At 68.4% G+C, this 115343-nt stretch carries 92 protein-coding genes and 1 pseudogene (1 of these 93 running past the window's edge); 42 read left to right on the forward strand and 51 right to left on the reverse strand.

What is annotated here, in order from left to right; all coding sequences use genetic code 11:
* The first annotated feature begins 272 nt into the window (after positions 1-272).
* The 3 genes from RHA1_RS08710 to RHA1_RS08720 are packed head-to-tail and all read left to right on the forward strand — an operon-like array spanning position 273 to position 8015.
* The gene (locus RHA1_RS08710) at positions 273-5765 is read left to right on the forward strand and encodes a glutamate synthase-related protein (RefSeq protein WP_011594721.1); all 5493 of its coding nucleotides are present in this window, start codon (positions 273-275) and stop codon (positions 5763-5765) included.
* On the forward strand, positions 5762-7531 hold the full coding sequence (locus tag RHA1_RS08715) for a sulfite reductase subunit alpha (protein ID WP_011594722.1): 1770 nt from the start codon (positions 5762-5764) through the stop codon (positions 7529-7531). The genes RHA1_RS08710 and RHA1_RS08715 overlap by 4 nt, the downstream gene beginning before the upstream one ends.
* A gap of 34 nt (positions 7532-7565) precedes the next feature.
* A complete protein-coding gene (locus RHA1_RS08720) occupies positions 7566-8015 on the forward strand; it encodes a flavodoxin domain-containing protein (protein WP_011594723.1) in 450 nt (149 codons plus the stop codon).
* A gap of 4 nt (positions 8016-8019) precedes the next feature.
* Here the strand turns inward: RHA1_RS08720 and RHA1_RS08725 are convergent, their stop codons facing one another.
* From RHA1_RS08725 to RHA1_RS08740, 4 genes are all read right to left on the reverse strand, one after another.
* Entirely contained in the window at positions 8020-8883 is an 864-nt protein-coding gene (locus RHA1_RS08725; RefSeq protein ID WP_011594724.1) for a PaaX family transcriptional regulator, read from the reverse strand.
* Positions 8867-10102, reverse strand: a complete 1236-nt coding sequence (locus tag RHA1_RS08730) for a kynureninase (RefSeq protein WP_011594725.1) — start codon at positions 10100-10102, stop codon at positions 8867-8869. The genes RHA1_RS08725 and RHA1_RS08730 overlap by 17 nt, the downstream gene beginning before the upstream one ends.
* The gene (locus RHA1_RS08735) at positions 10099-10953 is read right to left on the reverse strand and encodes a tryptophan 2,3-dioxygenase (RefSeq protein ID WP_011594726.1); all 855 of its coding nucleotides are present in this window, start codon (positions 10951-10953) and stop codon (positions 10099-10101) included. The genes RHA1_RS08730 and RHA1_RS08735 overlap by 4 nt, the downstream gene beginning before the upstream one ends.
* Before the next feature lie 145 nt (positions 10954-11098).
* The gene (locus RHA1_RS08740; protein WP_029539390.1) at positions 11099-11938 is read right to left on the reverse strand and encodes an NmrA/HSCARG family protein; all 840 of its coding nucleotides are present in this window, start codon (positions 11936-11938) and stop codon (positions 11099-11101) included.
* Positions 11939-12076: 138 nt separating this feature from the next.
* Here RHA1_RS08740 and RHA1_RS08745 point away from each other — a divergent pair, with 138 nt between their 5' ends.
* Entirely contained in the window at positions 12077-12622 is a 546-nt protein-coding gene (locus RHA1_RS08745; RefSeq protein ID WP_011594728.1) for a dihydrofolate reductase family protein, read from the forward strand.
* 56 nt (positions 12623-12678) lie between these two features.
* Here RHA1_RS08745 and RHA1_RS45875 read toward each other — a convergent pair whose 3' ends face one another.
* Positions 12679-13197 (reverse strand): hypothetical protein, encoded by a 519-nt coding sequence (locus RHA1_RS45875; RefSeq protein ID WP_081437416.1) that lies wholly within the window; start codon positions 13195-13197, stop codon positions 12679-12681.
* Between the two features lie 303 nt (positions 13198-13500).
* On the opposite strand from RHA1_RS45875, the gene RHA1_RS08755 reads away from it, so the two are divergent.
* Positions 13501-14682, forward strand: coding sequence for an alpha/beta hydrolase family protein (locus RHA1_RS08755; RefSeq protein ID WP_041811272.1), 1182 nt, complete (start codon positions 13501-13503; stop codon positions 14680-14682).
* Here the strand turns inward: RHA1_RS08755 and RHA1_RS08760 are convergent.
* From RHA1_RS08760 to RHA1_RS08785, 6 genes and pseudogenes are all read right to left on the reverse strand, one after another.
* The gene (locus RHA1_RS08760; RefSeq protein ID WP_011594730.1) at positions 14585-16207 is read right to left on the reverse strand and encodes a GMC family oxidoreductase; all 1623 of its coding nucleotides are present in this window, start codon (positions 16205-16207) and stop codon (positions 14585-14587) included. The genes RHA1_RS08755 and RHA1_RS08760 overlap by 98 nt on opposite strands.
* The gene (locus RHA1_RS08765) at positions 16204-17772 is read right to left on the reverse strand and encodes an APC family permease (RefSeq protein WP_009474500.1); all 1569 of its coding nucleotides are present in this window, start codon (positions 17770-17772) and stop codon (positions 16204-16206) included. Before RHA1_RS08765 ends, RHA1_RS08760 begins: the two co-directional genes overlap by 4 nt.
* A gap of 57 nt (positions 17773-17829) precedes the next feature.
* Positions 17830-19350: an aldehyde dehydrogenase family protein gene (locus tag RHA1_RS08770; protein ID WP_011594731.1), complete on the reverse strand. Its 1521-nt coding sequence runs from the start codon at positions 19348-19350 to the stop codon at positions 17830-17832.
* Positions 19347-20970 (reverse strand): annotated as a pseudogene (locus RHA1_RS08775) (BCCT family transporter). The gene RHA1_RS08770 and the pseudogene RHA1_RS08775 overlap by 4 nt, the downstream one beginning before the upstream one ends.
* Positions 20967-22139 (reverse strand): aromatic ring-hydroxylating oxygenase subunit alpha, encoded by a 1173-nt coding sequence (locus tag RHA1_RS08780; RefSeq protein ID WP_011594732.1) that lies wholly within the window; start codon positions 22137-22139, stop codon positions 20967-20969. Before RHA1_RS08780 ends, RHA1_RS08775 begins: the two are co-directional and overlap by 4 nt.
* A 382-nt stretch (positions 22140-22521) precedes the next feature.
* Complete coding sequence (locus RHA1_RS08785; protein ID WP_011594733.1) at positions 22522-23328, reverse strand: IclR family transcriptional regulator; 807 nt, start codon at positions 23326-23328, stop codon at positions 22522-22524.
* A 198-nt stretch (positions 23329-23526) separates the two neighbouring features.
* Here RHA1_RS08785 and RHA1_RS08790 point away from each other — a divergent pair, with 198 nt between their 5' ends.
* On the forward strand, positions 23527-23871 hold the full coding sequence (locus RHA1_RS08790; protein ID WP_009474505.1) for a bifunctional 3-phenylpropionate/cinnamic acid dioxygenase ferredoxin subunit: 345 nt from the start codon (positions 23527-23529) through the stop codon (positions 23869-23871).
* On the forward strand, positions 23868-25046 hold the full coding sequence (locus tag RHA1_RS08795; protein WP_011594735.1) for an NAD(P)/FAD-dependent oxidoreductase: 1179 nt from the start codon (positions 23868-23870) through the stop codon (positions 25044-25046). Before RHA1_RS08790 ends, RHA1_RS08795 begins: the two co-directional genes overlap by 4 nt.
* Positions 25047-25054: 8 nt before the next feature.
* Here the strand turns inward: RHA1_RS08795 and RHA1_RS08800 are convergent, their stop codons facing one another.
* On the reverse strand, positions 25055-25855 hold the full coding sequence (locus tag RHA1_RS08800; RefSeq protein ID WP_011594736.1) for an IclR family transcriptional regulator: 801 nt from the start codon (positions 25853-25855) through the stop codon (positions 25055-25057).
* Between the two features lie 338 nt (positions 25856-26193).
* On the opposite strand from RHA1_RS08800, the gene RHA1_RS08805 reads away from it, so the two are divergent.
* From RHA1_RS08805 to purU, 4 genes are all read left to right on the forward strand, one after another.
* Positions 26194-28656, forward strand: a complete 2463-nt coding sequence (locus RHA1_RS08805) for a GcvT family protein (RefSeq protein ID WP_011594737.1) — start codon at positions 26194-26196, stop codon at positions 28654-28656.
* On the forward strand, positions 28653-29279 hold the full coding sequence (locus RHA1_RS08810) for a cyclodeaminase/cyclohydrolase family protein (protein WP_011594738.1): 627 nt from the start codon (positions 28653-28655) through the stop codon (positions 29277-29279). Before RHA1_RS08805 ends, RHA1_RS08810 begins: the two co-directional genes overlap by 4 nt.
* Positions 29276-30169: a bifunctional 5,10-methylenetetrahydrofolate dehydrogenase/5,10-methenyltetrahydrofolate cyclohydrolase gene (locus tag RHA1_RS08815; protein WP_011594739.1), complete on the forward strand. Its 894-nt coding sequence runs from the start codon at positions 29276-29278 to the stop codon at positions 30167-30169. Before RHA1_RS08810 ends, RHA1_RS08815 begins: the two co-directional genes overlap by 4 nt.
* Positions 30170-30282: 113 nt before the next feature.
* Complete coding sequence (gene purU, locus RHA1_RS08820; protein WP_011594740.1) at positions 30283-31131, forward strand: formyltetrahydrofolate deformylase; 849 nt, start codon at positions 30283-30285, stop codon at positions 31129-31131.
* 69 nt (positions 31132-31200) lie between these two features.
* Here the strand turns inward: purU and RHA1_RS08825 are convergent, their stop codons facing one another.
* A complete protein-coding gene (locus RHA1_RS08825; protein ID WP_011594741.1) occupies positions 31201-31872 on the reverse strand; it encodes a GntR family transcriptional regulator in 672 nt (223 codons plus the stop codon).
* Between the two features lie 113 nt (positions 31873-31985).
* Here RHA1_RS08825 and glyA point away from each other — a divergent pair, with 113 nt between their 5' ends.
* The 10 genes from glyA (at position 31986) to RHA1_RS08875 (ending at position 42601) form a co-directional block, all read left to right on the forward strand.
* A complete protein-coding gene (gene glyA, locus RHA1_RS08830) occupies positions 31986-33311 on the forward strand; it encodes a serine hydroxymethyltransferase (protein WP_011594742.1) in 1326 nt (441 codons plus the stop codon).
* Positions 33311-34546: a sarcosine oxidase subunit beta family protein gene (locus tag RHA1_RS08835; protein WP_007300401.1), complete on the forward strand. Its 1236-nt coding sequence runs from the start codon at positions 33311-33313 to the stop codon at positions 34544-34546. Before glyA ends, RHA1_RS08835 begins: the two co-directional genes overlap by 1 nt.
* Positions 34547-34579: 33 nt before the next feature.
* The gene (locus RHA1_RS08840; RefSeq protein WP_011594743.1) at positions 34580-34858 is read left to right on the forward strand and encodes a sarcosine oxidase subunit delta; all 279 of its coding nucleotides are present in this window, start codon (positions 34580-34582) and stop codon (positions 34856-34858) included.
* Positions 34855-37719: a 2Fe-2S iron-sulfur cluster-binding protein gene (locus tag RHA1_RS08845; RefSeq protein WP_011594744.1), complete on the forward strand. Its 2865-nt coding sequence runs from the start codon at positions 34855-34857 to the stop codon at positions 37717-37719. Before RHA1_RS08840 ends, RHA1_RS08845 begins: the two co-directional genes overlap by 4 nt.
* Entirely contained in the window at positions 37712-38305 is a 594-nt protein-coding gene (locus RHA1_RS08850) for a sarcosine oxidase subunit gamma (RefSeq protein ID WP_011594745.1), read from the forward strand. The genes RHA1_RS08845 and RHA1_RS08850 overlap by 8 nt, the downstream gene beginning before the upstream one ends.
* Before the next feature lie 74 nt (positions 38306-38379).
* Positions 38380-39279 (forward strand): dihydropteroate synthase, encoded by a 900-nt coding sequence (gene folP / locus RHA1_RS08855; RefSeq protein WP_011594746.1) that lies wholly within the window; start codon positions 38380-38382, stop codon positions 39277-39279.
* Complete coding sequence (locus RHA1_RS08860; RefSeq protein WP_041811276.1) at positions 39276-39953, forward strand: aminotransferase class IV; 678 nt, start codon at positions 39276-39278, stop codon at positions 39951-39953. The genes folP and RHA1_RS08860 overlap by 4 nt, the downstream gene beginning before the upstream one ends.
* A gap of 150 nt (positions 39954-40103) precedes the next feature.
* A complete protein-coding gene (locus RHA1_RS08865; protein WP_011594748.1) occupies positions 40104-40517 on the forward strand; it encodes a glycine cleavage system protein H in 414 nt (137 codons plus the stop codon).
* 4 nt (positions 40518-40521) lie between these two features.
* The gene (locus tag RHA1_RS08870; RefSeq protein ID WP_011594749.1) at positions 40522-41904 is read left to right on the forward strand and encodes an L-serine ammonia-lyase; all 1383 of its coding nucleotides are present in this window, start codon (positions 40522-40524) and stop codon (positions 41902-41904) included.
* 1 nt (position 41905) lies between these two features.
* The gene (locus tag RHA1_RS08875; protein WP_011594750.1) at positions 41906-42601 is read left to right on the forward strand and encodes a hypothetical protein; all 696 of its coding nucleotides are present in this window, start codon (positions 41906-41908) and stop codon (positions 42599-42601) included.
* Positions 42602-43195: 594 nt separating this feature from the next.
* Here RHA1_RS08875 and RHA1_RS08880 read toward each other — a convergent pair.
* Complete coding sequence (locus tag RHA1_RS08880; protein WP_041811277.1) at positions 43196-44971, reverse strand: TerD family protein; 1776 nt, start codon at positions 44969-44971, stop codon at positions 43196-43198.
* A 301-nt stretch (positions 44972-45272) separates the two neighbouring features.
* Here RHA1_RS08880 and RHA1_RS08885 point away from each other — a divergent pair, with 301 nt between their 5' ends.
* From RHA1_RS08885 to RHA1_RS08900, 4 genes are all read left to right on the forward strand, one after another.
* On the forward strand, positions 45273-45626 hold the full coding sequence (locus tag RHA1_RS08885) for an excalibur calcium-binding domain-containing protein (RefSeq protein WP_011594753.1): 354 nt from the start codon (positions 45273-45275) through the stop codon (positions 45624-45626).
* Positions 45627-45841: 215 nt separating this feature from the next.
* Positions 45842-46342, forward strand: a complete 501-nt coding sequence (locus tag RHA1_RS08890) for a pentapeptide repeat-containing protein (protein ID WP_009474524.1) — start codon at positions 45842-45844, stop codon at positions 46340-46342.
* 132 nt (positions 46343-46474) lie between these two features.
* The gene (locus RHA1_RS08895; protein ID WP_011594754.1) at positions 46475-46966 is read left to right on the forward strand and encodes a DUF4188 domain-containing protein; all 492 of its coding nucleotides are present in this window, start codon (positions 46475-46477) and stop codon (positions 46964-46966) included.
* Positions 46967-46983: 17 nt separating this feature from the next.
* Positions 46984-47514 carry a DoxX family protein gene (locus tag RHA1_RS08900; RefSeq protein ID WP_011594755.1) on the forward strand — a complete coding sequence of 177 codons (531 nt, stop codon included), beginning with the start codon at positions 46984-46986 and terminating at the stop codon, positions 47512-47514.
* On the opposite strand, the gene recD is transcribed toward RHA1_RS08900, so the two are convergent.
* The 4 genes from recD to RHA1_RS08920 form a co-directional block, all read right to left on the reverse strand.
* Positions 47432-49300, reverse strand: coding sequence for an exodeoxyribonuclease V subunit alpha (gene recD, locus RHA1_RS08905; RefSeq protein ID WP_011594756.1), 1869 nt, complete (start codon positions 49298-49300; stop codon positions 47432-47434). The two genes, RHA1_RS08900 and recD, sit on opposite strands and share 83 nt — an antisense overlap.
* Entirely contained in the window at positions 49297-52647 is a 3351-nt protein-coding gene (locus RHA1_RS08910) for a UvrD-helicase domain-containing protein (RefSeq protein WP_041811279.1), read from the reverse strand. Before RHA1_RS08910 ends, recD begins: the two co-directional genes overlap by 4 nt.
* Positions 52605-55865: an exodeoxyribonuclease V subunit gamma gene (recC, locus tag RHA1_RS08915; protein ID WP_011594758.1), complete on the reverse strand. Its 3261-nt coding sequence runs from the start codon at positions 55863-55865 to the stop codon at positions 52605-52607. Before recC ends, RHA1_RS08910 begins: the two co-directional genes overlap by 43 nt.
* Before the next feature lie 118 nt (positions 55866-55983).
* On the reverse strand, positions 55984-57081 hold the full coding sequence (locus tag RHA1_RS08920; RefSeq protein ID WP_029539383.1) for a GIY-YIG nuclease family protein: 1098 nt from the start codon (positions 57079-57081) through the stop codon (positions 55984-55986).
* 135 nt (positions 57082-57216) lie between these two features.
* On the opposite strand from RHA1_RS08920, the gene RHA1_RS08925 reads away from it, so the two are divergent.
* Positions 57217-57486, forward strand: a complete 270-nt coding sequence (locus RHA1_RS08925; RefSeq protein WP_041811282.1) for an ANTAR domain-containing protein — start codon at positions 57217-57219, stop codon at positions 57484-57486.
* A 113-nt stretch (positions 57487-57599) separates the two neighbouring features.
* A complete protein-coding gene (locus RHA1_RS08930; RefSeq protein ID WP_005252352.1) occupies positions 57600-58106 on the forward strand; it encodes a WKL family lipoprotein in 507 nt (168 codons plus the stop codon).
* A 13-nt stretch (positions 58107-58119) separates the two neighbouring features.
* Here the strand turns inward: RHA1_RS08930 and RHA1_RS08935 are convergent, their stop codons facing one another.
* From RHA1_RS08935 to RHA1_RS09010, 16 genes are all read right to left on the reverse strand, one after another.
* Entirely contained in the window at positions 58120-58392 is a 273-nt protein-coding gene (locus RHA1_RS08935; RefSeq protein WP_009474531.1) for a hypothetical protein, read from the reverse strand.
* Between the two features lie 32 nt (positions 58393-58424).
* Positions 58425-62936: a cation-translocating P-type ATPase gene (locus RHA1_RS08940; RefSeq protein WP_041811284.1), complete on the reverse strand. Its 4512-nt coding sequence runs from the start codon at positions 62934-62936 to the stop codon at positions 58425-58427.
* Between the two features lie 5 nt (positions 62937-62941).
* Positions 62942-63229 (reverse strand): hypothetical protein, encoded by a 288-nt coding sequence (locus RHA1_RS08945; RefSeq protein ID WP_005252344.1) that lies wholly within the window; start codon positions 63227-63229, stop codon positions 62942-62944.
* A gap of 120 nt (positions 63230-63349) precedes the next feature.
* Positions 63350-64147 carry a hypothetical protein gene (locus RHA1_RS08950; RefSeq protein ID WP_011594761.1) on the reverse strand — a complete coding sequence of 266 codons (798 nt, stop codon included), beginning with the start codon at positions 64145-64147 and terminating at the stop codon, positions 63350-63352.
* A gap of 125 nt (positions 64148-64272) precedes the next feature.
* Positions 64273-66006 (reverse strand): dihydroxyacetone kinase subunit DhaL, encoded by a 1734-nt coding sequence (gene dhaL, locus RHA1_RS08955; RefSeq protein WP_011594762.1) that lies wholly within the window; start codon positions 66004-66006, stop codon positions 64273-64275.
* A gap of 9 nt (positions 66007-66015) precedes the next feature.
* Complete coding sequence (locus RHA1_RS08960) at positions 66016-67962, reverse strand: FAD-dependent monooxygenase (RefSeq protein WP_011594763.1); 1947 nt, start codon at positions 67960-67962, stop codon at positions 66016-66018.
* A 1-nt stretch (position 67963) separates the two neighbouring features.
* Positions 67964-69277, reverse strand: coding sequence for an MFS transporter (locus tag RHA1_RS08965; protein ID WP_011594764.1), 1314 nt, complete (start codon positions 69275-69277; stop codon positions 67964-67966).
* A gap of 135 nt (positions 69278-69412) precedes the next feature.
* The gene (locus RHA1_RS08970; RefSeq protein WP_011594765.1) at positions 69413-70324 is read right to left on the reverse strand and encodes a LysR substrate-binding domain-containing protein; all 912 of its coding nucleotides are present in this window, start codon (positions 70322-70324) and stop codon (positions 69413-69415) included.
* A 23-nt stretch (positions 70325-70347) separates the two neighbouring features.
* On the reverse strand, positions 70348-71175 hold the full coding sequence (locus tag RHA1_RS08975) for a sugar phosphate isomerase/epimerase family protein (protein ID WP_011594766.1): 828 nt from the start codon (positions 71173-71175) through the stop codon (positions 70348-70350).
* Entirely contained in the window at positions 71172-72896 is a 1725-nt protein-coding gene (locus RHA1_RS08980) for an FAD-dependent oxidoreductase (RefSeq protein ID WP_011594767.1), read from the reverse strand. The genes RHA1_RS08975 and RHA1_RS08980 overlap by 4 nt, the downstream gene beginning before the upstream one ends.
* A complete protein-coding gene (locus tag RHA1_RS08985; protein ID WP_011594768.1) occupies positions 72893-73990 on the reverse strand; it encodes a Gfo/Idh/MocA family protein in 1098 nt (365 codons plus the stop codon). Before RHA1_RS08985 ends, RHA1_RS08980 begins: the two co-directional genes overlap by 4 nt.
* On the reverse strand, positions 73990-74787 hold the full coding sequence (locus RHA1_RS08990; protein WP_011594769.1) for an aldo/keto reductase: 798 nt from the start codon (positions 74785-74787) through the stop codon (positions 73990-73992). Before RHA1_RS08990 ends, RHA1_RS08985 begins: the two co-directional genes overlap by 1 nt.
* Positions 74784-76733, reverse strand: coding sequence for an oxidoreductase (locus RHA1_RS08995; protein ID WP_011594770.1), 1950 nt, complete (start codon positions 76731-76733; stop codon positions 74784-74786). Before RHA1_RS08995 ends, RHA1_RS08990 begins: the two co-directional genes overlap by 4 nt.
* Entirely contained in the window at positions 76730-77632 is a 903-nt protein-coding gene (locus tag RHA1_RS09000; RefSeq protein ID WP_011594771.1) for a shikimate dehydrogenase, read from the reverse strand. Before RHA1_RS09000 ends, RHA1_RS08995 begins: the two co-directional genes overlap by 4 nt.
* Positions 77633-77663: 31 nt before the next feature.
* A complete protein-coding gene (locus RHA1_RS09005; RefSeq protein WP_011594772.1) occupies positions 77664-79028 on the reverse strand; it encodes an MFS transporter in 1365 nt (454 codons plus the stop codon).
* A gap of 152 nt (positions 79029-79180) precedes the next feature.
* Positions 79181-80074, reverse strand: coding sequence for a LysR family transcriptional regulator (locus RHA1_RS09010; RefSeq protein ID WP_005252314.1), 894 nt, complete (start codon positions 80072-80074; stop codon positions 79181-79183).
* Positions 80075-80208: 134 nt separating this feature from the next.
* On the opposite strand from RHA1_RS09010, the gene RHA1_RS09015 reads away from it, so the two are divergent.
* On the forward strand, positions 80209-80901 hold the full coding sequence (locus RHA1_RS09015; protein WP_011594773.1) for an SDR family NAD(P)-dependent oxidoreductase: 693 nt from the start codon (positions 80209-80211) through the stop codon (positions 80899-80901).
* Between the two features lie 199 nt (positions 80902-81100).
* On the opposite strand, the gene RHA1_RS09020 is transcribed toward RHA1_RS09015, so the two are convergent.
* The 4 genes from RHA1_RS09020 to RHA1_RS09035 are packed head-to-tail and all read right to left on the reverse strand — an operon-like array spanning position 81101 to position 85663.
* Positions 81101-81949 carry a dioxygenase family protein gene (locus tag RHA1_RS09020; RefSeq protein WP_011594774.1) on the reverse strand — a complete coding sequence of 283 codons (849 nt, stop codon included), beginning with the start codon at positions 81947-81949 and terminating at the stop codon, positions 81101-81103.
* An 11-nt stretch (positions 81950-81960) separates the two neighbouring features.
* Positions 81961-83046 (reverse strand): maleylacetate reductase, encoded by a 1086-nt coding sequence (locus RHA1_RS09025; protein WP_272942752.1) that lies wholly within the window; start codon positions 83044-83046, stop codon positions 81961-81963.
* Positions 83043-84032 carry a gamma-resorcylate decarboxylase gene (tsdA, locus tag RHA1_RS09030; protein ID WP_011594776.1) on the reverse strand — a complete coding sequence of 330 codons (990 nt, stop codon included), beginning with the start codon at positions 84030-84032 and terminating at the stop codon, positions 83043-83045. Before tsdA ends, RHA1_RS09025 begins: the two co-directional genes overlap by 4 nt.
* Positions 84033-84070: 38 nt before the next feature.
* Entirely contained in the window at positions 84071-85663 is a 1593-nt protein-coding gene (locus RHA1_RS09035) for a bifunctional 3-(3-hydroxy-phenyl)propionate/3-hydroxycinnamic acid hydroxylase (protein ID WP_011594777.1), read from the reverse strand.
* Between the two features lie 147 nt (positions 85664-85810).
* On the opposite strand from RHA1_RS09035, the gene RHA1_RS09040 reads away from it, so the two are divergent.
* The 3 genes from RHA1_RS09040 to RHA1_RS09050 all read left to right on the forward strand — a co-directional run bounded on the left by RHA1_RS09040 (position 85811) and on the right by RHA1_RS09050 (position 89106).
* Positions 85811-86641 (forward strand): IclR family transcriptional regulator, encoded by an 831-nt coding sequence (locus tag RHA1_RS09040; RefSeq protein ID WP_011594778.1) that lies wholly within the window; start codon positions 85811-85813, stop codon positions 86639-86641.
* A 231-nt stretch (positions 86642-86872) separates the two neighbouring features.
* Complete coding sequence (locus RHA1_RS09045; protein WP_041811289.1) at positions 86873-88225, forward strand: MFS transporter; 1353 nt, start codon at positions 86873-86875, stop codon at positions 88223-88225.
* Between the two features lie 41 nt (positions 88226-88266).
* Positions 88267-89106, forward strand: a complete 840-nt coding sequence (locus RHA1_RS09050; RefSeq protein WP_011594780.1) for an alpha/beta fold hydrolase — start codon at positions 88267-88269, stop codon at positions 89104-89106.
* A gap of 152 nt (positions 89107-89258) precedes the next feature.
* On the opposite strand, the gene RHA1_RS09055 is transcribed toward RHA1_RS09050, so the two are convergent.
* The 4 genes from RHA1_RS09055 to RHA1_RS09070 all read right to left on the reverse strand — a co-directional run bounded on the left by RHA1_RS09055 (position 89259) and on the right by RHA1_RS09070 (position 92773).
* Positions 89259-89978 carry a maleylpyruvate isomerase family mycothiol-dependent enzyme gene (locus RHA1_RS09055; RefSeq protein ID WP_011594781.1) on the reverse strand — a complete coding sequence of 240 codons (720 nt, stop codon included), beginning with the start codon at positions 89976-89978 and terminating at the stop codon, positions 89259-89261.
* An 11-nt stretch (positions 89979-89989) separates the two neighbouring features.
* Positions 89990-90817: a fumarylacetoacetate hydrolase family protein gene (locus RHA1_RS09060; protein WP_011594782.1), complete on the reverse strand. Its 828-nt coding sequence runs from the start codon at positions 90815-90817 to the stop codon at positions 89990-89992.
* Positions 90818-90823: 6 nt separating this feature from the next.
* Positions 90824-91903: a cupin domain-containing protein gene (locus RHA1_RS09065; protein WP_011594783.1), complete on the reverse strand. Its 1080-nt coding sequence runs from the start codon at positions 91901-91903 to the stop codon at positions 90824-90826.
* 63 nt (positions 91904-91966) lie between these two features.
* Positions 91967-92773 carry an IclR family transcriptional regulator gene (locus tag RHA1_RS09070; protein ID WP_016882855.1) on the reverse strand — a complete coding sequence of 269 codons (807 nt, stop codon included), beginning with the start codon at positions 92771-92773 and terminating at the stop codon, positions 91967-91969.
* Positions 92774-92821: 48 nt separating this feature from the next.
* Here RHA1_RS09070 and RHA1_RS09075 point away from each other — a divergent pair, with 48 nt between their 5' ends.
* From RHA1_RS09075 to RHA1_RS09085, 3 genes are all read left to right on the forward strand, one after another.
* Positions 92822-94051 (forward strand): MFS transporter, encoded by a 1230-nt coding sequence (locus RHA1_RS09075; RefSeq protein ID WP_050787271.1) that lies wholly within the window; start codon positions 92822-92824, stop codon positions 94049-94051.
* Positions 94052-94119: 68 nt separating this feature from the next.
* Positions 94120-95319 (forward strand): FAD-dependent monooxygenase, encoded by a 1200-nt coding sequence (locus RHA1_RS09080; RefSeq protein ID WP_011594786.1) that lies wholly within the window; start codon positions 94120-94122, stop codon positions 95317-95319.
* 37 nt (positions 95320-95356) lie between these two features.
* On the forward strand, positions 95357-96379 hold the full coding sequence (locus tag RHA1_RS09085) for a magnesium transporter CorA family protein (RefSeq protein WP_009474571.1): 1023 nt from the start codon (positions 95357-95359) through the stop codon (positions 96377-96379).
* Positions 96380-96396: 17 nt separating this feature from the next.
* On the opposite strand, the gene RHA1_RS09090 is transcribed toward RHA1_RS09085, so the two are convergent.
* Together RHA1_RS09090 and RHA1_RS09095 are read right to left on the reverse strand one after the other, a co-directional pair.
* Complete coding sequence (locus RHA1_RS09090; RefSeq protein ID WP_237724096.1) at positions 96397-97974, reverse strand: FMN-binding glutamate synthase family protein; 1578 nt, start codon at positions 97972-97974, stop codon at positions 96397-96399.
* Positions 97975-98025: 51 nt separating this feature from the next.
* The gene (locus RHA1_RS09095) at positions 98026-98649 is read right to left on the reverse strand and encodes a TetR/AcrR family transcriptional regulator (RefSeq protein ID WP_011594789.1); all 624 of its coding nucleotides are present in this window, start codon (positions 98647-98649) and stop codon (positions 98026-98028) included.
* Positions 98650-98731: 82 nt separating this feature from the next.
* Here RHA1_RS09095 and RHA1_RS09100 point away from each other — a divergent pair, with 82 nt between their 5' ends.
* Both RHA1_RS09100 and RHA1_RS09105 read left to right on the forward strand, forming a co-directional pair.
* Positions 98732-99667 carry a patatin-like phospholipase family protein gene (locus tag RHA1_RS09100; protein WP_011594790.1) on the forward strand — a complete coding sequence of 312 codons (936 nt, stop codon included), beginning with the start codon at positions 98732-98734 and terminating at the stop codon, positions 99665-99667.
* Positions 99664-101145, forward strand: a complete 1482-nt coding sequence (locus tag RHA1_RS09105) for a flavin-containing monooxygenase (protein ID WP_011594791.1) — start codon at positions 99664-99666, stop codon at positions 101143-101145. Before RHA1_RS09100 ends, RHA1_RS09105 begins: the two co-directional genes overlap by 4 nt.
* Here the strand turns inward: RHA1_RS09105 and RHA1_RS09110 are convergent.
* From RHA1_RS09110 to RHA1_RS09130, 5 genes are all read right to left on the reverse strand, one after another.
* Entirely contained in the window at positions 101126-102271 is a 1146-nt protein-coding gene (locus tag RHA1_RS09110; RefSeq protein ID WP_011594792.1) for an acyl-CoA dehydrogenase family protein, read from the reverse strand. The two genes, RHA1_RS09105 and RHA1_RS09110, sit on opposite strands and share 20 nt — an antisense overlap.
* A gap of 14 nt (positions 102272-102285) precedes the next feature.
* Positions 102286-103467 carry a thiolase family protein gene (locus RHA1_RS09115; protein ID WP_011594793.1) on the reverse strand — a complete coding sequence of 394 codons (1182 nt, stop codon included), beginning with the start codon at positions 103465-103467 and terminating at the stop codon, positions 102286-102288.
* A gap of 92 nt (positions 103468-103559) precedes the next feature.
* A complete protein-coding gene (locus RHA1_RS09120) occupies positions 103560-105116 on the reverse strand; it encodes a GMC family oxidoreductase (protein ID WP_011594794.1) in 1557 nt (518 codons plus the stop codon).
* Positions 105113-106672, reverse strand: coding sequence for an APC family permease (locus RHA1_RS09125; protein ID WP_011594795.1), 1560 nt, complete (start codon positions 106670-106672; stop codon positions 105113-105115). Before RHA1_RS09125 ends, RHA1_RS09120 begins: the two co-directional genes overlap by 4 nt.
* Positions 106673-106699: 27 nt before the next feature.
* The gene (locus RHA1_RS09130; RefSeq protein WP_011594796.1) at positions 106700-108202 is read right to left on the reverse strand and encodes an aldehyde dehydrogenase family protein; all 1503 of its coding nucleotides are present in this window, start codon (positions 108200-108202) and stop codon (positions 106700-106702) included.
* A 225-nt stretch (positions 108203-108427) separates the two neighbouring features.
* Between RHA1_RS09130 and RHA1_RS09135 the strand changes: the two genes are divergently transcribed.
* The gene (locus tag RHA1_RS09135) at positions 108428-109375 is read left to right on the forward strand and encodes an aldo/keto reductase (RefSeq protein WP_011594797.1); all 948 of its coding nucleotides are present in this window, start codon (positions 108428-108430) and stop codon (positions 109373-109375) included.
* 2 nt (positions 109376-109377) lie between these two features.
* Here RHA1_RS09135 and RHA1_RS09140 read toward each other — a convergent pair whose 3' ends face one another.
* On the reverse strand, positions 109378-110295 hold the full coding sequence (locus RHA1_RS09140) for a tyrosine-protein phosphatase (RefSeq protein WP_041811291.1): 918 nt from the start codon (positions 110293-110295) through the stop codon (positions 109378-109380).
* Positions 110296-110521: 226 nt separating this feature from the next.
* Between RHA1_RS09140 and RHA1_RS09145 the strand changes: the two genes are divergently transcribed.
* The 4 genes from RHA1_RS09145 to RHA1_RS09160 are packed head-to-tail and all read left to right on the forward strand — an operon-like array spanning position 110522 to position 113427.
* Positions 110522-111298 carry an SDR family oxidoreductase gene (locus RHA1_RS09145; RefSeq protein WP_009474584.1) on the forward strand — a complete coding sequence of 259 codons (777 nt, stop codon included), beginning with the start codon at positions 110522-110524 and terminating at the stop codon, positions 111296-111298.
* Between the two features lie 35 nt (positions 111299-111333).
* Positions 111334-112125 carry an SDR family NAD(P)-dependent oxidoreductase gene (locus tag RHA1_RS09150; RefSeq protein WP_011594799.1) on the forward strand — a complete coding sequence of 264 codons (792 nt, stop codon included), beginning with the start codon at positions 111334-111336 and terminating at the stop codon, positions 112123-112125.
* A gap of 45 nt (positions 112126-112170) precedes the next feature.
* Complete coding sequence (locus RHA1_RS09155) at positions 112171-112983, forward strand: SDR family NAD(P)-dependent oxidoreductase (protein ID WP_007300348.1); 813 nt, start codon at positions 112171-112173, stop codon at positions 112981-112983.
* 33 nt (positions 112984-113016) lie between these two features.
* A complete protein-coding gene (locus RHA1_RS09160) occupies positions 113017-113427 on the forward strand; it encodes a hypothetical protein (RefSeq protein WP_011594800.1) in 411 nt (136 codons plus the stop codon).
* Between the two features lie 7 nt (positions 113428-113434).
* Here RHA1_RS09160 and RHA1_RS09165 read toward each other — a convergent pair whose 3' ends face one another.
* The gene (locus RHA1_RS09165; protein ID WP_029539358.1) at positions 113435-114046 is read right to left on the reverse strand and encodes a maleylpyruvate isomerase family mycothiol-dependent enzyme; all 612 of its coding nucleotides are present in this window, start codon (positions 114044-114046) and stop codon (positions 113435-113437) included.
* A 120-nt stretch (positions 114047-114166) separates the two neighbouring features.
* Here RHA1_RS09165 and RHA1_RS09170 point away from each other — a divergent pair, with 120 nt between their 5' ends.
* Positions 114167-115343, forward strand: partial view of an HNH endonuclease gene (locus RHA1_RS09170; RefSeq protein WP_011594802.1) — the 5' portion only. It continues 113 nt past the right edge of the window; only the first 1177 of its 1290 coding nucleotides appear in the window; the start codon lies at positions 114167-114169; the stop codon falls past the right edge of the window.

The following is a 115343-nucleotide window of genomic DNA, read 5'->3' on the forward strand; positions in this document are numbered from 1 at the left end:
GTGTGATGTTCGCAACTCGGCGTTCGGCTGCACGCTCGTCGCGGATTTGGTACCGCTCGGCGGCTGCGGATCGAGCAGCTTGCAGTAGGGACTTAGCCTCGGCTAATCTGCGATTTCGCGCGGACCTGGAAAAGGTCCGCACCTCAGACAACGACGTCTGCCTCACCGGCGTATCGGTTCGGGGCCGGTTCTCTGCCGTGTTCCTCTCGCCGACGCCACCCGTGCGCCCAGCACGGCCCCATATTCGGCGAGTATCGCGAGGAGACAGTCGGTTGAACACGAGTGCCACCGAGTCCGGCCTGTACGACAGGACGCTCGACAAGAGCAGCTGCGGCGTGGGCTTCATCACCCGCAAGGACGGCATTCAGACCCATGACGTCCTCATCAGGGGCCATGAGGCCCTGTGTGCTGTTCCTCACCGTGGTGGCATGTCGGCGGAGGGTGTCGGCGACGGCGCCGGTGTCTGCGTCGACCTGTCGGTGCCGTTCTTCCGCACCCTGACCGGTCAGGACGATCTCGAGGCCGGCCGGTTCGGTGTCGGCAACTTCTTCCTCCCCACCGACGTGGCATTCCACGGCGACGCGGAGGCCGTCATCGAGCGGGCTCTCGCCGACCAGGGTTTCCACGTGCTGCTCGAGCGTGACGTGCCCGTCGACGCGACCGTGCTCCGGCCCGCCGCGATCCGGCACCAGCTGCCGATCCGGCAGTGGGTGTTCACCGCGCCCGACGCGTGCGCCGACGAGACCGAGTTCGACCGTCGCATCCACGACGCCCTGCTCGCGATCGAGGCCGTCGCGTACACCCAGCCCGATCTGGCCGGGCTGTACCCGCTGTCGCTGAGCGCCCGCACCCAGGTGCTCAAGGGCCGCCTCAATTCGAACGAGGTGATGCCCTACTTCCAGGACCTCGTCGACCCGGCGCACGCCATCCACACCCTGTACTTCCACACCCGGTTCTCGACGAACACCGACCCGCATCCGACGATGGCGCAGCCGTTCCGTCTGATGGCGCACAACGGCGAGCTCAACACGGACAAGAAGAATCGCCTGTCCGAGACGGCGCTCGCTCGTGCCCGGAACCGGGAGATCGTCCGCCCGCACGGCCAGTCGGACAGTTGCCGCCTCGACCAGACGCTGCAGAGCCGGGTGGTGGAGGACGGTCTCGACCTGGTGACCGCGGTGGTGTCGATGATGCCGCCGGCGTGGGAGAACGACTCCACCCTGTCGCCCGAGGTCCGGGCGATGCTCGAGTACTTCTCGCTGTACGAGGAGAAGAACGACGGCCCGGCCGCGCTGATCTTCGGCGACGGCACCGTCGTCGGCGCGCGGCTCGACCGGCTCGGGCTGCGTCCGCTGCGCTCGGTGGAGACGGACGAGTACCTGTGCGTCACGTCCGAGGCCGGGCAGATCGACTTCGACCCCGAGACCGTTGTGCACCGCGGACGCATCGAGGCCGGCGGCATGCTGTACTTCGACCACCGCGAGGGCCGCTCGTACTCCACCGACGAGGCACTCGAGCTGCTCGCCTCCCGGAACGACTACCCGACGCTCGTCGCGGAGGCCCGCCGGACCATCGAGGCGCTGCCCGAGGTCGAGGCCGAGCCGGGACCGCTGCGGTACAACGGCGACCTCGAGCGCACCCAGCGCTACGTCGCGTACTCGCACAACCAGGAAAGCTTCAAATTCATGATGGACCCGATGCTCGCGTCGGGTCAGGAGAAGATCTCCGCGATGGGCTACGGCAACGCCATCAACGCGCTCTCCGATCAGGAAGGCGGGGTGGCCAAGTACTTCTCGCAGCGTTTCGCCCAGGTCACGAACCCTTCGCTCGACAGCATCCGTGAGGCCGACGGCATGACGCTGCGTGTCGCGCTCGGCGCCAAGCCGAACAGCGGGGCGCAGTCTGCGCCGCAGATCGTGGTGCCGTCGCCGATCCTCACCCACATGGACATGCTGCGGATCCGCAAGCAGTCCGAGACCCCGGTGCAGCGTTTCCCGATGCTGTACACCCCCGTCCACGGTGACTCCGCCGCCAACGCGGCTGCGCTCGAGGCCGCGGTCGACGGGCTCTGCGACGAGGTGGAGGCGTTCGCCCGCGAGCAGGGCGGCATCGCGATCGTCACCGACCGTCACGTGGCCACCGACCGCGCCGCGCTGCCGATGATCGTGGCGATCTCCGCTGTCAACCAGCGGCTGATCGAGGAGGGCCTGCGCCTGCGGGTGTCCGTCGTCGCCGAGAGCGGTCAGATCTCGTCGTCGCACCACGTGGCCGCGGCCCTCGGTTTCGGCGCCGCCGCGATCTACCCGCTCGCCGTCCGTCTGCGCGCCGAGGAGAAGTTCGCCGACGAGGCGGATGTGGCGTTCAAGCGGTTCGCGAAGGCCGCGGAGAAGTCGCTGATGAAGACGATGGGCCGGGTCGGCCTGTGCACCGCCGAAAGCTACATCGGCGGCGAATTCTTCGAACCCAACTACCTCGACACCGACGACCGGGTGCTGCGCCGCTACTTCGCGAACGTGAAGACGCCGGTGGGTGGTGTCGGGTTCGCCGTCATCGCGCAGGCCGTCGCCGACTGGCACCAGCGCGCCCTGACGGTCACCGGGGAGAAGGACGTCCCGCTGCTCGGCCTGTTCAAGGAGCGCGCGGAGGGCGCGGGTCACTCGTACGGCACGGCGGCCGTGCGCGGCTTCGTCGACCTCACCGAGGAGCCCATCTCGTTCGACACGGCGGGCACGCAGGACCACACGGAATCGCTGCGACTGCTGCCGCTGAACCGGCTCGAGGACGCGTTCGGTCTCGACGACGACGCCTACCGCAACGCCGGCTTCCAGAAGCTGACACCCGAGGCGATCGACTGCTTCGAGATCACCCCCGGCTACCGCGCCTTCGCGCGGACGATGGCCGAGGAGCGCACCCGTCGTCCGGCAGCGCTGCGCGACGTGCTGGATCTGCCTGCCGACGTCACGTTCCTCACCACGGCAGCCGAGTTCCGCAAGCAGATGGGCCGCTTCTCCCGCAAGGGCAACAACAGCTTCGCGGTGCGCGGGCTCGAATCCGAGGCCATCGGCGAGGACCGGTTCCGGCTGCGGCTCACCGGCCCCCACGCGGGCGAGTCCCGTGTGCTCGCGGCGCTCGGCGAATCGCTGGTCATGCGGTTCGGCGACGACCTCCTCGACCACAGCGTGGACGGCGACGCCCTTGTGGTGAGCACGTCCGGTGAGGCGCTGCGATGTCTGTCGCTGCTGCGCACCGCTCCGGCGAGCGTGCCGATCGGTCAGGTGCAGAAGGCCAGCGAGATCACCCCGTTCCTCACGTCCGGCGCCATGAGCCACGGTGCGTTGAACTCCAACGCGCACGAGGCCGTCGCGCACGGCACCAACATGGTCGGCGGTATGTCGAACAGCGGTGAGGGCGGCGAGCACATCTCGCGCTACGGCACCATCCGCGGTTCCCGGATCAAGCAGTTCGCGTCCGGCCGTTTCGGTGTGTGGGCGGGCTACCTGGCCGACCCGATGCTCGAGGAACTCGAGATCAAGATCGCGCAGGGCGCCAAGCCCGGCGAGGGCGGGCAGCTGCCCGCACCCAAGGTGACCGTCGAGATCGCGGCAGCGCGTGGCGGCACTCCCGGCGTCGAACTCGTCTCTCCCCCACCGCATCACGACACGTACTCCATCGAGGACCTCGCGCAGCTCATCCACGACTGCAAGGCGGCGCGGGTCCGCGTCATCGTCAAGCTCGTGTCCTCGGAGGGCATCGGCACCATCGCGGTGGGTGTCGCGAAGGCCGGCGCCGACGTCATCAACGTCGCGGGCAACACCGGCGGTACCGGTGCCGCCGCGGTGACCAGCCTCAAGTACGCCGGACGTTCGGCGGAGATCGGTGTCGCCGAGGTCCATCAGGCGTTGTGCGCCAACGGGTTGCGGCAGAAGGTGCTGCTCCGGTGCTCCGGGGCGCACCAGACGGCGAGCGACGTCGTGAAGTCGGCGCTGCTCGGCGCCGACAGCTTCGAGTTCGGCACCACCGCGCTGATGATGCTCAAGTGCGTCATGGCCAAGAACTGCAACATCAAGTGCCCCGCCGGTCTGACCACCAACCCCGAACTGTTCGACGGTGATCCGCGGGCGATGGCGCAGTACCTGCTGAACATCGCGCACGAGACCCGCGAGGTGCTGGCCGAGCTGGGGATGTCCTCGCTGCGCGAGGCCCGGGGCCGCTCCGATCTGTTGCAGCTCCTCGACCACCCGTCGAGCGTCGGCCAGCTCGACCTGCGTGCGATGCTCGCCGTGGTCGAGGAAGTGACCATCGGCGATCCGGTGTACCTGGAGAAGGACTACACCCTCGACGACGGCTGGCTCGTGCAGCTGCGCGCCGCGCTGGTCGAGCAGGGCGAGGCCACGGTCGAGCTCGGCGACGGGGTGCACCTGAGCAACCGCAACAAGAGCGTCGGCGCCCAGCTGGCGGTCGACATCGAGCGGATGCTGAACCACGAGCTCACCGATGTCGAACTGCCCGCCGTGCTCCGCGACGAGCGCGGCCGCGGCTACCTGCGCGACGGCAGCGTCCGGATCGCCACGTCCGGGTCCGCGGGCCTGTCGTACGGTGCGTTCTGCAACGACGGCATGACCCTCGTCCACACCGGCACCGCCAACGACGGCGTCGGCAAGGGCGCCAACGGCGGCAGCATCGTCGTGCGCTCGCCCGGTGGCGGCTCCGACCGGCACGGCGGCAATGTGCTGATCGGCAACTTCGCACTGTTCGGCGCCACCGGTGGACGCACGTTCGTGGAGGGTCAGGCGGGCGACCGCTTCGCCGTACGCAATTCGGGTGCCACCGCGGTGGTCGAGGGTGTCGGCGACTTCGCCTGCGAGTACATGACCAACGGCGCCGTCCTCAACCTCGGCAGCTTCGGCAAGGGCGTCGGCAACGGGATGAGCGGTGGCTTCGTCTACCAGTACGACCCCGAGGGCAAGCTGCCCGGCAAGGCCAGCGCGGACTCGATCCTGCTCGGCTCCATCACCGGCGACGACGAGCACGCGGCGCTGCACCGTCAGGCCGTGCACGTGCTGCTCGGGTGGCACCTCGAGGCCACCGGCTCCGCCAAGGCGGCCTGGTTGCTCGAGAACTGGGAGACCGAACAGCACCACTTCGTGTACGGCATGCCGCGCGCACTGCTGCAGTACCAGGACAGCGACGAGATCCTGAAGGCCAAGCCCCGCAAGGAGCTCGCCGACGAACTCGCCGCCGCACTGGTCGCGCACCAGGTGCGCAAGTTCAAGCTGGACTACCGGGACGGTCACGCGGTGCTGGACGGCGCCGTGCCCGGCTACGGCGAGGCCGACACCGAAGCCATGTTCGCGCTGCTGAACAACTACACCGTGCTGAACGCGGCGCAGGAGATGGCGCTGTCCAAGCTGCCGGGTGTCGCGGATCCGTCCGATCCGGCGGTCGACAAGGCCGTCCGCAACCTGCTGCTCACCGAGGACTTCTTCCTCATGCAGCGGTTGCAGCGGTACGCGCGGGAAGCGTTGAAGGACTACAGCGACGAGGACCTGGCCGTGATGGTGGCGGCCAAGCGTCTCGCCGACTACAAGGATGCGCTGCGCCGCCGCAACGTCCGGTCCATCGACGCCCCCGGCACGTACGGCTGGATCCTGCACCAGGACGCCAAGAACGTCGACAAGATCGGCCGGCTGCCCGGTTTCGAGGAGTTGTTCGCGCAGCACGCTCTCCCCGATCTCATCCCCACGAGAGACGTGGTCCCCTCATGAAGATGCCCTACATCCCCCAGGACGCCCCGTTCAGCGAGGACCAGCGCGTGTGGCTCACCGGCTTCCTCGCCGGCATGAGCTCGCGCCTCGTCGTCGGCGGCTCCGACGCGCCCGCCGCGGCGGCCGGTGGGCAGTTGCCCGCCATGCACGTGCTGTACGGCAGCCAGACCGGGAACGCGGAGGGTGTCGCGGAAGACGCTGCGGCCGCGGCCCGTTCGCAGGGCTTCGCGCCGGTCGTGAGCGCGCTCGACGACGTCGACACGGACGCCCTCGCCGCCATGCAACGCGTCCTGGTCGTCACCTCCACCTACGGTGAGGGTGAGATGCCCGACAACGCCGAACTGTTCTGGCAGGCGCTGGCCGCGGAGACCGCGCCGCGACTGGAGAACACCGACTTCGCCGTCCTCGCGCTCGGCGACACCGGCTACGACGGGTACTGCCAGGCCGGCAAGATGATCGACACCAGGCTCGAGCAGCTCGGTGCCCGCCGCGTCACTCCGCGCGTCGACTGCGACGTCGACTACGAGGACACTGCCGCCGCGTGGGTCGCCGACACCCTCCCCCTGTTCGCGGCCGTCGAGGGCATTCGCGGCGAGTCCCCCGTCGCCGATGTCGCCGAGCCCGAGACGAAGCCGGCCCGGAAGCGGTCGCAGTGGAACCGCAAGAACCCTTACGCGTCCACGCTCTCCGTGAACCGGCGGCTGTCGAGCGAGACGTCCGCGAAGGAGATCCGGCACTACGAGTTCGCGCTCGCCGACAGCGGTCTCGAGTACGAGGCCGGTGACGCGCTCGGTGTGATGCCGATCAACGATCCCGCGCTCGTCGACGCTCTGGTGTCCCGGCTGGGCATCCCGGCGGACGCCGCCGTCACCGGGAAGGAGCGGCCGTTCAGCGACCTCCTGCTGCACGGGTACGAGATCTCCACGCCGAGCCACGAATTCATCGACGAGATCGAGAAGCGGGCGGGCGACGAAGAACTGAGCCACGTGCTGCGGCACGGCGACAAGGAAGCCCTCGACGCCTGGTTGTGGGGCAAGGACGTGCTCGACCTGCTGCTCCTCGAACCGTCGGTGACCCTGACCGCGGACGAGTTCGTCGGGTTGCTGAAGCCGTTGCAGCACAGGGCGTATTCCATCTCGTCCAGCCCGCTCGCCAACCCCGGCAGCGTGCACCTGACCGTCGCCAGCGTCCGCCACAGCTCGGCCGGACGCGACCGCGGCGGCGTGTGCTCCACGTTCCTCGCCGATCGGATCGCCGAGGGCGGCAGCGGTGGAATCTTCGTGTCGAAGAACAAGTCGTTCCGCGTCCCCGCGAACGACGACGCACCGATGATCATGGTCGGCCCCGGCACCGGCATCGCGCCGTTCCGCGCGTTCCTGCAGGAACGGCAGGCGCGGGGCGCGTCGGGACGCAACTGGCTGTTCTTCGGCGACCAGCACCGCGCGTCGGACTACATCTACGAGGACGAGATCGGCGCGATGAGCGACAGCGGTCTCCTCACCCGACTCGACCTCGCCTTCTCCCGCGACCAGGCGGAGAAGATCTACGTGCAGAACCGGATGGTCGAGAACGGCGCGGAGTTGTTCGCCTGGCTCGAGGACGGCGGCCACTTCTACGTCTGTGGCGACGCCACCCGGATGGCGAAGGACGTCGACCGGGCCCTGCACGAGGTCATCGCCACCCATGGCACCCTTTCCACCGAGCAGGCCGCCGACTACGTGACCAAGCTCAAGAAGGAAAAGCGCTACCTGCGCGACGTGTACTGACCACGTCGGCAGCAACTCACGAGGAGCAAGAACAATGGCAGTGGTGATTCTGTACGGCAGCGAGGGCGGGACCTCCGAACTGGTGGCCGACAACATCGCCGACGTGCTCGGCGACTACGGCGACACGTCCCTGTACGACATGATGGAGTTCGACGCGGGCGATCTCGACCCCGAGAATTTCCACGTCATCGTGTGCTCCACCTACGGTGAGGGCGAGCTGCCCACCGGCGCGGAACCCTTCTTCGAGGGTCTCGAGGAAGACGAACCCGATCTCACCGGTTTGCAGTTCGCGCTGTTCGGCCTCGGCGACAAGGTGTACGAGGAGACCTACAACCGCGGCGGCGAGATCATCGCGGAGAAGCTCGTCTCCCTCGGCGCGGTCCAGGTGGGCGAACACGGCAGGCACGACGGGTCCAGCTCGATCCGCCCGAAGGATCAGGCCGAGGAGTGGGCCAAGAACATCGGCGAGGAATTCCTCGGATAGCACCTCACACCGGGAGCCGCGACTGCACGCTCCGCACCCAGTCGCGGCTCCCGTCGAGGTAGCGGTCCCGTGCCGACGCGAACAGGCGGACGCTGTCGGCGCCGGGCCAGTCCTCGGGCAGCATGCCGGCGGGCAGGCCCGGGTCGATGTAGGGGATGATGCGCCATTCGTCGAGCAGCGGGACGAACCGGACGAACGCTTCGCGCGGCGACACCTCCTCTGCGGCAGACAGAGCGACCCGGTGGCGGTCCAGGAAGTCGCGGTGCCGCGCGGCGATGCCGTCCAGATCCCACCACCGCGTCGCCGCGTCCCCCATCGAATCGGGGACGAACACCGATGTGGACACGAAGGTGGTCACGTACTCTGACAGGCCCAGCGCGTCGACGATGTCCTGGACCTCGCGGGCGAGGTACTCGGGGGCGATCCACAGGCCGGGCGACACGGTTCCGCAGCCGATCCAGCCGAGTCGCCTGCGCAACTGGTGCCGCACCGCCCGTTGCGATTCGGGGATGGTGAACGAGATCAGCCGCCAGGGATCGGTTTCCGACATCTGACGGAAGCCGAAGATCCGAGGATCGCCGCGTCTGAACATCGCCTCGGCCTGCTCGGTCACCTCGTACCCGCTCCGCCCGTCGCGGGTCAGCGGCCGCAGCACCCCCTTCTTCTTCAGGCGGGCCACTGCGATGCGCGTCGATTCGGAGGGGATACCGACGGCCTGCATCAATTCCACGAAGTCGGCGATCGCCACCCACCCGCCGAGGTCGCGCACGTACGCGCCGAGGACGGTGCGGATCAGGGACGTCGCGCTGCCGGGCCGCGAATCGAAGTCGTCGAGGACGGCGCTCGCCGGTTCAGTCGGTGAGTTCATCACGGATCGCGAGTATCCCGGCGAACACCTCACCGAAGCTGGTACTCAGCGGGCTCAGGCCGAGCCGCAGCCCCTGCGGGGCCCGGAAGTCGGGGATGACGCCCTTCGTCCACAGTCGCTCGACGACGGTCTGGAACCGCGGGTGGTCGATGATGACGTGACCACCCCGTTCGGCGGAGTCCTCCGGCGACCCGATCTCCACGCCTAAGGGAATCAGCACCTCGCGCACGAGGTCGAGTGCGTACTCGGTGAGCGCGATCGACTTGGCGCGCACGGCGTCCATGCCGACCTCGTCGAGGAGTGCGAGGGTGTCCTGCAGCGCGATCATGCCGAGGACCGACGGCGTTCCGCTGATCACCCGCCGGATGCCGGGCGCCGGTCGGTAGCCCTGCTCCATCGCGAACGGGTTGTCGCGGCCCATCCAGCCCCAGATCGGCTGTACGAAGTCCTGCTGATGGTCGGCGCGAACGTAGGCGAACGCCGGTGAGCCCGGACCGCCGTTCAGATACTTGTACGTGCACCCGACCGCCAGATCGACACCCCACGTGTCGAGTTCGAGGGGAACCGAGCCGACGGAGTGACACAGGTCGAGCAGCAGGAGCGCACCGGCGTCGTGTGTCACGCGCGCGGCGCCGGCGGCGTCGACCAGGTAGCCCGAGCGGTAGGCGACGTGACTGAGCACGACGAGCGCGGTGCGTTCGGAGACCACGGACGTCAGGTCGTCGACGGTGACGCCGCCCCGGGTATCGGATTCGATCCACCGGAGCGTGAGCCCGAGTTCTCCGGCCACGGCCTCGAGCACGTAGCGGTCCGTCGGAAAGTTGTCGCGGTCCACGACGATCTCGGTGCGGTCCGGCCGCAACGCGAGCGCACCTCGCGCGAGTTTGTACAGCAGAACCGTCGTCGAGTCGCCGATGGTGGTCTGCCCGGCGGCCGCGCCGAGCGACACCCTCGCGAGGGTGTCGCCGATCGTGATCGGCAGGTCGTACCACTCCTCGTCCCACCCGCGGATGAGCCGGCCGCCCCACGACTGGGTGACGAAGGCGTTGATCCGCTCGGCACTCGCCTTGGTGGGCCGGCCGAGCGAGTTGCCGTCGAGGTAGGCGGGCACCGAGGGGTCGTCGGCGCCGATGAACAGGTCGCGGTACGGGCGCAGCGGGTCCGCGGCGTCGAGTTCGGCGGCGCGGGCGGCCGGCACATCGGTCGAGGTGGTCATCATCGTCCGATCTCGGTGCGCACGGCCAGCAGTTCCGGGAAGAACGTCAGGTCCAGCGCCTTTTGCAGGAATCCCACTCCGCTGGACCCTCCCGTTCCGGATTTCATGCCGATGGTCCGCAGCACCGTGCGCATGTGGCGGAAGCGCCACAGCTGAAAGTTCTCCTCGAGGTCGACGAACTCCTCGAAGGCCTCGTAGACGGCCCAGTGTTCGTCGTGGTTCTCGTAGACGAACTTGATCAGGGGCAGCAGGTCCTCGTTCAGCGTGTAGGCGGCGGTCACGTCGCGGTCCAGCGCGGAGGCCGGCACGTCGTACCCCAGCCGCGACAGGCACTGCCAGAACGCGTCGTACAGGCTCGGCTCGGCGAGGAGCCGTCCGAGCAGGTCGTGGGCGGCGGGATCGGCCTCGAACACCGCAAGCATTCCGGCGTTCTTGTTGCCGAGCACGAACTCGACGGCGCGGTACTGGTAGGACTGGAACCCGGACGAATTGCCGAGGAACCGGCGGAACTCCGAGTACTCGGTGGGGGTCAGCGTGGCCAGGACCGACCACTGTTCGGTCAGCGTCTTCTGGATGTGCTTGACGCGCGCCACGCACTTGAGCGCCCTGCCGATGTCGTCCTCGTCGAAAGCAGCTCGGGCCGCGAGTGTTTCGTGCAGGACGAGCTTCAGCCAGAGTTCGGTGGTCTGGTGCTGGATGATGAACAGCAGTTCGTCGTGATGCTCCGGGCGGCTCACCGGTTTCTGCGCGCTCAGCAGGGTGTCGAGGTCGAGGTACGAGGCGTAGCTCATCCGCTCGCTGAAGTCGGTGACGATGTCTTTCTCGATGGCTCTGGTGTTGGCCTGCACGCCCATGACCGTCCTCACTGCTGGTGTTCGAGTACCGGGCTCCCGAACCCCATATTACATAATCGTGGCGACCGCTACAGTTGTCGAATACGCGCCACCCCGGGTGCCACACCGGTAGATCCATCGGTACCGCTGGCGCTCCCGGCAGACCTCACGCCAACTCGGCTGCCCAGTCGGCGAAGCTCTGCCAGCCCACCTCGGGGTAGAGCCGGCGCAGTTCGCCGATCTTCGCGTCGTACCCCGTGTCGGCGAGGAAGCGGAACATAGCGCGCATGTCCGGCGACGCGATGGCGTCCGCGTCGGACGAATGGGCACGTACCGGCGTGCCCAGTACCTCACCGAGCACCTCGGCCATTCGACGTGGCGTCGGATCATCCGACGCCAGGTCGATTCGTGTCCGGGAAAATCGGTCCGGATCGTCGAACACGAGGGCGACGAACCGACCGAGGTCTCGCCGCGACAACTGCTGCAACGGGGTATCGACTGGCAGAGGCAGATCGAGTCGGCCATGGCGGATGCCGTCGAGTCCACCGAGCAGGTTGTCATAGAAGTAGGTCGGCCCGACGATCGTGTACGAGACCGAGGATTCTCGCAGCAACGACTCGGTCGCAGCCTTCGTGTCGAAATGTGGGACCCCGGTGCTCTTGTCCGCGTCGGCCACCGAAGAAAACACCACGTGTGGAACACCGGAATCACTGAACGCGCCGACGAGCGCGGCACCCTGAGCGATCTCCGCCTCCGGGCCGTCCTCGAACGGCGTCGTCATGGCGAACACGCCCGCACACCCATCGACAGCAGACGCGATCGCCGCCCGATCGGTAATATCGGCCACGGCAATCTCGACGCCTCGTAGGCGCAATGCATCTGAGCGAGAAGAGCTTCGACGGACAAGCGCGCGGACCTCACGCCCTCGTTCGAGCAGCGCGTCGACGACAGCGCCTCCTTGACCACCCGTCGCTCCGACGACTGCATACGGCTCACTCATGGGCACAACACCTCTCCTTCTCGACCGCGCCAGCGTACTCGCAGGCTCCGTTCGCTCACCGTGACGTGTGCCCCCCTGTTCGCCGTCGTCAGGTGTGCAGGTGCTGCCGATGATTTCTCGGCCGTCACGGTGTCAGTATTTGGTATGAGAACACTCGCGATCACCCAGAACATCACCCTCGACGGCTCCATCGAGATGCTCGGCGACTGGTTCGACCCCGCGGACCAGGATCCACAGCTGCTGGAGGCGACCCGCCGTCAGTCCGAGCGCGCGGATGCGATGTTGCTGGGTCGGCAGACGTTCGAGGACTTCCGCGGCTATTGGCCCCGACAGACCGACGACCGGACGGGGATTACCGACGAGCTGAACCAGATTCAGAAGTACGTCGTCTCCTCGACCATGGTCGACCCCCAGTGGCGGAACTCGACCGTGCTCACGAGCGACTGGATCGCCCGGGTACAGGCCTTGAAGGGGCAGGAGGGCCGCGACATCGTGGTCACGGGCAGCATCAAGCTGACCCATGCCCTGATCGAGTCCGGCCTGGTCGACGAGTACCGGCTGTTCGTGTACCCCGTCGTCCAAGGTCGGGGACGAAGGCTGTTCCCCGACGGGTACGAGATGCCGAGGCTGCAGCTGGTGGAGGCCCGCGGCTTCCAGAACGGCGTCTCTCTGCTGCACTACACCGTCTGAGGACGTCCACCCAGGGCCCTCGGCGGACGACGGTTTCCCAGCAGTCGATCCCGCCGCTACCGCTCCGCGTCAGCAGGAGCTGTGATCGTCGTGGTGGGCGTCGGTGTGGGTCTCTTCGTCCGCGTCGGTAGCTCTGGTGGTGGGGGCAGCATCCAGGTAGTGGTCGGCTCCGGCAAGCGTGTCACCGGGAGCACCTCGAAAGTCGTCTGCACCACCATGGACGGGGTCGGCAGGCACCGCAGACCGGCCACCTGGAAACCGCGACTGCCGCGGTTCGGCACCGCCGCGCGGAAGTCGGCGACGCTGCCGACCTGACGGGTCTCGCCCAGGACACGATCGCCGAACTCCACCGCCCACGGCCCGCCACAGGTAGGAAGATTCGTCGCGTGATACTGGATGCGGTCGCCCGGCTGCCCGCGCGGCGGAGTGAGGACGAGGATCGGCCCGGCGGGATCGAGCATGCGCGTCGCTTCCCTGCCGGGTTCGCTCGACGCACCGCCGCCGGTGTGGACTGTGAGCAGGACAGCAACCGACCCGACGAATACCGTCGTCGCCAACCAGGGTGTCTGCCGCACCGGTCTCACCTCGCACCCTCAATTATGCGGCTTCGCCACCCGTGCGCACCGACTCAGCGCGCATGTGATGAGCGACCACGCACACAGCTACCTCACCCACGACACGAACAGCCAGACACCCTCGGCGCACCCGGGGACACTCAGCGCATCTCACGGCGCCTTCGAGCACATCCGGGGGAGGGCCACACAACCGTAACGAGACCCGAATTACATTGCACCAGCACCACCGCCGCCAATCGGCGGTTGGCGCACGGATCTCGCGTGTCCTGGCCAGATGTCGTCACGGGTACGTACGGTGACCGGGTGAGCGAACCACCGCGCAGAGTCGACATCGTCTTCGCCCCCGGCGTGGTGGCGCACCGCGGAACCGCGGAGGAACTCGTGGGCCGGGCATTGGATGCGCGCGGCCTGACCGGTGAGTTGACGTTCGCCGCGGACACCGCCGGGCTGGAGCGGGCCGTGCGGTCGGCGGCGGGGCGAGGCGAGTTCATCGCCGTGCCCGGTGCCGGGGCCTCCTTCACCGCCCCGGCCGGCGGGGCGATCCGCGTCGATCTCGGGGAGTGCGAGGCCGACCGCTCGCCGCGCACCCGGGTCCACATTCGGGGGCGCGGACTCGACGGACTCCGCTACGCCGTCGACAGCTGGTATCACCACCGCTTCCACCCCGCACGGATCGTCCACTACGGCGACCACCCCGATCAGCGAGTGGAACTGCGGATTCCGGGCGGCGACGGCCCCTTTCCCGTCGTCGTGCTGATCCACGGCGGATTCTGGCGTCCGCGTTGGGAGTCCGACCTGATGGACGCGCTGGCAGTCGACCTGACGGCCCGCGGGTACGTCACCTGGAATGTCGAGTACCGGCGCGGCGCGGAGAATCGTTGGGCCGCAATGGCGTCCGATGTCGACGATGCCGTGCAGGCCGTCGCGACGGTGCCGGAGGCGGACCCGGAGCGGGTCGTGATCCTCGGCCATTCGGCCGGTGCTCAGCTCGCTCTCCGCGCCGCCGCCGACGCCGCGGCCGAGGACGCAGCGGTTCGTCCGGCGCTGGCCGTCAGCCTCGCCGGGGTGCTGAATCTGCGGCTCGCCGGCGAACGCCACCTCGGAGAGGGCGCGGTGGCGGATGCGGTCGGCGGCGACCGGGCCGGCGACCGGGCGACGTACGAACGGTCGTCACCGATCGAGCGACTGCCGCTGGGCACCGCCCAGCTGGTGGTGTGCGCCGTCGACGACGAGCCGGACATGCTGGAGATGAGCAGGGAGTACCACGACGCCGCCGCGGCGACACCCGACGACGTCGTGCGGATCGAGGGGCCCGGCGATCATTTCACCGTCATCGATCCGGAGAGTGAGATCTGGCGAAGGACCGCCGAGGCGATCGACGCCCGGATCAGACCTCGGACAACGTCGACTCCGCCGCCCGCAGCCCGGACCCGGCCCGGCCGCGGAGCAGATCCGCGCACCTCTCGGCCATCGTCATCACCGTGATGTTCGGGTTGACGTGCGGCAGTTTCGGCATCGCCGACGCGTCGACCACCCGCAGTCCTCGAACCCCCTTGACCCGCAGTTCCGGGTCGAGCACCGCCATCGGGTCGTCGACGGCGCCCATGCGGGCCGTGCCCGCGGGGTGATACACCGTGTTGTGGGTCTTGTGGATGTAGTCGAGGATCTCGGCGTCCGTCACCGCGTCGGGTCCCGGCGCCAGTTCGCGGGCAATCCAACCGCGTAGCGCCTTCTGCTCGGCGATCGTGCGGGCCAGCTTCACCCCGGACAGCATCACCCGGTCGTCGTGGCCCTCACTGTCGGTGAAGTATCGGGGGTCGACCTTCGCGCGGTCACGGAAGTCCCGCGACCGCAGCCGGACCGTTCCGCGGGAGCGGCCCTGAGTGACGTTGGGTGTCAGGCAGAATCCGTTGTCGGTGGTCGGGTAACCCCACCGCAGGGTGTTCATGTCGAACGGGACGCTGCCGTAGTGCATCATCAGGTCCGGATGGTTCAGCCCCTCCCGGGTGGTCGCGAACAGTCCGATCTCCCACCACTGCGTCGATTCGGTGACCATCGGCTGGGACGCCTCCCAGAACACGAGGCCCTCGACGTGATCGTCGAGGTTCGATCCGACACCGGGCGAGTCGACGCGCACGGGGATCCCGAACTCCGCGAGGTGCTCCGCCGGACCGATACCCGACAGCATCAGGAGCTTCGGTGTGTCGATGGCCCCGGCCGTCACCACCACCTCCCGTCGCGCCGACACCGTGTCGTAGCCGGTGAGATCGGGACGCTGGTACCGGACGCCCGTCGCCGTCTGCTGCTCGTCGAACAGGATCTCACTCACCCAGCAGCCGGTCCGGACCTCCAGGTTGGGCCGGGTCCCGAGGATCGGGTGCAGGTAGGCGTGCGACGACGACATCCGGGTGCCGTCCTCGGACGCGTTGATCTGGAACCATCCGGCGCCGTTGAGCACCGTTCCGCCGCGGTTGAAGGCGACCGTCGGCAGCCCTACCGCGGCGGCGGCGTCGAGAACCGCTCGGCCGCACGGGTCGTTCGGCGGGACGTCCCGCAGCCGCACGGGCCCGCTGCGGCCGTGCCCGTCGCCGGGGGCGTCGTTGCTCTCCAGCCGGCTGACGTACGGGAGGATGTCGCGCGCACCCCAACCCGACGCCCCCATCGCCTCCCAGTCGTCGAGTGCCTCGGCAGGCGGCCAGAATGCGATACACGAGTTGTGGGACGAGCAGCCACCGAGGACCTTGGCCCGGGCGTGCCGCATGAAGCTGTTGCCCTTCTCCTGCGGCTCGACGGGATAGTCCCAGTCGTACCCGGAGTCGAGCAGATGCATCCACTGCGACAGCTCGAGGATCGCCCGGTCCCCGACGTCGGACGGGCCCGCCTCGAGCAGGCACACCGTCACCGACGGGTCTTCGCTGAGACGTGCCGCGAGAGCGCAGCCCGCGCTGCCACCGCCCGCGATCACGTAGTCGAATTCCCCTGCAGTGCTCTTCGATTCGCCGTCGGTCATCGGGCGAGCTCCTTGTCGTTCGGTTCGGATTCCGGCGCGGGCGTTACCACCGCCGCGCAGTGTGACGTCAACGTTCCGATGTGGTGCCGGCCGGTGGTGAGGTACCACAACAGGCCGAACCCGAGGATGACGCCGATGTAGACGAAGGCGCCCCAGGTGTTGTACCACGGTTCGCCGTACACGGCCTCGCGCGGCCACGCGAGGTTGAGGGCCATCCCGATTCCCCAGACGAGTGCGACGAGGTTGACGGGCAGTCCCCATCTGCCCATCGTGAAGTAGCCGCCCTCCTTCAGGTCCCGCGGCGGCCACTCACCCCGCAGCCGCTTCTTCAGCATCGGCCCGGTGACCATCAGGTAGGCCAGGTAGATCATGATGATCGCGATCGACGTCAGCACGGTGAAGATGTGCGGCTGACCGATGTTGACCACCAGGATCAGCGCGGCCACCACCCCGATGGTCACCGCAGGCACGACGGGTGTCCGCGTCCGCGGGTGGACCCGGGCGAGCCGCTCACCGAACGGGAGGGCGTTGTCGCGGGCCATGGCAAAGGTCAGCCGGATCGCGGCGGTGTGCACCGCCAGCGAGCAGACCGTCACCGCGATCACGATGCACACCAGGAAGATCGTGCCCAGCGGACCCCACATCACCTGCTCCACGATGTACTGCAGGCTGCCGTCCGACGCGCCGATCTTCGGGTCGTCGAGGTCGGGTGCCGCCATCACGGCGAACACGAGGATCGCGCCGCCGATCACGAACGAGGCGAGGATCGCGCGGAAGATCGCCTTGGGGGCCGTCCGTCGGGGTTCCACCGTCTCCTCGCCCAGTGAACTCGCGGTGTCGAAGCCGTACATCACGTAACCCGACGCGAGCGTCGCCACCAGGAACGCACCGAGGTATCCGCCGCTTTCGCCTGCGCCGTATCCGTGGGTGGAGAAGAACACCTGTGGGCCGCGGGTCATGTTGGCGGCGAGGATGATCGCGATCAGCACCGCCGCGATGATCTCGATGAACACCCCGGCGCTGTTGATCATCGCCATGAGACGGACACCGAGCGCGTTGACGACGGTGGTGAAGCCGATCATCACCGTCCCGAGAATGACGGCGTTGGTGGCGAAGTCGTGTTCTCCGGTGCCGTCACCGACGATCTGGAAGCCGCTCCACAGCCGCGGCAGGTTGAGCTGCAGCGCCAGCACAACGGCCGACAGGGTGACGATCGACGCGGTGAGCATCAGCCAGCCCGCGGACCACCCCACTATTCGGCTGCCGAGCGTCTTCGCCCAGTTGTACACGGAGCCGGCGATCGGATATTTTGCGGCCAACTCCATGAAGCAGAGCGCCACGGCGAGCTGGCCGACGAACACCAACGGCCACGACCACAGGTAGGCGGGGCCTGCGGTGCCGAATCCGAAGTAGAACAACTGGAAAGTGCCGGTCAGGATGGAGATGTAGCTGACGCCCGCGGCGAAGCTCGCGAACTTGCCGATACTGCGATCGAGGGACTCCTTGTAGCCGAATTCCTCGAGTCCACTGTCGTGATCGCCGGTCGTATTGTCGGTACTGGTCATTCGATCACTTCCTGAGAAGGTGAGTAGGCCTGCTCGCGCGCCCCTGCCGGGAGCACGTCAGGTCGCGGTGAACCAACCCGCGAGAGGCGAGGTCGTGTTGTTCCAGATGTGTTTGACTTCCTGGTATTCGGAGAGCCCGGCGGGTCCGAGTTCGCGCCCGTTGCCGGACTTCTTGAATCCGCCCCATTCCGCCGCCGCGGTGTAGTACCCGAAGTCGTTGAGCCACACCGTCCCGTGGCGCAGGCGGCGCACCACCCGTTCGCCGCGGGCGGCGTCCGACGTCCGGACTCCGGCGGCGAGGCCGTACTCGGTGTCGTTGCCGAGCCGGACCGCGTCCTCCTCGGTGGTGAACCTCTCGACCGTGAGAATGGGCCCGAACGTTTCCTCCTGTACGATGCGCATGGACCGGTCGCAGTGGTCGAAGATGGTGGGCAGGTAGTAGCTGCCGCCGTCGAGCGCGGGATCGGCGGGCCGGGAACCACCCGTCCGGAGTGCCGCTCCCTCGGAGATACCTAGTGCCACATAGGCTTCGATCTTGTCGCGCTGCGCCGTCGACACGAGAGGTCCGGTCTCGGTGCCGGGATCGAGCCCGGGGCCGACGCGGATGGCCTCGGCGCGCGAGACGAGGGCGGCGACGAAGTCGTCGGCGATCGACTCCTCGACGATCAACCGCGTCCCGGCCGAGCACACCTGCCCCGAATGCAGGAAGACGCCGGTGAGCACCTGGTCGACCGACGACTCCCACTCGGCGTCCGCGAACACGATGTGCGGGTTCTTCCCGCCGAGTTCCACGGCGACCTTCGTGACGTGCTTCGCGGCCGTCCGCAGAATGGTGGTGCCGGTCGCGAGTCCACCGGTGAACGAGATGAAGTCGACGTCACCGGTGTCGGTCAGCGCGGGTCCGAGGTCGGCGCCGCTCCCCTGCACCAGGTTGACGACACCGGCGGGCACACCCGCCTCCTCGATCAGCCGGGCGAACGCGATCGTGCTCAGTGGCGTGACTTCGCTGGGCTTGAGCACCATCGTGCAACCGGCGGCCAGTGCGGGTGCCACCTTCCAGGAAATCTGGAGCAGCGGGTAGTTCCACGGCGCGATGAGGACGCACACCCCGATCGGTTCGCGAACGACCCGGGAGACGACGGCGGGGTCACCCACGTCGACCACCCGGTCGCTGGAGACGAGGGCCAGCCGGGCGTAGTACCGGAATACCGAGACGACGTCGTCGATGTCGATTCGGCTCTCCACCAACGTCTTACCGGTGTTCAGCGTCTCGATACGCGCCAATTCCTCCTTGTCGCGCTCGAGCAGATCCGCGACACGCGACAGGAGCGACGACCGCACGGCGACCGCCGTCTCCGGCCAGTCCCCGGCGTCGAAGGCCGACCGGGCCGCCTGCACGGCTCGCGCCGCGTCTTCGGGCGACGCCTCGTCGACCGTGGCGATCACGTTCCCGGTTGCCGGGTCGATGCAGTCGCGGGTGCGCCCCGACGTCGCCGCCACCCACTCCCCCGCGATGAAATTCACCTTCCCGAACAACCTCTGGACGCCCTGATCCGCGGATAGTGCCGTCATCTTCATACTGTGTCCGAAACCCTCTCGTGTGCATACTTTTTCGATGAACCGACGATGAGCGGATCACGGGAGACGTCCCGGTACAGCGAGAAGCACAATCCGATCATCACCAGGAGGAACGGCGCGGCCGCGATGATCGTCATCGTCTGCAGACCCTGCAGGGCGTCCGAGCCGCCGGTCCAGAGGATGAGTGCCGCCGTGCCCCCGGTGAGGGTTCCCCAGAAGATGACGACCCACGTGCTCGGTTCGCGTGCACCCCGCTGCGACAGGGTGCCCATCACCAGGGAGGCGGCGTCCGCGCCGGACACGAAGAAGATCGCGACCAGCACCATGACCAGCACGGTGGCGAACCCCGTCAACGGCAGATGGTCGAGCATCCCGAACAACTGGCCTTCGGTCGACGAACGCGCCGCCAGGTCGACTCCGTCCTGCTGCTGTCCGATGCCGGCGCCGCCGAACACCGCGAACCACACGAGGCTGACCGAGGTGGGAATGACGATCACGCCGATCACGAACTGCCGGATGGTGCGGCCCCGGCTGATCCGGGCGAGGAACATTCCGACGAACGGAGTCCATGACACCCACCACGCCCAGTAGAAGATCGTCCACGACGACAGCCAGGACGCCGTGTCGTCGCCGGAACTCGCGGCCGTCCGCCCCGACATGGTGGCGAGTTGCGCCGCGTAGTCCGCGATCGCGGTGGGGAGCAGATTGAGGATGAGGACGGTCGGACCGAGCACGAACACGAACAGCGCGAGAATCACCGCCAGCACCATGTTGATGTTGGACAGCCAGTGGATGCCCCGCGCCACTCCCGACACCGCCGAACCGACGAACGCGAATGTCAGCAGCCCGACGAGGGCGACGAGCGCGAACGTGCCGACATTGCCCATCCAGCCGATGATCTCGAGACCGGAACCGATCTGCAGTGCGCCGAGTCCGAGCGACGCGGCGGTGCCGAACATCGTCGCGATGATCGCGAGGATGTCGATCACCTTCCCCACGGCGCCTTCCGAGCGGCGACCGAGGAGGGGGAAGAATGCGGCGCTGATGAGCTGCTTGCGGCCACGCCGGTAGGAGCCGTACGCAATCGACAACCCGACGACCGCGTAGATCGCCCACGGATGCAGCCCCCAGTGGAACATCGTCGTGGCCATCGCCGACCCGACGGAGCCGTCCGTTCCCGGCGGCGGGCTCGGCGACGCCGTAGAACATCAATCCGATGCCCATGCCGGCGCTGAACATCATCGCGATCCAGCTCACCGTCCGGAACTCCGGTTTCTCGCCGTCGCGGCCGAGCGGAATCCGGCCGTACCGGGAGAACGCGAGGTAGAGCGAGAAGACGACGAACGCCGACGACGCGGCGATGAACAGCCAACCGAGGTCGGCCACCAGCCAGTCCAGCGCCGCGGTCGACACGATCGAGAGGTTCTCCGGTGCCAGCAGTCCCCACAGAATGAGTCCGACACCGAGCGCCGCGGCAGTGCCGAACACCACCTTGTCGACGCTCCGCCGCCCCTCGCCGTCGGACGGCTGCTGCTCCTGCGCCTGGTGTCGGGGTTGCGGATCGACACCGTTCACCCGGGGAGGGTCGGTCACCCTCGGTTGTTCGCCGGCGTAGGTCATCGGGGATCCCCGCTCAGCCTTTCGAGTAGCCATTCGTGGAATTCGCCGATGTGGTGTTCCGCGGGCACCAGCACACCCCCGTTCCGGTACGCCTTCGACGCCATCGTGGGCTGGGTCCGCTCGCAGGCGTCGAAGTCCTGCTGGTTGACCCGGTGGAAAAGCTCCACCGAACGGGAGACGTCGCGACCCGAAGCGGTGACCTCCGGCGAGTACAGCCAGTCGCATTCGACGATGGTGCGATCCGCGGACACGGGGTACATGCGGTGGAAGATGACGTGGTCGGGCACGAGGTTGACGAAGACCTGCGGCCGGATCGTGATGGCGTAGTACTTGCGGTCCTGGTCTTCGCTGATGCCGGACAACGACTCGAATCCGCCGCTTCCGTCGATGGTGAATCCCTCGACGTCGTCACCGAAGGCGGCACCGTGCCCCACGAAGTACTGTGCCGCAAGGCCGTCCGCGAACTCGGGAAGTACCTCGGTGAGCTCGGGGTGGATGGTCGCGCAGTGGTAGCACTCCATGAAGTTCTCGATGATCAGCTTCCAGTTGGCCGCGACGTCGTAGACGATCCGGCGGCCGAGTTCGAGGGTTCCGATCTGGTACCGGTCGATGGCGGCCGGATCACCGAGTCGTTCGGTGACGGCGCCGACGACCTCGTCCTCGAACGACGGAGGTTCGTCGGCCAGGCACACCCATGCGTAGCCGAGCCATTCGCGAAGCGCGACCGGCACCAGCCCGTACCGCACCCGGTCGATGTCGGCTCCGGTCTCGTCGCGCAGCGCGGCCATGTTGGGGGCGGCCACCAGTTTGCCGTCGAGTCCGTACGTCCACGCGTGGTAGGGGCACTGCAGGTTTCTGCGGATCTGCCCTTCGTCCTCGGTGCACAGCATGGCGCCGCGGTGCCGGCAGATGTTGAGGAAGGCGCGCAGTTCCCCGTCGCGGCCGCGGACGAGGAGCACGCTCTCCCGGCCCACCGTGATCTTCCGGAAGGCTCCGGGGTCGGCGAGATCGGCGGCGCGGACGGCGCAGAACCACATTGCCTCGAACAGATTCTCCTGTTCGTCCGTGAAGATGTCGGCGTCGGTGTAGTACCGGCCACCCAGGGTGGGGATCAGTGCCGGTGCGGGCGCGGAGGCAGGGGCGGGGGCTTGAACGTCCGGAGCGGACATAGATGTCACCGTTTCTTTCGTTGCCGGGAAAGATGCGTGTCGGTCGAGCTGTGACCTGATGTCTGTGTGCGTTGGGGGCGCAGATCGCAAGGGGCACCGTTGCCGAGTGTGACGACATGCGTGCCCGATCCGCGGCGACCGTCCGAACAGCGGACAGCTGTTCCCGCCGAGTCATCGCGGCGTCAGCATTGTTGCGTCATCAGCAACGCTATGCGATTCACACAACTTAGACCGTCGCCAGCAGACGTGTCAAACATCACATTCGACACTTCTTTCGTGGACGCGACACGACCGAAACACCGCGTTAACCGCGGACGGCCGAAACCCGGGCAAACGGGACTATCCGTTCGTCCCGCCTTGAGGGAGAAGCACTTCCGGGCGGTCAGTCACCCGCGCCGACGGATTGCTGCGCCTCGATCCGCACGACTGCGTCGGCGAGCTCGAGTGCCACCGCCTCGAATCGTTCGGGCGCCAGCCGGTACTCCGGCCCGGACACGCAGATCGACGCGACGATCCGGTTGGTGACCTTGCTCCGCACCGGTACGGCGATGGAATTGAGCCCCGCTTCGAGCTCCTCGGCCGTGGACGCCCACCCTCGCGACCGCACGTGCTCGAGTTCGACGTCGAAAGCCTTGAAGTCGGTGATCGTGTTGGGAGTGAGCGCGCTCAGGTGCGGCCCCAACCGGCTTCGGAGCTGGCCGGACGTCATTTCCGAGACCAGCACCTTGCCCGTCGCGGTCGCGTGCGCCGGGGTCACCTGACCCACCCACGTGCGCAGCGCGACGTGGCGATCGCTGCGGGCCTCGAGCACATTGAGGGTCGCCGCACCGTCCAGCACGGCGAGGTTGACCGTCTCCCCGAAGGCGTCGGCCAGGCGGTCGCACTCCGGCTGCGCAACCTCGACGAGCCCGCTCTGCGCGACCGTGGCCTCGGCCAACCGCACTACCGCGAATCCGAGCTGATACTTACCGCGGACGCCCGCCTCCTCCACGAATCCGCGTTGCTGCAGCGATGCGATCAGGCGTGACACGGTCGATTTGTGCACGCCGAGACGCACGGCGATCTCCGAGGCGCCGACACGGCCTTCGGCCGCGACTATCTCGAGCACGTCGATGGCACGTTCCACCGCGTGCACGGTCTTCGCCTTTCCTTCTGCGCCCTGGGCCGCGGGCGCCTCGGATTCACTCATGCCCCGAGGTTATGCCCACCGACTTCCGGAACGCAGTTTTTACACGCGAATGCTTGACACCGCGGGGGAGCACCGGAGAGCATTGTGTTGCACAGCTTGCAAGTCGTCGCGCATAGCGCAACAACCGCTCCACAACTTGTCCTTCCTCCCCGACGCTTTCGGAGGTATCGAGTGATTCTCGATAACGATTCCCCAGTTGTGACCCACCCCGGCGCCACGGCGTTCCCCGTCTGCGAACTCGTGACACTGCCCGTGGGCGAAGTCGTCACGGTGACCCCGCCGGGCTTGGCTCCCATCTCCGTCTTCCACACCTCCGACGGCCTGTATGCCATCGACGACACCTGCACCCATCAGGACGCCTCCCTCGCCGACGGCTGGGTGGAAGGCTGCACCGTCGAGTGCCCGCTCCACGAGGCGTGCTTCGACCTCCGCACCGGAGTGCCCTCGGGCCCGCCGGCCAAGATCGCGGTTCGCACACACGACGTGTCGATCGTCGACGGCACCGTGCTGCTTCATCTCGACCAGAAGGGCGACGCCCGATGAACACTGTCCCGAATTCCATTGTGGTACTGGGCGCTTCCCTCGCCGGACTGTCGGCGGTGCGCGCACTGCGCGCGAAGGGATACACCGGCCGCCTCATCGTGGCCGGCAGCGAGCAGTCCCTGCCCTACGACCGGCCGCCCCTGTCCAAGGAATTCCTCACCGGCGACCTGACCGACGAGGATCTGCTGTTGATGAACAGCGACGACGACACCCTCGACGTCGAATGGCGCATGAACAGAACGGCCACCGGTCTGGTCTACTCCCCCGGCGGGCTCCACCGCGTCACGTTCGACGACGGGTCCCACTTCGACGCCGATGCCGTCGTCGTCGCGACGGGCGCGCGGGCCCGAACCCTGCCCGGCCACTCCGGCCTCGCCGGCGTGCACACACTCAGGTCGATCGACGACGCACGCGCACTGCGGGATTCGCTGTCGCGTGCGCAGAACCTCGTGATCGTGGGAGCAGGGTTCATCGGCGCCGAGGTGGCCTCCACCGCGGCCCGCATGAGCCTGAACGTCACCGTCGTCGAGGCGTCACCGACGCCGCTGGCGGGCCCGCTCGGCATCGAACTCGGGGCGATCTGCGCTGGACAGCATGCCGCACACGGCGTCCGTCTCCTCACCGGGGCAGTCGTCGCCGCGCTGCTCGGTGACGACGCGGTCGAAGCCGTCCAGCTGAGCGACGGAACGATCCTCCCCGCGGACGCCGTGGTGGTCGGAATCGGGGCCGTCCCCAACGTCGAATGGGCACGCGATTCGGAATTGATGATCGACGACGGTTTCCTCACCGACTCGTCGTGCCGCACGAACGTGCCCGGCGTGTACGCGATCGGTGACTGCGCACGGACTTTCGACGACGCCCACCAGGTGCACCACCGAAGCGAGCACTGGAGCAACGCCGTCGCCCAGGCGGCCACCGTCGCCGACACGATCATGGCCACGCCGTCCGGGCCCGCCGCGATCCCGTACTTCTGGTCCCACCAGTACGGCAAGATGCTGCAGTTCGCCGGCACGAGACACAGCACCGACGAGGTCCGGTTCGTCGACGGCGACCCCGGAACCGGCACGTTCGTGGCCACCTACGACCGGGACGGCGACACCGTCGGCGTGTTCGCGATGAACAGTCCCCGGCTGTTCACCCGGTACAAGAAGCAACTCGCTAGGTCGCGGGCCTGATGCCGGCGCTACGTGACGGCATAGCCCAAACGGCTGCTGATCTGCTGGGACGTGTCGAGTGCGGCGTGGGCGACGTCCTCGAACCGTTCCGGCAGCAGCCGGTAGGCGGGGCCGGACACGCTCAGAGCAGCAATCATTTTCGACGTGTAGTCGCGGATCGGGACGGACACCGCGTTCAGCCCGAGTTCGAGTTCCTCCTCGGACTCCGCCCATCCCCGCTCGCGAACGGCGTTCAACGATTCCACGAGCGCGGGCACATCGGTAAGAGTCTTGGCCGTGAGAGCAATCGGAGTTTCTCCCACGCGCTCCGCGAGTTCACTGTCGGACAATTCCGTCAGCAACAATTTTCCACTCGCCGTCGCATGCGCCGGGCTGCTTTGACCCACCCAGGTATTGGTACCGACGCCGGACGGACCGTCCGCTTTGACGATGCTGACCGATCGATTGCCGTCGAGTATCGACACATTGACGCTCTCACCGACAGTTTCCGCCAGTTCGGCGCACAATTCCTGACTCTGCCGCACCAGATCGCCGTCCGGCGACGCGGTGCGGGCCAGCCGGACGATGGAATTGCCGAGTTGGAATTTTCCCCGGTTCTTCAATTGCGCGACGTACCCTCGCGAATCCAGAACGGCAACGAGGCGCGACGCGGTCGACTTGTGGACACCCAACTCATCGGCGATTTCGGTGACACCGGCGGTACCGAGCCTCGCCAGGATTTCGAGTACCGCCAGAGCGCGGTCCACTGACTGCACAGCGCCGGACGGCCGGCTCCGATCTCCATTCGAGTTATCGTCCAATTCAGTCATCGCGACTTCAGGATAGGCGACATCACCGTGCGACGGTTACCTCCATCCACACCCGGTTCCGCGTCATCACAGTCGGGTCGGTGCGCATTTCCACCACGGATCGCGGAATTACTGCCATTTCCTCGACCAATCGTCGTGGAATTGCCCGCAATTCGGGGTTGACCCCCTTACTCGCCCAGACCTAATGTGTTGATATATCAGTTGTCGATATTGGTTCGGATCAGTCCGATCCGTTTCGCAATTCACAGTTCTTTCCGGCGCCGTTCGAGCCCACACCGAACACCGAATCTCCCGCTACTTCGCCACACACAGGCACCCACCCAACCAGGAGGACCATCATGGGGTCACCGCGCGTAGTGATCATCGGAGCCGGCATCGTCGGCGCGAATCTGGCCGACGAGCTCACCGCTCGCGGTTGGGATCGGATCACGGTTCTCGATCAGGGACCGTTGCCGCTCACCGGAGGCTCCACGTCACACGCACCGGGCCTGGTGTTCCAGACGAACGCGTCCAAGACGATGACCGAGTTCGCCCGGTACACGGTCGAGAAGTTCGTCGGGCTCGACGTGGACGGCGCATGGTGCTTCAACCAACTCGGCGGGCTCGAGGTGGCCACCACCCCCGAGCGTCTCGCCGATCTGCACCGCAAGCAGGGCTGGGCCACGTCCTGGGGCATCGAGGGCGCCGTCCTCGACCCGGCCGAGTGTGCGAAGCTGCACCCGCTGCTGGACGAGAAGCGCGTACTCGGTGGGCTGTACGTGGAGACGGACGGTCTCGCGAAGGCGTCCCGAGTCGTCGTCGCGCTGGCCCGGCGCGCCGAGGCCCGCGGTGCCGTGTTCCAGGGTTCGACGAAGGTGATCGGCATCGAGCAGAGCGGCGGCAAAGTGACCGGCGTCGCCACCGCGGACGGGGTGATCCCCGCCGACATCGTGGTGTCCTGCGCGGGCTTCTGGGGTCCTGACATCGGCGCGATGGTGGGTATGGACGTCCCGCTGCTGCCCCTGGCGCACCAGTACGCGAAGACCGAGCAGATTCCCGAACTCGTCGGACGCAACACCGAACTCGCCGAGGCCGGCTTTCCGATCCTGCGTCACCAGGACCAGGATCTGTACTTCCGTGAGCACGTCGACCGTCTCGGCATCGGCACCTACGCCCACCGCCCGATGCCCGTGAACCTGCGCGACCTCGACGAGAGCGACGACGTGTCCGCGTCCGACATGCCGTCGATGCTGCCGTTCACCGAAGAGGACTTCGCGCCGTCGTGGGAGCAGAGCAAGTTGCTGCTACCGTGCCTCGAATCCGCGAAACTGGACGCCGGTTTCAACGGTGTCTTCTCGTTCACTCCCGACGGCGGACCGCTCATCGGCGAGTCCCCGGACGTCGCCGGGTTCTGGATCGCCGAGGCGGTGTGGGTGACGCACTCCGCCGGTGTCGGACGGGCCGTCGCGCAACTGCTCGTCGACGGCCGCTCCGAGGTCGAACTGCACGGCTGCGACGTGCACCGCTTCGAGGAGATCCAGCTCGCGCCCGACTATGTCAGCGAGACGTCGCAGCAGAACTTCGTCGAGATCTACGACGTGCTGCACCCGCTGCAGCCCAAGGAGTCTCCCCGCGACTTGCGGGTCAGCCCGTTCCATGCTCGACAGAAGGAGCTCGGCGCCGTGTTCCTGGAGAGCTCCGGCTGGGAGCGCCCGCACTGGTTCGAGTCCAACGCCCATCTGGTGCAGGACCTTCCGGCCGAATGGCAGCCGCCGGCCCGGGAGCCGTGGGCGGCGATGTTCCACTCCCCCATCGCCGCGGCCGAGGCCTGGAAGACCCGAACCTCGGTGGCGATGTACGACATGACACCGCTGAAGCGCCTCGAGATCAGCGGCGCAGGCGCACTGGCCCTGCTCGACCGGCTGACGACCGGCAAGATGGACAAGTCCGTCGGGTCCGTCACCTACACGCTCGCGCTCGACGACGCCGGTGGCGTCCGCAGCGACCTCACCGTCACTCGACTGTCCGACACCGTCTTCCAGGTCGGCGCCAACGGCAACCTCGATCTCGACTACTTCCGCCGCCAGTCCCCGGACGACGGCAGTGTGCAGATCCGGGACGTCACCGGCGGCACGTGCGGGATCGGGTTGTGGGGTCCGCGCGCCCGGGATCTGGTGCAGGCGTTGAGCTCCGACGACTTCACGAACGAGAACTTCAAGTACTTCCGGGCGAAGCAGGTCCGCATCGGCGGTGTTCCCGTCATGGCGATGCGTCTGTCGTACGTCGGCGAACTCGGCTGGGAGCTGTACACGTCCGCCGACAACGGTCTGCGCCTGTGGGATCTGTTGTGGGCGGAGGGGCAGAAGTACGATGTGATCGCCGCCGGCCGGGCCGCGTTCAACAGCCTGCGGATGGAGAAGGGCTACCGCTCGTGGGGCAGTGACATGACCACCGAGCACAATCCCTACGAGGCCGGTCTCGGGTTCGCGGTCCGACTGCAGAAGGGCGACTTCCGTGGGCGTGACGCGCTCGACGGCGTCTCCGACGAGACGGTGGAGCGGCGCCTGGCGTGCCTCATGATCGACGACCGCACGTCGGTGGTCCTCGGCCACGAGCCGGTGTTCGTCGACGGACAGCCCGCCGGGTACGTCACGAGCGCGGCGTTCGGTCACACGGTGGGGGCGCCGATCGCCTACGCCTGGCTTCCCGCGAACGCGACCGTCGACACCCCGGTGGAGATCGAGTACTTCGGACGCCGCATCCCCGCCACGGTCGTGGCGGAGCCGCTCGTCGACCCCGAGATGAAGAAGATCCGATCATGACCCTCCGAGACGACACGATCGCCGGATTCCTGGACTCGCTCGCCGATCGAACTCCCGCGCCCGGTGGCGGCGCGACCGGCGCGCTCCACCTCGGCCAGGCAGCCGCACTGGTCTCGATGGTCGCCCGCTACACCACCGGCAAGAGGTACGCCGACCACGGGATGCTCGTCGAACGCATCTGCGCGTCCGCAGATGCGTTCCGCGAGAAGGCACTGCAGTTCGCCGACGACGACATGGCGGCATTCACGGCCGTCATCGACGCCTACCGGCTCCCCCAGGACACGGACGACGAATCCGATGCCCGCACGTCGGCGATCGCGACCGCCCTCGCCGGCGCGGCCGCGGTCCCCGCCGAGGTGGTGGTCGCGGCAGGCGACGTCGTCGCACTCGCCGACGTCCTGCTGCCGGTGGCGAACCGCACCGTCGTCAGCGACGTCGCGGCCGCCGCCGAGGCTGCCCGCGCAGCCGCCACCACCGCCCGGGTCAACATCGAGGTGAACCTGCCGGGTATCACCGATGCGGACACCCGCCGGGCCCTCACCGAATGCCTGTCCGGCGTCGACGCGATCGTCGAGCGTGCCGACGCCGTCACGACACGAGTACGAAAGCAGCTGACTTCATGACCAGAAGCCTCGGTGGCGCCGAACTCGCCACCTCCATCCGCAACGACGCATCCGTCGCCGCCGCAGCACTCAACGACCTCGGTACCCGGCCCAAGCTGGCGGTCGTGCAGGCCACCGACGACGAATCGACCGCCTGGTACGTGCGGTCCATCGCGTCGGCCGCGAAGCGCACCGGAATCCTGTGCGACATCGTCGATCTCGGCGCCGCGGCATCGACCGAGCAGATCCGCAGCACGCTCGTCGAGCTCGGCCACGACCCGGACGTCCACGGCATCATCCTGCAGACACCCCTGCCGGACGGAACCGACCTCGACGCCCTCCGGGAAGCGATCAACCCCGCCAAGGACGTCGACGGCGCGAACCCGGTCAGCCTCGGCCGTCTCGTCGCGCGTCTGCCCGCGTTCGCGCCCGCCACCGCACAGGCCGTGATCGCCCTCCTCGATCACCACGGAATCTCCCCGCACGCCAGGACGGCCACGGTGGTCGGCAGATCGACGGTCGTCGGAAGTCCCGTCGCGCATCTGCTCGTGCAGCGCAACGCGACGGTCACCGTCTGCCACCGGCACACCACCGACCTGGCCGCCGGCACCCGTGACGCCGACATCCTCGTCGTCGCGGTCGGCATCCCCGGACTGATCACGGCCGACCACGTCGCCGACGGCGCCGTCGTCATCGATGTCGGGACCACCGCGACCGCGGACGGCCAACTCCTCGGTGACGTCGACGCCGCGGCCGTCGACGGTCGGGCCGGCGCGCTGACCCCGGTCCCCGGAGGGGTGGGCCCGGTGACCACCGCGTTGCTGCTCAATCACACGGTCGACGCCGCCGGGACCCAGTACGCCCAGACTCGATCGGAGTCCGTGCTCGCCGGGTTCCGCAGCAGCGTCTGACTCCGCCTCCACCCCTTGACCCGCTCGTAGAGCCTGAAATAGCATGGGCCCATTCTGATATATCAGTTCGCTCGGACTGACACCTCAATTGGTCCGGCATCGAGGAGACCCACATGACCCAGACCTTCACCCTGACGCTCAGCTGCGCTCAGCGTCCCGGGATCGTTCACGCAGTCAGCTCCTTCCTCTTCGAGCAGAACTGCGATATCGCCGAGCATCAGCAGTTCGACGACACCCGAAGCGACGCGTTCTTCCTCCGCACGTCGTTCGTGTCGGCAGAAGATGTCGACATCGAACGCCTCACAGCGGAATTCGGGAGCGTCGCCGCGAAATTCGGCATGACGTTCAACTTCAACGGCACCGACCTGCCCCGGGTGATCGTGATGGTCTCCAAGATGGGTCACTGCCTCAACGACCTCATCTTCCGCTGGCGAGCGGGCAACCTCGGCGCCGAACTCGTCGCCGTCGTCTCCAATCACGAGGTGCTGCGCCCCATGGCCGAGGCCGCCGGGCTGCCGTTCGTCCACGTCCCCGTCACCCCGGCCACCAAGCCGCAGGCCGAAGCCCGGCTGCTCGAACTCGTCGAGGAATACGACGCGGACCTCGTGGTCCTCGCCCGGTACATGCAGGTGCTGTCGGACGACGCGTGCCGCGCGCTACGGGGACGGGCCATCAACATCCACCACTCGTTCCTGCCCGGATTCAAGGGCGCCAAGCCCTACCACCAGGCATTCGATCGCGGCGTCAAGCAGGTCGGGGCCACCGCCCACTACGTGACACCCGATCTGGACGAGGGGCCCATCATCGAGCAGGAAGTCATCCGCATCGACCACTCCTTCGACCCGGCTCGACTCGCCACGGTCGGGCAGGACGCCGAGGCCCTCGCGCTGTCGCGGGCCGTGCGCTGGCACTGCGAGAACCGCGTCCTGCTGCACGGTCATCGGACGGTTGTCTTCAGCTGAGGCGGCTCCGCCGCCCGTGAGTGGTTAACGAGTCCCCGGACTCGTTAACCACTCACGGGCGCGAAGCGCCTACAGCAGGTCGCGGATGGCCTTCTCGAAACCCGCGACGTGGGCGAGGGTGAGGGACGAGGCGGTGCTCTCGTCGCCGTCGACGATGGCCCGGAGCAGGGCGACGTGCTCGCGGACGTGGCTCGCGACGTCGGGCAGCCGGTCGAGGAAGAGGCACCAGATGCGGGTGGCGTGTGCGTCGAGGCTGACGAGGATGTCCTCGAGGTGAGGGTTCCCGGACGCTCGGTAGATCTCGCGGTGGACGCGGACGTCCTTGCGCAGGACTTCGCGTGGGTCTTCGCTGTCGTCTATCTCGGCGATCTCGTCGGCGAGCGCGGTCAGCCGGGCTCGCGCGTCCGGGGAGGCGGTCCGGGCCGCCCGGGCCGCCGCGGTCGGTTCGAGTTGCTTGCGGATCTCGGAGATGTCGGCGAGATCGGTCATGTCGACGGCGGTGGCGAACGTGCCACGACGCGGGTAGGCGACGACGAGGCGTTCCCGCTCGAGGCGCTTGAGCGCTTCCCGCACCGGTGTCCGGCCGAATCCGAGTTCCTCGGCGAGTCGGTCGTCGTTGATCGGCTCGCCGGGCCGGATGTCCAGCATGACCAGGCGTTCGCGCACGATCTCGTACGCACGGTCGGCGTTGGTGCCGCCGTTCGATGCCGTGTCCGCGACCGATGAATGCGCCAGGCTCATGTTCCGTCTCCCTGATTTTCCGGAGCTATTGACCTTTGTCCGTCACTGACCTTACTCTACTTTCCAGTTGATATATCAGTTCGAAGTCAACTGACCTTCCAGAAAGGCGAACCATGACCGTGGACACCGCACACCTCACCGAGGCGGCAGCAGCGAACCCGACGCTGACGCATTCGCTCGCCGATCTCGACCCCGCCGTGCACCAGGCGATCGCCGCCGAGCTGGGGCGACAGCAGGGCACCCTGGAAATGATTGCCAGTGAGAACTTCGCCCCGCTCGCGGTGATGCAGGCGCAGGGGTCGGTGCTGACGAACAAGTACGCCGAGGGCTACCCCGGCCGCCGCTACTACGGCGGTTGCGAGCACGTCGACGTCATCGAGCAGCTCGCCATCGACCGCCTCACCGCGCTGTTCGGTGCGAAATTCGCCAACGTGCAACCGCATTCGGGAGCGCAGGCCAACGCCGCCGCGATGTCGGCACTGCTCGAGCCCGGCGACGGCATCCTCGGCCTGGACCTCGCGCACGGCGGTCACCTCACGCACGGGATGAAGCTGAACTTCTCCGGCAAGCTCTACGACGTCGCCGCGTACCACGTCCGCGAGGACGACCATCTCGTCGACATGGACGAGGTCGAGCATCTGGCCCGTGAGCACCGCCCGAAGCTGATCCTGGCCGGCTGGTCCGCCTACACCCGCCAACTCGACTTCGCCGCGTTCCGGCGCATCGCCGACGAGGTCGGCGCGTACCTCATGGTCGACATGGCGCACTTCGCCGGACTCGTCGCCGCCGGACTGCACCCCTCCCCCGTCCCGCACGCCCACGTGGTCACGTCGACGACGCACAAGACCCTCGGCGGCCCCCGCGGCGGCGTCATCCTCACCAACGACGAGGCACTGGCCAAGAAGTTCAACTCCTCGGTGTTCCCCGGACAGCAGGGCGGCCCGCTCGAGCACGTGATCGCCGGCAAGGCCGTCTCGTTCAAGCTCGCTGCCGAGCCCGAATTCCGGGAGCGCCAGGAGCGCACGCTCGCCGGCGCGAAGATCCTCGCCGACCGCCTCCTGAAGGACGACTCCCGGCAGGCCGGCATCAACGTCGTGTCCGGCGGCACCGACGTGCACCTGGTGCTGGTGGATCTGCGCGAGTCCGAGCTCGACGGCAAGCAGGCCGAGGACCGGCTGCACCGCGTGGGAATCACCGTGAACCGCAACGCCGTCCCGTTCGACCCGCGTCCGCCGATGGTCAGCTCCGGGGTGCGGATCGGCACCCCCGCACTCGCCACCCGCGGTTTCGACCTGGACGCGTTCACCGAGGTCGCCGACATCATCAGCTACGCGCTCCGGCCGGCCACCGACGAGGCCGGGCTAGACGAACTCCGCGGCCGCGTCGACGCTCTCGCACTGCGTTTCCCGCTCTACCCCGACCTCACGGAGGCGAACTGATGAGTGCCACCCAGCCACCCGGCGCCCACCTGCCCGACCACCCCGACTTCCTGTGGCGTAATCCGGAGCCGAAGAAGTCGTACGACGTCGTCATCGTCGGCGGCGGCGGACACGGCCTCGCCACCGCGCACTACCTCGCCAAGAACCACGGCATCACCAACGTCGCGGTCCTGGAGAAGGGCTGGCTCGCGGGCGGCAACATGGCCCGCAACACCACGCTGATCCGGTCGAACTACCTGTGGGACGAGAGCGCCAAGATCTACGAGCACGCCCTGAAACTGTGGGAGGGTCTCGAGGACGACCTCGACTACCCGATCCTGTTCAGCCAGCGCGGCGTCCTCAACCTCGCGCACAGTCTGCAGGACGTCCGCGACAGCGTCCGCCGGGTGGAGGCGAACAAGCTCAACGGAATCGACGCCGAGTGGGTCGGGCCCGACGAGGTCAAGAAGCTGTGCCCGCTGGTGAACATCTCGAGCGACATCCGCTACCCGGTGCTCGGCGCGACGTATCAGCCGCGCGCCGGCATCGCCAAACACGACTACGTGGCCTGGGGTTTCGCGCGCCGCGCCGACGAGGCGGGCATCGACATCATCCAGAACTGCGAGGTCACCGGGTTCGTCACCGACGGCAACAAGGTCACCGGGGTGCGCACCACCCGCGGCGACATCGCGACCGGTCAGGTCGCGCTGTGCGCGGCCGGGCACACCTCGACGCTCACCGACATGCTCGGCATCCGCACCCCCGTACAGAGCCACCCGCTGCAGGCGCTGGTCTCCGAACTCCTCGAGCCCGTGCACCCGACCATCGTGATGTCGAACGCCATCCACGTGTACGTCTCGCAGGCGCACAAGGGCGAACTGGTGATGGGCGCCGGTGTCGACTCCTACAACGGGTACGGCCAGCGCGGCGCGTTCCACATCATCGAACGTCAGATGGCGGCCGCGGTGGAGTTGTTCCCGGTCTTCGCCCGCGCGCATCTGCTGCGCACCTGGGGCGGCATCGTCGACGTGTGCCCCGACGCCTCCCCGATCGTGGGACGCACCCCGTACGACAACGTGTATCTCAACTGCGGTTGGGGCACCGGCGGATTCAAGGCCACCCCCGGGTTGGGCTGGTGTCTGGCGGACACCATCGCGAACGACGAACCGCACGAGTTCATCGCGCCGTTCAGCCTCGACCGGTTCGTCACCGGCGCTCTCGTCGACGAGCACGGCGCCGCGGCCGTCGCGCACTGATCCCACCTCGCGCACTGAAATTCAGGAGCCACAATGCAACTCATCGAATGCCCGTGGTGCGGGTCCCGTGAGGAAACCGAGTTCCACTACGGCGGCGAAGCCCACGTCGTCTATCCGGAAGATCCCGAGTCGCTGACCGACGAACAGTGGGCACACTTCGTGTTCTTCCGCGCGAACCCGAAAGGTCCTTTCGCGGAACGGTGGAACCACAGCGCCGGCTGCCGGCGCTGGTTCAACGCCGTACGCGACACCGCCACCTACCGATTCCACAGCGTCTACCGCTTGGACGAGCAGAAGCCGACGATATCGTGAACGCACCCTTCCGCACCCGCCAGGGCGGTCGCCTCGACCGCAACACCTCCTACACCTTCACGTTCGACGGCCGGGAACTCACCGGTCACCCCGGTGACACGCTCGGTTCGGCCCTGCTCGCGAACGGCGTCCACCAGATCACCACCAGCATCAAGCTCGGCCGGCCACGCGGCATCACCGCGGCGTGGGCGGAGGACACCGGCGGGCTCGTGCAGATCGAGGAGCCGTTCCCCGAGCCGATGCTGCTCGCCACCACCATCGAGTTGTTCGACGGCCTCGTCGCCCGCGGCATCCCCGGTCAGGGCCGGCTCGCCGAAATCGCCGATTCGGCGAAGTACGACGCCAAGCACGTCCACACCGACCTCCTCGTCGCCGGCGCCGGACCGGCCGGTCTCGCCGCCGCGCTCACGGCGGCCCGGGCGGGCGCCCGGGTGGTGCTCGTCGACGAGCAGAGCGAAGCCGGCGGCGACCTCCTCGGGTCCACGGACCTCATCGACGGCGCACCCGCCCTCGACTGGGTCGCTGCCGCGGTCGCCGAACTCGCCACCTACCCGGATGTGCTGCACCTGCAGCGCACCACCGCGTTCGGCAACTACGACGACGGCTTCGTCCTCGCGCTGCAGCGCCGCACCGACCATCTCGGTGTCGAGGCCCCCGCCGCGCTGAGCCGCCAGCGCGTCTGGCGTATCCGCGCCCGGCACATCCTCGTCGCCGCCGGGGCGCACGAGCGTCCCGTCGTCTTCACCGACAACGACCGCCCGGGCATCATGCTCGCGCACGGCGCCCGCACCTTCCTGCACCGCTACGGTGTCAAGGTCGGCGAGCAGGCCGTCGTGTTCACCACCAACGACAGCGCGTACGAGGCCGCGATCGACCTGCACGACGCGGGCGTGCGGATCAACGCGATCGTCGAGGCCCGCGACGACGCACCCGCCCGCTGGCAGCGTGAATGCGACGCGCGCGGCATCACCATCCGTGCGGCGTCGGTGGTGTCCGGCACCCGCGGCAACGGCCGGATCAGTCACGCGGTCGTGTCGCACCGCACGGACACCGATCACCGATTCCGCATCCCCCTCGCCTGCGACGTCCTGCTCGTCAGCGGCGGCTGGAACCCGGCCGTGCACCTGTTCTCGCAGGCCCGCGGCAAGCTCCGCTACGACGCGAACCTCGGCGCCTTCGTGCCCGGCGAGGACCTCGACGGAGTCTCCGTCGCCGGCTCCGCGAACGGTGTGTTCGACCTGGACGGGTGCCTGCGCGACGGCCAGACCGCCGGCCAGTCGATCATGCGCGACCTCGGCTTCACCGTTCCCGACCACACGATCGACCCGGCACCTGCACCGGCGATCGAACAGTCCACCCCGCTGGTGCTCTGGCGGGTGAAGGACGTCGCCGGTGAGGACACCCAGTTCGTCGACGTGCAACGCGACGCGACGGTCGCCGACCTCGCCCGCGCGGTCGGCGCAGGCATGACGTCGATGGAGCACATCAAGCGCTACACCACCATCGGAACCGCGCACGACCAGGGCAAGACGTCCGGGGTGATCTCCTCCGGCATCACGGCCGAACTGCTCGGCAGGCCGATCGAGACGCTGGGCACCACCACGTTCCGGCCGCCGTACACCCCGGTCGCGTTCGCCGCCCTCGCCGGCCGCAGCCGCGGCGCCCTCTTCGACCCCGAACGGGTGACGGCACTGCACGATTGGCATGTCGGCCGCGGCGCGGTGTTCGAGGACGTCGGCCAGTGGAAGCGTCCCCGCTACTACCCCCTGCCCGGAGAGGACATGGACGCCGCGGTGCTGCGTGAATGCGCTGCCGTGCGCCGCAGCATCGGCATCCTCGACGGCTCCACCCTCGGCAAGATCGACGTCCAGGGTCCCGACGCCGGGGTGCTGCTCGACATGATCTACACGAACATGATGAGCACCCTGAAGGTCGGCATGGTCCGCTACGGCGTCATGTGCGGGGTCGACGGCATGGTCATCGACGACGGCACCGTGATGCGCCTGGACGACGACCGGTTCCAGGTCTTCACGACCACCGGCGGCGCCGCGAAGATCCTCGACTGGATGGAGGAATGGCTGCAGACCGAATGGCCGCACCTGAGGGTCCGGCTCACCTCGGTCACCGAACAGTGGGCCACGTTCCCCGTCGTCGGACCGCGCTCCCGCGACGTGATCGGTGAGGTCTTCCCCGACCTCGACGTCACCAATGACGCGTTCGGGTTCATGGCGTGGCGCGACACCTCCCTCGGCGGCGTCCACGTACGGGTCGCGCGGATCAGCTTCTCCGGCGAACTCGCGTTCGAGGTCAACGTCGACGGCTGGCACGCACCCGCGGTCTGGGCGCGCCTGATCGCCGCGGGCGAGAAATTCGACATCACCCCGTACGGCACCGAAACCATGCACGTCCTGCGTGCCGAAAAGGGTTACCCGATCATCGGTCAGGACACCGACGGGACGGTCACCCCGCAGGACCTGGGGATGAGCTGGGCCGTGTCGAAGAAGAAGCGCGACTTCATCGGGAAGCGCTCCTTCACCCGGGCGGAGAACCAGAACCCGCTGCGCAAGGAGTTCGTCGGACTGCTGCCCCTCGACAAGCAGACCGTGCTGCCCGAGGGCGCGCAGATCATCGAAGAAATCTCCGACGGCGTCCTGCCGCCCCCGCCGGTGCCGATGCTCGGGCACGTCACCTCGAGCTACCTCAGCGCCGAACTCGGCCGCCCGTTCGGGCTCGCCCTCGTCAAGGGCGGCCGGGCAAGGCTCGGGGACACCCTGCACGTCCCGGTGGACGGAAACCTGGTCGCCGTCGAGGTCACCAGTTCCGTCCTCGTCGATCCCGAAGGAGCACGTCGCGATGGCTGACACCCTCGTCCCCCTCAGCCCCCTGCACGGCTGGGACCAGAAATTCTCCGAACTCCCCGAATCGGTGAGCATCGCCGAGGAACCGTTCGTCGCGATGGTCGACCTGTGGGTCGACCCGGCCGGACCGGGAGCCGAGCCCGCCGCGACGGTCCTCGGGTTCGACCTCCCCACCGCGGCGTCGACGTCCGCCGGCACCGACGCCACCACCGCCGTCTGGCTCGGTCCCGAGGAATGGCTGATCACCACGCGGTCACAGTCGGCGCCCGCGCTCGAATCGGACCTGCGGGCGGCGGTGACCCCCCACGGCGGCGCCGCGATCGACGTCTCCGGACAGCGAACCACTCTGCGGCTGCGCGGGATTCACGCCCGCGACGTCCTCGAGAAGGGGTGCTCGCTGGATCTGCATCCGAGGGTGTGCGGCCGCGGCACTGCAGCGCAGACCATGCTCGGCCTCGCGGGCGTGATCCTGATCGCGCTCGACGACGAGGGGGCCGACTACCGGATTCTCGTGCGGTCGTCGTTCGCCCGGTATCTCGCGGAGTGGCTGATCGACGCCGCCGAGGAGTTCGGCGTCGACCCCGTGTAATCGCCAGTCGGTTCGGTGGGCGGCACAGCGTCGTCCACCGGGCCGATTTCCCTTCTGGAAGGAGGTGCGCCCGAATGGTTCCGTTCCCCGCACTCACCGCCACCGGCGCCGGTCGACTGCTCGACGCCCTCGCACGCGACGTTCCCCTGGTCTGCGGCATCGTCAACGTGACCCCGGATTCGTTCTCCGACGGTGGTCGGTACCTCGACACCGCCGCCGCGGTCGAACACGCCCTGTCGCTGGTCGCAGAGGGCGCCGACCTCCTCGACGTCGGCGGCGAGTCGACCCGTCCCGGGTCCCGCCCGCCGTCCGTCGCGGAGGAGATCGCGCGCGTGGTGCCGGTAGTTGCGGCCCTCGCGATGTCGACGTCGGTACCGATCTCCGTCGACACCTCGAGACCGGACGTCATGCGAGAGGCGGTCACCGTCGGCGCGTCGATGATCAACGACGTTCGCGCCCTCCGGCTTCCGGGTGCACTGCGGACCGCGGCCGATCTGGACGTGCCGGTGTGCCTGATGCACATGCGCGGCGAGCCCGAAACGATGCAGAGGTCGCCGGAGTACGACGACGTCGTGTCCGAGGTGCGCCGGTTCCTCGTCGACCGTGTCGGCGCCTGCCGGGGCGCGGGAATTCCGCTCGAGCACATCATGGTCGACCCGGGTTTCGGCTTCGGCAAGACCCTCGCCCACAACCTCGCGCTGTTGTCCGAGCTGCGGCAGATCACCGATCTCGGTGTTCCCGTGATGGCCGGACTGTCCCGGAAGGGCATGCTGGGCACGATCACCGGTCGCGGCGTCGAGCACCGTCAGGCCGCCTCGGTGGCCGCTGCCCTGATTGCCGCGCAGAACGGGGCAGCCGTCCTCCGGGTGCACGACGTCGCCGCCACCGTGGACGCGGTGTCCGTGCTCCGCGCACTCGTATATCGTGGTCCCGCCAGCTTCAGTCACGCGTCGAATCGAGTCTCCGCACTGTGAACACCTCCGTGTCCGCCGCCGGTCTCGCGACGATCGGTCCCGCTGAAGCGCAGCTGATCGATGCCGGCGCCCAGCTGATGGAGACGATGTACCACGATCCGCGGACCGGTTTGCGGCACGCGGAGCGTCACCTGCGACGACTGGCCCGTTCCGCGGCCGTGCTCGGGTACGAGTTCCCGGAACGTGACGTCCGGCGCCACCTCGCGCAGCGGCTGTCGGGCGGCGGTCCGGCCCGGGTCCGCGTGCGCCTGCACCGCGACGGCGGGGTGGACGTCGATGTCTTCGGGCCGCCGGTCGCACCCGCGTCGGTGTCTCTCGTACTCGACGACGAGCCCGTCGACTCCCGGGACGTCCTCCTCGGACACAAGACGACGCTGCGTGAGCGTTACGACCGCAGACGACACCGCCATCCCGGGGCCGACGACGTCGTGCTGGTCAACGAACTCGGGCACGTCACCGAGACCACGATCGCGAATCTCGCCGCCCGGATCGACGGCGTCTGGTGGACGCCACCATTGGCGTCGGGGTGCCTGCCCGGCGTGGAGCGGTCGTGGCAGCTCGACCGCGGGCTGATGCGCGAACGCATTCTCACGCCGGGCGATCTCCTGGCCGCTGAAGCGCTGGCCGTGACGAGCTCACTCAAAGGCGTGCTGCCCGCGACCCTCCGGCCGTAGCCACTTCGTTTCCGGACGTTTCCGGACCACCTCTTGACCCACCCCCATGCCTGACCTACTGTTATTACACACACTGATATATCAATATCAGACCTATTGGATCACAGCGCGACTCCGCGACCACTACGCCCGACTGTCAAAGGAAAAGGCATGAGAGCTGGAAAGATTCCCTCTGATCGACGGTTCACGGCAACGCACAGCTGGTTGGCCCTCGCACCCGGACAGAGCTTCTCCGACTACCCGCTCCGGGCCGGGGTCACGGACACGGCACTCGACGAGGTCGAGGTGGTCGGACTGGAACTTCCGACAGTGCGCAGCACGATCGAGGCAGGCGCCCCGTGCGCCCTCGTGTGGACGTCCGCCCGGACCGTCGTCACGGTGTACGCGCCGATCAGCGGACTCGTCACGATGACGAACACCGACGCCGCCGAGAACCCGCAACTCGTCGCCGACGACCCGTTCCACCGTGGCTGGCTGTTCGCCGTCCTCCCCTCGCCGACGTCGTCCGCATACGGACTTCTGACCCCCGCGCAATACGCGAACGAACTCAGTGAGGCGGTGTAATCCCATGACCATCAGCGTGTTCGACCTGTTCTCCGTCGGCGTCGGCCCCTCGAGTTCGCACACCGTCGGACCGATGCGCGCCGCCGCGAGGTTCGTCTCCGACCTCCGCGCCCTCGACGCCCTGTCCGCAGTGGCGGACATCCGCGTCGACCTGTACGGGTCGCTCGCGGCGACCGGAGCGGGCCACGGAACGATGTCCGCGGTGCTGCTCGGGCTCGAGGGGTACTTTCCCGAGAAGATCGAGACCGAGGAGATGGAACGACGTCTGGAGGAGATGCGCAGCACCCGGCGCATCAGGGTCGGCGGTTCGCACGACGTCGCGCTCGCCGAGGACGAGATCGTCCTCCATCCGCTGACCATCCTGCCGCTGCACCCGAACGGGATGAGGATCACCGCGTCCACGGCCGCCGGCGTCGAGATCCACAGCGAAACCTACTTTTCCGTCGGCGGCGGCTTCGTCGTCACCGAAGCGGAGAGCGCACAGCCGCCGCGCGCCGCCACCGGCGGCCTGTCGTTCGGGTCCGCCAAGGAACTCCTCGACATCGCGGCCCGCCACGGCTACACCATCAGTGACGTGATGCTCCAGTTCGAACGCGAAACGCGGTCGACCGTGGAGATCTACGAGCGGCTCCTCCATATCCGCGACGTCATGGTGAAATGCGAGAAGCGCGGGATCGCGCGCGACGGGATCCTTCCCGGCGCTCTGCGCGTGCGCCGGCGGGCACGGGACTGGTATCTCCGCCTGGATCAGGAAGACCCGCACCGCGATCCCGCATTCGCCGAGGACTGGATCAACCTCGTCGCCCTGGCCGTCAACGAGGAGAACGCATCCGGCGGCCGGATCGTCACCGCGCCGACCAACGGGGCCGCGGGCATCATCCCCGCGGTGCTGCACTACGCCGTTCACTACACCCCGGCCGGGAAGTCGGATCCCGACGACACCGCGATCCGCTTCCTCCTCGCCGCCGGCGCCGTCGGATCACTGTACAAGGAACGCGCGTCGATCTCCGGAGCCGAGGTCGGCTGTCAGGGCGAGGTGGGTTCCGCGGCGTCGATGGCCGCCGCCGGGCTTGCGGAGATCCTCGGCGGCACAATCGAACAGGTGGAGAATGCCGCAGAGATCGCGATGGAACACAGCCTCGGCCTCACGTGCGATCCCATCGAAGGGCTGGTGCAGATTCCGTGCATCGAACGCAACGCGATCTCGGCGGGCAAGGCCATCAACGCCGCTCGCATGGCCCTGCGCGGCGACGGCACCCACCGGGTCAGCCTCGACCAGGTGATCGAGACGATGCGCTCGACCGGCGCAGACATGCTGTCGAAGTACAAGGAAACGTCGACCGGCGGTCTGGCCGTCAACGTCCCGGTCAACTATGTCGAGTGCTGACATGATCACCGACGAACTCCGCCTTCTCCCTGCCCGCGCCGCCCAGTTCATCCGCCGGCACCCGGTTCCGGAGCCCGGCGACTACACGCCCGAGACCCGGCTGTCGGTGCTCGACGTCCTCGTGCACTGTGCCCCGGTCCGCGGCGACGCGTTCGTCGCGTTCCAACTGCTGAGCCGACGTGAGCTGCCCGGGTCGTACCTTCTCCACCTCGACGTCGTGGACGACGCGCTGTCCGCCCTCGACACGTTCGCCGTGACGGAACACGAATGCGAGCAGAGCTTCGGCCCGAACTGGCATGACGTCGTGCGACATGCCGTGGAGGCGGCAGCCCTCCTGGACGGGCACTTCGGTGCGCTGACCCGGACGAGGAGCGTCGTCGACAGCCGTCGACGGCTCGGCGCCTGGGCCTGCGCACGTGAGGCGGCCTGGGACGCGGGCCGGATCACATCCTGGTATCGCGCCCAGGACGCCGCCTGGGAACGGCACTTCATGGACGAGGCGACAGTGCGCGAGGACGAGCGACTGTGCGCGGACATCGCGACCGCGGTGCGCGACGCGGCCGCAGCGCACGCGGTGTCGGATCTGGTCGGGCGGCACGACTTCACCAGCGCACACTTCGAGACCCTGCTCGCCCCGTGGCGGACGGCCGCCGCGCACCTGCTCCCGCGGGATGTCGCCGCATTGATACCAGACTAACGGATCGTTTCCGCGCGACCGTGCATGATCTGGTGCGTCTCAGCGCCCCTCTTCTAGTCCGTGTCGAGAACGTGCAGGGTGCGGTCGTTGGCGTTTCCTGGCGAGCGGGCCAGCACGCGGCATGCTCGGAACACAGCCGAGCAGAACGCCGGACCGCAAGTGCCCGGAGCACTCGACCGACACCGCCTCAAGCGAAAGCCTTCCCCGACGCGGCGCTCATCACGGCCGAAGGGATCATCGACCGGTAAAACCCACCCATCGACAATCAGCGAATTGACCAGTACAGCGAGTCGGCTGCCAATTGATTGCTGTATGGGATTGGCGTTCACCCATATCTTCGGGATCGTGCCGGTCCGATCCAGCAATCGGAAATGTTCGACTCCTGCGAGTCGACGCGAGGTCTGTCAGTCCGACGCCGACCCCGGACATAAGCTAGCCGAATGGCAGTCGATGTCGGTCCGAGGACGTCGGCCGAGAGTGCTCACGATCGCGAAACTCGTAAGGAAAAGGAACGACACGAGATAACGACGCCTACCGGAATCAGCCAGCTGCGAAGGCGAAGGTTGTCAAGCAAAGCCTCGGCGCGAGGGATCCTCAATCGTCGACCGTCACCCCGTACTCGGTGGCGAGCGTGGCGAGATCGTATTCGTACCCCTGCCCCACCGCGCGGAGACGCCACTGCTCGGCGCGTCGGTAGATCTCGGCGAAATGCATCGTCCGTTCCGTCGTGCCGGCGTCCAGAACGAACGATGCGATCGTGCGGTCCGGAGCGTCGACGGTCACCGAGATCGGACCGAGTTCACCGAAGGTGCGATCTCCGCCGATCGCCGCCGATACGGACACGCACTGGTAGTCGGAGTGCAGGGCAGCCAGTTCGATCCGCACTCCTTGCTCGCTGCTGCCGTCGCAGGACAATTCCACGGTGCCGTCCGAACTCGTCGGCGAGTTGTAGAAGAGGAAGTCCTCGTCGCAACCGACCCGGCCGTCGTCGCCGAGAAGAAGCGCAACCACATCCACGTCGAACGCATCGTCCTCGGTGTGGGCGCGCCAAGACGCGTTGACCGTCAGCGATGTCGTCTGTGGTGGCAGGTCGATCACCTCTCCGCGAGCGAGCAACGGCGCAACCCACTGAGAAGGCGGTCTGATCGGCTCGCGGAGCGCCCCCCGCGCGGGTGGTGCCGCCGGTTCGAGTGCGGAGTTCACATCGGGGGCGGTGAGCAGAGGCAACTGACGGGCCGACACTCGGTCCATGCGGGGATCGAGTTCACCACCGTCGAGAACGAGGACATCGGTGACTCCTGCGGAGAGATTGACCGACGGCTTGGCACCCAGCTGCACGATGCGGGAGCGCATCAGAACGGAGTCCGCATGCGAGCCACCGACGATGAGCACTCTTCTTCCGTGCCAAGGCTTCGTGGAGGGAACAGTTGTCGCAGGTCGAGGCCGCTGAACTTCGGACGGTGCCGCGGCCGCCTTCGGCTCACCCGGTGTCACGTGCAGCAACATCTCGCCGAGCTGCCGCTCGGTCAGGACAGGAATCCCGTCGGCCACCGCGCGGCGCACCTTTGCACTCGACGAGTGCGGGTCGTTGCAGACGACGACGCCCGTCTGACGGCTGACCGAATTCATGACGTCCAGGCCGGCGGCGGTCAGACGTGCGGCGAGCGAAAGACGAGGAACATCCGTGCTGCCGCTGATGACCAGTTTCATGCCCTGGACCAGTCCCACCCCCGGATCCAGCCGACCCGGATTCCGCCACGGAGACTCCACACGCGGAACCCGATCTGGGTATACCGCCCGCCGATCGGCGCAGCCGACGACCGGCAGAGGAAGTCTGAGAGACTCGGCGAGCGAGGCGCTGTGTGCGAAGACCTCCGTCAGCACGAGGGCGTCGTCGTAAGCGTCGTGAGCCCGGTTCTGACGAACCTTCCAGTGCGCGGCCAGAGTCGACAACTTGTGGTTGGGGACGTCGATCTCGAGGCGGCGGGACAGGGCAAGGGTGCAGAGCCTCTGCCGTGTCGGCATCGTCATCCCGGCCCGCCGTACCTCGGCGTCGAGGAAGCCGTAATCGAATGACGCATTGTGGGCGACCAGCGTCCGACCGTCGAGAAGTTCGAGCAGATCGTTCGCGACCTCTTCGAAACGGGGCGCCCCCGCCAAACGCTGTGGCGTGAGATTGTGGATATGTACCGGTCCCGGGTCGCAGCCCGGGTTGAGCAGAGTCACCAATTCACGCTCCACCGAACCGTCTTCACGCAACGCCAACGCCGCGACGCTGAGCACTCTGTGCGTGGACGAACGCAGACCGGAGGTCTCGACATCCACGACAACCCAGCGGTGCCCCGTCGGCAATCGCACCGGCCGGGTCATGGTCGAGGAGGCAGATGAAAGCACAGAGCGACTATAGAGCCCAGTTCTCGTCGTTCTGATCGACGACACGTAAATCGCCGGCACATATCGCGTCCGACCCGAATTTCTCGGTAGTTTTTTGTTCAAGTACAGGTCGAGGGTTGTGTCATTCGAGTGAATGACACAGAGGAACATTGCGCCTCAACGGCTTTCGAATTCCGTTACCCGTTGGCTACTATCCTCGTCACACTGAATGGATTGGCTGTCGTGGCATTTCTCGACCATTCCGTGGAGGCCCCACCCCACCCCGAACGAGGTAAATATGAAGGCTCGACGGTTAGTACTCAGCGTCCTCGGTTGTGCCGCCATTTCGATGGCAGCCGCGCCCTCCGCACAGGCGGCGACGATCTTCGACTTCCTTCCCCCGGAGATTGCGTCCCTGATTCCGAGCGGTTCGGCCGACGCCGTGAACCCCCTCCTGCCGCCCGCACCCGCCGCTCCGGCAGCACCGGCCCCCGCACCGCAGGTCGCGCCGGCCCCGCAGGCTCCCGCACCTCGCGCGGGCTACAAGAACTGCACCGAAGCCCGCAACGCCGGTGTGACGCCCATCTACCGTGGCCAGGACGGTTACGCGCCGCACCTCGACCGCGACAACGACGGCATCGCCTGCGAGTAGTCGATCATCGGCGCGCCTCCCGCACACGCACCCCTTCTGCGCCCCCGCACCCCTTGTCGAGCCCGAGACCGGGTGCGCCTACCGAGAAGGGGTGCGTGTGTGCTTCGTGGCGCCTCGGCCGTCGTGCAGGTGTCGCCATTCCCCGTGCGGCACACGGCGCTCGGCACTAAGTTCGGCGATGACGGTTGAGGTACTACGCGAGGGGGCAGTCCGGCATGAGCAGGACACATTTCACGGCTCTGACACTGGGCGCGGTCGCGCTGGCCGGGGGTGCCGCACTCACTGCGGGCGCCGGAACGGCCGCGGCGGACGTCCTCACCGAGATCAACGGCTGCAGGATCGTGGCGAATCCGAACCCCGACGATCGCACGACCTGCCCGGGCGCCGATCTGAGTTCCGCGAATCTGGCCGGCCTGAACCTGAGCTTCGCCGACCTGTCGGGGGCGAACCTGAAACGGGCGAACCTCACCGGCACCAACTTCGCTGCCGCGAATCTGTCGTACGCCGATCTGAGCGACGCGAACATCACCGGCACGAACTTCACGGATTCGCAGCGCAACGCGGTGATCCTGTACAGCACCGAGATCGACATCTTCGGCACGATCGTCGGGGACATGAACATCACGACCGAACCCGAATGGTCCACCGAGGCCCACGAGCGCGCACTCGCCTCGGTCGTCCCGGTGACACCGACACCGACACCTCCGGCTCCGTAAACCACTCCTGACCCCTTAACCCGGGCCGCGCACTGCGCGGTCCGGGTTTTCGTATGCCCACACCCCTTGACATTGGATACCCGCACTATCCACTATTAGATAGTATCGGTATCCAACATTGGGAGGCATCCGATGACGACGATCGACCCCACCCGTTCGACGCACCACTACGACGGCGAACTGGTGGTCTTCCTGATCGGGATGACAGTCAACCGACCCTGGAGACCGGACCTGTGGCTGCCCACTTTCCTCGCGATGCCGAGGATGCTGCGCGAACTGTCCGAGGACCCGGATTCGGGTCTGATGGGCTACCGCCTGACGTTCGAGGGGCGCGGCCCGACGGTGATCCAGTACTGGAACTCCGTCGACAAGCTGTACGCCTACGCCAGTGACAGCCAAGCGAAGCATCGTCCGGCCTGGGCCGCATTCAACCGGCGGGCCCGCAAGGCACCCGGGGCGGTCGGCGTCTGGCACGAGACCTATCCGGTGGACCATGCCGAGTCGATCTACGTCGGCACGCCGGCGATGGGGCTGGCCCGCGCCACCGCACGTGTGCCCGTCACACAGAAGTTCAGCCGAGCCCGAGACCGGCTGTCCCGCAGCAACAACACCCACGATCAGTGATCAATTCAGGAGAAATCATGGAACCCTTGATCGCCCTCGTTGCCGTCACTCTGGCACTCCTCGTCGCAGGCGCGGCGGGTGTGCGCCGATGCCGGCCGTGGCCTGTTGCCCTGCGGGGCGGCCTCGCGGCCATGTTCACGCTGACGGGCATGGCCCATTTCGTCGGGATGCGTGCGGAACTTGTCGCCATGGTCCCGCCGTCGCTGCCGAACCCCGAGCTACTGGTGACCGTGACCGGTCTGCTCGAACTGGCCGGCGCCGCAGGGCTGCTGATACGAGGCACCGCGCCGTGGGCGGCGGGCTGCCTCACCGCCCTGCTCATCGTGATGTTCCCGGCGAACGTGTACGCCGCCGTGGAGGGACTCTCGACGGGACCGTTCGAAGCCCTGATCCCCCGGACACTCCTGCAGGTCGTCTTCGTGTCGGCGACACTCGCGGTCGTGATCGCTTACCGGGGGAGCCGGGCTACGGAATCACCCTCCGAAGCCCACTCGCCCGCAGCACCCGGCGTTGCACTCCCGCCCGCACTGCATCCTCGGACCCGATGATCCGCACGTGCTTTCGTGCCCGGGTAATCGCCGTGTACAGCAATTCGCGAGTCAGCAGCGACGACGCCTCGCCGGGAAGAACCACGGACACCGTGTCGTACTGGCTGCCCTGACTGCGGTGAATCGTCATCGCGTACACCGTCTGCACCGCGGACAGATGCGTCGGATGCAACAGGAACGGTTCGTTGCCCCGCACGAATGCGGCGACGAGTTCGACGTCGTCGCGGCGCACGATCACCCCGGTGTCGCCGTTGTAGATCTTCGTTTCGTGATCATTGGCAGTCACCATCAGCGGCTGGCCCGGATACCAGCGATCCGGGTTCAGCCGCTGCCCGATCGTCTCCCCAATCCACTCCATCGCCTGCCGCGTCCACCGCTGCACGCCGTACGGACCTTCCCGGTGCGCGCACAACAGCCGGTGCCCCTCCGAATGCCGCAGTGCAGCAAAGGCATCACCGGATTCCGCAGCTGCGGTGACCGCGGCGGCCGTCCCCACCACGTCCGCCCGCAGTGCGTCCAGGTCTTCCGGACTGTGGAACGACACCTCGGGGAAACCGCTCGACAGGATTTTCATGACCTCGTCCGGTTCGCCCTTCCGCACCGCGACAGCCAGCTGGGCGATGCCGCCGCCGAACCGCCGCCCGCGGCTGAGCCGGACCACCCCGCCCCGCAACCTGTCCCGTTCCCCCGCGCTCAAGGCGGCCTCGAGCGGGTCGTCGGCCGCCTCCAGGTCGGCGCCGACGATCCTGGCGAGCACCGGATTCTCGGTTCCCGTCACCGGCCGGGCCACGAGATCGGCCAGGACCGCGCCCGCGTCGACGGACGTCAGCTGATCGGGGTCGCCGACGAGCACCAACCGGGTGTCCGGGCGGACCGCCTCGAGGAGCCGGCACATCATCGTCAGCGACACCATCGACGTCTCGTCGACCACGATCGCGTCGTAGGGCAGGTGATTGTTCGCGTTGTAGCGGAACCGGCTGCCACGTCCGCGCTGCCAGCCCAGCAGCCGGTGCAGCGTCATCGCGGTCAGGTCGGGCGGCAACCCGAGTGCGTCGGACTGCTCGCGCACCGACTCCTGCAACCGCGCCGCGGCTTTCCCGGTGGGTGCGGCGAGCGCGATCCGGAGGCCCGGCCCTGGCTGCCGGGTCAGCAGCGCCAGCACCCGGGCGACGGTGTGCGTCTTACCTGTTCCGGGTCCGCCGACCACCACCGACGTCCACTGTGTGGCGGCCACCGCGGCGGCGATTCGCTGCCGGTCCGGTGCCGGAGCCGACGCCCCGTCGTCGTGCTGGTCGCGGAACAACGCGTCCAAGCCCTCCCGCAGCGACTGCTCGTCGACGGGGGGATGCCCGACGGCGCGCTGGTCGAGTACCCGCCGGAGGGTCGCTTCCTGCCGGAAGTACCGGTCGAGGTAGAGCAGTCCGCCGTCGGCCGTGTCGACGAGCCGCAGCGGCCGCAGCGGACCCGCCGAACCACCGGTGACCAGCGGGCTCCGCCGCAGTGCCTCGACGACGATGCCGTCGTCCGGCCAGGGTAGTGCGTCGAGATCGACTTCGGACTCCTCGTCGACGGTCACCTCACGGAGCCGCGTCAGGTCCAGGCACACCGAGCCGGACCGCACCGCGCGCACCGCCAGCGCGGTGGCCAGTACGACGTCTTCCGAGGATTCGCCTCCGAGCGCCGACAACCGCAACGCGACGTGCACGTCCGCGGCGGCGAGCACACCGGCCTCGTTGAACACCCGCAGCATTCCCTTGCCGCGCTGCGCCACCTGCACCTCGGTCATCGCGTCCCCTCGTGCTCGGAGGCCGACCCGGACAGCAGATCGGACAGCTCGGTGATCAACGCGGCGGGCGGTGCCCAGTCGAAGACTCCGCATCCGGGCGGGGTGTCGGGGCCGACCATTCCGCGAACGAACAGGTACTGGACGCCACCGAGGTGCACCGCCGGATCGTAGTTCGGTTGCCGCCAGCGCAGGTAGCGATGCAACGCAACGGAATACAGCAATGCCTGCAGCGGATAGTGCGCCCGCACCATCTCGGCGGCCATGCTCTCGCGGGTGTAGTGCGCGGTGGTGAGGTCGCCTTGCGCGAGGCGATTGGTCTTGTAGTCGACGACGACGTATCGCGGTCCGGGCAGTCGCAGCACGGCGTCGATGCTGCCGGTGAGGTATCCGCGCAGCGGGGTCGGTTCGAGTGTCTGCACGGCGTCGGCGTACGACCGCAGCGGATCGTCGACGGGAAGGTGGGTGCGCAGCAGCTCGCCGACGCCGTCGAGCATCACGGTGAGCGAGGGCGTGTCGCCGCCGGCCAGCGGCAGTTCGAAGTCGAGTTCCGCCAGCAGGTCTGCGGGTGCGATGTCGGCGAGCGTCGTTTCGGCCCCCGCGCCGAGGGGAGTCCGCAGCACGGGCAGCAGCGCCGTCGCCAGCTGGGCGGGGTCGATGTCCGACAACGTCGACGCGATCACGTCGCGGCAGCACCGCAGGACCTCTGCATCCAGGTCGGGTGCCGCGGTGTCGACGATCTCGAAGACGGCGTGGACGAGCGTGCCGAACGTCGCGCCGCCGGGCAGCTCGTTCATCGTCGACGCCACCCCCGAAGTGATGTCGGCCGGCGCCTGTAAGGGAGGTTCGGCCGGTTCGTCCGTCTTCTCCTCGACCTCGGCCTCACTGCCCACCGCGGGCGCGTCGTGCGCAGATGCCGTCAACGCCGAATACGACGTGCGACGCCATCGCGTGTCGAGCAGCCGCCGGAAGCGGGCGGCTTCCAGGTCTCCGCGGGGCTCCCGCTGTGGTGTCCACCCGACCCGCACGATCGGGTCGGAACCCACCGCCTCGACGGTCACCGTCTCCGGAGCTGCCGTCCCCCACGCGGACAACCGTTCCGCGACAACCGGATCCTCGGGAACGGTGACCTTCTGCGGGACCTCCCGCTGCCCGGGCTGCCGTCCCAGGATCATCCGGTGCAGCGGCGCGCCCGCCGTCGTGAACGCCGGTGCCCACCACACCACGAGCCCGCACATCGCCCGGGTGACCGCGACATACAGCAGCCGCAACTCCTCCCCCGCCTCTTCCGCGTCGTGCCGGTTCCTGCGGTCCGCGTAGCCGGGGCTGCCCGGACCACCGACGTCGAGGATGCGTCGTCCGTCGTCGTCGTGCAGCAGCAGTTTGCTCGGTTTCGAGATCTTGGCGGCGTCCCAGGCGTACGGCAGGTACACGAGCGGGAATTCGAGGCCCTTGCTGGCGTGGACGGTCGCGATCTGCACCGCCGCGGCGTCGCTGTCGAGTCGTCGGCTGCGGTCCACCCCACCCGAGGACGGATCCTTCATGCGCTCGGTGAGCCAGCGGGTGACGGCCGTCAGACCGAGCGACTGCTCGACGGCGGCACCGTTGAGCAACTGCGCCACGTGCCGGAGATCGGTCAGTGCCCGCTCGCCCGCTGCCACCCGCAGGAGTCTCGCCTCCAGCGCGGCGACCGCGGACAGTCGTTCGAACAGCGCCGCGAAACCGGACTGGGCGAACACCGCGCCCAGCTCCCGGAGCTGCCCACCGACCTCGGCGACGATGTCGTCGCCGCGAGCGTCGAGTTCCTCGGCCGTGTGTCCGAGCAGCGGGGTGAGCGCGGCCAGCCGCACCCGGTCGGACCGGTGCGGTTGCTCGATGGCCTGCAGGATCCAAAGCCAGTGCTGCGCAGCCGGAGTGGTGAAGACACTGGCCCCGCCGGCGAGCACGGACGGCACACCCGCCCGGTCGAGGGCGTCGTGGACCAGTGTGATCTGCGCGTTGGTGCGCACCAGGACGGCGATGTCGCCGGGTTCGACGAGTCGGGTGTCGCCCCCGACGTCGAGTGTCGCGCCGCCGTCGAGGAGAGCGACGACGTCGGCGGCGAGGTCTGCCGCGATCCGCTTCCGGAGCGGCCCGACCGCGGGGTATCCCGACTTGTTGATCGGCCCGGCGCCGGTCCTCGGCAGATACCGCAGCCGTAGCGGCGCGGCGCCCGTCAGACGCGACTTCGGTCTCGCACCGTCGACGCGGTGCACCACGATCTCGGGATGCCCGAGCGCGGCGCCGCCGTGCAGATATTCGAGGCCGTCGAGGAGTTCCTGATCGCTGCGCCAGTTGGTGGTCAACTCCTGGTGACGGTCGGCCGACCGCACCGCGTCCAGATAGCTGAGCACCTCCGCGCCGCGGAACGCGTAGATGGCCTGCTTCGGATCGCCGACGAGCACCACCGTTCCGCTGCCGTGGAACGTGCGGCGCAGAATGTCCCATTGCAGCGGGTCGGTGTCCTGGAACTCGTCGACGAGCACCACGCCGTAGCGTTCGCGGACACGCCGGCAGGCCGCCGCACCGTGCTCGGGATCGCTGAGGACGCGGTGGAGCAGCATCGGCAGATCGTCGAAGTCACGCAGACCCACTGCGCGTTTGCGCCGTTCGACTTCGGCGCGCACCGCCTCGGCGAACGCCACCCGGTCCCCGGCCGGGGTGCCCCGCGTATCTTCCGGGGCGAGCACGGCCTGCGGGTCGAAGATGGCGGCCCGGGCGGCCGCGGTGGCCTCCGCCGGCGTGAACGGGGCCGACTCGACGCGACTGTAGGCGCGCAGGTACAGGTCGGCGATCACCTCCGTCGTGAGGTCGTCGGCGGCCTCGACCAGGACCGTGTCGGGGTCGCGTTCGCCCGCGATGCCGAGCCCGTCGAGCATGCGCTGACAGAAGCTGTGGGTGGTGACGATGGTGGCGGCGTCGAAGTCCGACAATGCTTGCAGCAGGCGCCGGCGCCGCAGCGTCACCTCGCCGGTGTCGGCTTCGGCGAGATGCCGGATCAGCTGATCCGCGCTCAGCCGTGCCGCTGCCGGATCGGCCAATGCGGCTGCGGCGGAACCGAATCGTTCACGGGTGCGTTCCCGCAGCTCCTGCGTGGCCGCCCGGCTGAACGTCACCAGCAACAGCTGGGACAGGTCCACGCCTCCCTCGGCGACGAAGCGGGCGGCCAGGCCGACGATCGCGTACGTCTTGCCGGTGCCGGCGCTCGCCTCGAGCACCGTCGTACCCTCCGGCAGCGGACCGAGGAGGTCGAAACCGCGCGCGCCGGTCACGGCTGCGCCAACGTCTCGGCGGCGAGCAGCGGCGCCCACAGTTGCCGGGCGTAGTTCTCGATGGTCACCGCGTCGCCGAGGACGTCGATGCCCGGTGAGGACCCGTACACGTACGTGATGTGCCGGTCGCGTGAGTCACCGAAGTCACTGCTCCATTCCTTCCGGGCCGCCTCGATCGCGTCCTCCATGCTGCTGCCGCCGTGGCGTCGTTCGGCATACGCCGCCGACGCGCCCGTGGCGATCGGCAACGGCGCGTGCAGCCCCAGATCGCGCAGTTCGACGAGTCGCACCAACTCCTCCAGTGCGTTCTCGGGTGCGGTAAGGGTCGAGCGCCACGCCGGACGGCTGTACGCGCCGCGGCCGGTCGTCACGGCAGTCCATTCGGTCTCGTTGTCGGACGCCGCGACCGCCAGCAATTGCGCCCAGGCGGCGAGGCGGTGTTTCGGCCCCAACTTCGAATACGTGGTGGTCGCGATCACCGACCCGTGCACCCCGCCGACGGTGCCGGTGAGGCGCCGTCCGGAACCGAGATCGACATCGACGTCCACGGTTTCCGCCCGCCCGACATGCACGGACCCGCTGACGGCGACGAGCGACTCGACCGCGTGCTCGATTCCACCGAGCACCGACTCCCCCAACTTGAACGGCGGCAACGTCCCGCGGCGCCACTCCGCGGCGCGGAAGTCGGCCAGTTCGACTCCCGTCAGCCTCGCGACGAGCATCCTCTGGCCGAGATCCCACCGGGCCAGCGGATCGGGCGACACCTCCAGTGCGTCGGCGAGGTCCTCGTCCACGTCAGGGACCCGCAGCCCCAGCCGTTGCCGCAGAAACGCCTGCGTCGGGTGCACCAGGAACGCGATGAGGTCCGCGAGATCGACGTCCCCGAGGGGCGGCGGCACCAACGGTGCCGGCAGGAATGCGGGCTCCGGTTCAGGCGGGTGCTGCGCGGCACGGGCACCGGCCAGCGCCGCCCGATCGAAACTGAACGGGTGCTCGGGCCGGAAGTTGCGTGCATCGAACGGCTGCAACGGATGCCGGGTCACGATACCGGGCAGGGCGTCGCTCCCGACGGTGGCCGCCACCGCGTCGAGCAATTCGGACAGCGGGATCGCCGGCGGCCGGGACATGCCGGTGACGGGGTCGGCGCCCGTATAGAACAGCAGGAGTTTCTCACTCGCCGACATCACGGCGTCGAGCAGCAACTGCCGGTCCTCGCTGCGCGGGTCGCGTTCGCCGAGAAGCGGATTACGGGCCAGCACGTCGTCGCCGTCCACGCTCACCCCGCGCGGGAACACTTCGTCGTCGAGGCCGAGGAGAACGACCACGCGGTGCGGCACCGACCGCATCGGCACCATGGTGCACACCGTCAGCTCGCCGGTGCGGAAGTTCGCGCGGGTGGGGCGGCCCGCGAGCCGGGTGGCCAGCATCGCGCGCACGTCCGACAGTCGCAGGACCGCGTCGCCGCCGTGCTCCATCGCCGACCCGAGTTCTCGTCGCGCCTGCGCGAGTTGCCACGTGTCGGCGGCGCTGACGTCGACGAGCAGATCGAGTGCCCGGGTGAGCGCGCTCGACCAGTCCGCGACCGACTGCGGCCCGCCGAGCCCGCGCAGCGCGACGTCGAGCCGGTCGACGAATTCGGCGAGCCGACCGGTGAGGTCGATGTCGTTGCTGTCGACGTCGTCGAGCGGCAGCGCCAGGGCGAGCCATTCGCCGTCGGACTCGTCGGCGGCGGCACCGAGCAGGATGCGGTCGAGCGCGGTGGTGAACGTGTTCTGCGGGAAGTCGCCGAGACCGAACGCCGCGCGCTGCCGCGGACCGATTCCCCAGCGGGCTCCTGTCGCGGTCGCCCACTCCCGGATCCGTTCGAGGTCGTCGTCGCCGAACCGGAACCGCCTGCGCACCGGCGCGGCCGCCGACAGGTCGAGGACCTGGCTCGCCGTCACCCTCGCGTCGGCGAGTTCGAGGAGAGTCGACACCACGGCGAGAACCGGATTGGTCTGGTGCAGGGCACGGTCCGCGAGCCGAACCCGCAGACGATGGCCGGGATGCCCGAGCACGTCCTGCCCGAACGCCGCCCGGATCAGCGGGGCGTACGACTCGACGTCGGGGCACATGACGAGCACGTCACGCGGTTCGAGAGTCGGATCGTCCTCGAAGAGATGTAGGAGGCATTCGCGCAGGACCTCCACCTGGCGGGCCGGTCCGTGACAGGCGTGGACCTGGACGGAGGTGTCGGCCGTGCATTCGGCGAGCGCGGGCGCCCGGTCGTCCCGGACATCCGCCTGGAGGCACCCCAGCAGGGAGTCGCGGGGCGCAGGCCCCTCGTGGTGGAGGTCGTCGACGTCGAGGCGGGTCAGCCTCGACTCGAGTTCGCGGACGTCCCGCGCCAGGCTCGACAGCAGCGGGTGGGCGACGGACAGCGCGGTGGGGTCGTCGGCACGTGCGAGCACGCTGTCCGCCGTCGACAACGACGACCACATGGTGGGACTCGGATGCGGAAGCCACAGGTGCACATCACGATTGACGGCGAGGGCGGCGAGGACGGCGATCTGATCGGTCGCGAGCCGCGTCGGACCGAACAGTGATAATCGGGCGGGGAGTTCGACGAGATCCGGTTCCGCGCGCAGCCGGGCGCAGGCGGAGTCGAGCCGCTCGGCGGGAGCGGGGCTGCCGATCTTCTCGCGCAGCCGCCGCCACAGTTCGGCCTGCCAGAGAAGGTCGTCGTCGAGTGGACCGCCCGCACCGTCGGTGTCGCGACCACCGGCCCAGTCGACCAGCATCGCCGGCCGCTGCGCGGCGTAGCTGCGGAACAGATCGGTGAGGTGTGACGCGGTGGCGTAGCGCCGGCCCGGCCGGTGATCGTCCGGGTCGCGGTCCGGGAGACCGTGCCCGAGGTGTTTCGCGAGGACGGCGCACCAGGGCTCACTGAGGCAGTCGTCGACGACGCCGAGCAACGCCCACAGCACCCGGGACGGATTCCACGGATCGTCGTCGGCGGACACCCCGGTGGCGGCGGCGAGGCACTCGTCGACGAGCCGGGTCGGTGACGGGAAGTCGATGTTCGCGGCCACCCCGTCGCCGACGCCGGGCCGGGCACCGAGCGCGGTCGAGAGCCGCTGTGTGAGCCAGCGCTCCACCCCCTTCGCCGGGACAGCCACGACCTCCCGGGCGAACGGATCGGACAGCGGGGTCGCGAGCACGTCGCCGAGAGCCGACGCGAGAGTGGTGGAACGCTCGGCGCGATGCAGTACGAGCACGTGGCCTCCCTTCGCTCCCCAACTCCGGTCGGCTCAGACTTACCACACCCCACCGACTCGGGAGGCCCACTCTGCAGGTGAGTGGCAAAGTGTGCCGGGGCACGCTTCGCCACGCACGTCAGCGGCCGGGGCGCGCCTGGGTGAGGTGCGGGACCCAGCCGTGGGTGGGCCACTTCTTCAGACCGACCTTGGCGGGGACGATGCGCTTGTTCACGAATTGGCTCTCCAGTTCGGTGTCGGGCTCGCCGGTGAACCGCCACAGCGCCGCGTCACCGGGTCGTGCGACCGACGACCAGGACTTGGCACGGTATGCGGCTCGAACGATGTTGTCCGCGAACACGATCACCGGGATGTCGTCGGTGTTGCGCACGGCAGCGCCCGCCGCCCACGCGCCGCGGGACAGTTCGTACACCTCTTCCGGCGTCACGCCGCGCCGAGATGCGGCGGGCACCTCGAGGACGACGCAGGGGGTGGGGAGGTTCGGGACGGGTTCTGCTGCGTACTGCAACACGAGGTCGTCGACGGGCACCGCGCGATGCTCGCCCGCGCCACCGGCGAGATTGCTGAGCACGGCACCGTCGTTCAGCCCGAGCGCTCCCACGACTCCGCTGCGCACCGCACCGGCGACGTCACCGGTGTCGGCGATCCGATGCGCCACGATGTAGTGCTCGACCTCGTGGCCGGAGTCGTAGATCTCGCGGATGCGGGCGATCGTCGCGGCCTTCACCTCGGCGGTGTCGGTCTCCGGATCCTCGAGCGTCTTCCGGTGCTCGTTCTCGGCCAACGCCTCCCACACGTAGCCGTACACCCGGGTGCCGCGCCCGGCGCCGACGTAGAACACCGACCTGTTGCGGGGATCGAGGAGCGCGTAGACGTAGGTGCCGAGTTCCTCACCGACCCGCTTCGGGAAGGGCTGCGGCGCGTGGCGGGTCTGATACACCTCCTTCAGGATCAGGCGCAGCGCCGCCAGTTTCAACGCGACGGGTACACCGCCGTCGATGCCGTCGAAGAGTGCGGTGGCCGCGCCCTGCACCGAGGAGAAGGTGTGCCCGATGTGCCGTTCCAGCGACTTCGTGACGTCCGCGAACTGCGCGAACCGCACCCGGGGGTCGGGTGCCGCGTTGTCCAGGTCGTTGGACGCGAGGAAAGTCTGGACCTCGGAATTGTCGAGCCAGCGAGAAGTGATGTCGATCGGGATCGTCCAGACGGTAGCCATGTCCCTACCGTAAGGGAAAACCTCGGTGAAGAACTCGCACGAGGAAGGCTCGAGGAGATTCGAACCCTTTCGACGTGCTACCGAGTGCGGGAGGATGGAGTGGTACCCATTCCGACGCAGGTTGGGAGAACATTCATGACAGCGCCCAGCTACTCCACCCGCACGGCCGTCGACATCGCGGTCGGCATTCTCATCGCCTTCCGCGGATGCTCCGAGAACGACGCGTTCACCGAACTCGCGGCGACGTCCCGCCGACACAAGGTCGCCCTCGCGCGCACCGCCCGCGCACTGATCGCGTTCATCCAGACCCATCACCACGACCTTCCCGCGTCCGACGTCACGGCTGCCGCTCTGCAGTGGAGCCACGCCACTCCGTACCGCGGCGCGTTCGGTACGGCCGCGTGAATTCGGTCGAAGTCTGAGAATTCTCTGGCTTCGACGGCGCGACGCTGCCCAAACCTTCAGACTCGATGTGAGACCGAACGACCAGCGCACCGAGATACGAAGAGGTAACTGAGTTGACGATCCGCAAAATCACGGTTGCCGCGGTAGCGATCGCCGCAGCCCTCACGATGTCCGCTTGTGGTTCCGACGAGCCGTCCGGGCCGAGCGCGACCACCACGTCCACGACCACGGCGGCGGCCGAGACCACCGACGACCTCGTTCTGCCCACCGCGGCCGAACTCAACGCCCTGCTGGCCAAGGGCCTCGACCCGGCCACTCCCCTCGAGGAGAAGATCGCCATGGTGGAGGGTTCGGAGCAGGACCCGAACCTGTTCAATCAGGTCGCTGCCGCCGCCCAGCAGGCGGGTGCGCAGGTCACGGTCCTGGACCCGGTGATCGACAACGGTGACGGCAGCGCCAGCGCGCAGCTGCAGCTGACGATCAACGGCCAGGTGCAGCAGAACACCCTGCCCGCCATCTTCGTGCCCGGCGAGAACGGGACGTGGAAATTGTCGAAGGCGACGGCATGCTCCATCGTGGCGATCGCGCAGCTGACGTCACCGGCCTGCCCGCCCGCCTGACCGGACTTCCGCGTCACGCGCCCTCCAGGGCCTCCCCGATCTCCTGGACGGCGCGGTTGTGCTGATCGGTGATCAGGATGTGTCCTGCCGCGATGGTCAGGGCAACCGGCCATTCGATGATCTCGACGGCGGCGAGCAAGCCGATCGCCGCGAAGAACGCCAGTTGCTCGGGCCTCGGCAGCGGCACCCTGCCGAGGATCGGTAGCTGCACCGCGAAGCCGCGCGCCTCCCGCACCCGCTGGACGGCGTCGCTCTGCGACTCCGCCTCCGACGTTTGTTGGGCCATGGTTCGTCTCCCTTGTCCGTGCCGTTTCCCGGTCAGCCACCTTGATCGCGGACCGTGTCAGCTGTGCTGAGTTCCGTCGCCCAGACCGCTGCCGGTGTCGTCTCCGCCGCCGGGGACCCGTTGACCGGGGTGGTCACCCGTGTCCTCACCCCACCGCTGCGGGAGGTGTACGCCGTGCTGCTGCGGGCGGGCGTGATCGACATCGTCGACTGATCGCCCGCAAGCTTTTCGAGCAGCCCCGGTGCGAACGCGGCTGCCGCGGTCGCCGCACCCGCGCATCCCAGCGCCTGCCCCCACCCGACCGGTCCGAGCGGGGTGCAGCCGAGGAGCTGGCTGACCCCGGGTGTACCGACCATCACGGTGAGTGCGGCCAGTGATCCGCCCGCGGTGAGCACCACGAGCGGGCTCCGCGAGTCGATCAGCGTCTGACCCAGCTGCGTGCCGACCAGTGCCACCAGCCCCACCGTCGACGCCCGGCGTTGCCTGCCCGTCACGCTCGCCAGCGCCCACGCCGTCGTCGCGCCTGCCGCGGTGGCGGCGCCGCGGATCGCGACGGTCCGCCACAGCGCAGCGCTGTCCGGTCCGCGGCCCTCTCCCCGGGCCTGTTCGTTGGGCGGGCTCACCGCGAGCGCGGCAGCGGGCAGGGCGTCCGTGAGCACGTTCACCAACAGGAGCTGACGCGCCGTGAGCGGCGACCGTCCGGCGATCGCGCTGCCGATCAGGGCGAACGCCACCTCCCCGGCATTTCCGCCGAGCAGCACGGACACCCCCGCCTGCACCCGCCGCCACAGCTGACGGCCCTCGTCGAGGGCGTCGAGCAACGCGTCGACGCGGCCGTCGAGGAGTACCACATCCGCGGCGCTGCGGGCCGGGTCGCTGCCGCGCGAGCTGACACCGATCCCCACGCTGGCCGCCCGGATCGCGGCCGCGTCGTTGGCGCCGTCGCCGACCATCGCGCAGACGTGACCGACGCGTTCGAGGGTCTGGACGATCTGCACCTTGTTCTCGGGCGACATCCGGGCGAAGACGACGCACTTCTCGACGGCGTTCTCCTGCCCCCGGTGCGAGAGGGTGTCCCAGTCGGTCCCGCTGATCACCTGCTCGGACGACACGGCCAGTCCCAGCTCCCGTGTGATGGCGGTGGCGGTGACGGGATGGTCGCCGGTGATCAGCCGGACCCCGACCTGTAGCCGTTCCAGGTCCGGCAGCAGTCCGGCCGCTTCGGGGCGTGGGGTGTCGGCCAGCCCGAGCAGTCCGACGAGGTGCAGGTCGCTGCCGCACAGATCGTCGAGTACCGCGGCGTCGTCGGCCGCGCGGCGCGCCTGGAAGGACGTGACGGTCCGGCGGGCGACGGCGATGACGCGCAATCCGTCGGCAGCCATGCCGAGAACGGTGTCGTGGACGGCGTCGGCGTCGATACCGGTGCACGCCGCGACCACGACCTCCGGTGCACCCTTCACCGACAGCTGCGTCCCCGACAGCGCGGCCGAGTAGGGCCGGCCGGAGCGGAACGGCAGGACGCTGCTCCGGTCGTCCTCCCGCGGAAGCAGACCCACTGCCGCGTCGGCGATCGCGACGTCGGTGGCATGCGCGGCCGGACCGCCGTCGGGCGTCACGGCGCTCCGGCCCGCGCACGCGAGGACGTCCTCGCGATCGAACCCCGGTTCCGGGACGGCGGTGACAACCCGCAGGCGGTTCTCGCTCAGGGTGCCCGTCTTGTCGAAGCACACCACGTCGACGCGGCCGAGCGCCTCGACGGACCGCGGTGCCCGCACCAGCGCGCCCGACTTCGTCAGTCTGCGTGCGGCGGCCTGCTGCGCCAAGGTCGCGACCAGCGGAAGCCCCTCGGGAACCGCCGCCACCGCGACCGCGACGCCGCTCGTGACGGCCTGCCGCAGTCCGGTGCCTCGCAAGAACCCCACGGCTGTGACCAGGGCCCCACCGCCCACGCTGACGGGCAGCACCCGGTCGGTGAGGCTTCTGAGCTGCGCCTGCAGACCCACGTGCGACGCACTCGCGGGGGTGAGCGCACCCGCGCGTCCCGCTTCCGTTGCGTCGCCGACCGCGGTGACGATCGCCGACGCCGTGCCGGTGAGGATCGTGGTACCCGCGAACACCATGCATGCACGTTCGCTGAGCGGCGCGCCCGGGGTCGGCGACGGCTGCTTGCTCACCGGCAGCGATTCCCCGGTGAGCGAGGACTCGTCGACCTCGACGCCCGACGCCTCGACGAGCCGGCCGTCGGCGGGCACCACCTCGCCGGGGCCGATCTCGATCACGTCGCCCGGCCGCAACCGGGAGGCCTCCACCCGCTCGGTCACGCGGCGCTCCGGGGACCCGGCGACGCGGTGCGCGGGCGGATCGCCCGCCGCCAGCAACCGGTTCAGCAGACGTTCCGCGTGCAGGCGTTGCACGGCCGACAGCGCGGCGTTGCCCGCCAGCACGGACCCCACGAGCACCGCGTCGATCGGCGACCCCAGCAGGGCGCTCGCCGCCGATCCGGTGGCGAGGACGGGGGTCAGCGGATCCGACAGTTCCGTGCGCATGGCCCGGCCGAAATCCCAGGCCAGCCCGACCGGCCACGCGGTGAGCCGCCCGATCGCCTCGACCGGGGTCAGCACCAGATTCACCGACCGGCGCCGGGACGCCGCGGCCTCCTCGTCGTCGCGCGCGGGCAGCAGCCGGCGCACGTCCGTCACCGGCATCTCGTGCCAGGCGTGAACCGGGGCGGCGGGCGGAACCTCGGCCCGCAGGACACTGCGCGCGAGGGAGTGCCCCGTCCACAGTCCTGCGGCCGCGCCGACCGTGACGGGTCCGGGTCCGCGCCCACGCACTCCCGGCAGCATGACGAGCGCACCGAGCATCGACGCCGCCGTTGCGATCTCGACGCCACGCCGGCTCGCCGTCCGCGCGTCCGGCAGGGACCGCAGCACCCGCCAGACCCCGACGAGGTCGTCGACCAGCAGGTCCGCGCACCACGGCGGCGGGGCGTCGTCGGCGAGGACACCGATACCGACGTCGGCGGACGACAGGGCGTGCGGCGCCCGGCTTGCGACCACCGCCACCGACGCGCCGTTGGCCTGCAACTGCGCGACGGCGTCGCGCAGGTCCGCGTCCAGTGATCCGCTCGAGGGGAGCAGATCGTCGAACGCCGAGCGGAGTCCGCCGAGCGTGTCCACGTTCACCGACACCACCTGGGCGCCGGACGTGCGCGCCTGCGCGAGCACGGCCGCCGCGCTCGGATGGTGGGCAGGCGTCACGAGTACGGCGGCATCTTCGTCCACAGCTGCCGCGGCGACGTCGTCCGGCAGGTCGGTCAGCGCGTGCCAGCCCACCCCGAGGGCGCCGGCCTCGACGGCAGATCGAGCGGCCTCCCACACTCTCGTCCGGTCGGCGTCCCGAACCGCACGGATGCCGCTCACCCGGAGCTCCGCTGTGTGCAGCACCGCCGGGTCCACGACCACCGCGTCGACCCGGTCCAGGCAGCGCAGCGCGCCGGGACGCAGGGCCAGCACGGCATGTCGATCGGCCAGTCCACGGCCGAGTGTCGCGGCGAAGGCCTCACGCGCGGTGCGCGCCGCCTTCGGCGCGGCGACCAGGGCCGCGTCCGCGGCGCCCGCGACGCTTCGGGTCGCCGCTCCCACCGCGGTCGCGCCCACCCACTGCGCGATCGCCGCCCGGTCCACGTCCCGCTCCACCGGTCCCGATGCGCCGCGTGCGCGGGCGGGGCGATCCGTGTCGTCCGCGGGGGCCCGGGCCAGTTCGGGTTCGCGGCGGTGCCATACCCGCCGGCCCGACCACGCCTCCGCCGCGATCGCCGACCGCAGTGCCACGTCCACGGCGAGTGACGCAGGTGCCCGCCGCAGCACGTCGCCGACGGCCTGAGCGGTGGCGAGCAGCAGTTCGGCGGCGTCCGGCCCGAGCCGGTCCTCGACCATGCTGCGCAATCGCGGTTGATAGTTGACGAACGTGACTGCGGCGGCAGGCACCGCCGCCGGCAGGGTGGGCATTGGAAGCAGGCGAACGCCGGCGGCCGCGACCAGGCCCGTCGTGACGGCGGCGAGTGCGAGGGCGCGTTCGGCGAGTACGACGTCGTCGCCGGGAAGTTCTCGGGGCCGGTCGCGGACGGCACCGCGGGCGATCGGTCGCGCGACACCCTCCGCGCCCGCGACCACGGCACACAGCGTGGCCACCGACGGTCCGTCCTCGTCGAGCGTCACCACCAGTCGGGACAGCGCGCGGTTGAGTTCCGCTCCCGCCACACCGGCGGTCTCTCGGACGGCGCGGAGAACGGTCGCGGCCACGTCATCCCCGCGAGGCCCGTCGAGTCCGCGGACCTCGATCCAGGCACGACCGTGTCCGGAACTCGTGCGGCGGGCCGGGGTTCCCCCGAGCACCTCGGTGGCGATCTGCGTCGCGGTCCGCGCGGTGGTGGATATCAGATCGACTGCGACCGCGCCTCCGAAGGACGCCACCCCGAGTCCGACACCGGCGCCGCGCACCGGCAGGGAGGCGGCGGCACGGACGTATCGACCGAGTCCCACGGCAGCTACTGCCTGGAACCCGCGCCGAACTGCCGCAGCACGAGCGCCGCCCCGCCCACGGTGACGAGCACCGGCCACTCGACCAGTCCGGCCGCGCCGACGGCGGCCAAGGTCAGCGCGGCGGCAGGCGTCGAATGACTCCCGCTCTCCATTCCGGACCGGACCCCGCTCGCCGCTCCGCGCACTCCGCCGACCACACCACCGATCGCGGCCCCTCCGACCGCGCCGACCGCACTGGTCGTCGCGTTCGCGGCACCTGACACGGCGTGCACTGTGCCGTCGACGATTCGCATGATGAGCTCCCATCGGCCGTGGCCACAACCGCCGTTGCACGGCGGATCATGTCTGCGGTACCCACCTCAGGGTATTCTCAACCGCCGCACGCCGGAACACTTTCAGGGAACTCTCAGCGCCTACCGGATACTGTTCTGTCCCATAGGAATTCGATCACCCTGTTCGGTGCGCCAGAATTCCCAGCCGTCGTGGGTCTCGACGTCTCCGCTGATGTGACTGGCAACGGCGGTCGCCGCCGTCGTGGGGTCGGGGAACCGGCGGCCCTGCATCGGACCACGCATGATCTCCAGAGTCTGGGTGTCGGGGTCGAACCGTCCGACCAACCGATATCCCTCGAAGTCGGCCACGACCTCGAGTCGGCTATCGATCAGTTCCTCCAACGCCGCCGCCGCCTTGGCCGGCTTCTTCCGGGCCGAAGCGCGCGCGACGGCATCAGCGTGCAACGCCGCCGCCGTCGTCGCGCGTTGCGCGTCGCTGTACCGGCTGGGGTCCTTCTCCCCCGCCAACCCGAGAAGATCCCAGCGCCCGCGTCCGTGCGCGATCCGGCTCAGCGGAATCGCGTGGTGCCCGGTCCGCGTGCGGCCCGGGGTGTCCATCATCCACAGATCCACCTCGGCGCGGATGTCGTCGGCGACCTCGGAGGAGGGCACGACGAAGAACTCCTCCGGCGAACTCGCGAGATCCACGAACACCCAGAACTGCGAGCCGGTGTCGTCGTCGTCGAGCGATTCGTCCTGCTTGCGGGCCTGCCAGTCGCCGCTGAGCTTGGAGCGCACCCGCACGATGCGACTCGTGCCGTCGTCGCCCCAGACCTGGACGGGGTTACGTCGCGAGTGGGTGAGCCTGACGGCTTTGCCGCCCCGTTCCACGACGTCGGCGATGAAAGCCTGGATTCCCCGGCTGGCGGTGTCTTCCACTGTCTACGTGTCCGTCCCTGATTCTGCGTCCCGTACGCAGGTGGAGAGAGGTGTGGCGACGGGTTTGCACAGCACGACTCGGGGGTTCTTCTCCTCACCTTACGTGCCGAGCCCGGTTTCGGTGACTACCCGACCGGGCGTGCCGCTTCGGCTGCCTCGGCGAAGAACCACGACAGCACCAGGGCACCGGGGTCCACGACGCCGCGCGCCGCCTCACCGATGTAGCTGGCCCGCCCGCGCCGCGCAGTGATGTCCGCGGTCGCCGCGGCACCGCGGGCGGCGGCGTCCGCGGCCTCGGCCAAACCCTCGGCCGGACTCTTCCCGGCCGCGACGGCCGATTCGAGGGCGGCGACGGCAGGGGCGATGGCGTCGATCATCGTCTTGTCGCCGGGTTGCGCCCCGCCGAGTTCCTGGATCGTGTCGAGGCCTGCTCGTGCCGCGGCGGCGATCGCCTTCGTGTCCAGTCCGTGCGGTGCGTCGGCGGCCACCCGGTAGAACTGCCGGAACCAGACACCGAACAGCGCGCCGGACGTGCCGCCCGCATGACCGAGGTAGGCGTCGGACAGTGACTCGAACACCGTCGCCGGGGAGTAGCGGTCGCGGATCCCGGGCACGCCGACGTGGTCGAGGGCGGCCACCATGTTGGTGCCGAAGTCCCCGTCGCCCGCGCGGCGATCGAGGTCGGTGAGGTTCGGTTCCTCGGCGAGCACCTTCTCCACGAACGCGACGATCCACGCGCCCACCGCTGCCCGGCCCATCGTGTCGGCGGTGCCGGGCACCTCCGCCTCGTCCTCGCGGGAGGCGACGTTCGACCGGAACCGCACCTCGGATTCGTCTGCGATGCCACGGAATTCCCCAGCCGGGGCGTTCGGCCATCCCGGCGCGGCGGTCGGAGCGTCCCACAGGTCGAGGAGCTTGTCGTCGCAGCGCACCAGTGTGATGGACGCGCCGTCCATGTCGAGGGCGGTGACGAAGCTCCCGACCAGCGAGCGACGGATCACCACACCCCGCTCCGCGAGGTGGTCGGCGAGCTCACCGAACAGCAGTTGCAGCTCCAGCGGATGGGCCGCGCCGAGCCCGTTGACGATCGCGATCACCGGCTCGCCCCGCTCCACGCCGAGTGAGGCGAGGACGGGGTCGGTGAGCCGGCGGACCAGTTCGGCCGCCCCCATCGCGTCGACTCGTTCGGTTCCACGTTCGCCGTGAATGCCGATCCCGAGTTCGATCTGCCCCTCCGGGAGGTCGAACGACGGCGAGTCCGCCCCCGGAACGGTGCACGCTCTGAGCGCGACCGCCATGCTGCGGGAATTCCGGGCGGTGCGTCGCCCGAACTCCGCGACGGTGGCGAGGTCGTCGCCGCGTTCGGCCGAAGCGCCGCAGATCTTCTCGACCGCGATCGTGGCCGCGGTACCGCGACGTCCGGGTCCGTCCTCCCGTTCGGAGGCGACGTCGTCGTCGACGAGCACGTGCTCGACCGTGATGCCGTCCTCCGCCGCCAGTTCGCCGGCGATGCGGAAGTTGAGGACGTCGCCGGTGTAGTTCTTCACGATGTGCACGACGCCGCCGCCCGCATCCACGGCCCGGGTGGCGGCCCGCACCTGCAGCGCGTTGGGCGAACTGAAGATCAGGCCGGGGCAGGCTCCGGTGAGCATGCCCCGGCCGACGAACCCGGCGTGCAGCGGTTCGTGCCCGGACCCGCCGCCCGACAGCAACGCGACCTGCCCGGACGGCAACGGTTCCCGCCGTGTGAGATAACCCGGTTCCGGATGCCATTCGAGATCGTCGGTGGTGGCGACGGCCCCGCGGAGCGCGTCGACGACGAAGGACTTGGGCGAGTTCAGGAACTGTGGGTGCGCCATGCTCCCAGGCTAAGCGTCCACATGTGAGTGCCGCGGAGTGCCGGAGCACACTTTGCCACTCACGTGGGAGGCGGCGGCCAGTGCTTCCTCGAACTCCCGCAGGCCCGATTGCGATCCGAGCAGCAACGCGAGCCGGGTCAGGAATCCCTCGCGGTCCGATTCGTCCGCCTGGTCGAGCGCCTCCGACAGTCCCATCCACACGTTCTCGCGCAGCAGGCCGTCCGGTGCCGCCGTCGCCTCCGTGTGCGCGGGGACGACGCCCAGCGTGGGTGCGGTTGCCGTTTTCAGGTGGTCGTGAACGTTGCCGAGCAGCGACAGGTCGCGGATCCGGCACAGGACGAGTCCGTCCGGGCGGATCACGAAGCACTCACCCGCGGACGCGCCGAGAGCGGTCGGCAGCGCACCGTCGGGGTCGTCGAGGACCGTCAGGTCGGCCGCCGCGTCCACCGCCGCCCCCGGTGCCGGGACGACGACCGCCCGCACCGATTCTGGCGACAGCGCCATCGCGAGCGCGGACGCGTGTGCGGCGATCCTCCGGGCACCGGCCGCGTCGACTCCGACACCGAGGAGCGCAAAACCCGTTCCCCGGACCCGGTTCAGCGAAGACTCCACCGACCCTTCGGCGGTGACGACGCGGACGCGCCGGTCCTCCATCGGATCCCCGGACAGCACGCCGGTCGTCCCCTCGGGCACCGGCCACGTGAGCGGCGACAGGTGCGCGTGCGTCGCACTCGACTGCCGCGGATTGATGAGGTGACCGAACTCCGGACGGGTCGTGGCCAGCGCCAGCACCGCGTCGCGGGTGGTGCGGTACCCGTGGCTGCCGGGCGACATGATGAGCGTCGACTTGCCCGCGTTGTCGACGTTCTGCCGCCAGGCGGCGCGACGTTCGGCCGAATACGCCTGCAGGAGAGACTCGTCCGCGGTCCCGTGGACGACGGCGGCCAGTGTCCAGGCCAGGGTCTCGGCGTCCTCCATGCCGGAGTTCAGCCCGCGGACACCGAAGATCGGCACCAGGTGGGCGGCGTCCCCGGCGAACAGGATGCGACCGTGCGTGAAGTCGTCCAGCGCGAGCGCGTGCGCGCGGTAGAAGCCGTGCCATTCCAGGGTCCACGGCACGTCGTTCTCGAGCCAGTCGAGGTGCCGGGTGATCCGGTCGCGGATGCGGTCTTCCTGCGTCTCGAGTTCGGCGTCGTCGGAACTGTCGAGTTGGTAGTCGATGCGCCAGATGTCGCGGGGTTGCTGATGCATGATGATCGTCGAGCCGGGGTTGCTCGGCGGGTCGAACCACACCATCCGCTCGGCGGGCAGCGTGGATTCCCAGTGGATGTCGGCGATCACGTAGTTGCCCTGATAGCTGTTTCCCTGCAACCGGATTCCCGCGAGTTCGCGCATCCGGCTGCGGCCGCCGTCGGCGGCCACCACCCACCGCGCGCGGAGTCGGCGCGCACCGAACGCGGTGTCGACGTCGAGCGTCACGTCCTCGTCCGACCGCAGCACCCCGGCGACGCTCGACGACCAGTGGAACGTGATCAGCGGGTGCGCGAGCAGCGTGTCCGTCATGATCTGTTCGATCTCGGACTGCGACACGTTGACCATGGGCCCGCGGACGTCGTGTTCGCCGTGCGCCATCTCGAAGTGCAGCACCTGCTCGTCGCGGTAGAAGCTGCGCCCACCCACCCAGGGGAGCACGATCTTCTCGAGTTCCGGGCCGAAGCCGAGCCGGGCCGCCACCTCGAGGCTGTGCCGGGAGATACAAATGGCGCGGCTGCCGAACGACACCTGGTCGGCGGCCTCGAGCACGGTGACGGGGATCCCGCGCTGCGCGAGGCCGAGCGCGACGCCCATGCCGACCGGGCCCGCGCCCACGACGACGACGGGCAGGGCCTCGTCGGTTGCACCGGTCGACGCGAATTCCGTTACCGGGTACTTCTGTGGCTGAAAGTAGGTGGACATGTCAGGCGGCCTCCGCTTCCCGGCGCTTGGTGTTGGTTTCCGGCAACAGCAGGATCGAGACGAGACTGACCACGGCGATCACCACGAAGTAGGCGGTGACGGCCGTCGAACTGCCGAACGCTTCGAACAGCCACGTCGCCATGAACGGTGCGAGCCCGCCGCCGAGGATGGCGCCGATCTGGTAGCCGAGAGACGCACCGCTGTAGCGGATGTGGGCGGGGAAGAGTTCCGCGAACAGTGCCGACTGCGGCCCCGCGGTGGTACCGAGCACCGCCGCCATCACGATCATCGCGAGCAGCATGACGGGGATCGACGCCGTGTCGATGAGCGGGAAGAACACCGCGGCCACGATCACGAGTGCGATCGAACTCCACGTGTACACGCGGCGCCGGCCGAGCACGTCCGACTTCCAGGCCGACAGGGCCATGCCCGCCATCCAGACCGGGCACGCGACGATCAGCAGTGTGAGCATCGTGGCTCGGCTGTATCCGAGTTCCTTCGTGCCGTACGTCAGGACGTACACCATGAACACGTAGGCGATGCCGTTGGTCGCGATGAACGTGCCGGCCGCGAGCAGCACCGTCCGCCAGTTCTTCGTCAGCACCTCGACGATCGGCATCTTCACGATCGTGTCGCTCTCCTTGGCCTCCGCGAAGGCTGGGGACTCGAAGACTCCGAGCCGAATCCACATCGCGACGCCGACGAGCACGGCGCTCATCAGGAACGGCACCCGCCAGCCCCACGTCTGGAACGCGTCGTCCGGCAGCAGCTGGGTGACGGCGAGGAACACGACGTTCGCCATGATCACTCCGGCGGGGACGCCCATCTGCGGTGCCGCGCCGTACAGTCCGCGTTTGCCTTCGGGGGCGTGCTCGGTGGCCATGAGTACCGCGCCGCCCCATTCGCCGCCGACGCCGATGCCCTGGACGAACCGCAACGCCACCAGCAGGATGGGTGCGGCCACCCCGATGGCCTCGAAGTTCGGGAGCAGGCCGATGCCGACGGTCGCGGCGCCCATCATGGTCAGCGACAGCACCAGCATCGACTTGCGTCCGATGCGGTCACCGAAGTGGCCCATGACGACACCGCCGATCGGGCGGGCGATGAAGCCGACCGCGAACGTGGCGAATGCGGCGAGGGTTCCGGCGAACGTCGACGCGCCGGGGAAGAACTGCGGTCCGATCACCAGGGCTGCGGCGGTGCCGTAGATGAAGAAGTCGTACCACTCGATCGCGGTACCGACGAAGCTCGACAGGACTGCCCTGCGCGCTTCCTTGTGAGACACCGGCGGTGTCGCCTCGGTGATTGCCGTCATCGTCTGCCTTCCCGGTTCTGCTGCGCGCACACTCATCCGCTACCGGAAAACAATGACCCGACTCACATACGTCTGAAAAGCGGGACTATCCCCACATGAATTGCGGAAAAACCGTGGAAGGCGCGAATAGGCAGGTCAGGCCGTGACGAACCGGATGAATGCTCGCGCGACCCGGCTCAGCGTCGCCTCCTGATGCCATGCCACGACCACGGCCACCGACGCCGGTTTCGGTTCGGCGATCGGTTTCACGACGACGGGCAGACCCTCGTACGTGACGTCGACCCGGGGTCGTTGCAGCAGCAGCGTCCACCCCAGACCGCGTCCGACGAAGGCCCGCGCCGTCTCGAAGTTGGCGGTGCGGTACGCCACCCGGGGCGCGAAACCGGCCTCCCGGCAGACGTCCATCGCATGGTTGGTGCTCGGTGGCGCGTCCAGCAGCACCATCGGGTGCTCGGCCAGATCCGCGAGCCGCACCGGCCCGTCGACGCCCGCCAGCGGATGCTCCGCCCCGAGCACCACCATCGGCTCCCGGGTCATGAGCGGCACGGTCTGCCACTCCGGGGACAGGTCGAGGTCGTAGACGATGGCGACGTCCAGTTCGCCGCCCTCGAGCTGCGTCCGCAACCGGTTCTGCGTGTCTTCCCGGAACTCCACGGACGCCCGCGGGTACTCGGCGGTGAACGCGTACAACATCGACGGCAGGATCGTCGGGCCGAGCGCGGGGTAGCAGCCGACGGCGATCGGCCCCGCGACGACACCGCCCTCCCCGGACGCGTCGGACTGCAGCTCCCCCGCCTGCTGCAACAGGGCGCGCGCCCGCGACAGCACCGCCTCCCCCGTCGGGGTCAGCTGCACACCGCGGGCGCGTCTGCGCACACACAATTGCGCCTTCAGTGCCTTCTCCAGGTCGGTCACCGCCGCGGACAGCGCCGACTGCGACAGGTGCATCCGCTCCGCCGCACCACTGATCGTTCCGGTCTCCGCGACCGCCACGAACGCCGCCAGCTGGCGCATCGTGTACACGGGGACGTTGTCGGGGCGGGGCATGCAAGAACGGTAGCGCGGACATTTCAGCGTCCGGTGGCCGCCGGAACCTGCGCGAGCACCTCCCGGGTGGCGGCGACCAGCCGCGCGAGCCACGCGTCCGTGCCGACGGCCCGCCGGAGTGGCTCGTTGGGGAGTTCGATGCTCACCGGGAGACCCGCCGGCAACGTCGACCAGATGTCGGCGAGCGGGATGCCACCCGTCCCCGGAACGAGGCGCTCCTCGCGGGCCTGACGGATCAGTTCGGCGTCGTCCGGCGGCGCGGGCACCGAGCCGTCACACATCTGGGCGTAGTGCAGCCATTCCCGCGGGATCGCTGCCAGGTCGTCGAGGGTGGTGCTCGACCGTCCCACGTGCAGCCCGTCCACCAACACGCTGCGGGCCGGCCCGTCGGCCTGCGCCACGATCTCGACCGCGGTGGTCGCGTCGGGCACGGCCGTCCACGGCATGAATTCGAGGCTGGCGACGATGCCGTACTGCGCGCACAGTTCCGCCAGCCGGGCGTAGGAGTCGGCGAGCCGGGCGCGGTCGCGGTCGTCGCCGCCGACGAGCACGGCCTTCGCGCCGAGCCGTGCGCCCGCCTCGAGCAGCGGAACATACGACTTGGGATCGAAATCGGCTCCCAGCCGGATGATTTCGAGGTCGAACACCTCGATCGGCGAATCGTCGAGACGACGGATCAGCGCGTCGAGGGCGGTGTCGTCCTCGTGCAGCGGGTAGGCGGTGGTGCCGGGCGCGGCCGGCAGCAGCCGGATCCCGATGGTGTCGAAGCCGTGCTTCTCGGCGAGGTCCACCTGTTGCAGCGGCGCGGTGTCGAGCACGGTGAGTGCGGCGAGGCCGAGTGGGGCGGTCATCGCTGATCTCCTGTCGTCGAGGCGAGGCGGCGACCGGTGAGGTAGCCGAACGTCATGGCCGGGCCGAGGTTGATGCCGCCGGACGGGTAGTGGCCGCCCATGACGCTGGACTGGTCGACCCCGACGGCGAACAGCCCGTCGATCGGCTGGTCGTCGTCGTTCAGCACCCGGGACGCCGCGTCGGTGACCAGTCCGGCGAACGTGCCGAAGCTGCCGGGCACCACCTTGACCGCGTAGAACGGGCCCTCCTCGAGCGGTGCGAGGGAGGCGTTGGGCCATGGATTGTCCGGGTCTCCCGACCCGATGGTGAACGGTGTGGTGCCACGACCGAACTCGGGGTCGACGCCGTCGCGGGCGCCCTCGTTGAACGCTGCGACCGTCTTCTCCAGGCCGTCGGGGTCGACGCCGATCTTCTCGGCCAGCTCCCGCACGGTGCGGCCGCGGGTGAGATACCCCGACTTCAGGTACGGCCACGTGGGGATCGGCAGCGGCTTGGCCATGCCCAGCGGGAAATACCGCAGGTACCGCTGGTCGGCGATCAGCCAGGAGCAGACCTCGTCACCGTCGGGGACCTGGTCGACCATCGCGAGGGTGTAGTCGTGGTAGCCGAGGGCCTCGTTGACGAAGCGGCGTCCGTCGGCGAGAACGCCGATGGCGCCGGGCTTTCCGCGGTCGAGGATGTGCGGGAACACGCCCTCCTTGCCGTTGCGGTACCGGATGATCGACACCGGGCAGTACGCCACCGGCGACGCGACCGAGCGGTCCAGTCGCCCGCCGACCGATTCGCCGAGGGTGATGCCGTCGCCGGTGGTCGTGGACGGGGTGAGGGTCCGGTGTTCCCGTCCCGTGGGTGTGCGGGGGAAGAGTTCGCGACGCCGGTCGACGTCGCGACTGAAGCCACCCGTCGCGAGGACGACTCCGCGGCGCGCCTGCACGGTGTAGGCCCCGTCCGGGCCCTCCAGCCGGACACCGGTGACGGTGCCCGCGGAGTCCGTGGTCAGCGCGGTGGCCGCCGTGCTCACGCGAATCTCGACACCGGCGTCGAGCGCGGACCGCAGCAGCCGCCCGACGAGTGCGGTGCCGTTGACGAGTTGCTGGCCGCGGCGTGTGGTGGCGAGGTCGAGCAGGTGCGTGGACACCCTGCGGGCGCAGTGCACGAATGCCTTCGCCGAACGCGTCGAGTGCAGGAAGGCCTGCAGGTCCGGGCCGGCCATGATGCCCATGCCGAGGAACGACGTCTCGTAGAGCTGACGACGCAGGAGCGCCGCGACGTCGGGGCCGAGTCTCCGCAGGCTCACCGGCTTCGGCCCGACGGAGCGGTGCCCCGTGCCCGCTCCCGGCGTGTCGCCGTGGATGTCGGCGATCTTCGCACCCGGAACGAATTGCAGCGCCGTCTTCTTCTCGAAGAACTCCACCATCTCGGGTGCCCCGTCGAGCAGGGCGTCGACCTTGGCGGCGTCGAAGTTCTCGCCGAGTCGGTGCTCGAGATAGGTGCGCGGCAGCGAGCGGTCCTCGTTCACGTCGTCCGCCTGAGCGAACAGGTTCCGCGGAGCCCACATCCAGCCGCCGGACCATGCCGTCGCGCCGCCGCACGTGTCCGCCTTCTCGACGACGAGGACGGAGGCGGCCCCGTCGGCTGCGGCGACGGCGGCGGACAGACCGCCCGCTCCGGAGCCGATGACGACGACGTCATAGGTGGCGGTGGTGTGTTCGGGGGTCATAGCGTCTCCTGAGCGGATGTTGTTGCGAAAGTCGGTGCGGGCATGAGGTCGACCACCCGGCCGGTGCGCGAGGACTCGTAGATCGCCGCGATGATCGCCAGCGAGGCGCGCGCGTCGCGTCCGGTGACGGCGGGGTCGCGACCGGTCAGGACGGCGTCCGCGAAGTCCTGCACCTGGAGTGTGTGGAAGTCGGCGAGTCCGGCGTTGACTTCCGTGACGTCGAGATTGGCACGGACGCCGGGGGTGAACGGGGTGCGGAACTCGACTTCGCCGGGGACCGTCCAGATCTCGTTGACGCCCTCCCTGCCCTCCGGGAACTCGAGGACGCTCGCAATCGCACCGGTCTGCCCGATCACGGTGACCCGGTTGCCGAGGTTGTGGTTGGCGCCGGTGGTCGCGGTGACGGTCGCCGTGCCGCCCGACGCGAACGAGACGACGGCGGACGCACTGTCCTCGGTCTCGATGTGGGCGCCGTGCGTGTGGGTGCGGATGACGCCGCTCACCGAGACGGCCTCACCCATGAACCATTGGAGCATGTCGATCTGGTGGACGGCCTGCGTCATCAGGACTCCGCCGCCGTCGGTGTCCCACCGTCCGCGCCACTCGTCGGCGGAGTAGTAGGACGGCGGGCGGTGCAGGAGCACCGACGCCTCACCGAGTACCGGAACGCCGATCCGGCCGTCGTCGACGGCCGTTCTGATGCGTCTCGCGGCCGGCCAGAACCGGCGCTGGAACAGCACACCGAACGTGATGCCGGCGCGGTCGGCGGCCGCGATCATCCGGTCGGCCGCCGCGACGTCGACGGCGATCGGCTTCTCGCACAGCACGTGGATCCCGGCCTCCGCCGCCGCGACGACCACCTGCTCGTGCACGGGGTGCGGTGTGCAGACGGTGCACGCATCGAGGCCGAGGGAGGTCAACTCCTCCACCGAACCGACGGCTCGCGCGATGCCGTGCGTGGCCGCGAACTCGCGGGCGCGGTCGACGTCGGGGTCGCAGCAGCCGACCACCGCGACGCCGGGCACCTGCCGCAGGGCCCGCGCGTGGTTGCCGGCGATCTTTCCGCAGCCGACGATGCCGATACGTAGTGCCATCAGTAGTGCTCCTCCGTTTCGACGTCCCGGGCCGCGGACTCGCCGCGGTCGAGACGGTTCAGTGCGTCGACGTCCGCGGCGGTGAGCCGCACGTCGAGGGCGGCCAGGTTCTCGGCCTGGCGCGCGGGATTCGCGGATCTCGCGACCGGCACGACACCCTGCGCGAAGTGCCAGGCCAGGACCACCTGCGCGGGGGTGCGGTCGAGGCGCCGGGCGATGTCGGTGACCACGGGTGAGCCGAGAACCTCGCCGCGGCCCAGTGGGCTCCACGACTGCGTGGACACGCCGAGTTCGTCGTCGGCGCGCCGGACCGGCAGCCGGGCGAGCGACGGGTCCATCTGGATCTGGTTGACCGCGGGCGATTCTCCGGTCTCGGCGACGACGCGACGCAGGTGCGTCTCCAGGAAGTTGGAGACGCCGACGTGGCGGACGAGGCCGGCGTCGCGGCAGGCGAGCATCGCCTCGAACGCCGCCACGTACCGGTTGTGGCGTGGCAGCGGCCAGTGGATGAGGAACAGGTCGAGCCGATCGAGTCCCAGGTTTTTCAGGCTGCGCTCGACCGCGCCGCGGATGTCGCCCGACACGTGGTCGCTCCCCCGCAGTTTCGTGGTGACGAACAGCTCCTCGCGGGGCACTCCGCACTCCGCGAGCGCCACCCCCACGGCGTCCTCGTTGTCGTAGATCGTGGCGGTGTCGATAAGCCGGTAGCCGGCTTCGATGCCGGACAGCACGGCCCGGGTGGCGTCCGGGCCGGTCAGTGGCCAGGTCCCGAGACCGAGGGGCGGGATGTCCATCATGCGCTGACCTCCTCGAGAGCATCGGCGGCTGCGGTGATCTTCGCGGCGACGTCGGCTGCGGTGACGAGAGCGGCGTGGATGGAGCCGCCGTTGCCACTCGCGTCACCGACCGTGTGGACGCCGAGTCGGGGTGCCGACGACCGCACTGCGGCGAGCAGGTCGGTGCGCGGCGCGACACCGTGCGAGATCAGCAGTTCGCCGGGGGCGTCGACCACCCGCTCTTCTCCGGCGGTCGAGATCACCACCCGGTCTTCCTCGATCCGGGTCACGATCGACGACAGGTGGGTGGTGAGGTTCGCACTCGCCGCGAGCCGCGGCAGCAGCACGATCTTTCCGCGCCGGCCGACGTCGTGGGCGATCGTCTCCTGCGGGCCGATCATGACCACCTTCGTGCCGTGCCGGAGCAGGTCGTCGGCGACCGCGGCCGCTTCCCGGTCGGCGCCGAAGATCGTGATCGCCTCGGGTGCCGGGTCTCCGGATTCCAGGAACTCGCGGACGTCGCGGACCCTCCGGGTGTGTGCCCCCGGGAGGTCGACGTCAGGTCCGCGGCCGCCCGTCGCGAGCACGACGGCGTCGAAGTCGAGTTCCGCCAGTGCTGCGGCGTCGACTCGTGCGCCGGTGTGGCAGGTGATGTCGAGGTCGGCGATCTCGGCGAGGTACCAGTCGACGATCCGCGCGTACTCGGGGTACTCGTGCAGCCGGGAGGCCAGCGCGAAATCACCACCGAGGCTGTCGCGTTCGTCGTACAGGTCGACGCGGTGCCCGGCGAGCGCGAGGTCGCGGGCGGCCGCCATCCCCGACGGGCCACCGCCGACGACGGCGACGCGCACCGCCACGTCCGCCGGTTTCGACGGCTGCTCGAGTTCGCGGCCCACCCACGGATTGACCGAGCACGGAACGGGTCCGGCGGCGAGGCTGTCGATGCAGTAGTTGCAGGCGATGCAGGGCCGGTACCGGCCGCCGTCCAGCGCGCGGTTCGGGAAGTCCGGGTCGGCGTGCAGGGTGCGGGCCATGCTGACGAAGTCGGCCTGCCCCGATTCGATGATCTGCGCCGCGACCTCGGGTGAGCTGATCCGGCCTGCGACCCCGACGGGGAGGTCGAAGTCCCGCGTGTACGGCTCGGAGTACGGGGCGAGGAGGCCGCGTGGCCACTCGCCGGGTTGGATGATCCACTGCCCGGATTCGTAGTTTCCGGCGGAGACGTCGAGGAAGTCGAGCCGGCTTGTGTCGATCGCGTCGATGCGGGCGCGGGTCGTCTCGGCGTCGAGACCGCCGTCGACGGCCTCGAACGCCGAGAACCGCAGTCCGAGAGCGATACCCGGCGCCATTGTGCGCACGGCGTCGATCACCTTGTTGACGAACAGCGCCGGATCGGCCCACTCGTCGTCGCGGTGGTTGTACGCCGGCGACAGGAACTGGTGGATGAGGTAGCCGTGACCGCCGTGCAGCGAGATCACGTCGACCCCGGCCTGCTGACAGCGCGCGGCGGCCTCACCGAAGCATTCGATGATGTGCTCGATGTCGTCGCCGTCGAGTTGCTCGGGCATTTCGCCGCCGACCACCGCGCACGGGATCGGTGACGGTGCGACGGGGACGAATCCGCTGACGGAACCCTGCGCGGTGCGGCCGCCGTGATTGAGTTCGACGCCGACGAGCGCGCCCTGCGCATGAATCGCCTCGGCCATCTTCGCGATGCCCGGGATGCGTTCGTCGACGTCCACACCCATCTGCCGGATACGGCCCTTGCCGTCGGCCCGCACGTAGCTGGCCTCGGTGAAGACGAGAGCGGCACCGCCCGCCGCACGGCGCTCGAGGTACGCGACGTACTCGTCGGTCATCGTGCCGTCGACCTCGCAGTAGTTGCGCTCCATCGGCGCCGATACGAAGCGGTTGCGCAGTCGCACGTTCCCCAGGTCGAGTGGTGCGGCGAACGGACGCGCGGTCATCGGGACTCCTCGAGAACGGTCGGGGCGCACTGATCGGCGAGCAGTTCGCCGAGGTGACGTCGCATGCGGTCGGGGTCGGGGACGACACCGGTGAGGAGGGCGAACGTGTCGGCCGCCTGAGCGACGAGCATCTGACCGCCGTCGAGCACGTCGCAGCCGAGAGCGATTGCTGCCGTGACGAGTTCGGTCCGCAGCGGGCGGTAGACGATGTCGGCGACCCACAGTCCGGGGCGGAGCGCGTCGGTGTCGAACGGCGTTCCCGGATGTCCGACCATGCCGATCGGAGAGGCGTTGACGACGCCGTCGCAGTGCCCCAGTGTCGCTTCGATCGCGTCGAGGGGGATGGCCGTGACCCGCGTCTGCGGGAAGGCCGCCGCGACGCGCGCGCAGACGTCCGCGGCACGGGCCGGGTCGAGGTCGGCGACCCGCAGGTCCGTCACCCCGGCGGCGGCGAGCGCGTAGGCGACAGTCGAACCGGCACCGCCCGCACCGGCGAGGACGACGCGGCCGAGCCTGGCATCGGGCAGTCCCCGGCGCAGCGCCGCGAGGAATCCGCTGTGGTCGGTGTTGTGACCGACCAGGCGGCCGTCGCGAACGACGACGGTGTTGACAGCACCGAGAAGTCGTGCGTTGTCGGACAATTCGTCGAGTGAGTCGACGACCACCTGCTTGCACGGGTGGGTGATGTTCAGTCCGGTGCAACCGGCTGCGACGGCCTGCCGCAGCGTGTCGCCGGAGTCGTCGACGGGGATGCCCTCCGCCGCGACGTCGAGCAGGTCGTAGCGGTAGTCGGTCAGGCCGAGGGCGGCGGCCTCGTGTTCGTGCAGCGCCGGCGACAGGGACGTGGCGATCGCTGCCCCGACGAGGCGGATCCGGTGCCGGGTGGATACGGGGTGCATGACAATCTCCTGCAGTGAGGGTCCGGGCCGGTCAGGCGTCGTTGCGGACGAGCGTCTGGTACCGGGTGCCGACCGTCGTCGTGCCGGGTTCGCCGAGCTGCTCGGTGGGGGTGCGGTATGTCTCGGGTCCGGTGAGTGCGGCGACCGACGACAGCAGCGCGAAGCCCAGGCACATCCAGGCGACCGGGGTCCAGTTCGCGGTGTCTCCCGCCGACAGCCACTGCGCGATGGCCGGGGTGAAGCCGGCCACCAGAAGTCCGAGCATCAGGCTCACGGCCATTCCGGTGTACCGGACCTTGGCGGGGAACTGCTCGGGGAAGTACGCCGGGTACACACCGTTGGGCATCGCATAGAACAGGCCGATCAGGACGATGCCTGCCGCGAACACCATCGGCGCGCTGCCGGTTCCGATCGCGTGGAAGAACACGAACACCATGCCCGCGGCACCGACGGCGCCCGTCACGAACACCGGTTTGCGGCCGATCCGGTCGGCGAGCATTCCGAACAGCGGCTGGGTGAGGACCGCGACGAAGTTGGCGACGGCGATGGCCCACAGCATCGTGGAGCGTTCGAGCCCGGCGACCTGCACCGCGTAGGCCAGCGCGAAGACGTTGACGATGGTGTTGATCATCGCGAACGTCGCGCTGAGGCTGATCCGGATCACGGTGCGCCAGTGCGAGCGAAACATCTCGACGACGGGGATTCCCGCGGTGTCGTCGTGTTCCTTCAGTTCTTCGAAGACCTCGGGCTCGTCGAGCTTGCGACGCAGCCAGACCGCAACACCCGTCACGACGATGCTGAGCAGAAAGGGCACCCGCCAGCCCCACGAATAGAGCGCGTCGTCCGGCAGGGCGGCCACGGGAATGAATACCAGACTCGAGATGACGATGCCGAACATGATGCCGCTCATGGTGAACGAGGTGTAGAACGATCGACGGTTGTCCGGTGCATGCTCGAGAGTCAACGCGGAGGATCCTGGCGATTCGCCGCCGGCCGACAGACCCTGCAGCAGTCGCAGGAGCACCAGGATGATGGGCGCGGCGATGCCGATCTGGTCGTACGTGGGCAGGCAGCCGACGACCACGGTCGCGACACCCATGAGCAGGAGGCAGGCCAGCAGCGAATTCTTGCGCCCGTATCGGTCCCCGAGATGTCCCCACAGCACTGCGCCGAGTGGACGCGCGATGTACGCCACGCCGAGCGTCCCGATCGACAGCAGGGTCGCCGTGGCTCCTCCGCCCGGGAAGAAGATTCGCGGGAAGACCAGCGCTGCCGCGGATCCGTAGATGAAGAAGTCGTAGTACTCCAGCGTGCTGCCGAGGAATCCCGAGACGGCGGCCCGGCGGGCGTTCCCGTTCGGTTGTCCCCCGGTGTCGCGAGTGGAAGTGCTTGCCATGGTGTTCCTTTCGTCCCAAGGATCCGGTGCGCCGCGAGGCTTCCTTCGGAGGTGATCCACCTCACACGAAGTTCCGGACCGTGACGAGCGTGTCATGGCGAACTATGCGCAGTCCAGCGCAAAAAAAGTCTTAGATATAGACCGAAAATGTCCTAATCGGGCGTCGGGAGAATGTCCTCCGATACCGCGAGGGCCACCCGGAGCGCGTCGGAGACCCGACGCGGTGACCAGGCGAGTCCGTGATTCATGTAGATCGGCTCGCCGGTGAGCGGCACGAACACCGTGCCCGGGGGCGTGAGCGCGGCAATGCCCGACGTCATGAGCGCCACGCCGACACCCGTCGCCACCAGCATCAGGATCATGTACGGATCGGTGATCTCCTGCACCACGCGGGGACGGAATCCCGCATCGACGCAGGCCCGCATCGCGACCTCCTGCAATGCCGAGCCGGCCGACAGCGGTGTCGTGACGAAGCCGTCTTCGGCCAGGTCGCGCAGGTCGATCTCCGGCTCGGACGCGAGTGGGTGGTCCGCCGGGAGCACGGCCCCGAACGGCTCACGGCGGATCAACCGGGTGGACACCGAGGCCGTCTCGACGGGAAGGCCGACGAACGCGAGATCGAGTGCACCACTGTCCAATTGAGTGATGGCGTCACGGGTCATGATGCGCCCGACGAGGGTGAGTTCGATGTCGGGGTAGCGCTGCCGGAGCGCGCGGGTGAGCGGGGGCAGGGATAGGTGATTGAGCACGCCCGTGAAGCCGATCTTGATGCGGCCGTACACGCCCCCGGCGGACGCGCGGGTGGCCTGCCGCGCGATGTCGACGCTCTCGAGAATCCGGTAGGCGTGCGGCAGGAACGTGTGGCCGGCCGACGTCAGGGCGACGCTGCGGGTGCTCCGCTCGAACAGCGGCACGCCGATGTCCTTCTCGAGTTTGCGCACGGTCTGACTCAGCGGCGACTGGGCCATCTGGAGTCGCGCGGCGGCCCTGCCGAAGTGCAGTTCTTCGGCGACGGCGACGAACGCTTGCAGCCAGCGAATCTCCATCGGATTCCCTTCGGCGAGTTTGACGAGTGTGGCTCAGCCCATATATTCCAATTCATACACAGTGTGAAACGGATAATACCGATTTCGCACATAGAACAAGACTAATGCGCACACAGTCACGAGGAGAAACCACCATGGCCACGTATCCCGAGGGCGCCACCGCGCTCGTCACCGGCGGCGCGAGCGGAATCGGCGCGGCGTGCGCGAAGCGCCTCACCGGCGCCGGGGTCCGCGTCGTCACCGCCGACGTCGCCACGGGGGCCGACGAGCACCTCGACGTCACCGATGCCGACGCCGTCGAGAAACTCGCCGCCCGGCTCGGCCGCGTCGACATCCTCGTCAACAGCGCCGGCGTCGTGGGACCGTCGGTTCCACTGGTGAACGTCGACCTCGAGGACTGGCGCCGCACGTTCCGGATCAACGTCGACGGGACATTCCTCCTCTGCCGCGCGTTCGTGCCGGCCATGACCGGCGCCGGCTGGGGGCGGGTGGTGAATCTGGCGAGCATCGCGGCGAAGGACGGCAATCCCAACCAGAGCGCCTACTCGGCGTCGAAGGCGGCCGTGATCGCGCTGACGAAATCGCTCGGCAAGGAGGTCGCGCAGACCGGTGTCCTGGCCAACGTGGTGGCACCCGCCGCTGTGGAGAGCCCGATGAATGCCGGCACCGACCCGGCGATCCTCGCGCGGTCGCAGAGCCTGACCCCGATGGCCCGGATGGGACGGCCCGAGGAGATCGCCGAACTCGTCGCATGGCTGTGCTCGGAGGCGCTCAGCTTCTCGACCGGCGCCGTCTACGACGCCAGCGGTGGCCGGGCGTCGTACTAGCTCGATACTCGCTCGGCTCCAGGCCTGGTTATCGGCGGCCCGTACTCCTGCCCAGTGCCCGCCCGCCCCAGAGACCTCAGCACCGAGGACTGCCCGGCTCTGCCGTCTCCGGCCACCGGAGACATCTCAGCAGGTCCACACGTCGCGGTGACAGCGAGATCGGCGAGCTGCCTGTCGGTGTGGCTTCTGGACGACGAGGTCAGCTGCTGCCCCGCGTGAGTACGAAGTCGTATTGGGACGACCATGCTGTGGCGGGGTCGTCACTGTTTCTGTCGTAGGTGGCGATCAGCGCCTCTTTCACACCGAAGACGGCGTCGGACTCGAGGTAGCTGTCACCCTCCACGAAGGTGTGGGTCACCAGACGTTCGCAGCCCTCGGCGGTGACGAGAAAGTGCATGTGCGCGGGTCGGTACGGATGCCGCCCGAGCCGGTCGAGCAGTTGCCCCACAGGACCGTCGTCCGGGATCGGGTAAGCCGTAGGCTTGATGCCGCGGAACAGGTATCGGCCGTCTGCGCCTGTGAGGAATCGACCCCGATTGTTCCATTGGGGTTGGATGTCTGGCTGCTGAACGTCGTAGTAGCCATCCGCATTGTCCGACCAGACGTCGACGCATGCGCCCTCGATCGGATGGCCGTCGAGGTCACGGACCTGCCCCGCGAAGAGGCAGGACTCGCCTTTGCCGTCGAGGGAAATGTCATCCCCCATCTGCCGGATCGGCGCCCCCTCGACGTGGAACGGACCGAAGACGGTGTTCTCGGTGGCGCCGGTGGGCCTGCGGTGGTTGATGGCGTCGACCAGCATCGATACCCCGAGGGTGTCCGACAGCAGGATGAATTCCTGCCGCTCGGGCCCACAGATCTGTCCGGTTCGCGTCAGGAAGTCGATCGCAAGGCCCCACTCGGCCTGGGTGATACCGACATCCTTGACGAACGAGTGCAGATGTCGGACAAGGCTTTCCATCACGACGGCGGCCCGGTCACCGGCGTCGATCCCCATTCGACCGTTGACAGTGTCGACGGACTGATCCTCGGTGAAGTACGTGGTCATGCCGATCCTCCTTACGGGGTTGATTCTGGGCGGGTGCCGTCGTAGGCGTGCTGCAGCAGTCGGCGGATGGAGTCGCGGTCCAACGGGCGCGGGGACCAGTAGGGCGCGGCGAGCGCCAAGTCCGCGACACGGTCCAACTGCTCGGGCGTGACCCCCAACTCGGAGAGACGGAGGGGAGCGCCGACTTCCACTGCGAAATCGTGGAGGCCCCGGCCGGCACTCCCCCCGAACAGGTCCGCGACGGGTGAAAGGACCGTGGGTTCGGTTTCCTCCACGAAGCCGATCGTGTGCGGAAGCAGGATTGCGTGGGTCTGTGCATGAGGTAAGTCGAGCGCGCCGCCGAGGGTGTGGCACAGCTTGTGGTGGACGGACATTCCGACGCCGCCGAGGACGGTCCCGCACAACCACGCGCCGTAGAGGGCGCGATCCCGCGCGTCGTGGTCGGCAGGGTCGCTCGTCAGCTCACGCAGGGCGTCGCGCAGAGCGGCGAGGCCCTCCAGGGCCATGAGGGTGAAGATCGGGCTCCCGTCGCGCGCATATACCCCCTCGGCGGCATGTGCCATCGCGTTCAATCCGCTGGCGATGCTGAGGGGAATCGGCAACGAGTCGGTGAGGGCCGGATCGTAAACAACTGTCTCGGGCAAGATCTCGGGGCCCCGCCGCGTGGTCTTCACCCCGTTCTCGGTCTCGCCGAGGATCGGGGTCACCTCCGAGCCCGCGTATGTAGTGGGCACAGCGACCTGGGGAAGCCCGGTCCGCGCCGCGATCGCCTTGCCGAGCCCCGTGGTCGAACCGCCTCCCAGGGCGACGACGCAGTCCGCGTCGAGTTGCTCGATCTCGACCAGTGCCTGGGCGGTGACCTCGACGGGGGTGTGCATGGTGGCGCGGTCGATGACGCCGACACCGAGCGCACCCAGGTCGTCGGCGAGGCGCCCCGCACTCTCCCTCTGTTGCGCAGTCGACAGCACCACTGCCCGTCGTGCCCCCAGGCGCTCGACTTCCTCCTTCACGCCGTCGCGGGCACCTCGCCCGAAAACGATGCGCGCTGGCGATCCGCTGTGGACGAAGGGCCGCACCGCCGACTCCTGCCGGTTCACCGGTCGAGTTTGAACAACGTGGCGGCGTTGGTCCGACCGATCTTGAGCCGGTCTGCCTCGGAGATGCTGGCAGCGTCGAACCACTCGGCGGCGTGGTTGATGTTCTCGAAGGGCCAGTCGGTCGAGAACATCACGCGCTCCGAGCCGAGCTCGAGCAACAGGTCGATCAGCGTCTGGGTGCGGAAGTTACCGGAGGTCGTCACGAAAAAGTTTTCCGTGAAGTAATCGACCATGCGACGTTTCGCCGGGTAAGCGGGCGGCACGTCGACCCAGGCGTTGCGGTGGTCGATGCGCCAGAGCATCGCGGGGATGCCCTCACCCATGTGACCGAGGACGATCCGCAGGCCGGGGTGCTCGTCGAAGAGACCAGAGGCCATCAAGCGCAACGCATGGACGGCAGTCTCCTGCGCGAAGGCCCACGTCGGACCGAGCAGCCACGGGTGGCCCTCGTAGATTCGGGCGTCCTGGTTCAGCGGGTTGCGCGGGTGGAGGTAGAAGGGCACGTCGAGGCGCTCGACCTCTGCCCAGAAGGGTCGGTACCGGGGGAGGTCGTAGTAGAGGGGGGTACTGCCGCCGTCCACCGTCGCACTCTGGGAGAACCCGTTGACCAGTGCGCCGACGAAGCCCAGTTCGGTGACGCAGCGTCGCAGTTCCTCGGCGGCGGCGTCGGGGTCCTGGAGCGGCAACGCAGCGAAGCCGCGGAACCGGTCCGGGCGCTTGGCGCACTCCTCGGCGAGTACGTCGTTGGCGCGACGCGCAATGTCGATGGCGCGCTCCCGTTCGGGGATGGCTTGCACGGCAGGTGCATTGAGCGAGAGGATCATGGTTTCGATGTTGTGCTCGTCCATCAGCTTCAGGCGGACATCCTGGATGTCGAGAAGCCGCGCCTGCAACTCGTCCCAGTAGGTTCCGGGTACGAAGCCCGCGGAGTCGTTCAGCGTCTCCGGGATGGCGAAGTGCTCTTCCAGTGCGATCTTGCCCTGCATCAGTTTTCTCCTCGAGGTGTTTGTCGGTGGTGGGGGTGTCAGGCCGTGGGCGCCGGCGGCCGGGACGGCACGGGAGCGACGGCGGCGACGAGCTCCTTGGCGAGGCCTGCGAGCTCGGCGGCGTCGCGTGCGAGTCCGAAGACGTAGCCGTCGGGCCGCACGATGGCGGCGACGCACTCGTGGGCGGCGAACCATCTGGTGTACACGCCGGCGGTGTCGGAGACGGGCGCTCCGTCGAACATCGACGTGAGGCCGAAAATCACCTCTTTGCCGCCGATTTCGGTGAATGCGGTGCGGTCGCCTTCGGCGATGCCGGACAACACCTGTGGTCCGTCGGCGACGACGAGCCATCCGGTGCCGGCGATCTCGTCGAAGAGTGCGGTGGTGCTCGACGTCGACACCAGGCCCTGCGGGAACATGTCGCCGTGGTTGGCGATCAGGCCTCCCGACAACGCGGGGTATCGCAATTTGTCCGGCTTCTGGTTGGCTTTGCGCGCAGCGATCATCTGCGCGTCGCGCTGGGCGGCGAGCGCGGTGTCCCGCATCGTCTGGACCCGACCCAGTTCGATTGCCTTCTCGGTGATGTAGCGGACGTGCGGTTCACGTTCGGCTTGGTAGGTGTCGAGCAGCGAGTCGGGGTGGCCGGCGAGCACCATGTCGAGCTTCCAGGCCAGGTTCCGTGCGTCGCGGATTCCCGACACCATGCCCTGCGCCAGGAACGGCGGCATCTGGTGTGCCGCGTCGCCGGCGAGAAGAATCCGACGGTGACGCCACTGCGTGGTGATGCATGACCGGAACGTGTAGTTGGCGACGCGGACGAGCTCCGCATCCTCCGGGGTGAGATACGTCGCTACGCGTGGCCACACCTTGTCCGGGTGAACAACCTCCTCGCGATTCGCTGCGCTTTCGAGCCGGAACGAGAATCGGTGGAAGCGGGGTCCGATGTTGACGATGGCGATCGGTTCGGCGGGGTCGCAGACCTGACGGAAGGTGGGGAGGTCCGGCACGTCGCGGTTGAGCTGGAAGTCGCAGACGAGCCAGTTCTCGAAGAACCCGTAGTCGTCGAGTTCGCCGCCGGCGAACTGGCGGACGACGCCGTTCCCCCCGTCGCAGCCGACGACATAGCGGGCACGAACCAGGTACGCGCTGCCCTCGACGTCGGTGGCGCGGACGAGCACGTCGTCACCGTCCTGCTGGTCGACGGACTCGACCGTCATCCCGCGGCGGATCTCGACGGTTGGCAGGGACGTAATGAGCTCGTCGAGAACGGATTCGAGGTGGGGCTGGTACATCATGTACTGCGCCGGCCATCCGCAGCGGCCCGGGTTGTCGAACTCGATGTCCAGCAACACTTCGTCGTCGCCGTTCACCCATACGTAGCCGCGCTGGACATTGGTGCCGGGCAGCATCTTCTCCGCGACGCCGAGTTTCTGGAATGTGCGCATGGTCTCGTCGTCGAACGCGGCGGCGCGCGGCAGGTTGTACAGACCCGTGTACCTCTCGAGGACAACGACGCTCCGGCCCTGGCACCCCAGGAGCGCCGCCAGTGCCATCCCGGTAGGGCCGCTGCCGACGATCGCGACGTCGACTGCTTTTCTTCCCGCGCCCGGCGGCTGTGCGAAGGCAGACATGCCGTTATTCCTTTCGACTTTCGTGACTTCGCGTCACGTGTGATTGCAACCACACCGTACGAGTTCATGATTAGTAAAGTCAATGCACAGTAGTGAATCGGTTCTCCATCACCCTCAACCGTTCGTCGAGCCATAAGGTGGTTTCCCGTGACGACCTCCGCGGATTCCGATCCCACTGCAGATGCCGAACGCGCCGGCCCCCGTCAAGGCATTCAGTCGGTGGAGCTCGCCATGACTGTCATCGAGGCCCTCGAAAGCGGACTCGGCCCCATGAGCCTCACGCAGATCGCGAACGCCTCCGGGATGGCCGCGAGCAAGGTTCACCGCTACCTGGTCAGCCTGGGTCGCGCAGGGCTCGTCGTGCAGTCTCACCGATCCGGGCTCTACGACTTCGGACCGGCGATGCGTCGACTGGGCATCGAATCACTGCGCCGCATGGACGAGGTCGGCGTGGCGTCGGAACATCTCCCCGACTTGCGTGATCGCACCGGGCACGCCGTCAATCTCGCGGTATGGGGCGACCACGGTCCCGTCCTCGTGCGCTGGGACTACGGCGCGCACGCACTCCCGATCACGATCCGGGTGGGAGCGACAATGCCGCTGCTCACCTCCGCGATCGGACGCGTCTACCTGGCCCATCTGCCGGCCACGATGACTACATCCATCGTGGAGACCGAACTCGAGACACTCGGCACGAACGCGCCAAGCAAGAGCGACGTGGCTCGGCTACGGGCCACCGTGCTCGAGCAGGGTGTAGCAACCATCTCGGGCGAGGTGATCCCGGGCGTCATGTCGGTCGCAGCACCAGTCTTCCCGGCCGGTCAGTCAATTCCCCTGGCAGTGGCGGTGGCACTTCCGTCGTCGCTCGGTGACACAGCCACGGTCGCCGAGGTGACGCTGGAACTGCTGCGCACGACGAAGGCGATCTCGGAGGACTACGGCAGCGTCGGCGGAGCGGCCGGTGGCCCAATCGCCTGAGCGATTCCATCGCTCCTCACGGGACCAGGCATGCCCGGACAGGGATTCACTATTGCGGAATTCATTTCGCTATGTTCAAATGTGACTCGCGTCATAACGTGTTGTGTCAGATCTGTGACGAGTGCGGCACCGAGGTTGGACCGTTGTGAACGGTCCAACGGGTGGCTGCCAATCGTGAACGCACGCACCCCGCTGCGGTGCCATCGCCCTCTTCTCGACAGGAGCGTCCCCATGAGTCGCGCACCCACTCTTCCCCGCTCGGATCGCCTGTCTGGCGCCACCCGCACACTGTTAGCGGTCACCTGGCTCGTAGCGACCCTCGAGGGCTTCGACCTCGCGATCTACGGCGCCACCCTCCCAGTGCTCCTCCAGACGCCCTCGCTCGGCATGGACCGTAGCGAGGCAGGAACCATCGGCTCGCTCGTCGGCGTCGGCATGCTCATCGGAGCCGCCTTGGCCGGCGCAATCGTTCACCGCATCGGCCCCCGACGGCTCCTGGTTGGATCGATCGCCGTCTTCACCGTCGGCATGCTTGTCTCAACCTTCGCGTACAGCGCCGAAGCGTTCGGCTTCGGACGTCTCGTCGTCGGACTCGGTCTGGGCGTCGTTCTTCCGACCCTCAACGCGTACGTAGCCGACCTCAGCGCACCGCGGCGCCGCAGCCGACACATCGGACTGATGATGAGCGGGTACGCCATCGGAGCGCTCGCCGCACCCCTGCTCGGCGCCGCATTGCTTCCGGAGGTCTCGTTCCGCTGGCTCTACCTGATCGGTGTCGTCATCCCACTCGTCGCACTCCCATTGGTCTTCCGCCTTCCGGAGAGCCCATTCCACCTGCGCCTCATCGGACGCGGCGCGGAGGCCGCCGAGATCGAGACCCGCTACGGCCTTCCCTCGAGCCACGTCGCCAACGAGCAGGCCGGCCGACTCTTCGGCCTCGGCCCGCTGCTCACACGCCGACTCGCCCCCACCACCCTGCTGTTCTGGGCCATGTCCTTCTGCGGCCTCCTGCTCGTATTCGGCATCAGCGCATGGCTGCCCTCGATCATGCAGGCCGCCGGCTACTCTCTCGGGTCTGCCCTGCTCCAGACCGCAGCCATGTGGCTCGGTGTGTTCGTCGGCGTCATCGCGGCCGGCCCCGTCGCGGACCGTTTCGGACCGCGCATCGTCGTCGTGACCGCGTTCCTCACCGGAACTGTCAGCCTGGTCCTCATGAGTCTTCAGCCGCCGACGTTCCTGCTCTTCCTGCTCATGTTCGTCAGCGGATTCGGGTTCATCGGCTCCCAGATCCTCGCCAACGCCTACATCCTGTCCGTCTACGACCCCGAGAACCGCAGCAGTGGTCTCGCCTGGGCCCTGTCGGTCGGCCGCCTCGGAGCCATCGCGGGCCCGACCCTCGGCGCATTCGTGCTCGACCATGCGAACGGCGTCGACGGGAACTTCTACAGCTTCGCCATCGTGGGTCTGCTCGGCGCGCTGACCGCAGTACTCGTTCCGCGGCGCGAGTCGCGCATTGATCCGGTCCACGGCGACGCGATGCCGGCCACCAGATTGGCGGATGCTCAGAATCACTCCCGGCGCTGAACGATTTTCTACACAAGGGGTCACAGAACAGGAGCGCGCAAATGCCCAGCATCGACCTACCCGGAGCAAGACTGCACTACCGCACCGTCGGAAGCGGCAAACCCTTGGTTCTCGTCCACGGCTCGGCCACAGACATGACCACGTGGGACGGCGTCATCGACAACCTGGCCTCCGACCATCGCGTCACCGTCTACGATCGCCGCGGATACGGACAGTCCGAGCACAGGCCCGTCCGTGATCACCGTATCCATGCTCGAGATCTCTGCGCCGTCCTCGAGCAAGCCGTGGGAGAGCCGGCGAAGGTGCTTGGATGGAGTTCCGGCGGAAACATTGTGCTGGCATCCGCCACCGTTCGCCCGGATCTGTTCTCCGAGCTGGTCGTTGTCGAAGCCCCATTTCACGGACTGCGGCACGCCGACCGGGCGGTGCTCGCGACCGCAGTTCGCCTGAAACTGCTTCAATTGCGCGGCCACCCGCAGGAGGCGACGGAGGTGTTCTTCCGGTTCGCCACCGCCCTACAGTCCGGTGACAACAGCTACGACCTCGCCGACGACAGCCTCCGGAACGACATTCTCCGCAACGCCACACCGGTTCTGGCCGAATGGGACCCGCACCCTTTCGGAGTCATGGCCGAGCACATCTCGGTTCGCGCCGTGGTGAAACTGCCGATGCCGATCACGTGGGTCCTCGGCTCGGAAAGTTCACCGTGGATGACCGGACTGCACACGCGAGTACAGCGCCGGCGACCGGACATCGACATCGTTGTCATCAATGGCGCCGGACACCTGATCCACCTCGACTGCCCTGCCGAGTTCGTGGCCGCCGTCCGTGGAGAACCGACTCGAACCGACCACACTGCCCACACCGGCGACGGTTCATGAGTACGACCGCTCAGCGGCGAGAGGCGATCCGACGTCCGTCAAGTTGTCGATGCAATTGACTTGACCTGCGGTAGTCAACTATTCGCGGCCTACAGGCGTTCGTCGAAGGTTATCGGCTATCCACAGCCGCGGCCTCGGCGCCTGTCGATGGATCAAAGCCAACGCGGCGGTTCCCCGACTTCGCCGTCGATGTTCATGCCGACGGCACCGCGCCCGGCGGCCCACCGCACGACGGCGGCGAGGGGCCCGGACACCTTCTCGGTGGGTGGTGAATCCGTCTGCACCGCAACCGGTTCACCTCCGTCGACCGCGAGCACGAGGCCGGCGCCGAGGTCCTTCTTTTGCCACATTCCGACGATGTCGGTGAGCAGCGACTCGAGGACCACGTCGGGGAAGTCGCCGAACCGGCCGCCGTTGCCGAGGTCCACGGCGTGGATCCAGACTTCCCGGGTGCGCATCCACGCCGTCTCCGACACCGGCACCAGACGGCCCTGCGCGGTGCGGACCTGCGCCTCCCACGCCGAGGCGGGCAGGTGACGCCACTTCTCGTCGAGGCGGGCGACGGTGTGGTCGAACAGGTTCCGTAGCGCCGCCGCCGGCAGGGTGGCGCCCTCGGCGATCTCCCGGCCCCGCTGCTCCGGCGAGGCATACATCGGGGTCTCGATCCCGGTGGCCGCCCAGTCCAGCAGCCGGCACAACGCGGCCGCGTTGTAGCCGACGTGCGCGAGCAGATGCGCCCGCGACCACCCCGCCAACCCGGTCGGCTCGGACAGCTGCTCGTCGGACAGTTCGGCGAGGCGTTGCGCGAAGTACGCGGTGCCGCGGCGGGCGATCAGCAACCGCTCGGCCAGGGGAAGATCGTTAAAACCCACCGGGTGCACCCCTACTTGACGATCGTCGTGTTGCGGACGGTGCCCAGGCCCTCGATGGTGACCTCGACGGTCTGCCCGTCCTGAATGTAGAGACCGGGCTTACGGGCGTGCCCCACCCCGCCCGGGGTGCCGGTGATCACCACGTCACCGGGCTGCAGCGTCACGATGTGCGAGATGTACTCCACCAGCCTGGCCGGGGTGAACACCAGATCGTCGGTGGTGGTGGACTGCACCACCTGCCCCTCCAATTTCGTGACCAGGGTGCCGCCGAACGTGTACGAGTCAGTGGTGGTCAGGAACGGCCCGAAGCCGCTGGTCTTCTCGAACGTCTTGCCCTGATCCCACTGCAACGTCCGGTACTGGTAGTCGCGCATCGTGTAGTCGTTCATCACCGAATACCCGGCGATGTACTGCTCGGCGTCGGCCTCGGGCACCTGGTACGCCTGTTTGCCGACGACGAACGCCAACTCTCCCTCCCAATCCAACTGCGCGGCGGCATACGACGGGACGATCACGTCGTCGTACGGGCCGGTGAGGGCTTCCTTGAACTTCGCGAACAGGGTCGGGTACTCGGGCAGATCCCGGCCCATCTCCTGGATGTGGTTGGCGTAGTTCAAACCGACGCAGATGATCTTCCCCGGGTTCGGGACCACCGGGGCGTAATCGGCCCCGTCGAGATTCACGACGTCACCGGACGCATTCTGCGCGACCGTCGCCCAGTCCGGGTCGGTCAGCAGCGCGGACAGGTCCGGGTATCGGTCGATGATCGTTGCGGTGGTGTCGGAATCGACGCGGACGGCGACGGTGGCACCGTTGCGGCGCAGGGTGGCAAGCTTCATGGGATTTCAGGCTCCTTCGGAGATGTACGTGCGATCAAAGTGCAGGCGCTCGACGATGGGGGCGTCGGAGAACGCGAACAGGTCGAACTCGGTGTCGGCCTCGATCGACCACTCCGTCCAGGACGGGACGACGATCATGTCGCCGGTGGCCACGGTGCGGGCCTGGCCGCCGAGGACGAACCGCCCGGAACCGTCGAACACCTGGTAGACGGTGGATCCGACGTCGCGGCGGGGCCGGGTGCGGGCGCCGGCGCGCAGGCGGTGGAACTCGGCGCGGATGGTGGGCATCACGTCGCCGCCGGTGGTCGGGTTGGTGTAGCGGACCGCGGCATGACCGGGTTCGGTGGTCGCCGCATACCCCTCGTCCTCCAATTGCAGTTGCTCGCGCAGCGCGGCGTCGGTGTGCTCCCACCGGTACGCCGCGATCGGCGAGGACGTCTTCGCGTCCAACCCGACCAGCGGTCGCAGCCCCGGATGCGCCCACAACCGTTCCGACCGGGACACGTCCGGGGTGGAGTCGTCGGTGACGTTCTCGGACCCGAATTCGAAGAACCCGGTGTCGGTGTAATGCACGAACGGGATGTCCAGGCCGTCGATCCAGGCCATCGGCTGATCGGTTTCGTTGTGGTGGCCGTGGAAATGCCAGCCCGGGGTCAGCAGGAAGTCGCCGCGCCGCATCGCGACCGGATCCCCGTTGACGACCGTCCACACCCCCTCGCCCTCGACGACGAACCGGAACGCGTTCTGCGCATGCCGGTGCTCGGGGGCCACCTCCTTCGGGCCCAGATACTGGATGGCCGCCCACAACGTCGGCGTCACATACGGCACCCCACCCAGGCCGGGGTTCGCCAGGGCGATCGCCCGCCGCTCCCCACCACGGCCGACCGGCACCAAATCCCCGGCCCGCTGCGCCAACGGATACAACGTCGACCACTTCCACACGAACGGCACCGCCCGCGACGTCGGCGTCATCGGCATCAGACCACCGAGCTGGGTCCACAACGGATTCAGGTGCTCGGCCTCGAAATCGGTATAGAGCTGCTTCAGCTCCGGAGCGTCGTCGACGTACGGTTCGGTAGCGGTCATGGCGTCGACGCTAGGAGGGCCGGCGTCCCAGCCGATAGATAATTCTTCTGTGCAGAAACCTTGTCAGGGTTCGAGGTCGGCGATGTCCACCTCGAGTTCGCGGATCGCGTTCTTGATCTGCGACACCAGCGGTCCCTGCGAGTGCTGCCGGAAGCGGGTGATCGGCACGGCCACCGTCAGCGCCCCGACGGCCGTGCGAGCCCGGTTCCGGATCGCGACACCGAACGCCGCGACCCCTTCCTCGGTCTGCTGCACGTTGACGGCGAATCCGACGGCGCGGGCGGCGGACAACTCCCGCCAGAACCGCTCGAACTCGTCGGCAGGCAGGCGGCGGTCACCCCACTCACGGTCGTCGTCGGCCAGATCCACGGGCCGCAGGTACAGCTGCTCGAGGGTCTCCCTCGGCAGTTCCGCCAGCAGAATGCGCCCTCCCGCAGTCAATTCCGCGTCGAGCACCTGCCCCTGACGGTCGCCGACGCGCAACATTCCCGTCGACTCGGCGGACGACAGGAAGCGCGCCTGGGTGCCGACGCGGATCACGAGGTTGACGGTCTCGCCGCACAGGATCGCGAGGGCTTCCATGTGGGGCCTGCAGAGGTCGTTGAACTCGCGCGTCCACCCGCGCTGGGCCGGGCCGGCGCCCATCGCCGACCCGGGGTGGTACATGCGTTTCTCGTCCTGAACGGCGAACCCCCGGTACACCAGCATCGCCAGCAGCCGGTGCGCGGTGGACGGCGCGATGCCGAGTTCCTCCGCAGCGTCCTTGAGCCGCAGCCCGCCTACGTCGCGCAGCATCTGCAGCAGGCGCAACGCGTTGTCGACGGACTCCAACATGTACGTCGGCTTTTCGATCGTTCGCTTCTTCTGCACAGCAGAACTTTATTGCACGGGAGCTGTGCGCCGCATCACCCTCGATTCATGCCCTTCACTGCCACCACTACGGTGCCGCCGACGAACCGTGTCGGATTGGACCGCAACGCCGCGATCGCCGTCGTCGTCTGCTGGCTCTTCGTGGTCTTCGACGGCTACGACCTCATCGTCTACGGCAACGTCATCCCGAGCCTGCAGAAGGAGTGGGGCATCAGCGCCGCGACCGCGGGCACGCTCGGCAGCCTCGCATTCCTCGGGATGATGATCGGCGCGGTGCTCGCGGGACGCCTCTCCGACGGGGTGGGACGCAAGCGTGCGGTGATCGGATGCGCGATCGTCCTGTCCGTGTTCACCGCGCTGTGTGCGCTGGCGACCGGACCCGTCATGTTCGGCGCGTTGCGTCTGATCGCCGGACTCGGCCTGGGCGGCCTCGTGCCCACCTCCAATGCGCTTGCCGCGGAACTGATACCTGCGAAGTGGCGCGCCGCGGTGGCCACGATGATGATGTCCGGTGTTCCCATCGGCGGTTCGATCGCGGCGCTGCTCGGCATCCCCGTCATCCCGAACTGGGGTTGGCAGCCGATGTTCGCCTTCGCGCTCGTCCCGCTGATCCTGCTGGTGCCGATCGCGTGGAAGACGCTGCCCGACCACACTGCCGCGGTGACGTCGACGGAGGTGCGGCCGGCAACCGGCTTCAGCGCACTGCTGGGTACCCGGTTCCGTTCCGTCAGCATCATGTTCGCGCTCGCCACGGTGGTCACCCTGCTCGCCTGGTACGGCCTCGGCACGTGGCTGCCCAAACTCATGCAGGGCGAGGGCACCGATCTCGGCAGCGCGCTCACGTTCGCCCTCGCGCTGAACCTCGGCGCCGTCGCGGGCTCGTTCGTCACCGCGTGGGGCGGCGTCCGGTTCGGCACGATCCCCACGAGCGTCGTCGCCGCACTCCTCGCGGGTCTCGCCCTGCTGACGTTGCTCACCGCCCCACCGGTGGCGCTGGTCTACGTCATCTTCGTGCTCGCCGGCGTCGGGACACACGGAACCCAGTGCCTCATCATCGCCGCGGTCGCGTCCTACTACCCCGATTATCTGCGGGGCACGGCCCTCGGCTGGGCGCTCGGCGTCGGCCGCGTCGGAGCCGTCGCCGCACCGCAGATCGGTGGCTTGCTCCTTGCCGCCGGACTCGGCGCGGATTCCAACTTCATCCTCTTCGGCGTCAGCGCGCTCGTCGCCGCACTGCTGCTCACCGTGATCTGGCGACGCTTCCCCTCCCCCACGTGAGTGTTGCGGTGTGCCCCGGCACGCATTGCCACTCACCTGCCCCGAACGCTCGAAACGAAGGAACTGTCATGTCGAATCTGCAGGACGCACGCATCATCATCGCCGGAGGCGGGATCGGCGGCGCGGCCAACGCCCTGGCCCTCGCGCAGAAGGGCGCGAACGTCACGCTGTTCGAACGTGCCTCCGAGTTCGGGGAAGTCGGCGCCGGACTGCAGGTCGGACCACACGGCGCCCGCATCCTCGACTCCTGGGGCGTGCTCGACGACGTTCTCTCCCGGGCGTTCCTGCCGAAGAACATCGTGTTCCGCGACGCGATCACGGCGGAGGTGCTCACCAAGATCGACCTCGGCTCCGAGTTCCGCGGCCGCTACGGCGGACCGTATTTCGTGACCCATCGCAGCGACCTGCACGCGACACTCGTCGACGCCGCACGTGCGGCGGGCGCCGAACTGCACACGGGCGTCACCGTCACCGACGTGATCACCGAGGGTGACAAGGCGATCGTCAGCACCGACGACGGCCGCACCCACGAAGCGGACATCGCGCTCGGCATGGACGGCCTCAAATCGCGTCTGCGTGAGAAGATCTCCGGCGACGAACCCGTGTCGTCCGGCTACGCCGCCTACCGGGGCACCACCCCGTACCGGGACGTGGAACTCGACGAGGACATCGAGGACGTGGTCGGCTACATCGGACCGCGGTGCCACTTCATCCAGTACCCGCTGCGCGGCGGCGAGATGCTCAACCAGGTCGCGGTGTTCGAATCGCCCGGTTTCAAGAACGGAATCGAGAACTGGGGTGGACCCGAGGAACTCGAACAGGCCTACGCGCACTGCCACGAGAACGTCCGCCGCGGGATCGACTACCTGTGGAAGGATCGTTGGTGGCCGATGTACGACCGCGAGCCGATCGAGAACTGGGTGGACGGGCGGATGATCCTGCTCGGCGACGCAGCGCACCCGCCACTGCAGTACCTGGCCTCGGGAGCTGTGATGGCGATCGAGGACGCCAAGTGCCTCGCCGACTATGCCGCCGAAGACTTCTCCACGGGCGGAAACTCCGCGTGGCCGCAGATCCTGAAGGAGGTCAACACCGAACGCGCACCGCGCTGCAACCGCATCCTCACCACCGGACGCATGTGGGGCGAGCTGTGGCACCTCGACGGCACCGCCCGCATCGCGCGCAACGAACTGTTCCGCACCCGCGACACGTCGAGCTACAAGTACACCGACTGGCTGTGGGGGTATTCGTCCGATCGCGCGTCATAACCGCTTCTCTGCCGGAATGGTTCGGCAGACTGGGAGGGTGACCCTCAACCTGGTGCAGACCCGTGTGTGGCGCGATGGCGAGTGCGTCGGCAAGGATTTTCCGCTTGCCGACGTGTCCGAACAGGTGAAGGACGAGAATGCGCTCGTGTGGGTCGACCTGTGCGATCCCGACCACGAGTGCCTGGCCGAGCTTGCGGCCGAGTGGTCGCTCGATCCGAACGCCATCGAGGATGCCGTTGCCCGCGGTGAGCGGCCGAAGGCGACGCGCTATGCGGGCCATGCGTTCGTGACGGCGTACGCCACCTGGTTCGAGACCGACGACGTCAGCACTCTCGGCGTCCTCGATTCTCGGCTTCGGCTCAGCCGCGTCTCCGCGTTCGTGGTGTCGAACGGGATCATCACGGTGCGGCGGGACGATCGATTCGACATGTCGCAGGTGGTGGAGCGCTGGGAGGAGGACCCCGCACTGCTCACACCGGGTTCCGGCGCACTCGCGCTCCTGCACGGACTGCTCGACGCCATCGTGGACGGGCAGTTCGAGACGATCGAGACGATCGACGACGCGATCGAAGCGCTCGAGGAGGGCTTGTTCGACGAGTCCGCGCGGACCCGGGAGATTCAGCAGCGCACGTACCGGCTGCGGAAGGAACTGGTGCAACTGCGTCGCGTCGTGCTGCCGATGCGGGAGGTGGTGGGCGCCGTCATGCGCGGGCGCGCCGAATCAGGACGCGACAAGTCACCGGTTCTCGACAGCTTGTACACCGATCTCTACGACCACGTGACGCGCGCCGCGGAGTGGACGGAGTCGTTGCGCGACATGGTGGTGACCGTCTTCGAGACGAATCTGTCGCTCCAGGATGCCCGGCTCAACACCGTCATGAAGAAGCTCACCGGTTGGGCGGCCATCATCGCGGTTCCCACCGCGGTGACGGGGTGGTTCGGTCAGAACGTCTTGTTTCCCGGAGTGGGGCAGCTGTCGGGGATGATCGCCAGCACCATCGTGATCGTGACGTCGGCCAGCCTGCTCTACATCCTGTTCCGCCGACGCGACTGGCTGTAGTCGGGACGGACACGCCCTCAGGGCGCCGTCTTCGCTCCTGGTGACCCGGTCTCGCCCGCGGGAACGGCGGCGGCCTCGGTCATCAGGCGGGTGATCTCGGCACGGTCGGCGTCACCGGGCAGCCCCCAGCCCAGCCGGTAACCGTAGAGGTCGGCGAGCGTGATCGAATGCCGGTTGCCGTCCGCGACCTCGACGTCCGACGCGGTGATCAGGCCGGGGTGCGCGACACCACACGCCTCGGCCACCTTGAATACGTCCCGGCGCAACGCCCTCAGGTAGTTCGCGGCCCGGACTGATTTGATGCCGGCGTCGAGTCCGTGTGCGAGCCAGGGGTTTTGCGTCGCAACACCCGTCGGGCACCGATCGGTGTGGCACTTCTGCGCCTGGATGCACCCGACCGCGAGCATTGGCTCACGCGCCACATTGATCAGGTCGCATCCGAGCGACATCGCCGCCACGGCATTGTCGGGCAGGCCCAGCTTGCCCGAGCCTATGAACGTGATGCCGTCGGTCAAACCGGCTTCCGCGAACTTGGCGTACACGCGCGCGAAGCCGCTACGGAACGGCAGCGAGACTGCGTCGGTGAACACCAGCGGTGCCGCGCCGGTACCGCCCTCACCCCCGTCGATGGTCACGAAGTCGACACCCCGCCCGGAGTTGCTCATCGCCTCGACGAGCAGGTCCCAGAACGTCGGGTCACCGACCGCGGACTTGATCCCGACCGGCAGCCCCGTCTCGGCGGCGAGGAGCTCCACCCAGTCGAGCATGCTGTCGACGTCACGGAAGGCCGTGTGCCGGGACGGGCTGATGCAGTCACGGCCCTCCGGTACGCCTCTGATCTCGGCAATCTCCGGTGTCACCTTCGCCCCCGGCAGGAGACCGCCGAGGCCCGGTTTCGCGCCCTGGCTGAGTTTGATCTCGATGGCCCGTACCGGCGCCGACTCGACCAGCGCCCGAAGCCGCGCCAGGTCGAACCGGCCGTCCTCGTCACGGCAGCCGAAATACGCGGTCCCGATCTGGAAGATCAGGTCTGCGCCGTTCCGGTGGTATCGGGAGATTCCTCCTTCGCCGGTGTTGTGCAGGCAATCGGTGGCAGCGGCACCACGGTTCAGAGCGACCACGGCCGCCGACGACAGTGCCCCGAAACTCATCCCCGAGATGTTCACGATGGAGCGCGGGCGGAAGGCATGCGCCCGGCCGCGGGCGGCACCGAGCACCTTCGCCGACGGAATCGCGAGATGTTCGTCTGCATGCGGCATCGCCGAGGGAGGAATCTCCGAGAACGTCCGGTGCTTGATGATGGTGTAGCCGTCGGTGAACTCGATGTCGTTGTCCGTACCGAACCCGAACGTGTCGGTCACCCGCTTCGACGACGCGTACACCCAGCGACGCTGATCCCGGGTGAAGGGACGTTCCTCGTCGTTGCCGGTCGTAATGTACTGCCGAAGTTCCGGGCCGAGCGACTCGAGCAGATAACGTCCGTGCCCGACCACGGGAAAATTCCGGAGTAGCGCGTGACGTCGCTGAACAAGGTCGTACGACGCGATCGCAGCCGCGGCGGCAGCCGGAATCGCCAGGGCGTTCCACCGCTTCATGAATTCACCGTACGCGCGCGCCGCCACTCGGATCGGCTCCTCGCGCCAATTTCACCCCGGCACGGACCCCGGAGTGGGAGCCTCCTGCGACACCGCAAGCAGCACCCGCAGATTGTCGGTGACCACCCGAGCGGAGATGCTCGGATCGATGGCGCGCTGAATACCCAGTCCGACACCGAGACTGAGGATGCTGCCTGCCGCATCCTCCGCGGGCACGGGCAACACGACCCCGAGTGAGTCGGTGAACGACTTCAGCAGTGTCACCGTGATCTCCCGGGCCACCCCGAGAGTGGCGGTGAGTGCGTCGCGGAGTTCGGGATCGTGCCGGGACAGCACGATCAGCTCGAACTCCAGCATGGTCCAACCGACGTCGCCGAGTGTCTTCTCCGCCCAGGCCTGGAACGCCTCGAGCCGCTCCTCCATCGTGTCGCCGCCGCCGAGCGCCTCGGCGATCTCCTGCCCCTTGGTGGCGTGGATGAGCCCCAGCACCTCGAGGCACAGTTCCTTCTTGTTCTTGAAGTTGGAGTACACCGCACCCTTGGAATAGCCGGCCTCGTCGGCCACTTTCTCGAGCGATGTGGCCGCGTACCCGTCGGCCAGGAAGAGGTCGCGGGCAGTCGCGACGAGATGCGCCCGTGTGCGCGCCTGGCTCTCCGACCTGGTCAATCGCGCCATGCTCACCCTTTCTCCGAAGCCAATGCGAGAATATTCTAATTTTCATATACCGCCGGTATCTGGTTTCTGCTAGCTTCTAGATATGACTTCGAGTGACATACAACCCAGCCGCGGACTGGTGATCGGGTGCGGCGGCACGCTCGGCGCGGCCTGGACCGTGGCGGCCCTGGTCGCCGTGAGCGACGCGCTGGGCTGGGACCCGCGCGACGCCGACGTACTCGCGGGCACGTCCGCGGGCGCCGAACTCGTCACCATGCTGGGCGGCGGGGCGGGCGTCGACGAACTGCTCGCGATGCAGCTCGGTGGGCTCACCCACCCGGCGCTCGACGGGCACCTCGCCGCCGCACCGGGACGGTTCCCGCCGCTCCCCGGACCGGGCCTCGGTTCGCCCGGCTTGTTGCGCCGCGGGCTCCCACCCCTGACCGCCGCGAGCGGCCTCCTCCCCCACGGCCGCGGCGATGCCGCGTGGCTCGACCGGCTCGCCCAGCGGTTCACCTGCCACTCCGGTTGGGTGCGCCACCCCGCGACGTGGCTGGTGAGTATGGACTACGACACGGGAGAGCGCATCGCATTCGGCTCACCCGGTGCACCGACCGCCACCCTGTCCGAGGCGCTGCGGGCGTCGTGGGCGATTCCCGGCTGGTATCCGCCGGTCCCCATCGGCGGCCGCCGGTGCGTCGACGGCGGTGCGGCGTCCACCGCATCCGCCGACCTGGTGCTGCCCCTCGAACTCGACGAGGTGATCGTGCTGGCACCGATGGCGTCGACGGGCCGCATCGCCGGCCGCGGGGCGGCCCGCGTCGAACGCCTGATGCTGCGGAACTGGATGAGTTCCGGACTGGACGCCGAGATCGCGAAGCTGGAGGCGGCCGGCACCCGGGTGATCCGGCTCGACGCGACCGCCGAGGACCTCGCCGTCATGGGTCCGAACTTCATGGACGGACGGCGCCGGCTCGCCACCCTCGAACATTCCCTCGTCACCACCCGCGCTCAGCTCGCGAACGGAGTACGCGCATGACGCATTACGACATTCTGATCGTCGGTGCCGGGATCTCCGGCATCGGAGCAGCAATTCGCCTGAAGCAGAGCGGAATCGACAACTTCGCCATCCTCGAGAAGGGTGACGCGCTGGGCGGGACCTGGCGCGACAACACCTACCCGGGTTGTGCGTGCGACGTCCCCTCCGCGCTGTACTCCTACTCGTTCGCACCCAACCGGGAGTGGTCGCGGTTGTTCGCCGGACAGGATGAGATCCGCCGGTACATCGAGCGCACCGCCGCCGAACACGGGGTCCCCGCACACGTGAAGTTCGGCACCGAGATGCAGCGCGCCCAGTGGAGCGAACAGAGCAGGCGGTGGACGGTGGACACGTCCGCAGGCACGTTCACCGCCAACGCCGTCATCGCCGCCGCCGGACCCTGGAACGAACCGCTCGTTCCCACCGTCCCCGGACTCGACACCTTCACCGGCGAGGTGTTCCATTCCTCCCGCTGGAATCACACCTACGACCTCACGGGCAAACGCGTCGCCGTCGTCGGAACCGGTGCATCCGCAGTGCAATTCGTCCCGGCGATCCAGCCGACGGTCGAGTCGCTGCATCTCTACCAGCGCACCGCGCAGTGGGTGCTACCGAAACCGGATCACACGCTGCCCGGTGTCGAGCGCGCGATCCTGCGCCGCGTACCGGGTGCGATCCGCGCCCTGCGACGCGTCGAGTACGCGATCATGGAATCGCTCGGACTCGGTTTCCGGCACCCGTGGATCCTGCGGGTGATCCAGCAGGTCGGCAAGGCGCAACTCCGCGCACAGGTACGCGATCCGAAGCTGCGCAAGGCCTTGACCCCCGACTACACGCTCGGCTGCAAGCGACTACTGCTGTCGAACACCTACTACCCCGCACTCACCCGCCCCAACGTCGAGGTGCACGCCAACGCCGTTGAGTCGGTGCGCGGGAACGTCGTCGTCGGCAGCGACGGCGCCGAACGGGAAGTGGACGCCATCATCTTCGGCACCGGGTTCCACATCCTCGACATGCCGATCGGTTCCAAGGTGTTCGACGGCGACGGCCGCAGCCTCGACGATCACTGGAAGGGCAGCCCGCAGGCCTACCTCGGCACCACCGTCGCGGGCTTCCCCAATGCGTTCGTCCTCCTCGGACCCGCGCTGGGCACCGGCCACACGTCGGCGTTCATGATCCTCGAGGCGCAACTCGACTACCTGATCCAGGCCGTCACCGCGGCTCGGAGCAACGGGTGGACCAGGATGGAACCGCGCCGGGAAGTGCAGGACGCGTTCAACGCCCAGGTGCAGGAAGCCCTGGCCACCACCGTCTACAACGCCGGTGGCTGCCAGAGCTACTTCCTCGACGTCAACGGCCGCAACAGCTTCAACTGGCCGTGGTCGACCGACCGCATGCGGCAGCGGCTCGGCCGGTTCGACGAGGCGGCGTACGACGTCTCGCGTGAGCCGGCGTCGGCTACAGCGACTTCGCGATGATTCCCTTCATCACCTCGTTGGCGCCCGCGTAGATCTTCTGGACGCGGGCGTCCTCGTACATCCGGGCGATCAGGTACTCACGCATGTACCCGTACCCGCCGTGCAACTGCACGCACCGGTCGATCACCGCGCACTGCTGCTCGGTGAGCCAGTACTTGACCATCGCCGCCTCGGACGGGTCCAGTTCCCCGCGCAGGTGCGCCTCGATGCAATGGTCCAGGAACACCGCACACGTGCGGGCGATGGTCTGGCACTCGGCGAGCTCGAACGCCGTGTTCTGGAACTCGAACAGACTGTGCCCGAACGCCTGCCGCGACCTCGTGTACGCAACGGTGTCCTCCACCGCACGAGTCATCGCCCCGGACGCCTGCGCGCCGATGATCAACCGCTCCTGCACCAGCTGCGCCATCAGCTGCCCGAAACCCTGCCCCTCCTCACCGAGCAGGTTCGACACCGGCACCCGCACATCGGTGAACGACAACTCCGACGTGTCGGCGCCGTGCTGACCGACCTTGTCCAACACCCGCCCGACGGCGAACCCGGGGCAGTCCCGCAGATCCACGATCAGCAGCGCCACCCCCTTGGCGCCGGCCTTCGGGTCGGTCTTGACCGCCAGCACGATCATGTCGGCGGACGCGCCGTTGGTGATGAACGTCTTCGACCCGTTGACGACGTACTCGTCGCCGTCCCGGATCGCGGTGGTCTTGATCGCCTTGAGGTCCGAGCCGGCGCCGGGCTCGGTCATGCCGATGGCGCCGAGGATCTCCCCGGTCGCCATCGACGGCAGCCAGGTCCTCTTCTGCTCCTCGGTGCCGTACTCGAGGAGGTAGTGCGCGACGATCCCCGAATGCACCGAGATGCCGAGCGCGAGGTCGCCGGCATAGCCCTGGGCCTCGAACACGGCGAGGTCGTGGGCGAACGTGCCGCCACCGCCGCCGTACTCCTCCGGGATCGAGCAGCACAGCAACCCCAGCTCGCCGGCCGCGAGCCACACCGCACGGTCGATGCGGTGCTGGGCGTCCCACTTCTCGTTGTGCGCGACCACCTCGCGTTCGAAGAACCCGACCGCGAGCTCGGACAGGGCCTTCACCTCGTCGTCGTGCCACGACGGGATGTGCTTCTTCATCGTCTGCCTCGGTTCTAGATGCGCCGGAAGAGTGCGGCGAGGGCCTGGCCGCCGCCGATGCACATGGTGACGATGCCGAGTTCGAGGTCGCGGCGCACGAGGTCCTTCGCCAGGCGCAGGCTCAGGATCGCGCCGGTCGCCCCGACCGGGTGACCCAGCGCGATCGCGCCGCCGTACGGGTTGGTCTTCTCCGGGTTCAGCTTCGCGTCCCGGATCACGGCGACGGCCTGCGACGCGAACGCCTCGTTCAGCTCGATCACGTCGATGTCGCCGGGGGTGGTGCCGGTCTGCTCGAACAGATTCGCCAGCGCCAGCACGGGGGCGTACCCCATCAGAGCCGGGTCCATCGCCGCGGTCGCGACGGCCTCGAGCGTGACCAGCCCGGTCAGGCCCTTCTCCTGCGCGGCGGACTGCGTGGCCAGCACCAGGGCCGCGGCGCCGTCGTTGATACCGGACGCGTTGCCCGCGGTCACCGACCCGCCCTCCTCGAACGCCGGCCGCAGCTTCGCCAGGGTCTCGAGGGTGGTGTCGGGCTTGGGGTGCTCGTCGACGTCGATCGTCTTCGGGCGGCGGCCCCCGATCTCGACGGGGGTGATCTCCTCGGCGAACGCGGCCTTCGCGGCCTCGGAGGCGGCGCGGCGCTGGGATTCGACGGCGAACTCGTCCTGCTGCTGCCGGCTGACGTCGTACTTGCGGGCGACGGCCTCGGCGGTGCGGCCCATATGCACGCCACCGAACGGGTCGGTCAGGATCGCGACCGTGCCGTCCACGAGTGTGCGGTCGCCGAGCTTGTAGCCGGAGCGGGCGGAGAAGTCGTAGAACGGCATCCGCGACATGCTCTCGTCACCGCCGGCGAGGGCGAAGTTCACCCCGCCCCAGCGCATCTGCTGCGCCGCCGACCACACCGCCTGCAGACCGGACCCGCACAGCCGGTTGACGGTGTACGCGGGGGTCCTCTCCGGAAGTCCCGCGGCCAGGGCCACGCGGCGGGCGTTGTAGGCGTCCGGTCCGACCTGACCGATGCAGCCCATCACCACCTCGTCGATGTCCTCTCCCGGCACCCCGGCACGCTCCAGCGCGGCCTTGACGGCGGTGGCACCCAGTTCGTGGGCGGGCACGTCCTTGAACGCACCACCGAAGCTGCCGATCGGGGTCCTCGCGCCGTCGACTACCACGATCGGTTCAGGAGAATTCATGACGTGCCCTTCCGTCTCTCTACCAGTACGGTGAGATAGTAGGACTTCAAAGTACCCGGCTGTTCACGCAGGTCCTCCGACACGTCGCCGGGTCAGGTTCCGCGGATCAGATCGGCGCACTTCTCGGCCATCGTCATGACCGTGATATTGGGATTGACGTAGGGCAGTTTCGGCATGGCGGACGCGTCCACCACCCGCAGATCGCGAACGCCCTTCACTCGCAGTTCCGGATCGAGAACGGCCATCGGATCGGTGGCCGCACCCATCCTGGCGGTCCCGGCGGGGTGGTACACCGTGTTGTGCGTCCGGTGCGCGTAGTCGATCAGTTCGTCGTCGGTGACCGCCTCCGGCCCGGGGGCCAGTTCCCTCGTGATCCAGCCGCGGAGAGGTTCCTGCTCGGCGATGCGGCGCGCCAGCCGGATCCCGGCAAGCATCACGGCCTCGTCGTGGCCGTCCGGGTCGGTGAAGTACCGGGGATCCACTCGCGGACGATCCCGGAAGTCGCGGGAACGCAGACGTACCGTTCCGCGAGAGAGTCCCTGCGTGACGTTCGGGGTGAGGCAGAAACCGTTGTCCGTGGTGGGGTAACCCCACCGGAGTGTGTTCATGTCGAACGGCACGCTGCCGTAGTGCATCATCAGGTCCGGATGGTTCAGCCCCTCCTCGGTGGTGGCGAACAATCCGATCTCCCACCACTGTGTGGACGTCTCGACCATCGGCCGGGACGCGTCCCAGAACACCAGCCCTTCGACGTGATCGTCGAGGTTCTGCCCGACCCCGGGAGCGTCGACCCGAACCTGCACACCCATCTCACGCAGGTGCACCGTCGGCCCGATACCCGAGAGCATCAACAGTTTCGGTGTGTCGATGGCCCCGGCGGTGACGATCACCTCGCGGCGCGCCGAGACCGTGTCGTATCCGGTGAGATCGGGGCGCTGGTACCGCACGCCGGTCGCCGCCAGCGCGTCGTCGATGACGATCTCGCTGACCCGGCAGTCGGTGCGCACCTCCAGGTTGGGGCGTGACCCGAGAATCGGATGCAGGTAGGCGTGCGACGTCGACATGCGCGTGCCGTCCTCGGACGCGTTGATTTGGAACCACCCCGCCCCGTCGAGCACCGTCGTGCCCCGGTTGAACTGCACGGTGGGCAACCCGACCTTCGCCGCGGCCTCGAGCAGGGCCACGCCGCAGGGGTCGTGCGGCGGGACGTCGCGCAACCGCACCGGACCGCTGCGGCCGTGCTGCTCGCCGGGGGCGTCGTTGTTCTCCACGCGCGCCACGAGCGGCAGCACGTCCTTCGCGCCCCAGCCGGTGGCACCCGCCGCCGCCCAGTCGTCGAGTGTCTCGGCGGGTGGCCAGAACGCGATGCACGAATTGTGGGAGGAGCATCCGCCGAGCACCTTGGCGCGGGCGTGTCGCATGAAGCTGTTGCCCTTCTCCTGCGGCTCCACCGGATAGTCCCAGTCGTAGCCGGAGTCCAGCAGATGCATCCACTGCGACAGCTCGAGGACGTTGCGGTCACCGACGTCGGACGGCCCGGCCTCCACGAGGCAGACGGTCACCGAGGGGTCCTCGCTGAGCCGCGCGGCGAGCACACATCCGGCCGTTCCCCCGCCTGCGATGACATAGTCGAACACGGTGTCCGTCATGGCAGTTCGCTCTCCGCCTCGTCCTTCGACGACGCCGCGTGCGAGGCGAGACAGCCGATGTGGTTGCGGCCCTTCACCGCATACCAGAGGAGACCGAGCCCGAGAATGATGCCGATGTAGACGAACGCACCCCACGTGTTGTACCAGGGAGTGCCGTACACCTCGGGGCGCGGCCACGCGAGATTGAGCGCCATCCCCACTCCCCACAGCACGGCGAAGATGTTCACCGGAAGCCCCCACCGGCCCATCGTGAAATAGCCGCTCTCCGCGAGTTCCTTCGGCGGCCACTGCCCCTGCAGGCGTTTCTTCAGCAGTGGCCCGGTGACCATGAGGTACGCCAGGTAGATCATGATGATCGCGATCGATGTCAGCACGGTGAAGATCTGCGGCTGACCGATGTTGATGACGAGGATGAACGCCGCGAGCACACCGATCACGATGGCGGGGACCACGGGCGTCTGATGCTTCGGGTTGACGTGGGCCAGCCGCTCCCCGAAGGGCAATGCGTTGTCGCGGGCCATCGCGAACGTGAGCCGGATGGCCGCGGCGTGCACCGCGAGCGAACACACCGTGACCGCGACGACGATGCAGACCAGGAAGATCTTCCCGAGCGGTCCCCACATCACCTGCTCGACGATGTACTGCAGGCCGCCCTCGCTGCTGCCGATCAGCGGATCCTCGAGGTCGGGGGCTGCCATGACGGCGAATACCAGAATCGCCCCGCCGATGACGAACGACGCGAGGATCGCCCGCAGGATGGCCTTGGGTGCCGTCCGTCGTGGGTCGACGGTTTCCTCGCCGAGCGAACTCGCGGTGTCGAATCCGTACATCACGTACCCGGAGGCGAGTGACGCCACGAGGAACACCGTCAGATATCCACCGCTCTCCCCGGCGCCGTACCCGTGGGTGGAGAAGAACACGTCCGGACCGCGAGTGATGTTGGCGGCGAGGATGATCGCGATGAGGACGGCCGCGATCAGTTCGACGAACACACCCGTGCTGTTGATGAGAGCCATCAGCTTGACGCCGAACGCGTTGACCGCCGTGGTGAACGCGATCATGATGGTGCCGAGAATGACGGCGTTGGTGGCGAAGTCGTACTCACCGCTGCCGTCACCGATGATCTGGAATCCGCTCCACAGCCTCGGCAGGTTGAGTTGCAGGGCGAGCACGACGGCCGAGAGGGTCACGATCGACGCGGTGAGCATCAGCCAGCCCGACGACCATCCCACGATCCTGCTGCCGAGCAGCTTGGCCCAGTTGTAGACCGAGCCGGCGACGGGGTACTTGGCGGCGAGCTCCATGAAACACAGGGCGACGGCCATCTGCCCGACGAACACGATCGGCCAGGACCACAGGTACGCCGGTCCGGCGGTGCCGAACCCGAAGTAGAACAGCTGGAACGTGCCGGTGAGAATCGAGATGTAGCTGACTCCCGCCGCGAAACTGGCGAATTTGCCGAGGCTGCGGTCCAATTCCTGTTTGTACCCCAGTTCGCCGAGTCCACTGTCCCCCGGCGCACCTCCGTCACCCACTGCTCCGTGCCGAGTAGCCATGGTTCTCTCGCCTCTCCGTGCGCCGACCTAGCCGTTGTCGAACCACCCCGCCGCCGTGGGCGAGGTGTTGTGCCAGATATGTTTGGTCTCCTGGTATTCCGCCAGACCGGTGGGGCCGAGTTCGCGCCCGTTCCCCGACATCTTGAAGCCGCCCCACTCGGCGGCCGCGGTGTAGTAGCCGAAGTCGTTGAGCCACACCGTGCCGTGGCGAAGACCGCGCACCATCCGCTCGCCCCGCGCGCTGTCGGCGGTCCGGACGCCGGCGGCGAGGCCGTACTCGGTGTCGTTGCCCAGCCGCAGCGCCTCCTCCTCCGTGGTGAAGCGCTCGACGGTGAGGATCGGGCCGAACGTCTCCTCCTGCACGAGGCGCATGGTGCGGTCGCAGTGGTCGAAGATGGTGGGCAGGTAGTAGCTCCCGTCAGCCAACGCGGGATCGGCGGGCCGGGCACCCCCGGTCACCAACCGGGCGCCCTCGGAGAGGCCGAGCGCCACGTACCGTTCGACCTTCTCCCGGTGGGCCTCGGACACCAGCGGGCCGGTTCGGCTCGTGGGATCGAGACCGTTGCCCATCCGGATCTTCTCCGCCCGCGCGGCCAGTGCGGCGACGAACCGGTCGGCGATGGACTCCTCGATGATCAGGCGGGTTCCCGCCGAGCACACCTGACCGGAATGCAGGAACACCCCGGTGAGCACCTGGTCCACCGAATCGTCTCCGTCCGCGTCGGCGAAGACGATGTGCGGATTCTTGCCACCGAGTTCCACCGCCACCTTGGTGACGTTCTTCGCCGCGGTCTCGAGGATGACGCGTCCGGTCGCCAGCCCGCCGGTGAACGAGATGAAGTCGACGTCGGGGGTGCCCGTGAGCGCGGCGCCCAGCACGGCGCCACTGCCCTGCACGAGGTTCACCACCCCGGCGGGGACACCTGCTTCGGCGATCAGTGCGGTGAACGCGATGGTGCTGAGCGGGGTCACCTCGCTCGGTTTGAGGACCATGGTGCACCCGGCGGCCAGCGCGGGCGCCACCTTCCACGAGATCTGCAGCAGCGGGTAGTTCCACGGTGCGATGAGCACGCACACGCCGATCGGCTCGCGCACCACCCGGCTGATCACCTCGGGCCGGCCGACATCGACCAGAGCGTCGGCTTCGACCGCGGCGAGTTGCGCGTAGTACCGGAACACCGACACCACGTCGTCGATGTCGATCCTGCTCTCCTCCAGAGTCTTTCCGGTGTCGAGCGTCTCGATGCGTGCGAGGGTCTCCTTGTCGCGCTCGAGGAGATCGGCGATCCTCGCGACCAACGCCGTGCGCTCGGCGACGGGCGTGCAGGGCCAGGTTCCCTGGTCGAAGGCGGCGCGGGCCGCGGCGACGGCGCGGGTCGCGTCCTCCGGGGACGCCTCGTCGACGGTGGCGACCACCGATCCGTCGGCCGGATTGATGCAGTCCCGGGTCTCACCGGAGCTGGAGCGGATCCACTGCCCGTCGACGAACAGGCCCGTGTTCAAGAGGTCATCGATCGACTGGTCCTGCATCACTCAACTCCGTGTCTCGCCGGAACGAACGCACCCCCTTTACGGTATGCCGTCGGAGTCGCGGTGGGCGGGGATCGCGCACACATGTCCGATTCGCGACGGTATCCGTCGCCGAGAAGACTGTGTCCGGTAGCCGGACGCGCGTGCGCCTAGCGGCTGCGATAGCGTCGTCAGGCGAACTCTTCGCACATTCCCGGACAGGACACACCTAGAAACGGAGCACCCGTGGTCGCCATCGGCAACTCGGATCTGGACATCTTTCCCCTGGCCCTCGGTGGTAACACCTTCGGCTGGACCAGTGACGAACCGACGTCGTTCGAGATCCTCGACGCCTTCGCCGCAGGCGGCGGCAACTTCGTCGACACGGCGGACTCGTACTCCGCGTTCGCCGAGGGCAACTCCGGCGGCGAGTCCGAGACCGTTCTCGGTAACTGGATGGCGTCCCGCGGCAACCGCGACCACATGGTGATCGCCACCAAGGTCAGCCAGCACCCGGAGTTCAAGGGCCTGGCCCCCGCCAACGTCCGCGCGGCGGCGGAGGCCTCCCTGAAGCGGCTGCAGACCGGCCACATCGACGTGTACTACGCCCACTTCGACGACGCCGACACTCCGCTCGTCGACACACTCGGCGCCTTCGACGAACTGGTCCGCGACGGACTCGTCCGCCACGTCGCCATCTCCAACTACTCGCCCGAGCGCATCCGCGAGTGGCTGTCCCTGACGGCCGAGAACGGCTTCGCGGCCCCGATCGCGCTGCAGCCGCACTACAACCTGGTGCACCGCCACGACTACGAGCCCGAGGTGGCCGCGATCGCCACCGAGAACGGCCTGGGCGTCTTCCCCTACTACTCGCTCGCCGCCGGCTTCCTGGCGGGCAAGTACCGCACCCAGGCCGACCTGGACGGTCAGCCCCGCCAGCGGATGGCGACCCGCTACTTCTCCGAGTCCGGCCTCGCCGTCGTCGACGCCCTGGCCGAGATCGCCGACACGCACTCGGCGGAGATCTCCACCATCGCGCTCGCGTGGCTCCTCACCCGGCCCGGCATCACCGCGCCGATCGCGAGCGCGAGCCGCCTCGAACAACTTCCCGCTCTACTCGACGCCCCCACCGTGACCCTGACCGCATCCGAGATCAGCCTGCTGACGACTCTCTCGGACGCGATCGGCGCCTGACCTCAGCTCAGCAGCTTGCCCCGGAGTCGATCGACGGTCGCCGCACTCAGACCGAGCCCCTCGGTGAGATAGCGGTCGACCGTCCCGTACTGCTCGGTGAGCCGGCCGAGCCCGGCCTCGAGGTAACTCCGGTCGACGCCCAGCAGCGGCTGGTAGATCTGCGCCACCGCCTCACCGCGGCTGGCGGCGATCTGGTCGTACGTGATCTTCATCGACGCGGCCGTGTACTCGTTGGTGAGCAGATAGTCGTCGAAGATGGTGTCCCGCGAAACGCCCGCGATGGAGAGCAGCAGCGCAGACGCCCAGCCGGTGCGGTCCTTGCCCGCCGTGCAATGGAAGATCTGCGGCCCCTCGGTGTCGGCCAATGACGTCAGGAGTTGCGCGAACCCGGCCCGGGTCGCCGGGTCGTCGACGAAGCTGCGGTTCATCTGCCGCATGAACGCGACGGCGTCGGCGGGCGACTTCAGTTGCGCGACTGCCGCCCCCAGGTCTCCCGACAGGATGGGGATACCGAGGTACCGCGGCCCGGCCGGGAGCCGGTCGGGCTTCGCCGCCACCTCCTCGACGGTCCGCACGTCATACACCGCGGTCAGGCCGAGCCCGGTGAGAACAGCGAGATCCTGATCGTTCGGAACCAGCGCGTTCGAACGGTAGAACAGCCCCCTCGTGACGTGTCCTCCGCGAGCGGTGGCGTACCCCCTGCGCGATCCCCCGACATCGCGGAAGTTGTCGACCGACGCCAGTCGCGGAGTCTCGGCGACCGCGCCCGCGCTCCCGAAGTCGGACGAACCGAATCCCGGGATACTGATTCCCGGCAGCGACAGCGGGTCCGCCGAAGCGAGCGCAGGCGTGCCGAAACCCGCGAACAGGACGCTGCCGGTGAGCAGCGCCGCGGCGGCGGAGGTGACGCGTCGAGACATGGGGGAAGCCTTTCGATGGGCCGTCGGGGAGATCCGCCCGTCCGGCATGTCCGGAACATCAGCGGGTAATCCACATCACAGTGGTCGGACGTTTCCCGTGGCTACGAGTTGTTCCGATCACCGGGAGAACCCGTTTCCCGCCGGCGGCGCCCGCAGCAGACTCGGGCCGTCGGCAGCCGACGTGCCCGACGAACGTGATTCATTGACGACGAGGATGTGAGCTGAGATGACCGAGACCGCACAGCAACTGGCGGGGAAGGTTGTGATCGTGACCGGGGCGGCACGGGGGCTCGGCGCGGCCTTCGCCCAGCGCATCGTCGACGAGGGCGGCAGCGTCGTGGTCGGCGACGTTCTCGACGACGACGGCCGCGCGACCGTCGACCAGCTCGGTGACCGGGCGCGGTACAGCCACCTCGACGTCACCGACCCGCAGCAGTGGCAGGCCGCGGTCGACGTCGCAACGAGCGAATTCGGGCGCCTCGACGGCCTCGTCAACAACGCCGGCATCTCCACCGGCCAGTACATCGAGCACGAACCGCTCGAACACTTCCGGACGGTCCTCGACATCAACCTGACCGGCGTGTTCAACGGTCTGCAGGCCGTGATCGGCCCGATGCGCGCCGCCGGCGGCGGATCGATCGTCAACATCTCGTCGGCCGCCGGACTGATGGGACTCGCGCTCACCGCCGGTTACGGCGCGTCCAAGTGGGGCGTGCGCGGGCTCACGAAGATCGCCGCCGTGGAACTGGGCACCGACCGGATCCGCGTCAATTCCGTCCACCCCGGAATGACGTACACCCCGATGACCGCGGGCCTCGGAATCCAGCAGGGCGAGGGCAACTACCCCAACACCCCCATGGCCCGGGTCGGGGTGCCTGAGGAGATCGCCGGCGCCGTCGGATTCCTGCTGTCCGACGCGTCCACGTACGTCACCGGGGCGGAACTGGCCGTCGACGGCGGATGGACCGCCGGGCCGACCGTCAAATACGTCATGGGCCAATGAGATCGAATTCGGAAAACACACGAGGAGCACAGACGATGAATCGATTCGACAACCGGCGGATCCTGGTGACCGGAGCCGCATCGGGCATCGGACAGGCCACCGCCCTCCGCCTGCTCGAGGAAGGCGGCACCGTCGTGGCAGCCGACGTGTCCGAGGACGGCCTCGCGCGGACGGCGGAACTGGCCGAGGCGGCAGGCACGGCAGGGCGACTCAGCGTGGCCGCAATCGACATCGGCGACGAGAAGTCCGTCACCGACGGCGTGAACAGCAGCGTCGAGAAACTCGGCGGACTGGACGTACTCGTGAACGCCGCCGGCATCCTCCGCGCCTCGCACACCCACGAAACGTCGCTGGACGTGTGGAATCAGGTGATCGGGATCAACCTCACCGGCACGTTCCTCATGGTCCGCGAATGCCTGCCCGCACTGCTGAACAACGAACGCAGCGTCGTCGTGAACTTCAGTTCCACCTCCGCCGCGTTCGCGCACCCCTACATGGCCGCGTACGCCGCGAGCAAGGGCGGCATCCAGTCGTTCACCCACGCGCTGGCCCTCGAATACGGCAAGCAGGGTCTGCGCGCCGTCGGTGTCGCACCCGGCAGCATCAAGACCGGCATCACCGACGCCACATCCGGATACGTTCCGTCCGACGCCGATTGGAGCCTGTTCGCCAAGCTCTCCCCCATCCTGCCCACCACCCTGGAATCGGGCGGCGCGGCCATGGGCGGACCCGAGCAGGTCGCCGGAGTCGTCGCCATGCTCGCCTCCGAGGACGGCGCGTTCGTCACCGGAACCGAGATCCGCATCGACGGCGGGACCCACGCCTGACCGGTGAGCCCTTGCGCGTGCGACGGCGGCACGTAGGTTGGACACATGAGCCTGCCCACCCCTGCCGCCGACCGCACCGCGCTCGTCACCGGAGCGTCGTCCGGGATCGGCGCGGCCCTCAGCCGTGAACTCAGCCGCCGCGGTCACCAGGTGGTGCTCGTCGCCCGCCGGGCCGAGAAGTTGGAGGAACTGGCCACCGAACTGCGGGCGGCCGGCGGTCGGGCGCATGTGCTGGGTGCCGATCTCTCCGACCGCTCGGCCCGCGCGACGCTGCTCGACCGGGTCGGCGAGCTCGGACTCACCCTCGACATCCTCGTCAACAACGCCGGCCTGTCCACGCTCGGCCCGGTGGCCGCATCCGATCCGGACGCCGAGATGAACATGATCGAGGTCGACGTCATGGCCGTCGCCGACCTCTGCAGCCGCGCCCTGCCCGGCATGGTGCAACGACGCCGCGGCGCCGTCCTCAACGTCGCGTCCACGGCCGCGTTCCAGCCACTGCCCGGACAAGCCGCCTACGCCGCCGGAAAGGCATTCGTCCTCTCCTACACCGAGAGCCTCACCGGCGAACTGAAGGGCACCGGCGTCACGGCGACCGCCCTCTGCCCCGGTCCCGTCGACACCGGTTTCGGTGAGACAGCCGGCTTCGCGAAGGAAGACGCCGAAGCCGCACTGCCCAGCTTCATGTGGGAAAGCCCCGAATCCGTGGCCAGGACCGGAATCGACGGCCTCGACAAGGGGCACATGATCGCCATCCCCGGCCTCGCGAACCGGGCCGCCTCCGTGTTCGCCCACCTCGCGCCGAACAAACTCCTCGTCCCGGTCCTGGCCAGCCGTCATCCCGGTTTGCGGACGTAGAAACTGCCGCCGGTTTACCCTGGCCTGGTGGAGATGACTACCGCTACTCGCCGATTCACACAGAGCACCGCGACCGTGGCCGTCGCCGCAGCCGCCCTTCTCGGGAGCGCCGGTGTGGCCGCCGCCGACGAATGGCCGCCGGTACCCACCGAGCCCAGTCCGGTCGCGCCGTTCGACAACCAGAACTTCCTCACCCCCACCGATCTCGACTATTGGAATCCGTTCGTCAGCGCGAACCGGCTCACGTCGCCGTTCGGAACCGCCAACCGCATCGTCTGCACCGCTTTCCACGGCGTGCTGCTCGACTGCTGGCAAGCCGATCAGAACGGGCAACCACACAAACTCGTCAAGTTGTCCATGGACTTCCCCGGATCGCTCGGCGCCACCCTCCCCGGCGGAGGTCCCGGACACTTCGTCTACCCGGGCTTCATTCCGGGTATCTGAACCCGACTTACAACGGGTCGCCCGCGACCCGTCCTGCCGGCAGCGTGCGGCCGCAGATCATCAGCGCGAGATCCTCGCCCGTTCCCCGTAATTCGGCGCCCCACCCGTACGACCAGTCGAGGTCGGTGGCCCGCAGGCCACGTCCCTCGATGCCGACGCCGAAATTCGAGTGCCCGCCACCCGCCGTGAGGTCGTTGAGAACGACCCGCATCGTCCCCTCCGGTACGTGTCGCGGCAGCCCGAGCGGCACGGTGGCGTCGAGACCGTGGATCACCACGTGGTTGAGCGCGCCGTGGTAGCCACCGCCCGGCGGAGTCCAGCGGCGCATGATGTCCGCGCGCAGGCAGGCGACGAGTTCCTCCGGCGCCAATTCGGCGTCGCTACGGGCGATCTCGTTGGACAGCCGGGTGAAATCGAACTCCCACTCACGCAGGCGCGCCATGAACTGCTCCTCGGAGTAGCGCGCCGCCATGGTGAGATGCGCGACCACTTCTCGAATCCGCCAGCCCTCGCACAGCGACGGTGTGTCCCATTCCGCATCCGAGATGCCGTCGAGCAGATCGGCGAGTGCCGAGAACTCGTTCGCAACCGCCCGTTGCAGATCGGCATCATCGGTCATCGCACCCAGCCCCCACATCATTCTCGACGAGAGTTCCCACACCACCGTAGCCGGGTATTGCCCTGGTCGAACATGATTGGTAAAGTCGAACATACATTCGAACCTTGGGGGAGGTTGGTTGTGGGGGAATTGATTGCAGCGGATCTGGCCGAGTTGCGTGCGTTCACGGCGCGGCTGCGGAGGGTTTCCGTCGACGGAGATGCGGGGTTGGGGATCGAGTGGCTCGACGCGATCGAGGCGTTGAAATCGGTCGGGTGCGCGGCGCAGGCGGTGATCACCGACGGCGTCGTCACGAGTATCCGTGCGGACCGCAAGGCTCGGGGGTTGCCGCGAGCCGACTGGGACCGCGGCATCGCGTGGCAGATTGCGTTGGCGCGCAGGGAATCCCCAAATCGCGGCGGGCGGCATCTCGAATTCGCGCAGGCGCTGGTGCACGAGATGCCGCACACCCTGGCGATGTTGCAGACCGGCCGGTTGAACGAATGGCGTGCCACCCTGCTCGTGCGCGAAACAGCGTGCCTGTCCGCGGCGGATCGGGGCATCGTAGACCGCCGGTTGTGCTCGGACCCGGCCACTCTCGACGGCGTCGGCGACCGCGGTCTGATCGCACGGGCGAAAGCGTTGGCGGTGGAACTCGATGCCGCGGCGGTCGTGGCCCGGCATCGTAAGGCGGTGTCGGAGCGTCGGGTGACGACACGGCCGGCGCCGGACTCGATGGCCTACCTGAGCGTGTTGATGCCGGTGGAGCAGGCGGTGTGTTTGCAGGCCACGCTGGGTCGGGATGCGGACAGTCTCATCGCGACCGGGAACAGCGGTGGCCGTACCCGCAATCAGCTGATGGTGGACTTGCTGTTCCACCGCGGCACCGGGCAGGCGGTGGCGTCGGGTGTTCCCGTGGCGGTGAATCTGGTGCTCTCGGACGAGACCCTGCTGGCGGGCGGTCACGAGGCCGCGCACTTGCAGGGGTTCGGGCCGGTGCCGGCGGGAATCGCCCGGCAGCTGGTGGCCGACGTCGTCGACAGTGATATCGCGACGTCGCTTCAGCGGGTGTATGCGTGCCCGCAGTCGGGGGCGTTGACGGCGATGGAGTCGCAGTCGCGCACGTTCCCGAAGGGCCTGCGAAAGCTGATCGACCTGAGGGATCGGACGTGCCGCACCCCGTGGTGCGATGCGCCGATCCGGCATCACGACCACATCCGCTCACACCGAGAATCCGGTGCCACGACGGCGGACAACGGGACCGGCCTCTGCGAGGCCTGCAACTACGCGAAGGAAGGCGACGGATGGTCCGCCCGCC

The organism is Rhodococcus jostii RHA1, assembly GCF_000014565.1.
Taxonomy (GTDB): domain Bacteria; phylum Actinomycetota; class Actinomycetes; order Mycobacteriales; family Mycobacteriaceae; genus Rhodococcus_F; species Rhodococcus_F jostii_A.

Excerpts from the sequence above, each read along its gene's own strand:
- RHA1_RS08715 (WP_011594722.1), top strand. The coding sequence starts at position 5,762 with ATGAAGATGCCCTACATCCCCCAGGACGCCCCGTTCAGCGAGGACCAG.
- RHA1_RS08720 (WP_011594723.1), top strand. The coding sequence starts at position 7,566 with ATGGCAGTGGTGATTCTGTACGGCAGCGAGGGCGGGACCTCCGAACTG.
- RHA1_RS08725 (WP_011594724.1), bottom strand. The coding sequence starts at position 8,883 with ATGAACTCACCGACTGAACCGGCGAGCGCCGTCCTCGACGACTTCGAT.
- RHA1_RS08730 (WP_011594725.1), bottom strand. The coding sequence starts at position 10,102 with ATGATGACCACCTCGACCGATGTGCCGGCCGCCCGCGCCGCCGAACTC.
- RHA1_RS08735 (WP_011594726.1), bottom strand. The coding sequence starts at position 10,953 with ATGGGCGTGCAGGCCAACACCAGAGCCATCGAGAAAGACATCGTCACC.
- RHA1_RS08745 (WP_011594728.1), top strand. The coding sequence starts at position 12,077 with ATGAGAACACTCGCGATCACCCAGAACATCACCCTCGACGGCTCCATC.
- RHA1_RS08760 (WP_011594730.1), bottom strand. The coding sequence starts at position 16,207 with ATGACCGACGGCGAATCGAAGAGCACTGCAGGGGAATTCGACTACGTG.
- RHA1_RS08765 (WP_009474500.1), bottom strand. The coding sequence starts at position 17,772 with ATGACCAGTACCGACAATACGACCGGCGATCACGACAGTGGACTCGAG.
- RHA1_RS08770 (WP_011594731.1), bottom strand. The coding sequence starts at position 19,350 with ATGAAGATGACGGCACTATCCGCGGATCAGGGCGTCCAGAGGTTGTTC.
- RHA1_RS08780 (WP_011594732.1), bottom strand. The coding sequence starts at position 22,139 with ATGTCCGCTCCGGACGTTCAAGCCCCCGCCCCTGCCTCCGCGCCCGCA.
- RHA1_RS08785 (WP_011594733.1), bottom strand. The coding sequence starts at position 23,328 with ATGAGTGAATCCGAGGCGCCCGCGGCCCAGGGCGCAGAAGGAAAGGCG.
- RHA1_RS08795 (WP_011594735.1), top strand. The coding sequence starts at position 23,868 with ATGAACACTGTCCCGAATTCCATTGTGGTACTGGGCGCTTCCCTCGCC.
- RHA1_RS08800 (WP_011594736.1), bottom strand. The coding sequence starts at position 25,855 with ATGACTGAATTGGACGATAACTCGAATGGAGATCGGAGCCGGCCGTCC.
- RHA1_RS08805 (WP_011594737.1), top strand. The coding sequence starts at position 26,194 with ATGGGGTCACCGCGCGTAGTGATCATCGGAGCCGGCATCGTCGGCGCG.
- RHA1_RS08810 (WP_011594738.1), top strand. The coding sequence starts at position 28,653 with ATGACCCTCCGAGACGACACGATCGCCGGATTCCTGGACTCGCTCGCC.
- RHA1_RS08815 (WP_011594739.1), top strand. The coding sequence starts at position 29,276 with ATGACCAGAAGCCTCGGTGGCGCCGAACTCGCCACCTCCATCCGCAAC.
- purU (WP_011594740.1), top strand. The coding sequence starts at position 30,283 with ATGACCCAGACCTTCACCCTGACGCTCAGCTGCGCTCAGCGTCCCGGG.
- RHA1_RS08825 (WP_011594741.1), bottom strand. The coding sequence starts at position 31,872 with ATGAGCCTGGCGCATTCATCGGTCGCGGACACGGCATCGAACGGCGGC.
- glyA (WP_011594742.1), top strand. The coding sequence starts at position 31,986 with ATGACCGTGGACACCGCACACCTCACCGAGGCGGCAGCAGCGAACCCG.
- RHA1_RS08835 (WP_007300401.1), top strand. The coding sequence starts at position 33,311 with ATGAGTGCCACCCAGCCACCCGGCGCCCACCTGCCCGACCACCCCGAC.
- RHA1_RS08840 (WP_011594743.1), top strand. The coding sequence starts at position 34,580 with ATGCAACTCATCGAATGCCCGTGGTGCGGGTCCCGTGAGGAAACCGAG.
- RHA1_RS08850 (WP_011594745.1), top strand. The coding sequence starts at position 37,712 with ATGGCTGACACCCTCGTCCCCCTCAGCCCCCTGCACGGCTGGGACCAG.
- folP (WP_011594746.1), top strand. The coding sequence starts at position 38,380 with ATGGTTCCGTTCCCCGCACTCACCGCCACCGGCGCCGGTCGACTGCTC.
- RHA1_RS08865 (WP_011594748.1), top strand. The coding sequence starts at position 40,104 with ATGAGAGCTGGAAAGATTCCCTCTGATCGACGGTTCACGGCAACGCAC.
- RHA1_RS08870 (WP_011594749.1), top strand. The coding sequence starts at position 40,522 with ATGACCATCAGCGTGTTCGACCTGTTCTCCGTCGGCGTCGGCCCCTCG.
- RHA1_RS08875 (WP_011594750.1), top strand. The coding sequence starts at position 41,906 with ATGATCACCGACGAACTCCGCCTTCTCCCTGCCCGCGCCGCCCAGTTC.
- RHA1_RS08880 (WP_041811277.1), bottom strand. The coding sequence starts at position 44,971 with ATGACCCGGCCGGTGCGATTGCCGACGGGGCACCGCTGGGTTGTCGTG.
- RHA1_RS08885 (WP_011594753.1), top strand. The coding sequence starts at position 45,273 with ATGAAGGCTCGACGGTTAGTACTCAGCGTCCTCGGTTGTGCCGCCATT.
- RHA1_RS08890 (WP_009474524.1), top strand. The coding sequence starts at position 45,842 with ATGAGCAGGACACATTTCACGGCTCTGACACTGGGCGCGGTCGCGCTG.
- RHA1_RS08895 (WP_011594754.1), top strand. The coding sequence starts at position 46,475 with ATGACGACGATCGACCCCACCCGTTCGACGCACCACTACGACGGCGAA.
- RHA1_RS08900 (WP_011594755.1), top strand. The coding sequence starts at position 46,984 with ATGGAACCCTTGATCGCCCTCGTTGCCGTCACTCTGGCACTCCTCGTC.
- recD (WP_011594756.1), bottom strand. The coding sequence starts at position 49,300 with ATGACCGAGGTGCAGGTGGCGCAGCGCGGCAAGGGAATGCTGCGGGTG.
- RHA1_RS08920 (WP_029539383.1), bottom strand. The coding sequence starts at position 57,081 with ATGGCTACCGTCTGGACGATCCCGATCGACATCACTTCTCGCTGGCTC.
- RHA1_RS08925 (WP_041811282.1), top strand. The coding sequence starts at position 57,217 with ATGACAGCGCCCAGCTACTCCACCCGCACGGCCGTCGACATCGCGGTC.
- RHA1_RS08935 (WP_009474531.1), bottom strand. The coding sequence starts at position 58,392 with ATGGCCCAACAAACGTCGGAGGCGGAGTCGCAGAGCGACGCCGTCCAG.
- RHA1_RS08945 (WP_005252344.1), bottom strand. The coding sequence starts at position 63,229 with ATGCGAATCGTCGACGGCACAGTGCACGCCGTGTCAGGTGCCGCGAAC.
- dhaL (WP_011594762.1), bottom strand. The coding sequence starts at position 66,006 with ATGGCGCACCCACAGTTCCTGAACTCGCCCAAGTCCTTCGTCGTCGAC.
- RHA1_RS08960 (WP_011594763.1), bottom strand. The coding sequence starts at position 67,962 with ATGTCCACCTACTTTCAGCCACAGAAGTACCCGGTAACGGAATTCGCG.
- RHA1_RS08965 (WP_011594764.1), bottom strand. The coding sequence starts at position 69,277 with ATGACGGCAATCACCGAGGCGACACCGCCGGTGTCTCACAAGGAAGCG.
- RHA1_RS08970 (WP_011594765.1), bottom strand. The coding sequence starts at position 70,324 with ATGCCCCGCCCCGACAACGTCCCCGTGTACACGATGCGCCAGCTGGCG.
- RHA1_RS08975 (WP_011594766.1), bottom strand. The coding sequence starts at position 71,175 with ATGACCGCCCCACTCGGCCTCGCCGCACTCACCGTGCTCGACACCGCG.
- RHA1_RS08980 (WP_011594767.1), bottom strand. The coding sequence starts at position 72,896 with ATGACCCCCGAACACACCACCGCCACCTATGACGTCGTCGTCATCGGC.
- RHA1_RS08985 (WP_011594768.1), bottom strand. The coding sequence starts at position 73,990 with ATGGCACTACGTATCGGCATCGTCGGCTGCGGAAAGATCGCCGGCAAC.
- RHA1_RS08990 (WP_011594769.1), bottom strand. The coding sequence starts at position 74,787 with ATGATGGACATCCCGCCCCTCGGTCTCGGGACCTGGCCACTGACCGGC.
- RHA1_RS08995 (WP_011594770.1), bottom strand. The coding sequence starts at position 76,733 with ATGACCGCGCGTCCGTTCGCCGCACCACTCGACCTGGGGAACGTGCGA.
- RHA1_RS09000 (WP_011594771.1), bottom strand. The coding sequence starts at position 77,632 with ATGCACCCCGTATCCACCCGGCACCGGATCCGCCTCGTCGGGGCAGCG.
- RHA1_RS09005 (WP_011594772.1), bottom strand. The coding sequence starts at position 79,028 with ATGGCAAGCACTTCCACTCGCGACACCGGGGGACAACCGAACGGGAAC.
- RHA1_RS09010 (WP_005252314.1), bottom strand. The coding sequence starts at position 80,074 with ATGGAGATTCGCTGGCTGCAAGCGTTCGTCGCCGTCGCCGAAGAACTG.
- RHA1_RS09015 (WP_011594773.1), top strand. The coding sequence starts at position 80,209 with ATGGCCACGTATCCCGAGGGCGCCACCGCGCTCGTCACCGGCGGCGCG.
- RHA1_RS09020 (WP_011594774.1), bottom strand. The coding sequence starts at position 81,949 with ATGACCACGTACTTCACCGAGGATCAGTCCGTCGACACTGTCAACGGT.
- tsdA (WP_011594776.1), bottom strand. The coding sequence starts at position 84,032 with ATGCAGGGCAAGATCGCACTGGAAGAGCACTTCGCCATCCCGGAGACG.
- RHA1_RS09035 (WP_011594777.1), bottom strand. The coding sequence starts at position 85,663 with ATGTCTGCCTTCGCACAGCCGCCGGGCGCGGGAAGAAAAGCAGTCGAC.
- RHA1_RS09045 (WP_041811289.1), top strand. The coding sequence starts at position 86,873 with ATGAGTCGCGCACCCACTCTTCCCCGCTCGGATCGCCTGTCTGGCGCC.
- RHA1_RS09050 (WP_011594780.1), top strand. The coding sequence starts at position 88,267 with ATGCCCAGCATCGACCTACCCGGAGCAAGACTGCACTACCGCACCGTC.
- RHA1_RS09060 (WP_011594782.1), bottom strand. The coding sequence starts at position 90,817 with ATGAAGCTTGCCACCCTGCGCCGCAACGGTGCCACCGTCGCCGTCCGC.
- RHA1_RS09065 (WP_011594783.1), bottom strand. The coding sequence starts at position 91,903 with ATGACCGCTACCGAACCGTACGTCGACGACGCTCCGGAGCTGAAGCAG.
- RHA1_RS09075 (WP_050787271.1), top strand. The coding sequence starts at position 92,822 with ATGCCCTTCACTGCCACCACTACGGTGCCGCCGACGAACCGTGTCGGA.
- RHA1_RS09080 (WP_011594786.1), top strand. The coding sequence starts at position 94,120 with ATGTCGAATCTGCAGGACGCACGCATCATCATCGCCGGAGGCGGGATC.
- RHA1_RS09090 (WP_237724096.1), bottom strand. The coding sequence starts at position 97,974 with ATGAAGCGGTGGAACGCCCTGGCGATTCCGGCTGCCGCCGCGGCTGCG.
- RHA1_RS09095 (WP_011594789.1), bottom strand. The coding sequence starts at position 98,649 with ATGGCGCGATTGACCAGGTCGGAGAGCCAGGCGCGCACACGGGCGCAT.
- RHA1_RS09100 (WP_011594790.1), top strand. The coding sequence starts at position 98,732 with ATGACTTCGAGTGACATACAACCCAGCCGCGGACTGGTGATCGGGTGC.
- RHA1_RS09105 (WP_011594791.1), top strand. The coding sequence starts at position 99,664 with ATGACGCATTACGACATTCTGATCGTCGGTGCCGGGATCTCCGGCATC.
- RHA1_RS09110 (WP_011594792.1), bottom strand. The coding sequence starts at position 102,271 with ATGAAGAAGCACATCCCGTCGTGGCACGACGACGAGGTGAAGGCCCTG.
- RHA1_RS09115 (WP_011594793.1), bottom strand. The coding sequence starts at position 103,467 with ATGAATTCTCCTGAACCGATCGTGGTAGTCGACGGCGCGAGGACCCCG.
- RHA1_RS09120 (WP_011594794.1), bottom strand. The coding sequence starts at position 105,116 with ATGACGGACACCGTGTTCGACTATGTCATCGCAGGCGGGGGAACGGCC.
- RHA1_RS09125 (WP_011594795.1), bottom strand. The coding sequence starts at position 106,672 with ATGGCTACTCGGCACGGAGCAGTGGGTGACGGAGGTGCGCCGGGGGAC.
- RHA1_RS09130 (WP_011594796.1), bottom strand. The coding sequence starts at position 108,202 with ATGCAGGACCAGTCGATCGATGACCTCTTGAACACGGGCCTGTTCGTC.
- RHA1_RS09140 (WP_041811291.1), bottom strand. The coding sequence starts at position 110,295 with ATGTCTCGACGCGTCACCTCCGCCGCCGCGGCGCTGCTCACCGGCAGC.
- RHA1_RS09145 (WP_009474584.1), top strand. The coding sequence starts at position 110,522 with ATGACCGAGACCGCACAGCAACTGGCGGGGAAGGTTGTGATCGTGACC.
- RHA1_RS09150 (WP_011594799.1), top strand. The coding sequence starts at position 111,334 with ATGAATCGATTCGACAACCGGCGGATCCTGGTGACCGGAGCCGCATCG.
- RHA1_RS09155 (WP_007300348.1), top strand. The coding sequence starts at position 112,171 with ATGAGCCTGCCCACCCCTGCCGCCGACCGCACCGCGCTCGTCACCGGA.
- RHA1_RS09160 (WP_011594800.1), top strand. The coding sequence starts at position 113,017 with ATGACTACCGCTACTCGCCGATTCACACAGAGCACCGCGACCGTGGCC.
- RHA1_RS09165 (WP_029539358.1), bottom strand. The coding sequence starts at position 114,046 with ATGACCGATGATGCCGATCTGCAACGGGCGGTTGCGAACGAGTTCTCG.